Annotated in this window: 97 protein-coding genes, 4 tRNA genes and 2 pseudogenes; 52 read left to right on the top strand and 51 right to left on the bottom strand. The window is 35.8% G+C overall.

Translation table 11 applies throughout. The features are described from left to right. Positions 1–449, bottom strand: a 449-nt coding sequence (locus A9G08_RS11760; protein ID WP_218058418.1) for a hypothetical protein, incomplete at its 3' end; no start/stop codon positions are given. A 176-nt stretch (positions 450–625) separates the two neighbouring features. Further along, positions 626–1,318, bottom strand: coding sequence for a hypothetical protein (locus A9G08_RS05735; RefSeq protein WP_065562770.1), 693 nt, complete (start codon positions 1,316–1,318; stop codon positions 626–628). 152 nt (positions 1,319–1,470) lie between these two features. On the opposite strand from A9G08_RS05735, the gene A9G08_RS05730 reads away from it, so the two are divergent. Both A9G08_RS05730 and A9G08_RS05725 read left to right on the top strand, forming a co-directional pair. After that, complete coding sequence (locus A9G08_RS05730) at positions 1,471–2,175, top strand: JAB domain-containing protein (protein WP_081299505.1); 705 nt, start codon at positions 1,471–1,473, stop codon at positions 2,173–2,175. 1 nt (position 2,176) lies between these two features. Further along, positions 2,177–2,929 carry a hypothetical protein gene (locus tag A9G08_RS05725; RefSeq protein WP_065562769.1) on the top strand — a complete coding sequence of 251 codons (753 nt, stop codon included), beginning with the start codon at positions 2,177–2,179 and terminating at the stop codon, positions 2,927–2,929. 108 nt (positions 2,930–3,037) lie between these two features. Here the strand turns inward: A9G08_RS05725 and A9G08_RS05720 are convergent, their stop codons facing one another. Beyond that, a complete protein-coding gene (locus tag A9G08_RS05720; RefSeq protein ID WP_065562768.1) occupies positions 3,038–4,861 on the bottom strand; it encodes an ATP-binding protein in 1,824 nt (607 codons plus the stop codon). A 9-nt stretch (positions 4,862–4,870) separates the two neighbouring features. Further along, positions 4,871–5,911 carry an SIR2 family protein gene (locus A9G08_RS05715; RefSeq protein WP_065562767.1) on the bottom strand — a complete coding sequence of 347 codons (1,041 nt, stop codon included), beginning with the start codon at positions 5,909–5,911 and terminating at the stop codon, positions 4,871–4,873. 336 nt (positions 5,912–6,247) lie between these two features. Between A9G08_RS05715 and A9G08_RS05710 the strand changes: the two genes are divergently transcribed. Beyond that, positions 6,248–7,645: an RtcB family protein gene (locus A9G08_RS05710; RefSeq protein ID WP_065562766.1), complete on the top strand. Its 1,398-nt coding sequence runs from the start codon at positions 6,248–6,250 to the stop codon at positions 7,643–7,645. A 305-nt stretch (positions 7,646–7,950) separates the two neighbouring features. Here the strand turns inward: A9G08_RS05710 and A9G08_RS05705 are convergent. Further along, positions 7,951–8,436: pseudogene (locus A9G08_RS05705) on the bottom strand (gamma-glutamyltransferase); the annotation flags it as partial. Between A9G08_RS05705 and A9G08_RS11850 the strand changes: the two are divergent. Continuing rightward, positions 8,409–8,597 carry a JAB domain-containing protein gene (locus A9G08_RS11850; protein WP_081299508.1) on the top strand — a complete coding sequence of 63 codons (189 nt, stop codon included), beginning with the start codon at positions 8,409–8,411 and terminating at the stop codon, positions 8,595–8,597. The pseudogene A9G08_RS05705 and the gene A9G08_RS11850 sit on opposite strands and share 28 nt — an antisense overlap. Positions 8,598–8,771: 174 nt before the next feature. Here A9G08_RS11850 and A9G08_RS05700 read toward each other — a convergent pair whose 3' ends face one another. The 5 genes from A9G08_RS05700 to A9G08_RS05680 all read right to left on the bottom strand — a co-directional run bounded on the left by A9G08_RS05700 (position 8,772) and on the right by A9G08_RS05680 (position 15,046). Next, complete coding sequence (locus A9G08_RS05700) at positions 8,772–9,767, bottom strand: DNA cytosine methyltransferase (protein ID WP_065562764.1); 996 nt, start codon at positions 9,765–9,767, stop codon at positions 8,772–8,774. Between the two features lie 17 nt (positions 9,768–9,784). Then, positions 9,785–10,642, bottom strand: coding sequence for an NgoPII family restriction endonuclease (locus A9G08_RS05695; protein ID WP_065562763.1), 858 nt, complete (start codon positions 10,640–10,642; stop codon positions 9,785–9,787). 380 nt (positions 10,643–11,022) lie between these two features. Next, positions 11,023–12,762 (bottom strand): gamma-glutamyltransferase, encoded by a 1,740-nt coding sequence (gene ggt, locus A9G08_RS05690; protein WP_065562762.1) that lies wholly within the window; start codon positions 12,760–12,762, stop codon positions 11,023–11,025. Positions 12,763–12,889: 127 nt separating this feature from the next. Beyond that, complete coding sequence (gene pdxY, locus A9G08_RS05685; RefSeq protein WP_065562761.1) at positions 12,890–13,756, bottom strand: pyridoxal kinase PdxY; 867 nt, start codon at positions 13,754–13,756, stop codon at positions 12,890–12,892. 12 nt (positions 13,757–13,768) lie between these two features. Next, positions 13,769–15,046, bottom strand: coding sequence for an MFS transporter (locus A9G08_RS05680; protein WP_065562760.1), 1,278 nt, complete (start codon positions 15,044–15,046; stop codon positions 13,769–13,771). A 340-nt stretch (positions 15,047–15,386) separates the two neighbouring features. Between A9G08_RS05680 and sat the strand changes: the two genes are divergently transcribed. The 5 genes from sat to A9G08_RS05655 all read left to right on the top strand — a co-directional run bounded on the left by sat (position 15,387) and on the right by A9G08_RS05655 (position 22,269). Next, on the top strand, positions 15,387–16,547 hold the full coding sequence (sat, locus tag A9G08_RS05675) for a sulfate adenylyltransferase (RefSeq protein ID WP_065562759.1): 1,161 nt from the start codon (positions 15,387–15,389) through the stop codon (positions 16,545–16,547). A 45-nt stretch (positions 16,548–16,592) separates the two neighbouring features. After that, entirely contained in the window at positions 16,593–17,228 is a 636-nt protein-coding gene (locus A9G08_RS05670; protein ID WP_065562758.1) for a phosphoadenosine phosphosulfate reductase domain-containing protein, read from the top strand. A gap of 139 nt (positions 17,229–17,367) precedes the next feature. Continuing rightward, positions 17,368–19,155, top strand: a complete 1,788-nt coding sequence (locus A9G08_RS05665) for an assimilatory sulfite reductase (NADPH) flavoprotein subunit (RefSeq protein ID WP_065562757.1) — start codon at positions 17,368–17,370, stop codon at positions 19,153–19,155. A gap of 47 nt (positions 19,156–19,202) precedes the next feature. After that, entirely contained in the window at positions 19,203–20,963 is a 1,761-nt protein-coding gene (gene cysI, locus A9G08_RS05660; RefSeq protein WP_081299503.1) for an assimilatory sulfite reductase (NADPH) hemoprotein subunit, read from the top strand. Positions 20,964–21,315: 352 nt separating this feature from the next. After that, positions 21,316–22,269, top strand: a complete 954-nt coding sequence (locus A9G08_RS05655) for a LysR substrate-binding domain-containing protein (RefSeq protein WP_065562756.1) — start codon at positions 21,316–21,318, stop codon at positions 22,267–22,269. A 19-nt stretch (positions 22,270–22,288) separates the two neighbouring features. On the opposite strand, the gene A9G08_RS05650 is transcribed toward A9G08_RS05655, so the two are convergent. The 5 genes from A9G08_RS05650 to A9G08_RS05630 form a co-directional block, all read right to left on the bottom strand. Next, a complete protein-coding gene (locus A9G08_RS05650; RefSeq protein ID WP_065562755.1) occupies positions 22,289–23,368 on the bottom strand; it encodes a sulfate/molybdate ABC transporter ATP-binding protein in 1,080 nt (359 codons plus the stop codon). Between the two features lie 9 nt (positions 23,369–23,377). Continuing rightward, on the bottom strand, positions 23,378–24,226 hold the full coding sequence (gene cysW, locus A9G08_RS05645; protein WP_065562754.1) for a sulfate ABC transporter permease subunit CysW: 849 nt from the start codon (positions 24,224–24,226) through the stop codon (positions 23,378–23,380). A 9-nt stretch (positions 24,227–24,235) separates the two neighbouring features. Further along, positions 24,236–25,054, bottom strand: coding sequence for a sulfate ABC transporter permease subunit CysT (cysT, locus tag A9G08_RS05640; RefSeq protein WP_176701523.1), 819 nt, complete (start codon positions 25,052–25,054; stop codon positions 24,236–24,238). Positions 25,055–25,134: 80 nt separating this feature from the next. Further along, complete coding sequence (locus tag A9G08_RS05635; RefSeq protein ID WP_255305727.1) at positions 25,135–26,118, bottom strand: sulfate ABC transporter substrate-binding protein; 984 nt, start codon at positions 26,116–26,118, stop codon at positions 25,135–25,137. A gap of 516 nt (positions 26,119–26,634) precedes the next feature. Further along, a tRNA-Phe gene (locus A9G08_RS05630) sits at positions 26,635–26,710 on the bottom strand. A gap of 159 nt (positions 26,711–26,869) precedes the next feature. On the opposite strand from A9G08_RS05630, the gene A9G08_RS05625 reads away from it, so the two are divergent. The 3 genes from A9G08_RS05625 (at position 26,870) to groL (ending at position 29,439) form a co-directional block, all read left to right on the top strand. Then, positions 26,870–27,304: an FxsA family protein gene (locus tag A9G08_RS05625; RefSeq protein ID WP_065562752.1), complete on the top strand. Its 435-nt coding sequence runs from the start codon at positions 26,870–26,872 to the stop codon at positions 27,302–27,304. A gap of 148 nt (positions 27,305–27,452) precedes the next feature. Next, entirely contained in the window at positions 27,453–27,746 is a 294-nt protein-coding gene (locus A9G08_RS05620) for a co-chaperone GroES (RefSeq protein ID WP_034915350.1), read from the top strand. A gap of 46 nt (positions 27,747–27,792) precedes the next feature. Continuing rightward, positions 27,793–29,439, top strand: a complete 1,647-nt coding sequence (gene groL, locus A9G08_RS05615) for a chaperonin GroEL (protein WP_065562751.1) — start codon at positions 27,793–27,795, stop codon at positions 29,437–29,439. Between the two features lie 85 nt (positions 29,440–29,524). On the opposite strand, the gene A9G08_RS05610 is transcribed toward groL, so the two are convergent. The 3 genes from A9G08_RS05610 to A9G08_RS05600 are packed head-to-tail and all read right to left on the bottom strand — an operon-like array spanning position 29,525 to position 31,944. Further along, the gene (locus A9G08_RS05610) at positions 29,525–30,097 is read right to left on the bottom strand and encodes a manganese efflux pump MntP (RefSeq protein ID WP_065562750.1); all 573 of its coding nucleotides are present in this window, start codon (positions 30,095–30,097) and stop codon (positions 29,525–29,527) included. 46 nt (positions 30,098–30,143) lie between these two features. Continuing rightward, the gene (locus tag A9G08_RS05605) at positions 30,144–30,752 is read right to left on the bottom strand and encodes a hypothetical protein (RefSeq protein ID WP_065562749.1); all 609 of its coding nucleotides are present in this window, start codon (positions 30,750–30,752) and stop codon (positions 30,144–30,146) included. A 13-nt stretch (positions 30,753–30,765) separates the two neighbouring features. After that, positions 30,766–31,944 carry a bifunctional tRNA (adenosine(37)-C2)-methyltransferase TrmG/ribosomal RNA large subunit methyltransferase RlmN gene (locus A9G08_RS05600; protein WP_081299502.1) on the bottom strand — a complete coding sequence of 393 codons (1,179 nt, stop codon included), beginning with the start codon at positions 31,942–31,944 and terminating at the stop codon, positions 30,766–30,768. A gap of 100 nt (positions 31,945–32,044) precedes the next feature. Here A9G08_RS05600 and A9G08_RS05595 point away from each other — a divergent pair, with 100 nt between their 5' ends. Further along, on the top strand, positions 32,045–32,791 hold the full coding sequence (locus A9G08_RS05595) for a M15 family metallopeptidase (protein WP_081299501.1): 747 nt from the start codon (positions 32,045–32,047) through the stop codon (positions 32,789–32,791). Here A9G08_RS05595 and A9G08_RS05590 read toward each other — a convergent pair. Together A9G08_RS05590 and A9G08_RS05585 are read right to left on the bottom strand one after the other, a co-directional pair. Beyond that, the gene (locus A9G08_RS05590; RefSeq protein WP_065562747.1) at positions 32,788–34,089 is read right to left on the bottom strand and encodes an ATP-binding protein; all 1,302 of its coding nucleotides are present in this window, start codon (positions 34,087–34,089) and stop codon (positions 32,788–32,790) included. The genes A9G08_RS05595 and A9G08_RS05590 overlap by 4 nt on opposite strands. 12 nt (positions 34,090–34,101) lie before the next feature. Further along, positions 34,102–34,782 carry a response regulator transcription factor gene (locus tag A9G08_RS05585; protein ID WP_065562775.1) on the bottom strand — a complete coding sequence of 227 codons (681 nt, stop codon included), beginning with the start codon at positions 34,780–34,782 and terminating at the stop codon, positions 34,102–34,104. A gap of 375 nt (positions 34,783–35,157) precedes the next feature. On the opposite strand from A9G08_RS05585, the gene A9G08_RS05580 reads away from it, so the two are divergent. The 13 genes from A9G08_RS05580 (at position 35,158) to asd (ending at position 46,742) form a co-directional block, all read left to right on the top strand. Then, a complete protein-coding gene (locus A9G08_RS05580) occupies positions 35,158–36,447 on the top strand; it encodes an L-cysteine desulfidase family protein (RefSeq protein WP_065562746.1) in 1,290 nt (429 codons plus the stop codon). A gap of 124 nt (positions 36,448–36,571) precedes the next feature. Beyond that, positions 36,572–36,647: transfer RNA gene (locus tag A9G08_RS05575), tRNA-His, on the top strand. Positions 36,648–36,672: 25 nt separating this feature from the next. After that, positions 36,673–36,749: transfer RNA gene (locus tag A9G08_RS05570), tRNA-Pro, on the top strand. A 318-nt stretch (positions 36,750–37,067) separates the two neighbouring features. After that, positions 37,068–37,790 (top strand): GntR family transcriptional regulator, encoded by a 723-nt coding sequence (locus tag A9G08_RS11500; protein ID WP_081299500.1) that lies wholly within the window; start codon positions 37,068–37,070, stop codon positions 37,788–37,790. Next, positions 37,787–38,470, top strand: a complete 684-nt coding sequence (locus tag A9G08_RS05560) for a GntR family transcriptional regulator (protein ID WP_065562745.1) — start codon at positions 37,787–37,789, stop codon at positions 38,468–38,470. Before A9G08_RS11500 ends, A9G08_RS05560 begins: the two co-directional genes overlap by 4 nt. An 11-nt stretch (positions 38,471–38,481) precedes the next feature. Continuing rightward, on the top strand, positions 38,482–38,949 hold the full coding sequence (locus tag A9G08_RS05555; protein WP_065562744.1) for a PTS sugar transporter subunit IIB: 468 nt from the start codon (positions 38,482–38,484) through the stop codon (positions 38,947–38,949). Between the two features lie 14 nt (positions 38,950–38,963). Then, positions 38,964–39,794 carry a PTS mannose/fructose/sorbose/N-acetylgalactosamine transporter subunit IIC gene (locus A9G08_RS05550; protein ID WP_065562743.1) on the top strand — a complete coding sequence of 277 codons (831 nt, stop codon included), beginning with the start codon at positions 38,964–38,966 and terminating at the stop codon, positions 39,792–39,794. Next, complete coding sequence (locus A9G08_RS05545) at positions 39,775–40,599, top strand: PTS system mannose/fructose/sorbose family transporter subunit IID (protein ID WP_065562742.1); 825 nt, start codon at positions 39,775–39,777, stop codon at positions 40,597–40,599. Before A9G08_RS05550 ends, A9G08_RS05545 begins: the two co-directional genes overlap by 20 nt. Positions 40,600–40,609: 10 nt before the next feature. Further along, complete coding sequence (locus A9G08_RS05540) at positions 40,610–41,695, top strand: SIS domain-containing protein (protein WP_065562741.1); 1,086 nt, start codon at positions 40,610–40,612, stop codon at positions 41,693–41,695. Next, the gene (locus A9G08_RS05535; RefSeq protein ID WP_065562740.1) at positions 41,692–42,690 is read left to right on the top strand and encodes an SIS domain-containing protein; all 999 of its coding nucleotides are present in this window, start codon (positions 41,692–41,694) and stop codon (positions 42,688–42,690) included. Before A9G08_RS05540 ends, A9G08_RS05535 begins: the two co-directional genes overlap by 4 nt. Positions 42,691–42,701: 11 nt before the next feature. Then, the gene (locus A9G08_RS05530; RefSeq protein ID WP_065562739.1) at positions 42,702–43,133 is read left to right on the top strand and encodes a PTS sugar transporter subunit IIA; all 432 of its coding nucleotides are present in this window, start codon (positions 42,702–42,704) and stop codon (positions 43,131–43,133) included. Between the two features lie 148 nt (positions 43,134–43,281). After that, positions 43,282–45,363, top strand: a complete 2,082-nt coding sequence (locus tag A9G08_RS05525; RefSeq protein ID WP_141673934.1) for a prolyl oligopeptidase family serine peptidase — start codon at positions 43,282–43,284, stop codon at positions 45,361–45,363. Between the two features lie 275 nt (positions 45,364–45,638). Continuing rightward, on the top strand, positions 45,639–46,742 hold the full coding sequence (gene asd, locus A9G08_RS05520) for an aspartate-semialdehyde dehydrogenase (RefSeq protein ID WP_065562737.1): 1,104 nt from the start codon (positions 45,639–45,641) through the stop codon (positions 46,740–46,742). Positions 46,743–46,787: 45 nt separating this feature from the next. On the opposite strand, the gene A9G08_RS05515 is transcribed toward asd, so the two are convergent. From A9G08_RS05515 to nagB, 3 genes are read right to left on the bottom strand one after another with little or no spacing between them, the layout of a single operon-like run. Next, positions 46,788–48,020: an ROK family protein gene (locus tag A9G08_RS05515; RefSeq protein ID WP_065562736.1), complete on the bottom strand. Its 1,233-nt coding sequence runs from the start codon at positions 48,018–48,020 to the stop codon at positions 46,788–46,790. A gap of 36 nt (positions 48,021–48,056) precedes the next feature. Then, positions 48,057–49,199 carry an N-acetylglucosamine-6-phosphate deacetylase gene (gene nagA / locus A9G08_RS05510; RefSeq protein WP_065562735.1) on the bottom strand — a complete coding sequence of 381 codons (1,143 nt, stop codon included), beginning with the start codon at positions 49,197–49,199 and terminating at the stop codon, positions 48,057–48,059. A gap of 11 nt (positions 49,200–49,210) precedes the next feature. Further along, positions 49,211–50,017, bottom strand: a complete 807-nt coding sequence (nagB, locus tag A9G08_RS05505; RefSeq protein ID WP_065562734.1) for a glucosamine-6-phosphate deaminase — start codon at positions 50,015–50,017, stop codon at positions 49,211–49,213. A gap of 249 nt (positions 50,018–50,266) precedes the next feature. On the opposite strand from nagB, the gene nagE reads away from it, so the two are divergent. Beyond that, positions 50,267–51,751, top strand: coding sequence for an N-acetylglucosamine-specific PTS transporter subunit IIBC (gene nagE / locus A9G08_RS05500; protein ID WP_065562733.1), 1,485 nt, complete (start codon positions 50,267–50,269; stop codon positions 51,749–51,751). Between the two features lie 145 nt (positions 51,752–51,896). Here nagE and tusC read toward each other — a convergent pair whose 3' ends face one another. From tusC to fkpA, 3 genes are read right to left on the bottom strand one after another with little or no spacing between them, the layout of a single operon-like run. Continuing rightward, complete coding sequence (tusC, locus tag A9G08_RS05495) at positions 51,897–52,250, bottom strand: sulfurtransferase complex subunit TusC (protein WP_065562732.1); 354 nt, start codon at positions 52,248–52,250, stop codon at positions 51,897–51,899. A gap of 13 nt (positions 52,251–52,263) precedes the next feature. Continuing rightward, positions 52,264–52,629: a sulfurtransferase complex subunit TusD gene (gene tusD, locus A9G08_RS05490; RefSeq protein WP_065562731.1), complete on the bottom strand. Its 366-nt coding sequence runs from the start codon at positions 52,627–52,629 to the stop codon at positions 52,264–52,266. Between the two features lie 4 nt (positions 52,630–52,633). Further along, positions 52,634–53,533, bottom strand: coding sequence for an FKBP-type peptidyl-prolyl cis-trans isomerase (fkpA, locus tag A9G08_RS05485; RefSeq protein ID WP_065562730.1), 900 nt, complete (start codon positions 53,531–53,533; stop codon positions 52,634–52,636). Positions 53,534–54,199: 666 nt separating this feature from the next. Here fkpA and fabZ point away from each other — a divergent pair. Genes fabZ through rnhB form a run of 4 tightly spaced genes read left to right on the top strand, consistent with a single transcriptional unit; the run spans position 54,200 to position 57,204 of the window. Further along, complete coding sequence (gene fabZ, locus A9G08_RS05480) at positions 54,200–54,646, top strand: 3-hydroxyacyl-ACP dehydratase FabZ (RefSeq protein ID WP_034882348.1); 447 nt, start codon at positions 54,200–54,202, stop codon at positions 54,644–54,646. 40 nt (positions 54,647–54,686) lie between these two features. Beyond that, the gene (gene lpxA / locus A9G08_RS05475; protein WP_065562729.1) at positions 54,687–55,466 is read left to right on the top strand and encodes an acyl-ACP--UDP-N-acetylglucosamine O-acyltransferase; all 780 of its coding nucleotides are present in this window, start codon (positions 54,687–54,689) and stop codon (positions 55,464–55,466) included. After that, positions 55,466–56,620, top strand: a complete 1,155-nt coding sequence (lpxB, locus tag A9G08_RS05470; protein WP_065562728.1) for a lipid-A-disaccharide synthase — start codon at positions 55,466–55,468, stop codon at positions 56,618–56,620. Before lpxA ends, lpxB begins: the two co-directional genes overlap by 1 nt. Further along, complete coding sequence (gene rnhB, locus A9G08_RS05465) at positions 56,611–57,204, top strand: ribonuclease HII (RefSeq protein ID WP_176701522.1); 594 nt, start codon at positions 56,611–56,613, stop codon at positions 57,202–57,204. The genes lpxB and rnhB overlap by 10 nt, the downstream gene beginning before the upstream one ends. Here rnhB and A9G08_RS05460 read toward each other — a convergent pair. Further along, entirely contained in the window at positions 57,201–57,803 is a 603-nt protein-coding gene (locus A9G08_RS05460) for a YiiX family permuted papain-like enzyme (protein ID WP_065562726.1), read from the bottom strand. The genes rnhB and A9G08_RS05460 overlap by 4 nt on opposite strands. A gap of 101 nt (positions 57,804–57,904) precedes the next feature. Next, entirely contained in the window at positions 57,905–59,194 is a 1,290-nt protein-coding gene (locus A9G08_RS05455) for an NAD(P)/FAD-dependent oxidoreductase (protein ID WP_065562725.1), read from the bottom strand. Positions 59,195–59,530: 336 nt separating this feature from the next. On the opposite strand from A9G08_RS05455, the gene A9G08_RS05450 reads away from it, so the two are divergent. The 5 genes from A9G08_RS05450 (at position 59,531) to rraA (ending at position 64,377) form a co-directional block, all read left to right on the top strand. Next, positions 59,531–60,502: an HlyD family secretion protein gene (locus A9G08_RS05450; RefSeq protein ID WP_065562724.1), complete on the top strand. Its 972-nt coding sequence runs from the start codon at positions 59,531–59,533 to the stop codon at positions 60,500–60,502. Continuing rightward, positions 60,484–61,623 (top strand): ABC transporter permease, encoded by a 1,140-nt coding sequence (locus A9G08_RS05445; protein WP_065562723.1) that lies wholly within the window; start codon positions 60,484–60,486, stop codon positions 61,621–61,623. Before A9G08_RS05450 ends, A9G08_RS05445 begins: the two co-directional genes overlap by 19 nt. 14 nt (positions 61,624–61,637) lie before the next feature. Beyond that, the gene (locus A9G08_RS05440; RefSeq protein ID WP_065562722.1) at positions 61,638–62,825 is read left to right on the top strand and encodes an ABC transporter permease; all 1,188 of its coding nucleotides are present in this window, start codon (positions 61,638–61,640) and stop codon (positions 62,823–62,825) included. Between the two features lie 68 nt (positions 62,826–62,893). Then, positions 62,894–63,796, top strand: a complete 903-nt coding sequence (locus tag A9G08_RS05435; RefSeq protein ID WP_065562721.1) for a 1,4-dihydroxy-2-naphthoate polyprenyltransferase — start codon at positions 62,894–62,896, stop codon at positions 63,794–63,796. A gap of 89 nt (positions 63,797–63,885) precedes the next feature. Continuing rightward, the gene (rraA, locus tag A9G08_RS05430; RefSeq protein WP_065562720.1) at positions 63,886–64,377 is read left to right on the top strand and encodes a ribonuclease E activity regulator RraA; all 492 of its coding nucleotides are present in this window, start codon (positions 63,886–63,888) and stop codon (positions 64,375–64,377) included. A 92-nt stretch (positions 64,378–64,469) separates the two neighbouring features. Here the strand turns inward: rraA and dprA are convergent, their stop codons facing one another. After that, positions 64,470–65,570, bottom strand: a complete 1,101-nt coding sequence (gene dprA, locus A9G08_RS05425) for a DNA-processing protein DprA (protein WP_081299498.1) — start codon at positions 65,568–65,570, stop codon at positions 64,470–64,472. A 163-nt stretch (positions 65,571–65,733) separates the two neighbouring features. Between dprA and def the strand changes: the two genes are divergently transcribed. Then, positions 65,734–66,246: a peptide deformylase gene (gene def / locus A9G08_RS05420; protein WP_065562719.1), complete on the top strand. Its 513-nt coding sequence runs from the start codon at positions 65,734–65,736 to the stop codon at positions 66,244–66,246. Positions 66,247–66,289: 43 nt separating this feature from the next. Here def and grpE read toward each other — a convergent pair whose 3' ends face one another. Next, on the bottom strand, positions 66,290–66,874 hold the full coding sequence (gene grpE / locus A9G08_RS05415; protein WP_065562718.1) for a nucleotide exchange factor GrpE: 585 nt from the start codon (positions 66,872–66,874) through the stop codon (positions 66,290–66,292). 152 nt (positions 66,875–67,026) lie between these two features. Between grpE and nadK the strand changes: the two genes are divergently transcribed. Continuing rightward, positions 67,027–67,905, top strand: coding sequence for an NAD(+) kinase (nadK, locus tag A9G08_RS05410; protein WP_065562717.1), 879 nt, complete (start codon positions 67,027–67,029; stop codon positions 67,903–67,905). Between the two features lie 47 nt (positions 67,906–67,952). Here nadK and A9G08_RS05405 read toward each other — a convergent pair whose 3' ends face one another. Both A9G08_RS05405 and argF read right to left on the bottom strand, forming a co-directional pair. Further along, a complete protein-coding gene (locus A9G08_RS05405) occupies positions 67,953–68,450 on the bottom strand; it encodes a phosphatidylglycerophosphatase A family protein (protein ID WP_065562716.1) in 498 nt (165 codons plus the stop codon). Between the two features lie 98 nt (positions 68,451–68,548). Beyond that, on the bottom strand, positions 68,549–69,556 hold the full coding sequence (gene argF / locus A9G08_RS05400) for an ornithine carbamoyltransferase (protein WP_065562715.1): 1,008 nt from the start codon (positions 69,554–69,556) through the stop codon (positions 68,549–68,551). Between the two features lie 268 nt (positions 69,557–69,824). Here argF and carA point away from each other — a divergent pair, with 268 nt between their 5' ends. Both carA and carB read left to right on the top strand, forming a co-directional pair. After that, a complete protein-coding gene (gene carA, locus A9G08_RS05395) occupies positions 69,825–70,979 on the top strand; it encodes a glutamine-hydrolyzing carbamoyl-phosphate synthase small subunit (protein ID WP_065562714.1) in 1,155 nt (384 codons plus the stop codon). A 1-nt stretch (position 70,980) separates the two neighbouring features. After that, a complete protein-coding gene (carB, locus tag A9G08_RS05390) occupies positions 70,981–74,196 on the top strand; it encodes a carbamoyl-phosphate synthase large subunit (protein WP_065562713.1) in 3,216 nt (1,071 codons plus the stop codon). 261 nt (positions 74,197–74,457) lie between these two features. Here the strand turns inward: carB and A9G08_RS05385 are convergent, their stop codons facing one another. Further along, positions 74,458–74,880 carry a GFA family protein gene (locus tag A9G08_RS05385; protein WP_065562712.1) on the bottom strand — a complete coding sequence of 141 codons (423 nt, stop codon included), beginning with the start codon at positions 74,878–74,880 and terminating at the stop codon, positions 74,458–74,460. 213 nt (positions 74,881–75,093) lie between these two features. Between A9G08_RS05385 and A9G08_RS05380 the strand changes: the two genes are divergently transcribed. Next, positions 75,094–75,170, top strand: a tRNA-Met gene (locus A9G08_RS05380). A 40-nt stretch (positions 75,171–75,210) separates the two neighbouring features. On the opposite strand, the gene metF is transcribed toward A9G08_RS05380, so the two are convergent. From metF to A9G08_RS05365, 3 genes are all read right to left on the bottom strand, one after another. Beyond that, a complete protein-coding gene (metF, locus tag A9G08_RS05375; protein WP_065562711.1) occupies positions 75,211–76,086 on the bottom strand; it encodes a methylenetetrahydrofolate reductase [NAD(P)H] in 876 nt (291 codons plus the stop codon). Between the two features lie 98 nt (positions 76,087–76,184). Beyond that, on the bottom strand, positions 76,185–78,458 hold the full coding sequence (gene metE / locus A9G08_RS05370) for a 5-methyltetrahydropteroyltriglutamate--homocysteine S-methyltransferase (protein WP_065562710.1): 2,274 nt from the start codon (positions 78,456–78,458) through the stop codon (positions 76,185–76,187). 184 nt (positions 78,459–78,642) lie between these two features. Continuing rightward, positions 78,643–79,194 carry a YagU family protein gene (locus A9G08_RS05365; protein ID WP_065562709.1) on the bottom strand — a complete coding sequence of 184 codons (552 nt, stop codon included), beginning with the start codon at positions 79,192–79,194 and terminating at the stop codon, positions 78,643–78,645. A 308-nt stretch (positions 79,195–79,502) separates the two neighbouring features. On the opposite strand from A9G08_RS05365, the pseudogene A9G08_RS11845 reads away from it, so the two are divergent. From A9G08_RS11845 to A9G08_RS05340, 6 genes and pseudogenes are all read left to right on the top strand, one after another. After that, positions 79,503–79,835: pseudogene (locus tag A9G08_RS11845) on the top strand (AraC family transcriptional regulator); the annotation flags it as partial. A gap of 116 nt (positions 79,836–79,951) precedes the next feature. After that, entirely contained in the window at positions 79,952–81,613 is a 1,662-nt protein-coding gene (recN, locus tag A9G08_RS05360) for a DNA repair protein RecN (RefSeq protein WP_065562708.1), read from the top strand. A gap of 52 nt (positions 81,614–81,665) precedes the next feature. Then, positions 81,666–82,892 (top strand): bifunctional phosphopantothenoylcysteine decarboxylase/phosphopantothenate--cysteine ligase CoaBC, encoded by a 1,227-nt coding sequence (coaBC, locus tag A9G08_RS05355; RefSeq protein ID WP_081299497.1) that lies wholly within the window; start codon positions 81,666–81,668, stop codon positions 82,890–82,892. Continuing rightward, entirely contained in the window at positions 82,876–83,334 is a 459-nt protein-coding gene (gene dut / locus A9G08_RS05350) for a dUTP diphosphatase (protein WP_065562707.1), read from the top strand. Before coaBC ends, dut begins: the two co-directional genes overlap by 17 nt. A 2-nt stretch (positions 83,335–83,336) precedes the next feature. Next, positions 83,337–83,924 (top strand): nucleoid occlusion factor SlmA, encoded by a 588-nt coding sequence (gene slmA / locus A9G08_RS05345; protein WP_255305725.1) that lies wholly within the window; start codon positions 83,337–83,339, stop codon positions 83,922–83,924. 60 nt (positions 83,925–83,984) lie between these two features. Further along, complete coding sequence (locus A9G08_RS05340) at positions 83,985–84,821, top strand: mechanosensitive ion channel domain-containing protein (protein ID WP_065562705.1); 837 nt, start codon at positions 83,985–83,987, stop codon at positions 84,819–84,821. Between the two features lie 57 nt (positions 84,822–84,878). Here the strand turns inward: A9G08_RS05340 and cysE are convergent, their stop codons facing one another. Further along, entirely contained in the window at positions 84,879–85,640 is a 762-nt protein-coding gene (gene cysE, locus A9G08_RS05335; RefSeq protein WP_065562771.1) for a serine O-acetyltransferase, read from the bottom strand. A gap of 174 nt (positions 85,641–85,814) precedes the next feature. Beyond that, the gene (locus A9G08_RS05330; RefSeq protein WP_218058414.1) at positions 85,815–87,056 is read right to left on the bottom strand and encodes an oligosaccharide MFS transporter; all 1,242 of its coding nucleotides are present in this window, start codon (positions 87,054–87,056) and stop codon (positions 85,815–85,817) included. Positions 87,057–87,251: 195 nt separating this feature from the next. Between A9G08_RS05330 and A9G08_RS05325 the strand changes: the two genes are divergently transcribed. Beyond that, entirely contained in the window at positions 87,252–88,256 is a 1,005-nt protein-coding gene (locus tag A9G08_RS05325) for a LacI family DNA-binding transcriptional regulator (protein WP_065562703.1), read from the top strand. Between the two features lie 36 nt (positions 88,257–88,292). Here the strand turns inward: A9G08_RS05325 and A9G08_RS05320 are convergent, their stop codons facing one another. Continuing rightward, positions 88,293–89,762, bottom strand: a complete 1,470-nt coding sequence (locus A9G08_RS05320) for a glycoside hydrolase family 32 protein (protein WP_065562702.1) — start codon at positions 89,760–89,762, stop codon at positions 88,293–88,295. Between the two features lie 273 nt (positions 89,763–90,035). Here A9G08_RS05320 and A9G08_RS05315 point away from each other — a divergent pair, with 273 nt between their 5' ends. Both A9G08_RS05315 and A9G08_RS05310 read left to right on the top strand, forming a co-directional pair. Continuing rightward, positions 90,036–90,995, top strand: coding sequence for an aminoimidazole riboside kinase (locus A9G08_RS05315; RefSeq protein WP_065562701.1), 960 nt, complete (start codon positions 90,036–90,038; stop codon positions 90,993–90,995). A gap of 4 nt (positions 90,996–90,999) precedes the next feature. After that, positions 91,000–91,551 (top strand): sugar O-acetyltransferase, encoded by a 552-nt coding sequence (locus A9G08_RS05310; RefSeq protein ID WP_065562700.1) that lies wholly within the window; start codon positions 91,000–91,002, stop codon positions 91,549–91,551. Positions 91,552–91,557: 6 nt separating this feature from the next. On the opposite strand, the gene ispC is transcribed toward A9G08_RS05310, so the two are convergent. The 10 genes from ispC to A9G08_RS05260 all read right to left on the bottom strand — a co-directional run bounded on the left by ispC (position 91,558) and on the right by A9G08_RS05260 (position 100,436). After that, complete coding sequence (ispC, locus tag A9G08_RS05305; RefSeq protein WP_065562699.1) at positions 91,558–92,742, bottom strand: 1-deoxy-D-xylulose-5-phosphate reductoisomerase; 1,185 nt, start codon at positions 92,740–92,742, stop codon at positions 91,558–91,560. 2 nt (positions 92,743–92,744) lie between these two features. After that, positions 92,745–93,506 (bottom strand): DNA-binding transcriptional repressor DeoR, encoded by a 762-nt coding sequence (deoR, locus tag A9G08_RS05300; protein ID WP_065562698.1) that lies wholly within the window; start codon positions 93,504–93,506, stop codon positions 92,745–92,747. Positions 93,507–93,560: 54 nt separating this feature from the next. Then, positions 93,561–94,226: a deoxyribose-phosphate aldolase gene (deoC, locus tag A9G08_RS05295; RefSeq protein ID WP_065562697.1), complete on the bottom strand. Its 666-nt coding sequence runs from the start codon at positions 94,224–94,226 to the stop codon at positions 93,561–93,563. A 572-nt stretch (positions 94,227–94,798) separates the two neighbouring features. After that, positions 94,799–95,356 carry a ribosome recycling factor gene (frr, locus tag A9G08_RS05290; protein WP_065562696.1) on the bottom strand — a complete coding sequence of 186 codons (558 nt, stop codon included), beginning with the start codon at positions 95,354–95,356 and terminating at the stop codon, positions 94,799–94,801. A 27-nt stretch (positions 95,357–95,383) separates the two neighbouring features. Beyond that, positions 95,384–96,118: a UMP kinase gene (gene pyrH, locus A9G08_RS05285; RefSeq protein WP_065562695.1), complete on the bottom strand. Its 735-nt coding sequence runs from the start codon at positions 96,116–96,118 to the stop codon at positions 95,384–95,386. 114 nt (positions 96,119–96,232) lie between these two features. Beyond that, on the bottom strand, positions 96,233–97,093 hold the full coding sequence (gene tsf, locus A9G08_RS05280; protein WP_065562694.1) for a translation elongation factor Ts: 861 nt from the start codon (positions 97,091–97,093) through the stop codon (positions 96,233–96,235). Positions 97,094–97,177: 84 nt separating this feature from the next. Then, the gene (rpsB, locus tag A9G08_RS05275) at positions 97,178–97,915 is read right to left on the bottom strand and encodes a 30S ribosomal protein S2 (RefSeq protein ID WP_034882419.1); all 738 of its coding nucleotides are present in this window, start codon (positions 97,913–97,915) and stop codon (positions 97,178–97,180) included. A gap of 836 nt (positions 97,916–98,751) precedes the next feature. Beyond that, the gene (locus A9G08_RS05270) at positions 98,752–99,087 is read right to left on the bottom strand and encodes a zinc ribbon domain-containing protein YjdM (protein WP_065562693.1); all 336 of its coding nucleotides are present in this window, start codon (positions 99,085–99,087) and stop codon (positions 98,752–98,754) included. 227 nt (positions 99,088–99,314) lie between these two features. After that, complete coding sequence (locus tag A9G08_RS05265) at positions 99,315–100,079, bottom strand: class I SAM-dependent methyltransferase (RefSeq protein ID WP_065562692.1); 765 nt, start codon at positions 100,077–100,079, stop codon at positions 99,315–99,317. Between the two features lie 9 nt (positions 100,080–100,088). Then, the gene (locus tag A9G08_RS05260; protein ID WP_065562691.1) at positions 100,089–100,436 is read right to left on the bottom strand and encodes a cupin domain-containing protein; all 348 of its coding nucleotides are present in this window, start codon (positions 100,434–100,436) and stop codon (positions 100,089–100,091) included. 160 nt (positions 100,437–100,596) lie between these two features. On the opposite strand from A9G08_RS05260, the gene A9G08_RS05255 reads away from it, so the two are divergent. Further along, positions 100,597–101,316 carry a Crp/Fnr family transcriptional regulator gene (locus tag A9G08_RS05255; RefSeq protein ID WP_065562690.1) on the top strand — a complete coding sequence of 240 codons (720 nt, stop codon included), beginning with the start codon at positions 100,597–100,599 and terminating at the stop codon, positions 101,314–101,316. Between the two features lie 53 nt (positions 101,317–101,369). Here the strand turns inward: A9G08_RS05255 and A9G08_RS05250 are convergent, their stop codons facing one another. Beyond that, positions 101,370–103,439 carry a TonB-dependent receptor domain-containing protein gene (locus tag A9G08_RS05250; protein WP_065562689.1) on the bottom strand — a complete coding sequence of 690 codons (2,070 nt, stop codon included), beginning with the start codon at positions 103,437–103,439 and terminating at the stop codon, positions 101,370–101,372. A 212-nt stretch (positions 103,440–103,651) separates the two neighbouring features. Here A9G08_RS05250 and A9G08_RS11660 point away from each other — a divergent pair, with 212 nt between their 5' ends. Beyond that, positions 103,652–103,825: a hypothetical protein gene (locus A9G08_RS11660; protein ID WP_176701521.1), complete on the top strand. Its 174-nt coding sequence runs from the start codon at positions 103,652–103,654 to the stop codon at positions 103,823–103,825. A 128-nt stretch (positions 103,826–103,953) separates the two neighbouring features. Here A9G08_RS11660 and A9G08_RS05245 read toward each other — a convergent pair. Then, positions 103,954–104,775 (bottom strand): elongation factor Tu (locus tag A9G08_RS05245; protein ID WP_065562688.1); only part of this gene is annotated, 822 nt, incomplete at its 5' end.

Below are 104,775 nucleotides of genomic sequence, written 5' to 3'. Positions count from 1 at the left end.
AATATAAAAATAAATACAGCACCAATTAAATTGATAAATGAATAAAACAATATTGGTAAAGTAACAACCAAGCAAAATAAGAAATCAGTATCTCCTGTACAAAAAATACAAAGGTACAAAAGAAATAAATGACCTAGTGCATATAAAAATAAACTAAAAAAAGTTATCGAAGTATGATCATTTTGATTCATATCACTTTGGGGAATAAATATTTGCACAATAACACGAAAAAAAACGTATAACGATATAACTATGCAAACAATATTTAGAACTAAAATCAGTAAGGTACCACAAAATAACAATACTCCTTTATTAAATACTAGCAAAGCATATGGGGCTTCTAATAATATTCGAATAGCGTGCATTACTGTAAAAAAAATTAGTGATAACTTCAGTAAATCATTTGAATTGAAGATTAAATAATTTTGTCTATCCCTTTCCATTTCCATTATTCCTTAATTTTATGAAGTACTTTATGCATATTACTCATTATCATTGATAATGTGTTACTTAAGTATGATTATTTACATTAAAGTAGCATACACATCTCAATAATTTTAACATTAGAATCATTGATGCCAATGTTAAAATTTAATTCACTAATCTGTAAAAAAATCACATCAGTTTATATGCCTAACCAAATTTGCCGATAACGTTGGCGTCGCTTTACTCGGCAATAATTCGCCAATATGGAAAACCCTTGCTTTTCCATTATCCACAGAAAACAGGACTTCCATTTAGCGGCGGTATTGGAGTTAATCCCTAATTGCTGATTAGCGGTTTTAAGGGTTTCACCTTGTAGCAATAAGTCAACAAAAGGCAACCACAGTTCGCAATGAGATAAATGATTTAATTGATATTTTTTGAGCGGATTAAACGTACGTCGACAGCTTCGGCAACGAAAATTAAGGCGGTGACCAATACGAACCGTCAGAGGTGATTCGCAATAATCGCAAGGCATGACGGTTGTACTGAGCAAATCTTTAAGCCATGATTTAAATGCTTGCGCTTGCTGACTGACCTGGTCAGGGGTGGTTTGCTCAAGGTCTAATACCGCTTGATAAAGGTCAGGCTCATGCTGTTCCAGCAATTGTCGAATAACATTATCCCGCCTACGAGCTGCTCGTGGTGACAGGTTGAATTGAGCAGCAATAAAACTGTGGGGCTGAGCCGTTAAGGTATACGCAGCAATATCAATCAGCAATGATGTAGGTTTAAGGCGCTGGCATAAAGGACTTGCTGCAACTAACTTCGGCAACTGTTGCAAAAATCGCTCTGCAGCAGGCTGTTGCTTACTCGGTAAAATTGCATGATACATTATTACGCTCCTTATAACGGTATAGACTCCTCAATAATTTTCACAAACACTATAACCTAAAAAGTAAACAGTTGGAATTGTTTAATTAACGACTGCCCAGCCTAAACAGAATATGCTATATTATTTTTTAACTGATTTTACAAGGTGATACGATGGATATTAAACTGACTAAGCATGACAAACGCTATATTGAAGGCACAGATGATGTGTACAGCATTATGCAACGTGTGTTATTGCGTGATAACCAAATCGACCAAGAAAAAGAACATCTTTGGATGATTGGGATGAATCAAGCTGGTTATATCCTGTATATCGAACTGATTGCACTTGGCAGTTATAAATCGGTCGATGTTGAACCGATGAATGTATTTCGTGTTGCGGTAATGAAAAACGCCTCACGCGTGATATTAGTTCATAATCACCCGTCAGGATCGCTGACACCGTCCGAAGCAGATAAAGATATCACTGATCGCCTAATTCAAGTCGGCCGTATTTTGAATATCGACCTAATCGACCACCTAATTATCACCCCAAAAACCTATATCAGCTTCCGAAGTACTAAACTTATGGACGAGTTAGAGCAAAGCCTAAAATACGTCCCAACTTATCAAGTGGTTGAACGCATCCGTAAGGAAGAAAAGTTGATTGCTAAAGAGAAGTTGGCGATTGAAAAGGATAAGACAAAAACAGCTCAACAGAAAGCGAAAGCGGAAAAGGAACAAAAAGAAGCAGCGCTTGCACAAGCCAAGGCATTAGCAAATGCGTTATTTAATAAAGGTGTTGATATTGAAACTATTGCTAAAATAATGGAAATCACACCGAAGAAAGTTGAAAGGATTATCAGAAAAGGAGAATAAGGTGATATCTTCAATTCAAGACATTGAACATGCAATGAATAGTTATGGTTTTTTGGGGATTCTTTTGGTTATATTATCAGTATTTAACTGGTTCTTTAAAAACCTATTCCCTTATCTTTTTCGAAAATCAAAACTTGAAAAACTAGATGAATATAAAGATAAATTTAAAGAATTAGATGGTTATAGCGAAAAAACACATGTTATCAATAAAATAATGGAACAAGAATATGGTCGTATTTTTTTGAATGAGAGAGATATATCTAAACAGAAAATCATGATTTTTTTGTTAAAATACAATCTTTGTCGGACAATTAAAGAGGCTAAAAAATTTGCTACCTATTCAGTATTCAGAGAATCTAAAAAAGCTCTAATATTTGATAAATCTGGTTCTTTAAAAAAAATTTTTGGTGTACTTGTAGCTTTCATTTTTTTCTTAGGTTTATGTATATATTGTAAATTACAGGCAATAGAAAAGTCAGTCTTAGCACAAAATAATACTAATTTTGAAGTAATTGTCTGGACTATCTTTTGTTTAATGTTTTATTTAGCAAGTTTAATATGCGTGTTAATTTTTTTTCAAAAAATAGGAGATTCAATTTCTACCTATAAATTGATTAAAAAAAACTCAAGAGCTATTCAAAAAATTAGTTCTCGATTATCCGAATTAAACACCCAGAAATGCTTAAAAAAAGAAGAGAAAAATTCCAAGGAAAAATCAGCAATTGAAACAATTAAAAAAGCACATCGAAAATAATTTAAACATGCTAGTTCAAAAAGGTATTAACTGGATTATAGAGTTGGTTGTTAAACGGGTAAAGAAGATCATGAACAACTCAAATATAACGTTCTTAAATGTTATTATTTAATCTATAAAATCATTAAAAGATAACGTATTACTTTTAGGTTTATGTTTATTATCTAATTCAGTCACTCTCAATTTAAGTGGCATCTGACTTAACACACCACTAAATATACATGTACCTCTTGGCAATGTCGGTATTGATTCTTCACTAACTTTATCAATATACGAAACTGCTTTTTGAATGGCATATAAATCATTTTGATTAATTAATCGATGGATGAAATAGTTATGAGCTTGTGAAATAATTGTTGGCGATATGTCATTTGGTCTTTGACTGGAAATAGTAACAAATACACCAAATTTTCGACCTTCTTTGATAATTTCTTCAAATGTTTCTAGGCGATAATCTTTCCAATTTTCTGACTCTCTATTTGATGTATTGGAAAGAATGTTATGAGCCTCATCAATTATAAATGAAAGTGAGGATTTTTTATCTTCCTGTTTTTTATTTTCATAAGCCCATTTTGATATTAATAATGGAAGTGTTTTTTTCATTGTGAGATTAACCATATTTAGATTAATAACAATAAAATTACTTTCTTTCCAAAATTCCTCTTTTCCCGAAGTATCAAAAATTTTTTTGATATCATTTTTATTACTAACAAGTCTATTAATTACAGGGGAAACATGAGAGTGTTCGGATTGATTTGATAATATTTCTTTTATTAATTGCAAATAGCTAAATTTTAGGAAAATACCTAATAAATCCGATGGAAAAGTAAACGATTCTGCACATGAATAAATATACATTTTCGGAATGGAAGATTCTTCTTCAATAAAACCATTTTTATTTACGAACACCCATTTTTTTTGATTAATATTAGCATTAAATTTAATATCACTCACAATTTCATCGTTATCAAATAACTGGCGATAAAGATCGATAATAGTATCTGCTTTTAATTTATCACTACTTAAAAAAGTATTTTTTATACTTTTCTTAAGTATACTTCGAAAATAACATAATGGATTATCCGCTTTGTAAACAGCGTTATAAAGGCTTAATACTCTTTTTAAAAAAGGTTTTTGTGTTTTATCTCTAGCATCGGATAAAATAGAAAGCATTTCATGTTCAAGTAACATTTCTTTAGGAATTGGTATTTTATCGCCATTATTTGTCTGAGTAGAGAGATTATAAACCTTTTTGTCGGGAGTAATACAATCATTAGAAGTATATTCACCATTAAAATCAAATAACAAAAATCGGCATTTATTCTGAAAATCATTTATGATCTTGGCTTTCAATTTTTCATAACCATTTTTGTACAAAGCAGCTAAAGTATTTGATTTGCCACTACCTGTATTACCAAAAATAGCTATATGTGAATTTAATAACCCGTCAACAGGAATTGAAATATCTATATTTTCTAGGTCTGTTTTAGCAAAATTTATACTGAAATCATTTTTAGTTGTTATAGCATGAATGCTTTGAATAATATTTTCAGTGACGATAAAAGCTTCGTTACCAATCAGAGGAAATTCCCTTGTTCCGCCTGCAAATTTTCCTTGATTATCAATGTATCCAAGTAATGATGTAGTTAAAAAACGAAGGTAATGATTTGCACTGGAACCACCGGTATTATTTAAATCATTTTTTTTATCTTCTATAATTTTTTCTGATTCAATTTTTACAATTAAACTAAGAAACCCCTTTTTTATTTCAATAAAACTGTTTACAGAAACATTTTTTAAAACTTTTCCTTTAAAAAAGAGATCACTAAGATTTTTATTTTTATCAACCAGAATAGTAATATATCTTCCTGATACTTCAACAACTTCACCAATTCTGAGTACTGCTTCATCTTCAATGAAAAATTCATTCATAGTTATAACCTAAATAATTTCTAATATTGAGCAAAACTTTTCTAAATCCATATCCTCGTCTTTTAAATAAACAATTTCTACATTGGCAAAATCTTTAAATTTATCATTATAAGATTCAGTACTGCTCTCGTTATAGGCAAATATCATTAATTTGAGTGTCGTATTTCGTAAAGCTTTTTTAGTTAATAATTCGATATGCTCATCAGCAAAAGAAAATCCAAAAACAATTAATAATGTTCCTTCTTTATCCAATTCGTTAGAATAGGTTCTTAACAAATCATAATAAATATTTTCTAAGACAGTTTCTTTAAATTTCTCTTTACGAGGAAGAACTAATGCATGTTGATTAACCCAATCTTTTTGGTTTTGGCTATCTTCAAATCGAATTGGTTTTATTGGAGGAATTTTATAATAGACATCATCACCCTCTTTTTTCCATGAAAGAGAACCATGTAATTTAATTAAGTTTATCGTTGGTAATTCAATGCTATAGTTATAAAAGTTTCCAGTGTTATAAATCGATCGATAAAAACTTTTAGAGTCATAAATATACTCATTATAAATATTTTTTCTATGGGTAAAACCATCATTTAAAATTAAATTATGTCTATATGTTGCTGCATCTTCTATAAATAAATCATAATTAGTCGTAAAAATATTTGCTCTTCTTGGAAGTAAACCAGTTCGCCTTTTAATTAAGATATTTTCTAGAATAGATATAAATTTTATATAATTTCTCTGTGTAGTTTTTACATTATTAACAAATTCTTTTAGAAAACAGTAAATAGAACTTTCATAAGTTCTATCTAACAAAATATCAGTAGCATCCCATACACCACGCAAAAAACTTTCTGAAAGATTATAATAACTAACTTCGTCTCGATTTATTATATGTTGTTGTAAGTCGAATTCAATGGTCCCTAATATATTTATGGCTGGTTTAGATGCCCCCGAACCAATCAAAAAATTAATATTGGCAGATTGAAATATGCGTTGAAAATATTCAATTTCATTTTTGTCATTTTTATTATATGTTTTTACTAATGCCACAAATATTTATCCTCTCCTAAATATCGGTTTAGTATAACATACCAAATTTATACTAAATAAGTATCTATAATTGCATATAAATTATAATTAACCATTTTTTAATTACGTTAAATATGGAAATGCAATTTCAAAGATAAAATTTAAAAATATAACTTATTTTTTTAAATTTCCGAAAATTCTCCTTTTCTGCTTTAAAAATTATACCGAGTTACTTTACAACCCCCATAAACTTGGTATAAAATTCACCCGCTTTCCTGAATAGTGCTGCTGCAGGAAAACAGTAATTATCTTCTCAATTTGAGGAGACGCTTTTTTATTGTTTTCTAGGTGGCTATTATGTCTACATTTTCCCGTTTACAAAAACGTTTGTCCCGTCTTGGGATTGAAAGTCATTTTAATAATGATATTTATACTTTAAATAAAGAAAATACTTCTGCTCAGATTTTGTTACCGAGTCCATTGCCATTAGAGCAAAAAGCGGTAGAACAGCTACTGAACTTTGCATCTGTGAGCGTTCCTAATAGTGTAGGGAAAGTTTGCATGGCTCGTGCTACACCTGATTTTCATCCGGGTGCGGTTGCGCCTGTTGGTAGTATTGTTGCAACTACACAGGATTTAGTTATTCCGGCAGCAATTGGTACCGATATTAATTGCGGTATGCGGCTTTTTACCACGGGTTTAAGCTTTGATCAGGTGTGTGAACAAAAATCGACAATTATTGCACAGTTAAAACGTGTGTTATTGCAAGATGAACGCGATGTACCTGTTACTCCACACTCTTTTCAAGCATTATTCGATCAAGGCCTTGCAGCATGGTTATCGGCGTTACCGCAGCAAGGTTTGTGGAATTCAGTTAATTATGAACGATTACACGCAGAGCTTAATAAAATATCGGGTAATCACTTAATTAAGGCAGATAGTCAGTATGCGCCTGAAGCCTTTTTTGAAAAGCGCGATATTATTCGCCCTGCGAGTTTAGGTACAGTCGGATCTGGCAACCATTTTGTCGAGTTACAAATTGTTGATGATATTATCGATCGACATTTAGCTTATCAATTAGGTCTTGAAAAAAATAGTGTTGTCGTCATGATTCACACTGGATCGCGTGATGTCGGTTTTTACATTGGTCAGCGTTGGCAAGATAGAGCAAAAGCTTTATGGCCGAATAATGAAAAGCAACCAAAATCAGGATTGTTTGGTTTAACAGATAGTCACGCACAAGCCTATTTACAAGCTATGGGGGTTGCTGCGCGTTATGCTTGGATTAATCGAATTGTGATTACCGAATTGATACGTAAATCACTTGCAACTATTTTTCATCAAGATAATAGTCAACTTGTGGTCGACATTTCGCACAATATCATTTTGCCTGAACAAGAGATGAATATTCATCGTAAAGGAGCGACGCCGGCTTATGCTGGTCAGATAGCTTTAATCCCAGGTTCGATGGGTGATCACTCTTATGTGGCAGTAGGTAAAGGTAATGCAGATTGGTTATGGTCTTGCTCACACGGTGCAGGTCGAGCAGAAAGACGACAAGCTATGCGTAGCAAAAAAGTCGAATATGATAAGGTTAATTTGCCATGGCAATGTATTACCTTAAAAGAAGAACGGCTACGTGAAGAGGCGCCCACAGCCTACAAACCGATCACACCAGTGATTGAAGCACAACAAAACGCCGGTTTGATTCAAACAGTGGTTAAACTTAAACCGTGGATTACGTTTAAGGTGTAATTTTTATACAACAACCGCATTGATTTGGCTTGATGCGGTTTTAAAAAATACTTTGTTTGCACAAGCGTCGGCTAAATCAGCAAAAATACTCACAACAACTTGTTTATAGCAAATAATATCAAGCTAATAGTTGTTGCTTATTAAAATTAAATTCTGTAAAAATTATTGAGGAGTCTATACCGTTATCTAGTTTAAGGCTTCCAACATTCAACGGTGGAAACCTTACCAAAATTAGATAATGTTATAGTTTAAAAGGGATTTTTCTGTGTTGAGCAACTTTATTTAATAGCTATACCCAAATAGTATCAATACCCAGCCGCTAAACCATCTCCTCTCGGGTCGGTTGCGCCCATTAGTAGATGATGATTGGTATCGATAAGAATGGCACCAGCATGACCCATGGTATCGGTGTAATCATCAACAATTTGCACATCATGCCCACGTAATTTGAGGGAATGAATTACATCGTTAGGTATGCGCCCTTCCACTTTAAGATTATTGGAAGATGCACCCCATGTGCGGCCATGTAACCACCTTGGTGCATTAATGGCATCTTGAGGTGTCATATCAAAATCAACAATTCGTGTCACAATTGCCGCTTGCGTTTGTGGTTGTCCTTCTCCGCCCATGGTGCCATAAACCAGATAAGGTTTATTATCTTTTAAAAGCATGGCTGGATTTAACGTATGAAAGGTGCGTTTATTTGGCTCTAAACGATTAATATGGTTAGGATCTAACGAGAAAAAACTACCACGATTTTGCAATAAAATCCCAGTATCATCCTCCACTATCCGAAGCGGATAAAGATATTACTGATCGCCTAATTCCAGTCGGTCGTATTTTAAACATCGACCTAATCGACCACCTAATCATCACTCCTAAACCCTATATTAGCTTTCGCAGTACTAATCTTATGGGCAAGTTAGAGCAAAGTCTGAAAAGAAAATATTGATTAATGCATTGTTGGAAAAGGAGTTTCGGTTGATGAATTTGCTAAGATTTGGGGATAACGGTGAAGGCAGTGGAGAGGATTACATAAATAAATTAATTTTTGATAAAGATTCTTATTTTCTGTGTTATTTCGAATTGTTACTAAAAGAACACAGAATTTAAGAAAAATTTTTATTTACCGTAAAAATACTTTAATTTGATTAGCTACAGCTTCTGCTAACTTTACTGGTACAGCATTTCCAATCATTTTATACGCATCGGCAAGTGAGTTATAATAAAATTTAAAATCATCAGGAAAAGTTTGAATTCTTGCACACTCCCTAACTGACAATCGTCGATATAATTTTTCCTTACCTTCAACAAATTGAAATTTATCTTTACCGACATTAATCATAATCGGGGCTTGAGGATGGATAGGCGCATGCCGAGCTCCAGCTTGAATAGTAAAACTCTGCTGATCCCATGTCCTTACTCTGTTACGAGACATAAAGATTGTTGAAAAATCACCCGTAAAATATTCATGATTTAGTATAGATAATTTATCCCCATGAGATTTATTTTTTTCTAATGCGGGAACAGCAGAATTTTGTAAATCAAAAATAGAATCTTTCAATGATACTTTTGTTTTTAAAGGTGTTGGAAATTCAAATTTAACTTCAAGATCTTTCCTAAAACCAACATAAAATACACGTTTTCGGTCTTGTGGAACACCGTAATCACTGGCATTTAATGTTTGAATAGAAACATCATAACCTAATCCTGCTTGATCAAATAAATAAATTATATTTTGAACGGCTTCTAAATGTCTTTTTGACATCATCCCAGAAACATTTTCAGCAACAAAAAATTTAGGTTGTAAATCCTCTAAAAGTCGAATAAATTCAAAAAATAATTTTCCTCTTTCGTCTCTAATTCCCCTTAGTGCACCAGCTTCAGACCAACTTTGACATGGTGGACCGCCAATGATTCCATCAATTTTATTTGTATTTTTTAAAAAAATATCTGAGTTTATATTTCGAATGTCACCTTTAATTAATGGTGTAGAGTGATTTTTTTCATAAGTTTCCCAAATAGATTTATCATATTCGTTAGCAACAACTATTTGAAAACCTGCATTTTTGAAACCTAAATCAAGTCCGCCGGCTCCCGAAAATAAAGAAATAATATTCATATATACGACTCTTTTGGCTATAAGAAAAAGGTGATTAGTTTAGCATCTTTAAGTTTTGCTGGATTATCTGGACATTTAATCTTTACGTCTTTTATCACTAGATTTTCTAATTCTTTTTCATTTTTTTCTAATTCATTGCGATCTTCATCACTAAATGTTAAATATTTTTCAATATTAATTAGTGCCATCATGTTGAAAGAAGCACTTTTTTGAGATTCATAAATATAATTAAATACCTTAATAGGGTTATCAATATGCCACATACCACGAATTCTTAAATTTGTAATTCCTAAAGGGTCGACTTTATTTACTCTACCTAATTCTTTTGTTTCAGAAAATTCAACGCCCTCTATGGTTAGAATTCCTTGTTTAATTTTTAATTTAATTCTTTCGTAAATATCTAAACTGGCCGCATAATCTACGCCATAAACAAAGCATAAGGAATGAAGTAAATTCTGATTATTTATCTGACCTATTGCATAAATCATATCTTTTTCAATCCAATCCTCACAAGAAACACAAGATTTGACAAGCATTGGACTATTTGAAAATAATTTCGCTTTTGGATAAGACGAATTCAAAGCAATAGCAGCATTTGTAGTTTCAATTTTTTTAATTTCGATCGCATCACCAGCATATATCATGGCGTCAGGCGGATTATTTTGATTCCCTAGATAACTAAACAATTCATTTCGCCTTCTAATACGTAGTTGTTCATCTATTTCACCAACAGTTCCACAAAAGAGATCAATAATAAATTCTTCAAGTCCTTTACCTTGATTATTTATTCTATTTCTTCCACTATTCATTTGCAGTATTTGAGATACTGGCGATTTTACTAAGTATAAAATAGCTTTTATTAAATTGGTTTCCATTCAAAAACTCTCATATTAAATGATAATATTGTACTAGAATCATGCTCGACAATTAATAATAAAACTTCTTATTACAGATTCCTAATATTTGTAAGATTAATTTATTAGCATTATAAAACTGATTAAGTATAAATCAGACAAAGAGATTAATAAATAAAGCAAAAAACTCACAACAACTTGTTTATAGCAAACAATACCAAGCCAATAGTTATTGTTTATTAAAATTTGTAAAAAATATTGAGGAGTCTATACCGTTATCCGGTTTAAGGTTTCCAACATTTAACGGTGGAAACCTTAACAAGATTATATATAGTTCAAAAGGGATTTTTCTGCATTGAGCAACTTTATTTAACCGCTATCAATTCATTACCCAAATAGTATCAATACCCAGCCGCTAAACCATCTCCTCTCGGGTCGGTTGCGCCCATTAGTAGATGATGATTTGCATCGACAAGAATGGCACCGGCATGTCCCATGGTATCGGTGTAATCATCAATAACTTGCACATCATGCCCACGTAATTTGAGGGAATGAATTACATCGTTAGGTATGCGCCCTTCAACTTTAAGATTATTGGAAGATGCACCCCATGTGCGGCCATATAACCATCTTGGTGCATTAATGGCATCTTGTGGTCTCATATCAAAATCAACAATTCGTGTCACAATTGCCGCTTGCGTTTGTGGTTGTCCTTCTCCGCCCATGGTGCCATAAACCAGATAAGGTTTATTATCTTTTAAAAGCATGGCTGGATTTAACGTATGAAAGGTGCGTTTATTTGGCTCTAAACGATTAATATGGTTAGGATCTAATGAGAAAAAACTACCACGATTTTGCAATAAAATTCCTGTATCTTTAGCAACAATGCCGGAACCAAAATCATGGTAAATACTTTGAATAATAGATACCGCATTTCCTTCTGCATCAACAACACCAAACCAAACGGTATCGCCTTTAGGATCTAATGGCTTTGTTTCTACACAGCCCTTTTGCATATCAATCTGTTTTGCTTGTTGTTGACCATGTTGGGTAGATAATAAGAGATTAAGCGGGATCTGATTAAAATCGGGATCAGTAAGGTATTTATCTCGATCAGCAAATGCTTGTTTTGTTGCTTCAATTATTAAATGGTAATAATCCGCACTGCCTTCACCCAAGGATTTTATATCAAAATTATTGAGTATATTTAGAATCTCTAACGATGCCATACCTTGTGTATTGGGGGGTAAATTATAGGCGGTATATTGTCGATAATTAACATGGATCGGGGCTACCCATGTAGCACGGTGCTTAGCAAAATCGTCTAAAGTTAACACGCCACCATGGCTTTGCAGATCGTTGACAATATTTTTAGCAATATCACCCTGATAAAATTCATTAGCGCCTTTATTCGCAATGGTTTTTAATGTGTTAGCTAAATCGGGTTGTTTAAGGATTTCGCCGATTTGGTAAGCTTGCCCATCGTTTTTTAAGAATACTTTTTTAAATTCCGAAAAACGCTGTAACTCCCGAAACTCTTTGTCTTTTGGATCAATATTAACCGTAGACCAATAATTTAGGCTAGGTGAAACCGAAAATCCATGTTCGGCATAATCAATTGCTGATGCAAATAGCGTGTGCCATGGTAGTGCATTATTCATATTTTTAGAGGCATATTGGTACGCTTCATCCCAACCGGAAACCACCCCTGGAACGGTATTGGCTGCCAGATAACCTCGCGACGGAATTTTATGGAAACCTTGATTTTTATAATAGTCTATCGTGGCCAAACTACCAGAACGACCGCTGGCATTTAGCCCTTTTAGTTCTTTGGTTTTAGCGTTGTAAATTAACCAAAAGTTATCGCCACCAATGGTATTCATTTGAGGATAAACAACAGCAAGCGTTGAGGCTACGGCAATCGCTGCATCAACCGCATTGCCTCCTTTGTGTAATACATCAATTCCAGCTTGAGTCGCTAAATAATTGGGGGACGTTACCATAACATTGGTCGTTATCGGGTTAAGACAACGGGAAGGGGTATCACAGTACTTTCCTGTCTCTGATAGCGGTATATCAGCAGCACCAGATAAAGGATTAATAAGCAATAAACTTAATAATATTGGGTATCTTTTCCTCATTTTAGAAGTTCCTCAATTGTTAACTGTAACATTTTGAGGAATGCATTTTCTATGCCAATAATAAACTAATTAAATTTTGCAGCAAAAATGATTATGACCAATGATGATAATACCAATCTGAATTGCCTTATAATGCAAGCGGTGTTCCGCGATACTTCAAATCCGGCTGTTTAATCCACTGCTGAGCATCAATAATCGCCAGCTCTCGGGCATTTTGTTGTTTGGTGATATCGAGCACGTGATTGGCGGCATTGGCGGCCAGTTCAAAGGCGGTTAATTGGGATTGTCCATTGACTAAATGGGCAGTAAACAGACTACAAATTAAATCGCCCACGCCCAATGGACGGTGTGGAAAATCATATAATGGTCGAGTCAGATGATAGCTTTGCGATGGTGTGGCTAAAATCATTTCAAATAATTCAGTCGTTTTACCGGCATGCAGCAGATTTTTAACCAATATGGCTTGAATCGGCTTATTTTGCAGTGTTTTTATCGCGTTAAGCACATCGTTAAAGGTTTTGATTTCCAGATTCGATAATATCTGTAACTCCAATAAATTTGGCGTGATATAGTCAGCGTATTTGATTGCTTGCTTAGTGAAGAAATCAATAATATTTTGTGGCAAGGAACTGCCTTTATTGATGTCGCCCCCCATCACCGGATCGCAAACATAAATCGCATTAGGATTATAAAATTTTATCTTTTTTACGGCCTCAAGGATCTCTTCACCTTGTTCGGCAAGTCCAATATAGCCCGAAATAATGGCGTCAATAGATGACAATACGCCAATTTTTTCCAAACTATTGACGATTCGAGTGATTTGCTGAGCGCCCAGCACAATGCCGTCATAATGTGGATAAACCGTATTACTCGATAACTGAACGGTGTGTATTGGCATCACTTCGACACCTTGCAATTGCATCGCTAGCGTCGCCACTTTATTACCGGCATAACCATAAACAACATTGGACTGAATTGATAAAACGGTTTTCATATATTGACCTTATTATTCATCATAATAACGATATTTGCTTAACAAGTAGATGCAGATAATGGATATCAGTGCTAAACCGCAATAAAACAAGGCTAATGGTAACCAAAAACTTTTGAAGGTATAAATAACATAACCACCTATCATCGGAATTAAGCTACCAAAAATAGCCGCACACCCTTGATAACTCATTGATAACCCAGTATAGCGCATTCTGGCAGGGAAAATGCGACTCAAATACCCAGCTATTACACCATAAAAGCCGCTGTAACAAATCACATTTAACGAAATCCCAATAATAAAACTGGCTTTTGTGCCTGTATTTATAATCGGGAATAACAAGAATACCGATGCCATTGCCAACATTGCTGTACAAATCAAAAAGCGTGTTGCCGAGAATTTTTCTGACCAATAAGAGATAAACGGTTGAGCAACAAAATGGACAATAGCGATCCAAAACAGTGCATCAACTATTACTGATTTTTCGACACCAAGTACCAAAGTAGTATAACCAATCATTAAGGTATTGGAAAAGATACCGCTAAATGACAGCACATTAGCACCAATCGCTAATATTAATAATGGCAATGCTTTTTTAAATACTTCGATAATCGGTGCTGACTCTTGCTTTAAGTCTGCTTGTTTTTTAGATGCTTCAACAAAAACCGGCGATTCGGTTAACGTCACTCTAGCAATAATGCCAATAATTAACAAAATAGCACTGGCTAAAAAAGGAATACGCCAATAACCACTATCAATCAGTTCATTAACAGGTAAACGAATAATATAAGAAAAAACCAGTAATGCTAAAATATTGCCTGCTGGGCTTCCCCACTGAGCAAAGGATGAAAAGAAGTTTTTCAACCCTTTCGGCGCATGTTCATTCGTCATCAACACGGCACCACCCCACTCACCACCAACGGCAACACCTTGTAAAATTCGCAATGCAACCAATAACGTTGGTGCCAAAATACCTGCTTGTTGATAAGACGGTAATAACCCAACAAAAGTGGTCGTCGTCCCCATTAAAAGCAAAGTGATAATAAGTGATTTTTTACGCCCTAAACGGTCACCAATATGCCCAAATAACATCGCACCTAAAGGACGGGATAAAAAACCTACTGCAAAGGTAGCAAATGCCCCTAAAATTTGTACAAACTCGTTATCAGACGGAAAAAATAGCTGACCAAAAATCAATACCGATGCTAACGCATAGATATAAAAATCATACCATTCAATAGTAGTACCAATAAAAGCAGCAAACGCCACTTTTTTTGCAGATGAATTTGACATAAGTAAACCTTGGGTAGAGGAATGTATGACCAATAATGAATAATAAAACTAGCACAAAGCTATCAACATCACAATTCGTTATCTGAAAAGAGATTAAAAATTATATATAGAAATTTAATAATATTTCTATTTTATTAAATACGTTCAACTTGATGTATGCGAATTAATTATAACACTTTAGCTTTGGGCTTCCGATAACTTTTATCTTATTGTAGTGATAACATCTTCCATCAACTTTGAATATGCACAAATCGCATAATGGTATATAAAATTGATATTTCCTTATTTATCGATAATCGCTTTTAATTAGATTTAATAAAAATATCGGTAAGGAATCATTATGGGATTGATCGCGCCTCATGCTAGTGACAGTTTACAACCTTTACAGGTTAATGACGATGAACGGCTAGCCCTGCAACAATATGCAAAAAATTTACCAGCAATTACCTTATCCAGTCGTGAAACTGGAGATTTAGTCATGTTAGGCATCGGGGGTTTTACACCTCTGTATGGCTTTATGCGAGAAGAGGACTGGCGTAGCGTTTGCGATAATATGCATTTAGCGAACGGGGTTTTTTGGCCAATTCCCATAACCGTATCGGTGACCGATGCTCAAGCTGAAACCCTAAAATTAGGTGATGAAATCGCTTTAAAAACATCAGATGGGCAGATAATCGGTATTTTGAATGTGGATAGTATTTATCGCCCAGATAAACAATATGAAGCTAATCAGGTGTTTACAACGACAGATCCAAGTCATCCTGGTGTTGCAATGCTGATGGCTCAACCACCGGTTAATTTAGGTGGTAAAGTCCGAGTTTTGCACGATAATGGCTTTAAAGCACAGTTTGGTCAATATGCTTTAACGCCACAACAGACACGGGAACGCTTTAATCAATTAGGTTGGAAAAAAATAGCGGCCTTTCAAACTCGTAATCCAATGCATCGTTCACACGAATATTTAGTTAAAACCGTGTTAGAACTTTTTGATGGTGTGCTTATCCATTCATTATTTGGTAACTTAAAACCCGGCGATGTACCGGCCAACATTCGTCTTAAAGCAATTAATAGTTTAATTCACAATTACTTTGTGCCAGATTCCGTTATTCATTCCGGTTACCCTTTAGATATGCGCTATGCTGGGCCGAAAGAGGCGTTACTACATGCTCTTTTTAGACAAAATTATGGTTGTAGTCATCTTATCGTCGGCCGCGATCATGCTGGGGTTGGGGATTTTTACTCACCGTTTGCTGCGCAAGAGATCTTTAGCCATTTGCAAGACAACGATTTACTCATTAAGCCAATTAAGATTGACTGGACATTTTATTGCCACAAATGTGACGGTATGGCATCAACGAAAACCTGTCCACACGATAGTGCTGATCGCGTTCTTATTTCTGGCACGGAGGTCAGACGGCGTTTACAAGCCAAAGAGCCGATACCAGAAACATTTAGTCGGCCAGAAGTCGTTGCTGAGTTATATCAATGGGTAAATCAGTAATCAGCTAAATAGTTAATCATCCATAAATCAATAAAGGGAAAAGCCATGCTAGATTTAACTAAAGTTAACCAAAAATTGCAAAATCAGTCACCGTTAACCATTATTGAATGGGCACTGAAAAAACAACAAGATATTCCCGTTAAAAGTATTATCAGTACCCATTTTGGCCCTTATGAGGCAGTACTTTTGCACCTTGTTACCCAAATCGATCCGAATATTAAGGTTGTTTGGGTCGATAACGGTTATGCAACCAATGCAACCTATCGTGTAGCCAATGAAATTACTAAGCAACTTAATCTTAATTTACATATTTTTGTTCCACAAAGGACGACCGCTTATTTAAATGTGCGATATGGTGGGCTACCTGAACTTGATACTCCGGAACACACCGAGTTTACACAAATTGTTAAAATTGAACCGTTTAACCGTGCTTTGTCCACGCTTAAACCCACATTGTGGTTTACTGCACTACGCCGTGAACAATCTGCGCTAAGGCAAGAACTCAATATTGTAACAAAAGCAGGGGACAATTTATTTAAGATCGCCCCAATACTCGATTGGACGAGTCAAGATATGCAGAATTATATCGAAAAACATAATTTACCTAACGAAATGGACTACGTCGATCCAACTAAAGGACCACAAGGTAGAGAGTGCGGTCTACATAAAATAACTTTTTGATTTTTTATAAATAAACAACATTAGACTTTACTGGCAAAAGGTAAGTGAATCTAAGTTGGTTGGATTTACCATAGCACGTTAAGGTTACGAGCCAATAGCAATTTAACGATAGCTAAACGCTATCAGATAAGGTCATCGTATGAGTACACAACAATTTCCTTTTAATTGTGATGAATTAAAAAAAATTATTGAAAATTACAACGATAAGCAGCTAGCTTGGTTATCGGGTTATTTATGGGGACGGGCGGAAAAAAGTTCCGTCGAACAAGTTTTACCGAGTACCACTCCCCCCTCCAATATGACTCAAGCGGAGCAAAAAGTCACAATCATATCGGCATCACAAACCGGTAATGCCCGCCGAGTAGCTAACGAGTTAAGTCAGGATATTGAACGTTTGGGTATTGCGGTGACTCATCTGCCGGCAGGAGAATATAAAGCTAAAAAACTCAGTCAGGAAGAGATTTTAATATTGGTGACCTCAACCCAAGGTGAGGGAGAGCCACCGGAAGAGGCGTTGTCACTCTATAAATATCTGTTTGCAGCTAAAGCGCCTAAATTAACTCATTTACAGTTTGCGGTTTTTGGCTTAGGTGACGCTTCTTATCCAAAATTTTGTCAAGCCGCTAAAGACTTTGATCAACGATTCGCTGAATTAGAGGCTCAGCGCCTGCTAGTACGCGTAGATGCTGATACAGATTTTCAAACCGTAAGTACCTCTTGGCGACAGGCAGTGATTGATAAACTTAGTCAATTACAACTATCAAACACACAATCGCCAACAGAAAATTCAACCAGTATAGCCGTTAACAGTAGCCTTTATCACCGCGATAATCCATTTATTGCAACCGTTAACGTTAATCAAAAAATCACCTCACGCGATTCAGATCGTGATATTCGTCATATTGAGCTTGACCTGTCTGATTCGGATCTTCATTATCAGCCTGGTGATGCGGTAGGTGTTTGGTATCAAAATAGCAATGAACTTGTGGAGGAGATACTAAGTATCACCCAACTTGCAGGTGAGACGCCAGTTGAACATCATGGACAACAGATCGCTTTAAAAACAGTTCTGACTGAATATGTTGAATTGACTCAAAATACGCCGATCATTATTGAAAAATACGCTCAAGCCGTTCAACATCCCGAACTTCTTACCTTAATTGGCGATCGAGAAGCCTTATTGGAAATGAGTCAAACATTACCACTGGTTGATATGCTTAACCGCTATCGCGGCAAGATAGCGGCACAGGTCTTCGTTGGATTGCTTCGGCCTCTTACTCCGCGTTTCTATTCCATTGCTTCTGCGCAAGATGAAGTTGGCTCAGAAGTTCATCTTACCGTAAATGTAGTACGTTATCAGGTCGACGATAAGATCCGTATGGGCGGCGCATCTGGATTCTTAGCAAATCAAATTGCTGATCAAGATCAAGTCAAAATTTTTATTGAGCATAATGATAATTTTCGATTACCTGATGATACTCATGCACCAATCATTATGATTGCTGCCGGTACGGGCATTGCCCCCTTTAGGGCGTTCTTACAACAGCGTGCGAGTCAAGGTGCTACCGGTAAGAATTGGTTATTCTTTGGCAATCCACATTTTATATCCGATTTTCTCTATCAAGTGGAATGGCAGAGCTATGTTAAAGAAGGTCTGTTAACTCGCATCGATCTTGCTTGGTCACGAGATCAAGCTGAGAAAATCTATGTACAAGATAAATTAATTGCTCAAGCCAGTGATATTTGGCAATGGCTACAAGAAGGTGCCTTTATCTATGTTTGTGGAGATGCTAAACGTATGGCAAAAGCGGTTGATTTAGCGCTTCAACAAATTTTGATGACTCAAGCACAATATAGTCAAGAACAAGCTATAAGTTATTTGGATGAATTAAGAAGTCAAAAGCGCTATCAACGAGATGTTTACTAATGATAAACAGATACAACAACTAATATTAATTTATCGAGTGATGTAATATGAGCAAATCTAAAACAGTTACCCTGACTCAAACAGTCAATTTAACACCGCCACAAAATGATGTCTCTGATCTGCCTTTATCGGATTCTGAACGATTTAAGCGAGAAAGTAATTATTTGCGAGGCACTATCGTTGATGATCTTGATAACGGTTTAACGGGTGGCTTTAACAGCGATAATTCTCAGCTAATTCGCTTACATGGTATGTATCAGCAAGATGATCGCGATATTCGTAAAGAACGCACAGAACAAAAACTCGAGCCACTGATCTCCATGATGTTACGTTGCCGCCTGCCTGGTGGTATCATCACCCCAAAACAGTGGCTGACTATCGATAAATTTGCTACTGAAGCAACAAAATATGGCAGTATTCGACTCACGACTCGACAAACTTTCCAATTTCACGGACTGTTTAAACGCAGCCTTAAGTCTGCTCATCAGCTGTTGCATAAGATAGGGCTAGATTCGATCGCCACTGCCGGTGATGTGAATCGTAACGTTTTATGTACTTCAAATCCTGTGGAATCAAAAGTTCATCAACAAGCTTATCATTGGGCAAGCAAAATCTCAGAACATCTTTTACCGAAAACCCGTGCTTACGTTGAAATATGGCTGGATGGTGAAAAGCTTTCTACACCCGATAGTGAGCCAATTTTAAGTTCGACTTATTTACCGCGTAAATTTAAAACTGCCGTTGTCATCCCCCCGATTAATGATGTGGATGTTCATGCTAATGATCTTAGCTTTGTGGCAATAGCAGAAAAAGGCGAACTAATTGGTTTTAATGTATTAGTTGGTGGTGGTTTGGCAATGACGCATGGTGATAAAACAACTTACCCACGCAAAGCCGATGATTTTGGTTTTATTCCTGTCGAAAAAGTACTGACTTTTGCTGAGGCCGTTGTGACCACTCAACGTGATTGGGGTAACCGCAATAATCGAAAAAATGCCAAAACTAAATATACGCTTGAACGTGTTGGCGTGGAAAACTTCAAAAAAGAGGTTGAACTACGTGCCGGAAGTAAATTTCTAAGTAGTAAACCTTATAACTTTAGTCGACGAGGTGATCAATTTGGTTGGTATAAAGGTATTGATGATAACTGGCATTTAACGCTATTTATTGAAAATGGTCGGTTACTTGATTATCCCAATAAACCATTAAAAACCGGCGTTGCAGAAATTGCCAAAATTCATCAAGGTGATCTGCGTATAACCGCCAATCAAAACTTAATTATAGCTAACGTGCCAGAGGAACAAAAAGCAGCCATTGAACAAATTGCACGTCAATATGGTTTGCTTGACGATACTGTCACATTACAACGTAAATATTCCATGGCCTGTGTGTCTTTCCCAACTTGCCCACTAGCTATGGCTGAAGCAGAACGGTTTTTACCGACGTTTGTAACTAAAATAGAACAGATGTTAACTCAGCATCACTTATCCGATGATTATATTATTTTGCGTGTAACCGGTTGCCCTAACGGTTGCGCCAGAGCCATGTTGGCGGAAGTGGGAATGGTGGGTAAAGCACCTGGTCGCTACAATTTATATCTCGGCGGTAATCGAGAAGGCACACGAATTCCTCGCTTATATAAAGAAAACGTGAATGTAGAGGAGATTTTATTAGCACTCGAACCACTTATTGCCGCATGGTCCATTCATCGCAATAAAGAAGAAGGATTTGGTGATTTTGTTATTCGTCATGAGATTGTGAAACCGGTACTCAATTCAGCGATCGATTTTTATCAAGAGGCGAATTGAGATAAGTATAAAAGTTGTTGATTGATAATTTTAAACTATTTTTATTGACTGTAGGCATATATAGCCATAATTCATATGGTTATTACTTTATCATATTTGTCTTTTTTATACGTTCTTTTATACTGAAATTACTTATCAAAGTACATAATTTTACTAATAAAATTACGAATAAGCATAATTTATAAATTAGACAAAATGCTTATAACCAGTTTCATCATATTGCTTATGCTTGCTGGCGGTCTGAAATTTTTTAAATAATTCACTTTTTAGTTATTAATTATATACAGCAACTTACACATAAATAATACAACTATATAACGGGAATAAAGTAATTTTTACTAGGAAGATCGTCATGAATATACAACAATTAAGGATTATTCACGAAGCTGCGCGTTGTAATTATAATTTAACCGAAGTCGCAAATTCTTTATACACATCTCAGTCTGGTGTAAGCCGACATATCAAAGAGCTAGAAGAAGAGCTGAATATTGATCTTTTTATTCGTCAAGGTAAGCGCTTGATTAACATGACTGAACCCGGTTTAGAATTGGTGGTTATTGCCGAGCGAATTTTAAATGAAATTAATAATATTAAGCGATTATCAACCATTTTTTCTAATACTGATGAAGGTTCATTAGTGATAGCGACCACCCACTCTCAGGCCCGTTATATTCTCCCAAATATTATAAAATCTTTTAGAATGCTTTTTCCTAAAGTTCATATCATTATCAATCAGGGATCATCTAGTGAAATTATCTCTCAGCTTCTTTCTGGCGAAGCAGATATTGGTATTGATAATGAAAGAGTGGATAACAGTTCACTTGCTATTTACCCTTTTTATCGTTGGCATTACTCTATAGTTACTCCTAAAGATCATCCTTTGACTAAAGTCGATAAAGTGACGTTAGATATGTTACAAACATTACCAATCATTACTTATCGTCAAGGAATATTTCCTCGTAAAAGTATTGATAAAGCCTTTTCAGCTATCGGATTGACACCCAATATCTCGCTCAATGTTCAGGAGCCTGATGTTATTAAAACCTATGTTGAGTTAGGTTTAGGGATTGGTATTTTAGGTAATAAAATGTACAACCCTGATCATGATATCAATTTAGTTGAATTGGATGCGAAACATCTGTTTGAGTCACATGTTACATGGCTAGGATTAAAACGACATAAATTACAACGTAATTATATTTGGCGCTTTATTCAATTATGCAATCAAGAGTTGTCACTGGAAGATATCAAAAGTCATGCATTAATTGAGCAAACTCATTCCAAAATACTTGATTATCAGATTTAATTTATAGGAATCATTCTCCTTAAATCATAAACTCTAATAGTTCATCTTGCATAAAAATATTAACGAGTGCAGGTTGCCAGTAGACAGTATCACCAATTTCAACTTGCTGTTGTTCATATTGTCGATAGCTAATAGATACATCAATATGCTTTGGTTGTCCGGCTACAGCAATTTCCAGAAAGACGGTTGGACCAGCAGTATGTATACGTACAACTTCTCCTTGGATATCATTTTTTCGGGCAATTTTAGCAATACTGATTTCGTGAGGTCGAACATAAGCGATAGTAGACTGATCAGGCCAGGTACCTTGTTCCCTCATATCTTTGTGAAAATCACCAATGATTAATGTATTATTTTCAATATAACCATATAAAAGGTTAACATCCCCTAGAAAATGCGCAACAAAGGCGGTTTTTGGTTGCTTATAGACTTCGGCAGGGGTACCTATTTGCTCTATGTGACCTTGATTCATTAAAATTATTCTATCAGCAACTTCCAGTGCTTCTTCTTGATCATGGGTAACAAAGATGCTGGTAACATTAAGTTCATGATGAAAATCACGTAACCAACGTCTTAAATCTTTACGGACTTTAGCATCTAAAGCACTAAATGGTTCATCAAGCAACAACACATTAGGTTTCGAAGCCAACGCACGCGCTAACGCAACTCGCTGACGCTGACCACCTGACAGTTGGTCTGGATAACGTTTGGCAAAATGGTCAAGTTGCACTAATTCGAGTAATTGATTAACGCGTTCATCAATTGCTGTTTTATTTAATCGTACAGATCTTGGTTTCATTTTTAGTCCAAATGCCACATTTTCAGCTACATTCATATGCCGAAATAACGCATAATTTTGAAAGACAAAACCAATATCTCGTTGCTTGGCGCTCAGCTTAGTTACTTCCCTATCAGCAAAATAGATTTGCCCTGAACTGGCAGTTTCTAAACCGGCTATAATGCGCAGTAAAGTTGTTTTTCCACAACCAGATGGGCCTAATAGTGCAACTAATTCACCTTGTTTTATGCTGAAATTGATATTTTCTAAGACATTAACGTGTTCAAAACTTTTATTGATATTGTGTAGTGTAATACTCATATCTACCTCTTAGTTCCCGTAATGACATTCATTGGCTAAGCGCCTTTCAATCCATTGACGAATCAAGAGTAACGCAAGCGACATCATTAATAGCAAAATAGCGACACTAAATGCGGCAACAATATTGTATTCATTGTATAAAATCTCAACATGAAGCGGTAATGTATTGGTGTAACCACGAATATGCCCAGAAACAACCGATACCGCGCCAAATTCACCGAGTGAGCGAGCGGTGCAAAGAACAACACCATGCATTAAGGCCCATTTAATATTGGGTAAAGTAATGTGGAAAAAAATTTGCCAGCCATTTGCACCAAGGACGCTGGCGGCCTCTTCTTCATGAGTACCTTGTAGCGCCATTATCGGAATGAGTTCTCTTGCCACAAAAGGAACGGATACAAAAATCGTTGCTAAGATAATTCCTGGAATCGCATAGACAATTTGAATATTCCACGCCTGCAAAAACGGATACAACGCACTTTGTGCGCCAAATAGCAATACATAGATTAAACCTGCAACAATGGGGGAAATCGAGAGCGGTAAATCAATTAATGTGACTAATATTTGTTTGCCTTTGAACTGATATTTAGTTATGACCCATGCTGCACATACACCAAATATCACATTTAATGGCACTGCCACACCAACGGCAATCAGTGTTAATTTAAAAGCGGATAAGGTATCTGGCTCAACAATCACTTGCCAAAATGCATTTACACCATTAGCTAGCCCTTGCGCAAGCACCACAACTAGCGGCAACAACAAAAGTCCGAAAAACAGTATTACCGCCAATAAGATTAGCAATAGCTGTAAACGGGTTACTCTCTTTTTTTCTGTTATTGATTGTAATATCTGCATAATCTTATATTAATGGTTTTTATTAATCTTACGGTTAAGTTTTCGCTGTAAACTGTTCATAATTAATAACAATACAAAAGCAATCAGTAACATCGTTACGCCAATCGCGGCAGCGGCATCATAAGCATATTGGTCAAGTTTTGAGACAATTAATAACGGTAATATTTCGGTCTTAAATGGAATATTACCGGCAATAAAGACCACTGAACCATATTCGCCAATAGCACGAGCAAAAGCGAGGGTAAACCCCGTTAGCCAAGCAGGTAAAATGGCCGGTAAAATAATATGCATAAAAATTTGCCTAGGCGATGCACCAAGCAAACTCGCCGCTTCTTCTTGTTCACGTGGTAAATCAGCCATCACCGGTTGCAAAGTACGCACAACAAACGGCAATGCAACAAATAACAGCGCTAAGGTAATGCCAATGGGGGTATAAGCAATTTTAAAACTGAACCATTGCCCAATTGGCCCATTTTTGGCATAAATTGCGGTTAACGCAATGCCAGCAACGGCTGTTGGTAAAGCAAACGGGATATCAATACAGATATCCATTATCTTACGTCCTGGAAATCGATAACGCACCAGTACCCAAGCCAATAATAAACCAATAAAGCTGTTTAAACCTGCGCTGATAAATGCGGTACTTAATGAAAGCGTTAATGCCAATAAAAACTGTTTGCTGACTAATAACCGATGCCACTCCTCAAAAGACAGCTTTGTTGAATAAAGAAACAAACCTAATAACGGAATAAGCACAATCAAACTAAGAAAGGTTAAAGTATAACCTAACGTTAAGTTAAAACCTGGGATGATCCGTTGTTGTTTAATGCTTGCAACTTTCATGACATTCACCTTTATACCGCAAAGCTAAGTGAGCACACACTTAACATCGCCAGAATAAGCAGTAATTAGTTTATCTCAGCATAAATTGCATCAAAGATGGCCCCATCACTAAAAAAGGTTTTTTGCACTGTTTGCCACCCACCAAAATCGTTATCAACCGTAACTAACTTAATAGTAGGAAACTGATCAGCATATTGTTTAAGGACATCAGGATTAACAGGACGATAAAAATGCTTGGCAATAATATGTTGTGCCGGCTCGCTATATAAGTATTCCAAATAAGCTTGCGCTTGCTTACGTGTACCTTTGCTATCAACAACTTTATCGACTAAAGCCACAGTCGGCTCAGCTAAAATGGATAATGAGGGTATAATAATTTCTAATTGATCGCCACCTTGCTCTCTTAACGCCAAATAAGCCTCATTTTCCCAAGAAATTAAAACATCACCTAAGCCTCGCTGTACAAAGCTAATGGTTGCGCCTCTGGCACCAGTGTCTAAAACCGGAACATGTTGATATAATTTGGTGACAAAGTCTTGAGCTTGTTCATCGTTACCATAGGTACTTTTAGCATAAGCCCAAGCCGCCAAAAAATTCCAACGAGCCCCACCCGAGGTTTTGGGATTGGGTGTTATTACTTCAACATCATCTTTAATGAGATCACCCCAATCATAAATCTGTTTTGGATTACCTTTATGCACTAAAAAAACAATAGTTGAATGGTAAGGCGCACTATTATTTGGCAACCTAGCTTGCCAATCAGGTGATATGTTAGTTTGATAACGATTTAACGCATCAATATCACTCGCTAAAGCAAGCGTAACCACATCGGCCTGCAAACCATCAATGACCGAACGCGCCTGTTTACCAGACCCACCATGCGAATTATTTATCGTCAACCGTTCACCGGTTTGCTGCTGCCAATACTCGATAGAAGCCTGATTATATGCTTTATAAAGTTCTCGCGTGGGATCATAAGAGACATTGAGTAATTCAATTGCTTGCGCTTGATGCATAAAAGTGCAAATTGCCAATAATATTAAGCTTATCCCATGCCTATATAACTTTTGAAAAATAGGTAAATCTTTCACTCGACACCTCACGCTACGCTACTAATGTATTGGATTAGTAATGATAAAAATATGAAATAATTAGACCAAATTATGGTGAGATGCGAAAACGATTATTTTGCATTTAGTTATAACAAAAATAGATATATAGGAGTGAAGAGAGATGAGAGTGGCGAGATTTTGGGTATAAAAAATAATTCAAGCAGATATTCTTTGTGTGCTATTGTATTACGATACAACGATTGTAAATCGTCGTTACACAATCTTTCAAACTATCATATTACAAACAAAATCTATTATTTGGAGTTTATAATCAGCTCAAGACAGTTCTTAATTCATATACTTTTTTAATTGATTTATAAAAGCAAGCTATCTAGCATCATAACTATCACTGGTAATACAACGGAAATGCTTAAAAAAGATAGAGAATATATTTATTTAGCGGAATTTCAGACACAAAAAAACCAGCTTTCGCTGGTGTTCCTTTTTCGTAATTGGTGCCCGGACGCGGAATCGAACCACGGACACGGGGATTTTCAATCCCCTGCTCTACCGACTGAGCTATCCGGGCAACAATGGAGGTGTATTAAACACGATTCCCGATTATCAGTCAATCCCTTTTGTAAGATATTTTGAAAAATATATGTCGTTTGGTTGAAATTTAACTAGTTATTACTATATTAGTAACTTATTATGACATAATATCACTCTATACTTAGAGGAATTTTATATGCGAGTCTTTGGATTTATTGTTTTTTTTATTTATGCTTATTTGGAACTTAGCTTCTTTATAAAAGTTGCTGATTCAATAGGTGTTTTTCTTGCTTTAATTGGCATTATTGCCACTTCGATTATTGGGTTTTCTTTAATTAAAAAGCAGGGTTTAAATAACCTAAGTATTATGCAACAAAAAATCGCTAATAATCAAAGCCCTAAAGATGAAATTATTAAGAGTGTGTCCTTGCTCTTTGCGGGTTTTTTATTGCTAATTCCTGGTTTTTTAACCGATATGCTTGGCGGGATTTTGTTAATTCCACGCGTTCAAGATTATATTGTTCGCTTTATTGTTAAAAAATTTCCTTTCAAAGTTCGATCATTTTCTTCTAGCAACAATGCGCAACTTAATGATGTAATTGAGGGTGAATTTGAGCGTAAAGATGACTAATAATTAATCAATTAAAAAATTTTTTAATGTTATTCTCTTGAAGAATTTAAAACAACCCCCATTTAATGTTCACTATATTATATAGATCATAATTTTATGATTTATTGTTAATAATTATTTAATTTATATTAGTGCTAGGAGATAACTAATGAAAATTCGTCCATTGCATGATCGTGTGATCATTAAACGCAAAGAAGTAGAGTCAAAATCAGCTGGCGGTATTGTTTTAACAGGCTCAGCTGCGGGTAAATCAACACGTGGTGAAGTTTTAGCTGTTGGTAATGGTCGCATTTTAGAAAATGGTCAAGTTCAACCACTAGATGTAAAAGTTGGTGATATCGTTATTTTCAATGAAGGATATGGCGTTAAAACAGAAAAAATTGATAACGAAGAAGTGCTTATCTTATCTGAAAGCGATATTTTAGCCATAGTTCAAGCGTAATTGGCAAATAATTTAATTTATAGACAGAATTTAGGAGAAATACAAAATGGCAGCTAAAGATGTAAAATTTGGTAATGACGCTCGCGTTAAAATGCTTAAAGGCGTCAATGTATTAGCTGATGCAGTTAAAGTAACTTTAGGTCCAAAAGGACGTAACGTAGTATTAGATAAATCATTCGGTGCACCAACTATTACTAAAGATGGTGTGTCAGTTGCTCGTGAAATCGAATTAGAAGATAAATTCGAAAACATGGGTGCACAAATGGTTAAAGAAGTGGCTTCAAAAGCAAACGATGCCGCTGGTGACGGTACAACTACCGCAACAGTACTTGCTCAAGCTATTGTTAATGAAGGTTTAAAAGCGGTTGCTGCGGGTATGAATCCAATGGATTTAAAACGTGGTATCGATAAAGCAGTTGTTGCAGCAGTTGAAGAGCTTAAAAAATTATCTTCACCATGTGCTGATTCTAAAGCGATTGCTCAAGTAGGTACAATCTCTGCTAACTCAGATGAAACTGTTGGTACTTTAATTGCTCAAGCAATGGAAAAAGTGGGTAAAGAAGGTGTTATCACTGTTGAAGATGGTACTGGTTTACAAGACGAGCTTGATGTTGTTGAAGGTATGCAATTTGATCGTGGTTATTTATCACCATATTTCATCAATAAACCAGAAACAGCTACTGTTGAATTAGATAGCCCATATATTTTATTAGCTGATAAAAAAATCTCTAACATCCGTGAATTATTACCAGTATTAGAAGCAGTTGCTAAAGCAGGTAAATCACTACTAATCATTGCTGAAGATGTTGAAGGCGAAGCATTAGCAACTTTAGTTGTGAATACTATGCGTGGTATTGTTAAAGTTGCCGCAGTTAAAGCACCTGGCTTTGGTGATCGTCGTAAAGCTATGTTACAAGACATCGCTATTTTAACAGCCGGTACTGTAATTTCAGAAGAAATCGGTTTAGAGCTTGAAAAAGCTACTTTAGAAGATCTAGGTCAAGCTAAACGTGTTGTTATCAATAAAGACAATACCACTATCATTGATGGTGTTGGTGAAGAGTCTTTAATCAGTGCACGTGTTGAACAAATTCGTAAACAAATCGAAGAATCAACTTCTGATTACGATAAAGAAAAACTTCAAGAACGTGTAGCTAAATTAGCTGGTGGTGTTGCAGTAATTAAAGTTGGTGCAGCAACTGAAGTTGAAATGAAAGAGAAAAAAGCACGTGTTGAAGATGCATTACATGCAACTCGTGCAGCAGTTGAAGAAGGTGTGGTTGCCGGTGGTGGTGTTGCGTTAGTTCGTGCTGCATCTGCAATTTTAGACCTTAAAGGTGCAAACGAAGATCAAAACGTTGGTATTAAAGTTGCCCTTCGTGCAATGGAAGCGCCATTACGTCAAATCGTGACTAACTGTGGTGAAGAAGCATCTGTTGTTGTTAACGCAGTTAAAGGTGGTAAAGGTAACTATGGTTACAATGCTTCAACTGAAGAGTACGGCGATATGATCGCAATGGGTATCTTAGATCCAACTAAAGTAACTCGTAGCGCATTACAATATGCTGCATCTGTTGCTGGTCTTATGATCACAACTGAATGTATGGTTACTGATCTACCTAAAGATGATAAAGCTGATTTAGGTGCTGCTGCAGGTATGGGCGGCATGGGTGGAATGGGCGGAATGATGTAATTCTGCTGTTTCTCCTAATAAAAACCACTCCGTTATGTGAGTGGTTTTTTTATACCTAGCGATTGATTATATAAAATATTCAAAATTAACTTGTTAAGTGCTGGTAAAGTGTTATTGAACCAATGATGATAAGCACTATACCGCCAATAAATGATGCTTTTTTCCCAATTAAACAACCAATTTTTTTACCTAGCAATAACCCAAGGGTAACCATAATACAAGTCGCTAAACCGATCATTGTTGATGCGAAGTAGATATTGACACTAGCAAGGGCTAATCCAACACCAATTGCAAAAGCATCAATACTAGTTGAAATAGCCGTAAGGACTAATATTAGAAATGATTTTGAGGAGAGGGGTTTTTGGTCGTCATTTTCATCGTTTTCTTCTTTAAAACTATGATAAATCATATTAAGACCTAACAAAAGCATGACGGCAAAAATGATCCAATGATCCCAGTTTTCAATATATTGAAGTGCAATATAGCCAATAAACCAGCCTAGTATAGGGGTAATAGCTTCGATAAAGCCAAATAAAACGCCTACTTTTAATGCACCGAAAAAGGGTGTTGATTTAAGCGAAACGCCACGACAAACCGCTACCGCAAATGCATCAGTCGACATGGCTAATGCTAATAATAAAATAGCCCAAAAACTCATGATATTTACTCTTGCTTCTAATGATTTTTATTTTAATTTTTATAATTTATTTTTTTGATATTAAAAATAGATAGTTAGCTATCTTTTTATCGCCTTTATTTTTATAAAATTCTGCTGTTTTTATTACATTATTTCGGCGGTTTGAATCATATTCAAAAAGTTGTTTGAACATAAGATCTGCCGTTTTTGTATCTCCATTTTGAATCGCACAATAACCATATTGCTCGTAGGTATCGGCTTTCCAGCGGTGTCGATCAAATTCTAGGCTTTTGCTAAATTGTTCTTTGGCTTCTTGATAACGATTCCTGCCACATAAAAAGGAGCCATAATGGACATGAAATAAGCCATTACCAGGTTGCATTAATGTAATACGTTTGTAGATCATTTCTGCTTCATTATATTCACCAACATGCTGATCAAACATTGCCATTGCTAGCATCACTTGTGGATTATTGGGTGAATACTCAGCGGCTAATTTTAGATTATAATGTGCAGCTTTAACATTATCCTCGGATTCATTGGCTTTAGCTAAGTAGCCTAACCCCAATCGCATTCTAGCGAGTGCCGCTGCTTCAGGATCAAATTCTTCACGAGCATTTGTTTGACAGCCAGCTAGTATTAACATACTAATTAATGCAATTAATACGCTTTTCATCCACAACTCCTTTTTATTGTTGAATAAGGTTTTGTTTCTTATATAGTGTGCGTTTAGTACGATCAACCACTTCTCCAGCAAGTTGCCCGCAAGCCGCATCAATATCATCACCGCGTGTTTTACGAACAATAACCGTAAATCCATAACCCATTAATGTTTTCATAAAGCGATCAATTCGGGTATTTGAACAACGAGAATAAGGTGCTCCAGGGAATGGATTCCATGGAATTAAATTGATCTTACTAGGCACATTTTTTAAGAATTTTGCCAGTTCATGCGCATGTTCAACACTATCATTGATTTGATTGAGTAAAACATATTCAATTGTCACCTTACCGTGATTAGCATTTGATGTTGATAGATAACGTAAAATTGAATCACGTAGCATTGCCATATTATATTTTTGGTTGATTGGCATAATTTCACTTCGGATTTCATCATTTGGTGCATGGAGTGAAATAGCTAAAGCAACATCAATCATTCCTGCCAATTTATCTAATGCTGGTACTACGCCAGAGGTTGAAAGTGTGACACGTCTTTTTGATAAACCATAACCAAAATCATCTAACATGATTTCCATTGCTGGTGCAACGTTAGATAAATTAAGTAAAGGTTCACCCATACCCATCATAACAACATTCGTGATAGGCCGATCGGCTAATTTACCTGTAACACCAATCGCATTTGATGCTCGCCAAACCTGGCCAATAATTTCAGAAACGGTTAAATTGCGATTAAAACCTTGCTGAGCAGTTGAACAGAATTTACATTCAAGCGCACAGCCCACTTGTGATGATACGCACAGAGTTGCTCGATCACGTTCAGGGATATAAACCGATTCAATCATCTGATTATTACCCACATCTAACGCCCATTTAATGGTACCATCCGATGATCGCTGTTCAAGAGCAATTTTAGGTGCTTTAATTTCAGCTAATCTTTTTAGTTGTTCACGGAGCTTTTTGTTGATGTCGGTCATCAGATCAAAATCATCTATCCCAAAATGATAGATCCATTTCATCACTTGATCAGCTCTAAATGGTTTTTCCCCTAAGGAAATAAAAAACTCTCTTAACTGTTGTCTAGTGAAGTTAAGCAAGTTAATTTTTTCGTTGGTTGGATTTGTGGTGTTTTGATTGGTTGTCACATCTGAACAATCGCCAGACGATTTTTGTGTAGCTGGTGTTAACATATTGCCTCGTTTTTACACATTATGGCTATTTCAATTTTTAGGGAAAAGATTATACTGTTTTTCACCTTGTCTGGCTAATATAATATTAATTACAATTTGAATGATGAAAAAAATAATAAAAACAATTGCCAATTTTACTCAAACTTTAACTCTACTTTTATGTTCAACATTTGCTATGGCACAATCAATTCCATTAAATAAACTTACTGGCCAATTTGATGAGAAAAAAGACAGCGATTTTATTGCTCTGGATTCAACAATATTACCAGTAAATAAAAAAGGCATGTATCTTCAAAAAGAGCCCACTCAGCAGCTAATTAAAGCTTATAACGATTTTAAAAAATCTTATCCAGATATTCCGTTTATAGTTGTGAGTGCAACACGTAATTACACGTATCAAAATGGCATTTGGCAACGTAAATGGGACGCCTTATTGCCTAAGTTAAAAGTGCCACAAAAAATTGCCGAAGAAATTTTAAAATTATCTTCAATGCCTGGCACATCAAGACATCATTGGGGAACAGATATTGATATTACCAGCGTGTCATCTGAATATTTTAAAAATGATAAAAAGGGTATTATTTTGTATCAATGGCTTCGTGAAAACTTACCAAAATATGGTTTTTGCCAGCCATTTAATGAAGGAAGAAAGGGTGGATATTTACCAGAAGAGTGGCACTGGTCTTATAAACCAATTGCAAAGCAATATATAGCTGAATATAAGGCGATACTTGAAACTAATCCACAAACAATTATGAAAAATTTGAATTTTACTGGTTATGATAAAATTACACTTGAAAGTCTTGTGAAAGAGTATGTTTTAACTGTTAATTCAGAATGTTATTAATGCTTTCGCCAATAAGGTAGTTTTATTGTTACCACTAAACCACCGCCATCTCGATTATTAGCTTGAATAGTACCGTTATGCATAATAACGGTCTTTCTTGCAATCGCCAAGCCTAGCCCATAGCCTTTACCTAATTGTGCTGATTGTATACGGACAAAAGGTTCAAAAATGCTTGATAATTTACTTGAATCTACACCAGGACCGCGATCTTTAACCTCTATTTGTAAATATTTTCCTGCTTCTTTTAACGATACTTCAACAGTCTGACCGGCTTTAGAGAAGCGGATAGCATTACGAATAATATTTTCAATTGCTCGTCGTATTTGTTCTGAATTACCTTTAACAATAGAATGTGAAATCGATGATATGCTAAATACTACTTCAATAGATTGATGATTTGCTTCATAGTTAGCATCATTAACAACAACACCAATTAACTCTTTTAAGTCAAAATATTCATCGGTTCGATTATTCATTTCTGCGCGTGAATAATTCAAAATTTCACCTATTAATTGATCTAGGCGTTCCGACTCTAACTCAATCCTAGCTAATGAAGTATCTATGTTTTGTTTATTTTGCTGTGCAAGGCCGATGGCAAGCTGCAAACGGGCCAGTGGCGTTCTAAGTTCGTGTGAAACATCATGGAGTAGTGCTTGGCGATCAGAAATTAAGATATTGAGCTGTTCAACCATCATGTCAAAATCTTTACCTAATTCGCTAAGCTCATCACGACGAGGTTTTAATTTTTTGAATAGGCGGACAGAAAGATCGCCTTGAGAAACTCTAAAAAACCCTTGCCTTAATAACTTCATTGGTCTGGTTAAGTTCCATGCTAAAAAAAGGCTGAATACTAACCCAACACATATCCCCATTAGTACAATGGGAGTTGGCATATTGAATAAAGTTTTCCTATTATTGCTATGATCTGTTTTATCGTCTTTAAATGATACCGAGTAAAGTGTTCCGTCTGGTGCAACCGCCATCCTTTGATATAAATAACTGGTTGATTCTAATTCATCTGTGATGATATTGACTTGATCATTTTGAGGAGAGACCAATTTTATCGACAGTAAAACTCGCTCACGTTCGGGGAGATGTGCGATAAAATTGAGAGTCTCATCTTCACCAGCAACATGTAGTAATTGTGCAATCATATCCACTTTAGTTGGCATATGATTTAAGAATCGTTGATTTTTATTCTCTATATAATAAGAGAAAGCAATCCAAGTTAATTGGAAAGTAAGATAAAAGATTATCCAAAAGATAATCAGAATTTTCCAAAATAATCGACGATTCATGTCAAACCTACATTAACGAATACGGTAACCAACGGCTCTTATCGTTTCAATGGTTACATCATTTTGTGCGACTTGATGTAATTTTTGGCGAATATTACTGATATGGACATCTACACTACGGTCATAAAGCTCTCGTGCACGACCAAGCCCAATTTCAGATAATTCTTCTTTAGTTACCACTCGCTCACTATGTTTCACAAGTAAAACTAATAAGTTAAATTCGGTAGACGTTAAATCAATAGGTTGACCATTCCAAGTGCATAATCGCTGAGGAATATCTAAGGTTAAACCATTAAAGTGATATTTTTTATCATCGACTAATTCAACCGAACGTTCATCAAAACGACGTAAAACCGCTCGTAATCTAGCTAATAATTCACGTGGATAACATGGTTTTGGAATGTAATCATCAGCACCTAATTCTAACCCTAACACGCGATCAATATTATCACCTTTAGCCGTTAGCATAATTACTGGCATATTACATTGTTGACGAATGCTTTTAAGGACATCAATTCCATTAATATCAGGTAACATTACATCTAAAATTGCTACACGGTATTTACCTGAAAGCGCTTCATCAATACCATCTTTACCCAAATAAACACTTTTAATATTAAAACCTTCATTGGTTAAATATTCGCTAAGCATTTGTGATAATTCTACATCATCATCAATTAATAAAATATTTATCATACGTCGCCATTATTATTTAATTTTAGATAGTTACATTATTGCAATAATAAAAAAAAAGTCAGGTGGATTTACTAAAATATTACATATTTTGAACTATTCCTGATTAATTTATTTACTATGCAACTAAGTATAGAAATTTAGATTTACTCTATTTTCATAGTATATATTTCAATCAAAAAACGATTGAATAAGGAACTGTTAGTAGTGATGTAATTTATTAATAAAAGCTATGTTTCATTAATATTTTTTAACTAACTTGTTATGTAATATGTGAGCAGTACATTCAGTTTTCAAGTTAAATATAATAAAATAGTCGCATTATTTATAAATTGAACGTTTCACTATTTATTGTTAGCTATATGGAGATAATAAATGAAACTAACTTGGCAACAATTAATTAAATTGGTGAAACACGAAGTTTTACCGGCTCTTGGTTGTACAGAGCCTATCTCGCTTGCTTTGGCTGCTGCAGTTGCAGCTAAATATATTGATAAAAATAATATTAATCGTATTGAGGCTTTTGTTTCGCCAAATTTAATGAAAAACGGCATGGGTGTTACTGTTCCAGGTACCGGTATGGTTGGATTACCTATTGCCGCAGCAATTGGGGCAATAGGTGGCGATGCTCAAGCTGGCCTTGAAGTATTAAAAAATATTAAACCAAAACAAATTAATCAGGCTAAAACGTTAATTAGTGAACATAAAGTTAATGTACAAATTGCTGATAATAATACTGCTATTTATTCTGAAGCCAATATTTATACGAATACCGATCATGTTAGGGTATGCATCGAAAACTCACATACTAACGTAATTTTGATCGAAAAAAATGGTGAAACTATTTTCAAAGCAGATAAAAGAACACAAGGTGAATCTAAACAAGAGTCGATCATAAACCATATGTCAGTCAAACAGATATATGAGTTTGCAACGCAAGCTAATTTTGATGATATCGAATTTATTTTACATTCGGCAGAATTAAACAATGCTTTATCACAAGAAGGATTAAGGCGAGAATATGGTTTAAGTATTGCTGCAACATTGTATGAACAAACAAAAACAGGATTGTTAGCAGATGACTTGCTGTCCAAAGTGATGATTCGCACCGCAGCAGCATCTGATGCACGAATGGGTGGTGCGACTTTACCTGCAATGAGTAACTCCGGATCGGGTAATCAGGGGATAACAGCAACTATGCCGGTAGTTGTTGTCGCCGATTATTTAAATGCGACGCCAGAGCAATTAGCTAGAGCATTAATTTTATCTCATACTATTGCGATCTATATACATAGCAAATTCCCACCTTTATCAGCACTTTGCGCTGCATCCACGGCTGCAATGGGCGCTGCTGCTGGTATGGCATGGTTGCTTGGAAAAGAGCAATATGAGCCAGTAGATATGGCAATATGCAATATGGTTGGTGATTTGTCTGGAATAATATGTGATGGTGCATCAAATAGTTGTGCAATGAAAGTGTCAACATCGGTTTCATCTGGATTTAAAGCTGTATTGATGGCTTTAAATCGGATTCGAGTAACCGGTAATGAAGGCATTGTTTGTGATAGTGTTGAAACGACCATTAATAATCTAGGGGCGATTGCAAGTAATAGTATGAAAGCATTGGATACTCAGATAATTGATATTATGTCGTATAAAGTCTAATGTTATCCCTGATGGTAAAAGAATAGACTTTAAGCGCTTTTAATATAACCAATTAGCATTATTTTTAAAAAATATACTGGACAATATTATTTTTTATGCGTAATATTTCGTCCTACTTCATATGGTGGCTATAGCTCAGTTGGTAGAGCCCTGGATTGTGATTCCAGTTGTCGTGGGTTCGAATCCCATTAGCCACCCCATTTATGCAAAGTATGAAACATCTAACGGCGAGTAGCGCAGCTTGGTAGCGCAACTGGTTTGGGACCAGTGGGTCGGAGGTTCGAATCCTCTCTCGCCGACCAATTTATATAAAAAAGCCTGCTCATTGAGTAGGCTTTTTTATTATCCGCTTTATCGCTTGTATTCTCAGCAATAGCATATAAACAGTTGCTTTATAGTGTTTATTTAACACATTATCTGCTGCTATTTTACCCCACTGCCAACCCTAATTAATATTCATTTAATTGATTTTATTGTATTTCTCATAAAATTTGTGATCGCCCTTACACTTTTGGTACTTAAAATTGACAACATGTATTTTTTTATCTATTTTTTGAACTATATTATGTGATTTAAGATATATCTGTGAATTAAAAAAGCCCAGTAATGGAGAGTGATCTTTGGAATACCGAGATATTGCGTCTAAAACCGATGTAGAAGAACAAATAAGAGCAAATCCTAAAATTATTACGGAAAAATCGACTGAGCGAGGACTTGCCGAATTTTTTAAGGTAAGCCGAACAACCGTCAGGAAAGCCTTGCATGATTTAGCTATGGAAAGTTATATGTTTCAAGCAGATAACTATAGCCCGGAACACAATGTTTTTGAAATCAATATGCTAAAAATGTCTTCGTTTAGTGAAGAGATCCAAAAAGAAGAAAATGTTCAAATTGAAATAAAAGTATTGTCCAATCAAATTATAAAGATGCCTGCACAATTGCGTACCTTTTTCGGATCTAACCAGCAACTAATTAGAATTATCAGACAACGTCTCTTGGGGAAAATACCGCTTTCTTATGAAATCAATTATCTCCCTTCAGAAAAATTTACCGATTTAGAAAAACAGGACTTAAATAACATTTCGCTCTATGAATACCTTAAAGAGCATTATCATTTTACACCAAGCCATGGACGGGAAGAGATCACCTACGAAGCGGCGACCGAAGATAAAGCAGAGTATTTAGCTATTGCCGAAGGAACACCTATCTATAAAGTATCAAGTTATAGTTACGATAATAATTTTCAACCATTTGAATATACTGAACAGTATTTGATTGGTAACCGATTTCGGTATCACTTATCGGCCAAAAATATCTTCAATTATGAGGAAAAACATAAATGAAGCTATTTGAAAAAATTGCCGCTCAATTACTCGAGCAGATAAATACCGGACGATATGGCGTTGGTGCTGAGTTACCACCCGAAGGGCAATTGCAAAAAGATTATAATGTAAGTCGAACAACTGTCCGTAAAGCAATAGATCGATTAGTTGATCAAAATATGGTGGTTAGGAAAAAAGGAGTTGGTCTGTTTGTTGCGCCAACGCTCTCGACCCAAAATATTTTAGAGATGACAGGTATCATAAAACCATACATCTACCCCAATCACAAAAAAGTAATCAAAGAAGCTTACTTAAGACAAGCAGGTGCATATTACAGTCAATTACTAAAAATAAAACCGGCTGAACTGATCTATTACATTAGCTTCCTTGAAGTGGCAAAAAACAGTATTACGAAAGAGATTTTTGTCCTGCCATTAAATAACTTTCCCGATTTTCAAATTTCAATTATCAAAGTGTTATCTGCGCTCGAAATCATCAATTCAGGCAAGAAAAAAGTCGATAAATTAGAACAAGATTTGCAACTGATTGTGGCCAACTCCGAGCTCGCTAAACAACTTCGAATCCAGATTAACGACCCATTATTTAAAATTTCTAATCACTATTTTGATACTAATAGCGAACCGATTGCTCTCGAGTATAAGTTTGCTAGTAATACCAAATATGTGGTCGATTTCACTTAGGAGGTACACCAATGATTAAATTGTTACGCGTTGATCATCGCTTATTGCATGGTCAAGTTGTTGTTTCATGGTTCGAAAGTATGGATGCAAACACGATTTTAGTTGCTAATGATGTTGTAGCCAACGACGAACTACGTAAATCTGCGATTCGTTTGGCTAAGCCAGAGCATGCAAAATTAGTGATGAAATCAATTGATGACAGTATTGAGGCGATAAACTCAGGCGCAACTGATAAATATCAAATGCTGATAGTCGTTGAATCAGTAGCAGATGCTGAAAAATTAATCCGTGGCACGCAAGGCAAAATAACCAGCCTTAATTTAGGTGGTACTAAACCACGTGAAGGCACAAAAAACTACTCTAAAACCATCAATTTAACCGATCTTGAAGCAGATTTACTGACCAAATTGCAACAAGACGGTATTGATATCTACATTCAGCAAATTCCAAGTGAATCAAAGCAGAAATTTGAGAAATAGTTGAGAGGTACAAAATGAGTATCGAATTAACCGCATTACTGTTAGCTTTGATTGCGATGTTAGCAAATGGTGAATACTTTTTAGGTTCATCAATGTTATCCAGACCGTTAGTGACTTGTACCTTAGCAGGTTTAGTCATGGGTGATATCACACAAGGCATTATAATTGGGGCAACGTTAGAATTAGCGTTTGTCGGATCGTTTTCAATCGGTGCATCCATTCCACCGGAAATAATTTCCGGCAGTGTTTTAGGTACCGCTTTTGCCATTGGCGCAGGGAAAAGTACCGAAATCGCCTTAGCACTGGGCATTCCAATTGCATCACTGGTTTTATTAGTCAAAAATTTATGTTTTCTTTTTATTCTTCCTTACTTTGTTCACAAAGCCGATAAATACGCCAGCGAAGGCAACGGCAAAGGTATGGATCGAATGAACATACTCGGTGGTTTCTTTTCAATCAATCTGCCAATTGGTTTAGTGGTTGGATTCTCCTACTTATTCGGTAGTTCAGCGGTCAATGACTTATTAGAAATGATTCCTCGCTTTATTATCGATGGTTTAGGTATTGCAACCGGCTTATTACCGGCGTTTGGTTTTGCCATGTTAATGAAAATTATGATTAAAAAAACCAATGTCACCTTTTTTGTTCTTGGCTTTGCTTTAGCCGTTTATATGAAAGTGCCTGTTACTGGCGTGGCCATTTTTGGTGCCTGCCTAGCACTTATTTTGACCGGTTACTCCTCATTTAATGGGAAAAAAGGCGTAACAGAACAAGACAGTCAGAAGCTAACAACTGGCAACGTTTTAGGTGCACAGGAGATCGATTATGAAAACGAAGAATTCTAAATTAATAACCAATAAAGAATTAACCCGAACTTTTTGGCGCTCTTTCACCGCTGAATGGTCATGGAATTATGAACGGCAAATGAACTTAGGCTATGCCTATGCCATGCGTCCGGCTTTAGATAAAATTTATAGTGATAATCAAGTTGACCTTACCGATGCTTATCAACGCCACTTAGAATTTTATAATGTTACCCCTTGGCTAATTACCTTCCCTCTAGGCATCTGTATTGCCATGGAAGAACAAAATGCCACCGATAGTGAGTTTGATAAAAGTTCGATTAATGATGTCAAAATTGCGTTAATGGGACCGTTAAGTGGTTTAGGTGACTCTTTCTTCTGGGGGACATTGCGTGTTATTGCTACCGGCATTGGCACCTCTTTAGCGCTGGAAGGTAATATTTTAGGTCCATTGTTATTCCTGCTTATCTTTAATGTGCCGGCGATTTTAGCACGATATTTTGGCTTATTAATTGGCTATAACATTGGTGCTTCCTTTATTGAAAAAGTGCAAAAAACCGGCTTAATGGATAAATTGTCCTATGGCGCTTCAGTACTCGGGCTCTGTGTGGTCGGGGCAATGGTTGCCACCATGGTGACACTCAATATGCCATTGAAAATAGGTACCGGTGATGATTCGGCATCCTTACAAGATATTTTTGACGGCATTGTGCCACAGATCCTACCGTTACTCTTTACGCTATTTATGTTTGTATTGGTGAGAAAAGGCGTTAAAGCACATTGGATTCTTCTACTCATTGCCGCCATTGGTATTTTCGGTGCCTGGACTGGGTTATTAGGAAGTTGAGGAATTAACAATGAAAAGTATTGCTGATTATGTCGCATTAGAGCCGAAATATTATCAAGCTGTTTTAGATAATTATCAGACGTTATTTGCCGATCATATCGATTTAAGTCAAATAAAACAGCTTAATGCCATTGTCATTTTTGCCACTGGCTCCAGTGCTAATGCTGCTTATGGTGCAAGACCAATAATGAGCGAACTGTTGAAGATTCCTGTCTATATTGAAGATCCTTCAATGGCGGCCAATTACCTGCACTATAACGATCCAAATACACTCTATTTTGCCATTTCACAAGGTGGAGAGAGTTATTCAACCATTCATTTAGTTGAGGAATTTATTCACCATAACAAGACGATATATAGCCTGACCAGCAATCCACAAAGTCCTTTGTATCAAGTTAGCAATCACGTTTTATCTATGGGGATGCCGATTGAAGAAATGCCTTATGTCAGTGCCGGTTATAGTATCACTATTTTAGATTTGATCTTAATTAGCCTCATTATTGGGCAAAAAACCGAAACCATTAATCAAGCCAAATTTGATGACTATATGAATCGGATTAAAACGATTACCCAATTATTACCACAAGTTATTGAGCGTTCACAAGCTTGGGTTAATCGCCTTGAAGATCAATATACTCTAGCTCAACGGGTAATATTGATTGGTTACGGTGCTACCTACGGGGTTGCAAGGGAAGGAGAAACTAAATTTACCGAAACCGTACGCAACACTGCGTTGGGTAAAGAACTCGAAGAGTATATGCATGGCCCTTATCTGGGTTTGCATAGCGATGATCAAATCATTTTTATTGAACCGCAAGGAAGACTGGCGCAAAGAGCCGATTCCTTAAAACAATTCTTAAATCAGTATGTGAAAAATGTTGTAACAATTTATGCACATCAACAAGGCAACCGAACAGAAAATGACTTATGTCTAGGTATCAGTTGTGATGAGCGATTAACTTCGCTGTTTATGACAATTCCTATTCACTTACTTAGCTATCAAGTATCACAGTTAAAAGGTCACAATCTGGAAAAATCAACATATCCGGAATTTGATGAAATTACTAAATCTAAAATTAAGAGGATTAGAGCATGAGAAAATACGATGAAAAAAAAGAACTCGACAGCATGAATGGCGCATTAGCACTTCGTCCACAAATCAATGAATTTATCGATAAAATTCACTCCCGTGGTTACAGTAATGTGTGCTGGTTAGGTATTGGCGGAACTTACGCTTCATCGATGCAAGCAGTTGTCCATATGAAAGAAAAATCAGCCATTGAAACCTTTATTCAACATGCAGCGGAATATCTGGTTACCGGCAATAAGCGTATAACCAAAGACACCTTAATTATCATCTCATCTGTTACAGGCTCAACCCAAGAGGTCGTTGAGGCTATTAATAAAATTCAACAAGATGTGGGTGCAACAGTTTTAGCCTTTTTAGATAAAGCCGATTCACCATTAGGTAAAATGGCGCACCATGTGATTTCTTACCCAATGAATGAGCAATTAAAATTCTTTATGGCTGCTGATCGCTTAATGTATTTAGCAGGCGAATATCCTGACTATGATGAATTTTATCAACAAATGGATCAACATTTTGCTAAAAACATCGTCGAAGTGGCGAAAAAAGCTGATGCATTCGGGCAAGAAGTCGCATTGAAACATCATAACGATGCTATGCACTATTTTGTCGGTGCTGGCAACCAATGGGGTGCAACTTATTCTCATGCGATGTGCTACTGGGAAGAGCAACACTGGCTACGTTCAAAATCGATCGAGTCTGCTGAATTTTTCCATGGCACATTAGAAGTGATCGACCGTGATACAGCTGTAACTGTTTATGTTGGTGAAGATAGTCAACGTCCATTAAGTGAAAGAGTGGCAAAATTCTTACCGCAAATTTGTGGTAACTACACCATTATTGATACCAAAGATTATCCATTACCGGGTATATCAGAAAAATATCGTGGTCATTTATCACCGTTTGTGTTTAGAACGATAAATAACCGAATTGATGCTTACGTTGAACACTTAAATCGGCACCCAATGACTATTCGCCGCTACTATCGTTGCTTGGATTATTAAGGAGAGCAACAATGGTTGCGGTATTAATCAGTACTCATGGACCTACTGCTCAAAGTCTTATCGTAAGTGCCGAGATGATTTGTGGTAAACAAACCTTATGTGAGGCCGTGCCCTTTTTAATGGGGCAATCGTTAGATGAGTTTCAACAGCAGATTGAAAATCATTTAGCAAGCTTTGCTCAACAAGGTGAGACAATATTGTGTTTGGTGGATTTAAAAGGCGGAACGCCTTTTAACACACTAACCAGATTAATGGCCAATTATCCAAATCTAGAAATTGTTACTGGGGTGAATATACCCATGTTATTGGCAACATTTATGCTAAGAACACAAATGGCGCTAGATGATTTACTATCAGAACTAATGCAAACAGCTCAACAAAGTATTGAGCACTATAATATGGTGTCAATGACGTCATCAATAATAGAAGATGAAGAGTTTTAAGCTGGTCAGATAAATAATCAATTAATTTAACTTTAATAAGGCAAATATATTTTTAACTCAAATAAAATTATATTTGCTTTTATTCATTACTAGTTATACCTTTTTATCTAATCCTTGAATTATATATAGAATTAATAGGTAGGTAAATTTGACTATATTTAAAGAGAAAATATTTATCATAATATTGATTCTCTTGTTAAGTAGTATTTGTTGCTGTTGTACAACTAATAATGAATTAACGTTAAAAAAAATCGAAGCGAACGATAAATACCGTTGGATGGAAAATCAGCCACAGTTAATCAGTAATTGGTTATTATCTGAGTCTGAACGTACCGTCAACATACTAGATGCATTACCATGGTCAAAAACTGTCAGTAAACGATTTAATCAATTAACCGATTTTGGTTCTGAACCTATAATTTCTGATATTCAATATGTAGGCGATAATTGTTTTTATTTCAAACAAACAGCAGATTATCCGTATAATCGCCTTTTTGTTAGAGATCGCTACAATAATGAAAAATTGTTGATAGATCCTCCTATTGGTTATGGTATATATGATTTTTATCCGTCACGTGATGGGCAATATATTGCTTATAGCATTTATGAAAATGGTGCTGAGATATCATCAATAAAAATTATCAATGTAAAAACTAAATCACATCTTAATGATCATATAACTGGCATATCGGATCCAAGCATTATTTGGTCAAATGATAATTTATCTTTTTTTTATAAAAGAAATGATAAATATCAACAAAATAGCCCAAAATCGGGCACAGAAGAGTTATATTTGCACCATCTAAATACTAAGACAAAAGATGATGTCTTAATCTTTAGTAAAAATCAAATAACTGGTTATGACCCCGTTACCGATCAAAATATAGCCTTATCTTTTTCTAGTAATTGGGCTATTGCGTCTATCTCATCTTCTATATCTGGTTATAGTATCGATTTATACCTTACACATTATGAAAATCTTAATAATACTAAAGTCCACTGGCAAAAAATCATCGATAGAAAACAAAAGGTTACCAATTTTATTCTAAAAGGTGATTGGTTATATTTAGCTAAATACAATGCGTTGTCTGGTTATACTATTTCGCGCGTGAATTTGAATAAAAATAGCCAATTAGAAGAAAAAATTATGGAATGGCAAAATGGAGATTTGCTCCAATTTGCAGCAAGCAAAGATGCTATTTACTTAGCTTATCATGAGTCAGAAACACCCAAGTTTGTTGCTATTCCTTTTACTGACCCTCATCATGTTAAATTGATTTCACTTACAAATAGTGAAGAAATAACAGCCATTTTTAGTGATACTGATCGCAAAGAAATATTATTTACTGCTCAAAATTGGACTGTTCCCCCGAAAATATTTACCTATAACCCCGATAATGGATCAATTCAAGATTCAAAAATGATTAATCCCAGTGCTTTTTCGTTTGCAAACTATGAGGCTGAACAACAATGGGTAAAATCAAACGATGGAACACTTGTTCCTATGACGATTATTCATCCTAAAGGGATCAAATATGATGGTACTGCTCCTACATGGTTAACTACCTATGGTGCATATGGTGTAAGTCAGCGCGCTTTTTTTGATGCTACACGTTTAATTTGGCTTGAAAGAGGTGGAATAATTGCAATTGCTCACGTTCGAGGAGGTGGAGAATTAGGCGAAGATTGGCATATTGGCGGTAGCTTAGCTAATAAACAAAACTCAGTTGATGACTTTATAACATGCGCACAATATTTAATTAATCATAATATTACTCAACCATCTAAGCTAGTTATCAGCGGTGAGAGTGCTGGTGGTATTATAATTGGAATGGCATTAGCTAAACATCCTGAACTTTTTGCTGCGGCATCTATTAATGTGGGTATGTTAAATATGAGTCGATTAGATAAAATCGCTATTGGTAAAGCAAACTTTGCTGAGTTTGGCTCGCCATTAAACTCAAAACAGTTAAAGGATTTATCTAAAATAGATGCTTATTTAAATTTAAAAGATTATGTTACGTATCCACCGGTTATGATTTCGGTAGGTTTGAAAGATGAACGTGTAGCACCATGGCAAAGTGCTAAATTTATCGCTCGTCTTAATGAGATAAACCATACCCAAAAACAGCAGGTATTAGTTGTAGCAGATCAATATGAAGGGCATTTTTTTGATAATTTTCTAAATACAGTCGAGTTTTTTATTTGGAAAACCACGCCAACACCATAATTAAAAAATAGTTAATATTAGAGTTAATATTATTTATGACAATCCTCATCATCAAATAAGTCATTTGGGTGTACTTATCATCGTGAAAAATTATCTGGAAAAGGAATATCAATAAAAACTAGCCAGCAATTTAAATAACGATAGTTTTATATAATTCGCTATTATCTTTTAATACTCTTAAAAAATAATTCTTATCTCACTTGTTTTATGATGATATTTTGTTTTAATAGTCAATAAAGATTTCTTTATATAACATCTACCGTTGGAAATAAAATATGAAAAATGTTGGTTTTGTTGGTTGGCGTGGAATGGTTGGTTCCGTCCTTATGCAACGTATGGTTGAAGAGCATGATTTTGATTATATCAATCCTGTTTTCTTTTCTACTTCTCAAGCTGGTCAAGCTGCCCCTACCTTTGGTGGTAAAACAGGAACATTACAAAGTGCCGATAATATTGATGCTTTGAAAGCATTAGATATTATAGTGACTTGCCAAGGTGGTGATTATACTTCTGAAATTTATAAAAAATTGCGTGCGACTGGCTGGCAAGGTTACTGGATTGATGCGGCATCAACATTGAGAATGGAAGATGAGGCAATCATTGTTCTTGATCCAGTCAATAAAGCTAATATTCATGCAGCTTTAGATAGAGGTATCAAAACCTTTGTTGGTGGTAACTGTACCGTAAGTTTAATGTTAATGTCGCTTGGTGGATTGTTTGCTGAAAACTTAGTTGATTGGGTATCGGTATCAACTTATCAAGCTGCTTCAGGTGGCGGTGCGCGTCATATGCGTGAATTGCTTACCCAAATGGGTATGTTAAACGCCGAAGTAGCTAAAGAGCTACAAGACCCTAATTCTTCGATCTTAGATATTGAACGGAAAGTGACGCAAAAAATGCGTGATGGTAGTTTACCAACAGATAATTTTGGTGTGCCATTAGCGGGTAGTTTAATCCCTTGGATTGATAAAGCTCTTGATAATGGTCAAAGTAAAGAAGAATGGAAAGGCCAGGCTGAAACGAATAAGATTTTAGGTACTAGCCAAATTATTCCTGTTGATGGACTTTGTGTGCGTATTGGAGCATTACGTTGCCATAGTCAATCATTTACCATCAAACTCAAAAAAGACATCAGTGTGCCAGAAGTTGAAAAATTACTTGCTGCGCATAACGATTGGGTAAAAGTTATCCCTAATGATCGTGATTTATCAATGCGTGAGCTAACTCCAGCAGCTGTTACTGGTACATTAACTACGCCAGTTGGACGTTTACGTAAACTTAATATGGGTAAAGACTATTTATCAGCCTTTACTGTTGGCGACCAGTTATTATGGGGAGCTGCCGAACCATTAAGAAGAATGCTTCGCATCTTAGCTTAATCAAAAAAAGCCCGGTTACCGGGCTTTTTTGGTGATATATGCACATTATAATGTAATGTTGTTTTCTAACAATGTCATTAATAATGAACCATTAAATAACGCTTGTTGTATCAATGCAAATGCACCAATTGCTGAACGGTCATTAAGCGATGAACAATTGATAGTAAGATTTTTTCTCAACTCTTCTAAACTTTGTGCGTTTAACGCGCTGTTTACCGCATTTAACAACACTTCTGATGATTTAGTTAATTCACCCGCTAACACAATTCGTTGTGGATTAAAAATATTCACCATCATAGCAACAGCACGACCAAGATTTTCACCTGCATCTTTGACTAACTTAATTGCCAGCTCATCGCCTTGATTCGCATATTTACAAATAGTGGAAATATTACAGTTATCTAAACTTAATTTAGTTGGATAACCTTGCTCAATCATCTGTTTAGCTCGAAACTCGATTGCTTTATTAACTACACGATTTTCCAAACAGCCAAAATTTCCACAATGGCAACGCTCTCCTAACGCATCGATTTGGATGTGTCCAACTTCACAAGCACTTTGATTATGGTTTGTTAATAGTTGCTGATTAACAATTACACCGGACCCCACACCGCGATGTACACGAATCAAAATTGAGTCATCAACATCTTGAGTTGAGCCAAAATAACTTTCGGCTAGAGCTAAACTTTGAATATCATTGCCAATAAAAATCGAAATGTTAAATTTATTACGAAGAACGTCAGCTAGAGGCCAAGCTTTAACTTGAATATGAGGTGTATAACGAATAATCCCACGAACAGAGTCAATCAAACCTGGTAATACCACTGATATAGCAACAAGATGTTTTATTTTTTTGCTATTTTGCTCTATGAACTGTTCAATTAATGCAATTAAATATTCTTCAGCTGATTCTTGGGTAAACGAGGTTAATGGATAAACTTCAGATACTAAACAGTTAGCACCAAGATCATATAGCTCAATGGTAACATGGGAACGACTTAATTGAATGGCAATAGTCTGATAGTAACCAAATTTTGCTTGTATTGACACAGCCGGACGCCCACCAGTTGATTGCTGTGCATCAACTTCTTTGATTAAATTTTTTTTAATAAGTTGGCGAGTAATTTTGGTTATACTGGCTGGCGCTAATTGACTAATTTCGGCGAGTTGTATCCGTGAAACTGGGGCTTGCTGAACAATCAAACGGTAAATCATAGCGTAATTTAATTGTTTGATTAGCTCAGCATTGCCAACTAGGTGTAGATAATTAAAGGTCATATTTTATCTCAATATTTTCATTAACTATCTAACATTCTAGCGGGTCATTATTCCATTAACAACCGTTTTCACGTTTGAAAAATCACGATTAAAAATAACTAAGTTCGCAATTTTACTTTCACTAATTGTACCAAGTTGTTTATCAACACCAATTGCTTTTGCAGGATAAAGCGTTGCCATCCTTAGAGCTTCATCTAAAGCAATACCAACATATTCAACTGCATTTTTAACTGCTTCAATCATAGTTAATGCTGAACCACCTAAAGTGCCATTTTCATCAACACAACGGCCATCTTTATAATAGATAGTTTTATCAGCAAATACGCCAGAGGTTAAATTAGACCCTGCTAATAACATAGCATCGGTAATCAAAATTAAATGATCTTGTTTAATTTTATGACTATTACGAATATTAGCCCAACTTACGTGTTGACCATCAGCAATAATACCGACATAAACTTCGGGTTCATCATAAATTGCGCCAACAACACCAGGCTCTCGTCCAGTGATATAAGGCATTGCATTAAATAAATGCGTTCCTAAACGGATACCAGCATTAAAACCACGACGACAATCTTCATAATGACCGTTAGAATGACCGACAGAAACATGAATACCAGCATCAGCTAATTGCTTAATATAGTGAGATTCAACTTTTTCTGGGGCTAACGTAATGATTTTTATGACATCAGCATTTTCACAAAGGAAGTCGATCATTTTTTGTGAAGGTTGGCGGATGTAATTTACATTATGAATACCCTTCTTTTCTGGGTTAATGTAAGGGCCTTCAAGATGCAAACCTAATGCCTGATTTGGATGTTTAGCCAAATACTCACGCATAACGTTTACTGCTTTAATCATAAATTCATCAGTTGATGTGATTAAAGTTGGTAAATAGCTTGTACAACCATAAACTAGGTTAGTTTTTTGCATTTTTTCTAATGTCTCGACACTTAACGCATCGAGGGTCTCATTAAATTGTACACCACCACAACCATTGACTTGAATATCAATAAGACCCGGTGCAACAATGGCACTTTGTAAATCTTCAGTAGTGATATTAGCTGGTAGTTCTTCTTGTTTACAAACTTTGGCAATCTTATCGCCGTCAATAATAACGGCGTGATTTTCAAGAATTTCATAACCAGTATAAATACGACAATTTGTTAATGCGTACATTGAGTTATCCTTTATAAAACGGTCACTTTAAGGTTATCAGCTTCCATTTGTTTAAAATATTTTAGTGTTTTCACTTTAAGATCATCAGTACTTGGCTCATCACAAACAATAATTGATGCTGGATGCATTTGTAATGCGGTAACTGTCCATAAATGATTAACGCATCCTTCAACACCGGCTTGTAAAGCTAAACTTTTGTTGTGTCCACAAACTAATAAGATCACTTCCTGTGCATCCATTAATGTTGCAACACCGATCGTTAACGCATGTTTTGGAACTTGTTTGATATCATTATCAAAGAAGCGTGAGTTAGCGATAATTGTGTCTTCAGTCAAAGTTTTAATTCGAGTTCTTGAACAAAGTGAAGAACCTGGTTCGTTAAATGCAATATGTCCATCCTGACCAACACCACCAACGAAAATATTGATTTTACCGTAAGATTTAATCTTTTCTTCATATTCGCGGCATTCTTGATCGATATCTGGTGCATTACCATTTAATATATGGATGTTGTTTTTATCAATATCAATATGGTTGAAGAAATTTTCATACATAAAAGTGTGATAACTTTGAGGGTGATCTTCTGGAAGACCGACATACTCATCCATATTAAAGGTAACAACGTGTTTAAAACTGACTTTACCTGCTTGATATTGTTTGATGAGTTGTTGATACATAACTAGCGGAGAACTACCTGTAGGTAAACCTAATAAAAACGGACGTTCCGCTGTCGGTTTAAATTGATTAATTTTGTTAACAATGCGCTGTGCTACCCAAGCGCCGACTTCTTGCGCATTTACTAAAGGAATAAGTCTCATAAGATACAGCCTCTTCTGATATAATTAAATAAAATCTTTTTTTTTAACGTAAAATATGTTGAGCATATTCTACTATATTAAACTAATTAATCAAAAATAAATCGTGATATAAATCACAAAAAGCAAACATTTAATTTGCGAAGTAAAATAATATAATGTGAAATATAGTTGACTTACTTACATTTACTTAAAGATGTGAAATTTCATTATTTTTTAAGTAACCCAAAATAATAATATGAGGTAAAACTTATGGGAATTTTAGCTTATTTACAACGCATTGGGCGTTCATTAATGGTGCCGGTGGCAGTATTACCTGCAGCGGCAATATTGCTTGGTATAGGTTACTGGATTGATCCAAATGGCTGGGGACAAAATAGTATTATTGCTGCCTTTTTAATAAAATCTGGTGGTGCAATTATTGAAAACATGCCAATCCTATTTGCTATAGGTGTTGCTTATGGTATGTCTAAAGATAAAGATGGTGCAGCTGCATTATCTGGATTAGTCGGTTTTTTAGTTGTCACAACATTACTTTCACCAAGTTCTATTGCATTATTTAATGGTATTGATACTAGTGTTGATGGTTGGCAATCACAAATTTCCCCTGCATTTAAAAAAATTAATAATCAGTTTGTTGGTATTTTAGTTGGTATTATTGCAGCTGAATTATATAACCGATTCAGTTCTGTTGAATTACATAAAGCGTTAGCTTTTTTTAGTGGTAAACGGTTAGTTCCCATTATTGTTTCTATCGTTATGCTATTAGTTTCTGCTGTTTTATATTTTATATGGCCATCTATTTATGATGCATTAGTTGCTTTTGGTAAATACATTAAAGATTTAGGCTCTATTGGGGCGGGTATTTATGGCTTCTTTAACCGTTTGTTAATTCCGGTCGGCTTACACCACGCACTTAACTCGGTATTTTGGTTTGATGTGGCTGGCATCAATGATATACCAACTTTCCTTGGAGGACAAAAATCTATTGATGATGGATTAGCAACCATTGGTATTACCGGTCGCTATCAAGCAGGATTTTTCCCAATTATGATGTTTGGTTTACCGGGTGCAGCATTAGCCATGTATCATACAGCTAAAAAAGGCAATAAAGATAAAACCGCATCGATCATGTTAGCCGCTTCATTTGCAGCATTTTTCACTGGGGTTACTGAACCTTTAGAATTTGCTTTTATGTTTGTAGCACCTGTACTTTATGTGATCCATGCTATTTTAACTGGAATTTCACTATTTATCGCTGCAACCATGCAATGGATAGCTGGCTTTGGCTTTAGTGCAGGTTTAATCGATATGCTGTTATCCAGCCGCAATCCTTTGGCTGTACATTGGTATATGCTTATTCTTCAAGGTGTCGTATTTTTCTTTGTATATTATATTGTGTTCCGTTTTGTTATTGTTAAATTCAATCTTAAGACGCCGGGACGTGAAGACGATGTGACCGATACTTCAGCTGAAGAGAATGTACCAACTGTAGGTGATACTTCTAAGCTTGCTGAACAATATTTAGTTATCGTTGGTGGTAAAGAAAATCTAACTAATATTGATGCTTGTATCACACGTTTACGTTTGAATGTTCATGATTCAGATTTGGTTGATGAACAAGCAGCTAAAGCACTTGGTGCAATGGCAGTGATAAAACTAGGTAAAACTGGCGTTCAAATTGTTGTTGGTCAACAAGCTGAGAAGATTGCCGATAAAATGAAAAAATTAGTTTAATATCAATTTTATTAAATAAGTTTTATCAATATTCTCCTCGTGGTAGTAATGATAAAAGCCACGAGGATTTTTATTATCTTTGGCAAGCATAGATTTTGTTTATAGAATTATAAAAAAAGTTGAGGAGCGGGGTTTTTGAAGCTAATTAAAAGCGTAAAATAGTGTCTTGATCCGCAAGTAACTGATGAAACTGGGTAATTTCAATTTGTTGGTTAGGAATGTTGAGGGCAATCTGGCTTAAATTCCGCTCATCTAAAGCTGTTTTACAAACATAAACATCTTCAATGTCATAAAGTTCTAACATATTAAAGGTTGCTATGTAATCTCGCATTAAAATCTCTTCTGGATGTTGATTAGGTAACAGATGAAAAACACCATCGCCCATAAAAAAGACAGAAATATGATTGAATGTTGATAAGGCTAAAGCGGTATCCAATGCTTCTCGGCCTTTTGCATTGCCGTGTGGTGGAGTACTAATAATAATTGCTACGTTTTTCATCTAATCTACCTTTTTAAAATTGTAGGATTCGATCAGAACTTGCTACTGCCTCACTCAATTCACCAAGACCAGTTAGTTCAAAATGTTCAGCAAGGTTTTCTATACTAATTCCCCTTCTTTGTGCTGCTGCCACGCAAATCTTCAGCTTTAAAGCGTTTTGTTTTGCTAAGTTTTGCCATGCTTTGACGAGATCAAATTCATCATTAGCCGGATCAGTAAAATGATTAGCGTTATAGACACCGTCAGCATAAAAAAAGATGCTATTGATTGAGTGATTTGTATTTGAAGATAATGTTTGAGCAAATTGATAAGCACAATAAGCAGATTGGGTCCCATAAGCGGGACCCATAATAACCAGCGTATAACTTAATGGTTTCATCAAATTAGTTTGGTGCTTGTACTGGCTGAGCAGTTGGAATAGCTTCTTCGTTGTTATCTTTATCAATACCAAGCAATTCAACTTCAAAAACTAAAGTTGACGCAGGGGTAATATTGGCGTTGTTACCTTGGCTTGGCAAGCTTTTATCTTCATAAGCTAATTCTGGTGGAACAACTAATTTAATTTTACCGCCAACACCAATGAGTTGAATTCCTTCAGTCCAACCTTTGATTACACCGTTAAGTGGGAAGGTTGCTGGCTCATTTCGGTCATAAGAACTATCGAATTTACGACCATCAGTTAATGTACCAACATAGTGAACGATAACAGTATCATTGGCAGTTGGGTGAGCTCCAGTACCTTCTTGAATAACTTTATATAATAAACCTGATTTAGTTTTTATTACTCCAGGTTCTTTTGCAAATGCTTCACGGAATTTTTCACCAGCCGCGGTATTTTCAGTTTTTTGCTTTTCAAAACGCGCTTGGCTTTCTTCTTGGATACGTTTACCGAAAGCTTCTAGAATTGTGTTCACTTCTTCTTGATTAAGTTGTGAATTACCTTTCATGGTTTCATTAAATCCGCTGATTAGATATTCTTGGTCTGCTTTTACTTCATTTTGTTCTAAGTTTGATTTTAGGTAGTTAGCAAATGAAGAACCTAATGCATAAGACTCTTTTTGGGCTTCAGTGGTAATTTTTATTTTATTGTTTAGAGAATCAGCTTTATCATCGGTTTTAGCTGGTTCTGCTTTATTTTCTGCTGGCGCAGGTGCTGTTTCGGTAGCATTTGTCGTTGTAGTAGCAGGTGTTTTGTTTTCTTCGGTAGTTTTTTTATCATCACAACCTGCAAGTGCTAATACGATAGCACTACTTATCAATGTCATTTTAATAAATGATTTCATTTCACTCTCCAAGTTAAAAGATCTTTTAGCTAAATATTCACGGTATTATATATGATCTATTATAGGACAATATAGCTTTTACGTATCTTTTATCTAATTAATTTATATAGAATTAGGCTTATTTGTTATTAAAAACCGTAAAAACACTTCAGAAAATCACTACAGCCTGTAAGTGTTAATATGATAATACTGCTTATTAATGTCAATTTAATAAATGATTTCATTTCACTCTCCAAGTTAAAAGATCTTTTAGCTAAATATTCACGGTATTATATATGATCTATTATAGGATAATATAACTTTTACGTATCTTTTATCTAATTAATTTATATAAAATTAGGCTTATTTGTTATTAAAAACCGTAAAAACACTTCAGAAAATCACTACAGCCTGTAAGTGTTAATATGATAATACTGCTTATTAATGTCAATTTAATAAATGATTTCATTTCACTCTCCAAGTTAAAAGATCATTTAGTTAAATACCAATCGTATTATATGATCTACTATAATACAAAATATTTTTTAAGCATCTTTTATATAAAATTAGGTTTATTTGTTATTGAAAACTGTAAAAATACACTGAAAAATCACTCCTTGAGTGAAAGTGGTATCCTCAGTTATAATAGATCCAATTTATAGTAAATATTGTATAAGGATAGCTATTTTGACTACCGAACTTAATACCCTTGATATTGAAGAAATCATAAGTTTACTGCCTCATCGTTACCCATTTTTAATGGTTGATCGCGTACTTAGTTATGAAAAAGGCAAAACATTAAAAGCCATTAAAAATGTTACTTTTAATGAACCATTCTTCCAAGGTCACTTTCCAAATAAACCGATTTTCCCTGGTGTACTAATTTTAGAAGCGATGGCGCAAGCGACTGGAATTTTAGCTTTTAAAAGTATTGAAGAGTTATCGCCAGGACAGCTTTATTATTTTGCTTCAATCGATAAAGCGCGTTTTAAACGCCCTGTCGTGCCAGGTGATCAAATCGTACTTGATGTTGAATATATTAAAGAGCGTCGTGGTATTGCATTGTTCCATGGTGTTGCAACAGTTGATGGTAAACTGGTTTGTGAAGCCGAAATGATGTGTGCTCGTAAGTAATATTGATTTTGAAATATCCCAAATGTATTAAGGAATTGCTATGGCAACGGAAATACACCCAAGTTCAGTAATAGAAAAGGGGGCAAAGATTGGTGATAACGTCAAAATCGGGCCTTTTTGTTATATTGGTGAACATGTTGAAATTGGTGATGGCACTTTTTTAAAATCACATGTTGTCGTTAATGGCCACACCAAAATTGGTCAAAATAATCAAATCTATCAATTTGCTTCAATCGGTGAAGTTAACCAAGATCTAAAATATCGAGGAGAACCAACTCGTACTGAAATTGGTGATCGTAATATGATTCGTGAAAGTGTGACGATTCATCGCGGCACTGTTCAAGGGGGGGAGTTAACGCGTATTGGTAGTGATAATTTATTCATGATTAATGCACACGTTGCTCATGATTGTATTATTGGTAATAATTGTATTTTAGCGAATAATGCAACGCTTGGCGGTCATGTGCAGTTAGACAATCATGTTATTATTGGTGGTATGACAGCTGTACATCAATTTTGTGTTATCGGATCTCACGTAATGGTTGGTGGTTGTTCTGGTGTTGCCCAAGATGTTCCTCCTTATGTTATTGCACAAGGCAATCATGCAACACCACATGGCGTTAACTATGAAGGATTGAAACGTAGAGGTTTTAGTAAAGAAGCACTACAAGCCATTCGTAATACTTACAAAATTCTTTATCGAAATGGGTTAACCCTTGACGATGCCAAAGTTGAAATTGAATCGTTAGCTAAACAGTACCCTGAAGTTCAACTGTTTACTGACTTTTTTGCTCGTTCGACTCGTGGCATTATTCGTTAATGACTGATAAAGCTTTAACTGTAGCACTTGTCGCTGGTGAAACATCTGGTGACATTTTAGGTGCAGGTTTAATTCGTTCTCTCAAAAAACACCATCCAAATATTCAATTTGTTGGAATTGCTGGACCACAAATGCAAGCTGAAGGCTGTAAAGCTTGGTATGAAATGGAAGAGCTGTCTGTGATGGGCATTGTCGAGGTATTAGGTCGATTACGTCGTATTTTAGCTATTCGTCGAGATATCACTAAACGTCTTATTGAACTAAAACCTGATATATTTATTGGTATTGATGCGCCTGATTTTAATCTATCATTAGAAGGTAAACTCAAACAAGCTGGTATTAAAACTATTCATTATGTGAGCCCATCAGTCTGGGCTTGGAAACAAAAGCGCGTGTTTAAGATTAAACGAAATACTAATCTTATCTTAGCTTTTCTTCCTTTTGAAAAAGCCTTTTACGATAAATTTGATGTTCCTTGTCGTTTTATTGGTCATAAAATGGCTGATGACATTCCTTTAGAACCAGATCAAACCGCAATGCGTCAACAATTAGGTATCCCGCTTGATTGCCAATGCTTAGCACTTTTACCTGGCAGCCGTCATGCTGAAGTGACGTTATTATCTGAGCCTTTTTTAAAGGCGGCTCAATTGCTACGTGACAAATTTCCTGATTTACATATTGTGGTTCCTTTAGCAAATGAGAAAAGGAGACAAGAGTTTGAGCGAATTAAAACTGAAATCGCACCACAACTTAATGTGCAGTTATTAGATGGTCATGCTCGTGAAGCAATGATTGCCAGTAATGCGGCAATTTTAGCGTCTGGAACGGTTGCTCTTGAATGTATGTTAGCTAAATGCCCAATGGTTGTCGGTTACAAAATGAAAGCTTTTACGTTTTGGTTGGCTAAAAAGTTAATCAAAACGCCTTATGTGTCGTTACCAAATATCTTAGCAGGTAAAGAAATAGTGCCTGAGTTGCTACAACATGATTGTACACCAGAAAATATCGCTAATCATGTTTTTCCTTTTTTAGAAAGTGATAATACCGAATTAAAAGCGACATTTTTAGCTTTGCATAAACAAATTCGTTGTAATGCAGATGAACAAGCAGCACAAGCTGTACTTGATGTATTAGAGGATTCACATTGTTGTTAGAATTTACCTACCCTGATGCCACATTAATTGCCGGAGTTGACGAAGTTGGACGAGGTCCTCTGTGTGGTGATGTTGTTACTGCTGCTGTGATTTTAGATCCAAATAAACCGATAGAGGGATTAACCGATTCTAAAAAGCTGACAGAAAAAAAACGTGAAGCTTTATTTGATATTATCAAGCAAAATGCATTAGCGTGGAGTGTTGCTAGAGCATCAGTCGATGAGATTGATAAGCTTAATATTCTTCATGCCACTATGCTGGCTATGCAACGGGCGGTGTCTGGTTTAAAAATCAAACCCAATTATGTTTTAGTGGATGGCAATCGTTGCCCTGAATTTGGTATTCAAACACAAGCTGTCGTTAAAGGCGATTTACTTGTTGCTGAAATTAGTGCTGCGTCGATTCTTGCGAAAGTGACTCGTGATCGTGAAATGGTTGAATTAGATAAATTGTATCCGCACTATGGATTGGCAAAGCATAAAGGATATCCCACCAAAGATCACCTAATGGCTATAGAATCACACGGTATCAACCATTTGTATCGTAAGAGTTTTGCTCCAATTAAGAGATTGTTACTTATCTAATTCGACCAATGTTGATCTACTGTTATTAATAATGGTGAATTGAATATAGCGACTGGTGAAATAACGGTTTCTTGATAAGGGATCTTATCTCCATAGCGTTCAGTTAGTTTTTGTTTAACTGCTGGTGCTGACAGATTAAAATCTTTAATCCTTTGTAATTGTCCAATTTTTAAGTTAAGTGCTTTATTATAAATTTTCCAAACTAGTTCTGAGCAATAAATATACTTATCATCCCAGCCAAACCAAATATCGTAAGGCTTATTTTCAAATGAATGAGCAACTCGTTTTAAATTAGCAATTTCTTTTTGTGATAAAGTGTGATCTTTTAGGCGTTTAATTATATATTTTCTATTTTTTCCTCGAGTTACCCATTTATCAAACGGTGTATAGACCACTTTAGATGCTGCTTCAAAGACATAAGGTTTTCCATTTTTAATAAAAATTATTCCCATGTGACTATAAGGTGACTTGGTTGCTAGCTCAATCGCCTTGCTTTGGTTTGATTGAGAAGATTGGAAAATAATATCGCCATCTAGGTAATCTGCTGTGGCCGTCGTGTAGGTAGTGAAAAGTAATATAATAATCAAAATAGAACGCATGATTTTCTACTTAAAAAATAAATCAAGGTAATATTATAAAATTATTAGCTAAAATAGCTACTTAAATAAATTTTAAGTAGCTTTTAGTCGTGTTTTAGTCATTAATCCCGATTACTGAAAATAGATGTCGATTTTGTTTTGTACATAACTTTACTGGCACGAGCAAAACGAATCGTTTTGAAAATACCTAACAAGCTAGCTTGATGCATTCGATACAACAATCGATGAATAATTAGCGCAAACCATCCCTTTACACCCATTTCACTTTTTCCTGCTATTTTAACCACACCTTGCGCGGTATCATGTAAAGAAATGATTGTGCCATTATCGGTATACTTAAACGATTTTAATGGCTTATTATCTAATATGTTGATAATGTTTTCGTAACAAATTTTTGCCATTTGATGTGCAGCTTGAGCAGTAGGTGGTGAGGCATGGCCATTGTCTTGCATTGCGTAAGCGCAATCGCCGATAACAAAAATATTGTCATCACGAGAAGTTTGCAATGTTGGTTTTACCACCAATTGATTTGAACGACTTGACTCTAATCCAGCAATTTCCTTTAAATAATCAGGAGCTTTAACACCCGCAGTCCAGATCATAATGTCGGCTTTAATAGTATCGCCTTCTTTTGGATAAAATCCATCGCTTTCAGCCTTAGTAATCATGGTCTTGGTTAATACATGGATACCTTGTTTTTCAAGTGTTTTAGTAATACTTGCCGCAGTCTTTTCTGGTAGGGCTGGTAAAATACGATCTGTTGCTTCAATAACCGACACATCTAAAAGATCGGAACACATCTTATTACGACCACAGGCACCAAATGCTTCCACCATGTGTGGTAGTTCAGAAGCTAACTCAACGCCAGTTGCACCACCGCCTACGATAGCAATTCGAATTTTATCTTCGTCGGTGCTTTGATCATTATCGATAATTGAACAGAAACTGGTGAATTTATTTATTAAGGTTTCTCGCAAGCGAATCGCTGCATTTTGATCGTCTAAAAAGATACAATGTTCTTTAACACCAGGTGTACCAAAATCGTTAGAAGTACTACCAATGGCAATAACTAAAATGTCGTAATCAATAGCGACTGATTCATCTTGATGATTGATAATAGTGATTTGTTTTTGGTCCCGATTAAGGTCAGTAAAGGTACCCTGGGTAAATTCGAAATTATGTTGTTGTCCTTGAGATGCATAATAAATATTATCAACTTGCTCATCAAGTACACCCGTTGCTACTTCATGTAATAATGGTTTCCATAAATGATAACTGTTTTTATCAATTAGGGTAATTTGAGCTTTGTCCGTTTTGCCTAACTTATCACCTAGGTCAGTAGCGAGCTCTAAACCGCCGGCACCACCACCAATAATAATTATTTTTTGCATATTTCAAGCCTTATTATTTTAATTGTAAAATATCATACTAAATAAGTAGGTTTTTATCTATTTCTTTTGACTGATAACATTTATAAATGAAATCTATTAAAATGGAGGTTTACAATTATTGAAATTTATTTAAGGGTGAAATAGAATATCATTCAATATAGTTGTAAATAATCCCGTTTAGCCTTATTTGGGCATAGAAATATAGCTTAGATTGTTTAAATAAAGCGTTATATCGTATGATATAGTAATCATTTTTGAAGTATGTTAATTCTTGATTGCATACAATTATCCTAGTTCTTTAGGCCTTATCTTACAATTGTCACTCAAAACAAATTTATGAATAAAAAAATTTTTATTGTTATTGCATTGATTGTTATTTTAATTTCAATGACGATCTTAATACGTGCTCATAGCAGCCAGCTTATTTTGCAAGGCGAAGTTGATGCACCTAATGTCAGCATATCCTCTAAAGCCAAGGGGCGAGTGCAAGTAATTCATGTCAATCGTGGCGATGATGTTAAACAAAATGATGTCTTAATTACGCTTGACAGTCCTGAGCTTTTAGCTCAAGTTAAAGCTGCCGAAGCTGGGCGAGATCAAGCAAAAGCGCAAGTTGAACTTTCTCAAAACGGTACTCGTGAAGAAAGTATTCGCTATTATGAAGCGTTATTGGAACAAGCAAAAGTTTCTTATGATAATGCTTCGAAAGAGTACAATCGTAATAAAGCCATTTCGGCAAAAGGTTTTGTTTCTCAATCAATATTAGATAATGCCCTTAAAACGCGTGATGCAGCTCATCAGCAGGTTTTGTCAGCCCAAGCCAACTTAGATCAAGCGAAAAACGGTGATCGTATTGAACAGCGTGAGATCTATAATGCTAAATTGCAAGAGGCTGAAGAGCAACTTAAACAATTACAGATTCAATATGATGATCTGCAAGTCAAGGCGCCTGTAGATGGTGAGGTTGGTTCAATTCCTGCCGAAGTAGGCGAGCTGTTTAATGCAAATAGCCCACTATTAACAGTTATTCGATTACCACAAGCTTATTTTGTGTTTAATATTCGTGAGAATATTATGCCTAATATTCACAAGGGTGACCATGTTAAGTTGGAAGTACCAGCCCTTGGTAATAAAGAAGTTGAAGCGGAAGTTCGTTTTATTTCACCAATGGGCGATTATGCAACTAAACGTGCTACTCGAGCAACGGGTGATTTCGATTTGAAAACCTTTGAAATTAGACTTTATCCAACTAAACCTGTTGAAGGCTTACGCGCAGGTATGAGTACATTATGGAAAATAGACAACTAATTTCAGATTTCTGGCATCGCTTTAAAGAAGCATTTAATGATGAAATTCCAGTTATATTTAAGCGTTTTACTTTCCATTGGTTAATGTGGATTTTACCGCTGATTATTTTTGTGATCATCAGCAGTATATTTTATCGAGGTGTATTATTTGATCTTCCAGTAGGTTATGTTGATCAAGATAAAAGTACCTTATCTCGTGAAATTATTCGGGATCTTAACGCTGGCGCGCACGCAAATCTAATTAATTATGATAATCAGTTAAAAATGGCTGAACGTGATTTAGAAAAAGCTAAAATTTACGCCATTCTCTATATACCGCCTAATTTTGAAGCCGATGTGTTAGCTGGTCGTCAACCAACGCCGATGCTTTATTATAATGCTTTATATTATAGTGCTGGCTTATACTCTATTATGGACTATTCCGGCCTAATTGCTTCATTAAATACACAATATCGGACGACCATGGCAACCAGTATAGGTTTGCCCGTACCTAAGCTTTCTCAAGTTAATTTCAATTATGATGGGTTATTTAATGCTAGTGGTAACTCAATGTACTTCCAGCAATTTTCCGCGGTAGTTCATTTGTTACAATTATTTGTAGTGACCACAACAATTCATATTTTATCGCGATTACCTAAACGGACTCGGCCTAATTATCCATTTGTATTAGGTAAACTAGCTCCTTATACCATCTGGTATACCATGTTATTGATGTTTGAAATAGCTATGCTGGTTTTATTTTCTGATGCGCGCGTATCTGGTTCGCCATTTGCTATGATGCTGGTGGTATTCTTTTATGTTATTGCTGCGCAAAGTATTGGTATTTTGCTTTATACATTTACTAAAACAGTATTAGATGCATATACCTATATTGGGGTATTGGTGGGGCTTGCATTGACCTATTCAGGAGTAGTGGTGCCTGAATTGTCGATGCCTTGGATAGCAAGATTTATTTCGTCACTTGAGCCTTTAACCTATGCACTGAATAAATTATTCGATCTCTTTTTACGACATTCCAGTTATCTATCTGTATTAAAAACATGTGGGATTTTAATGATCTATCCAATAATTATTACAGTGTTAGTTAGAAAACGTTTAGTCAAACGTTTACATTCACAGTAAGAGGCAATATTTGGATGCTTAAGCTATTTTTATCTTCAGCTATAAAAATGTTTTTTTATATGCTAATGCGGCCAATGTGGTTATTGCTATTAGTTTCTGTTTCATTAATGAGCTTAGTTTATATTAATGGCACCATCACCAATTTGCCGGTTGCAATTGTTGATCAGGATCATAGCGCTACAAGTCGAAGTTTGATTCGATCTTTAAATACCAGTTCTAAAATCGATGTGCTTACTTATGAAAATTCATTAGAAGCTTATGATGATATTAACAGTCGTAAATTATTTGCGGTATTTACCATCCCAAGAAATTTCGAAAAACGTCTTTTAAACGGTGAAGAGGTGACAATTCCTGCTTATGGTGATGCTTCTAGCCGTCTAGCTAATGGTCTAATACAAGTTGATATTAGAGGAATATATCAACAAATATTAACCGAATATAATACGCGGGTAATGCGCAATGCTGGTTTTTCTGATCCGCAGATTAATATCATCTTATCGCCAATAAAAGGGCAAACGATGCCGCTTTATAATGCCGGGATTAGTTTTGCGGCGATAACTTTTCCTGGATTACTCGTTATGTTGTTGCAACACTCCTTTTTGATTGCCTCAACGCGTACCAATATCACCTTGCACTCCTTGCCCCAAGGTAAACCACCAAAGATTGTTATATTCGGAAGTTTATGCGGTCTTATACCAATATGGCTCTTTTTGTCTTTAGTCCTCTTTGGATTATGGCCTTGGGTTCTTGGCTATAGGCAATTAGCAAGCATACCCGAAATTATTATTATGACATTTCCGCTATTATTAGCGGTGTTGGGGTTGAGTAAATTACTCACTGAATGTTTACATCGAACCGAGATGATTTACCTAACCTTAGCCTTTTTGACTACCCCCGTATTTTACCTATCCGGTACTATATGGCCTCTTGATGCTATGCCGTTATGGGTACAAACGGTATCGCGAATGTTACCATCTACATGGGCAACAAATATGATTGCTGGTGTAAATCAGATGGGGTTAGGTTTGTCAGATAATGTATTTAATATATTTATGATTCTATTTCTCGGAGTCATATATGGTTCGCTAGGCTTTTTTATTGCAGCACTACGCGAAGGAAAAATGAGAAGATATTTCAAAAAAATAAAAAAATTTGTGCGTTCAAATACTAAAAAAGTTAATAATAAACCTTCAATTAGTTAATGCTAAAACGTGAATATACAATCAATAGCTGTTATGATGAATGCTTAAATTTTTCAAATAAATAACGTATGTCCAATAAATATTATCCATGGATTATTAGTTTACGCCCTAAAACGTTAGTATTATCGCTTTCGGCTATTTTGATGGGAAATTCGCTAGCATATTGGCAACGGTCTTTTGACCCATTGATTATGCTACTATCAATCATTACCGCATCGTTATTACAAATTTTATCCAATTTGGCTAATGATTACGGTGATGCAATTAAAGGCAGTGACCAACAAAATTTAACAGGGCATAAACGGGGATTACAATTAGGTTTAATCACGCTTAATCAACTAAAAATAGCGCTTTGGATTACCGTTTTATTATGTATTACTTCAGGGCTTGCATTACTTATTTTAGCCTGCAACAACTATCGACAACTTCTGATTTTTGTCTTGTTAGGATTATGCTCAATCATTGCAGCAATTACCTATACGATGGGGAAAAAACCTTATGGTTATATTGGATTAGGTGATTTCTCTGTCCTTATCTTTTTTGGGCTGGTTGGGGTAATTGGCAGTGATTACTTACAGACTAAAGTGTTATCGACACGACTCATCTTACCTGCAATTGCTAGTGGATTATTAGCGGTTGCAGTACTTAATATTAATAATCTACGCGATTATGAAAGCGATAAACAACATCATAAACGAACATTGATTGTGCTAATTGGTAAAACTTACGGTTGCTGTTATCACTTACTTTTATTAATTATATCATTGTGTCTATTTAGTTTATTTGCTTACAAAAATCTACATACTTTTTGGAGTGGACTATTTTTATTAACATTGCCACTATATATAAAACATATCAGTGCGGTATTTAAATTTAAGACGGTTAATGACGCTGCACCGTTACTAATACAAATGGTCAAACTTGCTTTATTAACTAATTTACTTTATTGTTTGGGTATTATTTTGAGCTAGCTCACGTTTATTCTAAATTTATATCGTTTTACTTAATGTTAGCGTTATACTAGAATCGAATGAATATTACAGTTAAAGGAGACTCTACCATGGAGTTTGAAACATCAATTCTTTGTGATTACTACCCAGAAGATGTTAATGTCGTAGAACCGATATTTAGTAATTTTGGTGGTGTAGCTTCGTTTTCAGGCCTGGTCGTCACAGTGAAATGTTTTGAGGATAACGGTATATTGTACGAAGTATTACAATCCAATGGGGCAGGTAAAGTATTGGTTATTGATGGTGGTGGCTCTGTGCGCCGAGCATTGATAGATGCGGAATTAATCGATATTGCACTGCAAAACCAATGGGAAGGTATCATCGTTTATGGTGCTGTGCGCCAAGTTGATTATATTGCTGATGCTGAAATTGGTGTTCAAGCACTCGCAGCAATTCCTGTTGGCTCAGATGATCAAGGCGTTGGTGAAATTGATATTCGTGTTAATTTTGGTGGTGTGACTTTCTTCTCTGGTGACTTTATTTATGCTGATAATACCGGCATTATCTTATCTGAAATCGCTCTTGAAGTAGACGATAAATAAATCACTTATTATTTTCATAAACCGCTGTGGTTTTACAGCGGTTTTTTATGCTCAAAAACCCCGCTCCTCAACTTTTTTTGCGATACAATTTTCTATTTTGTTCGATTACGAATATAACCACCAGTAACGGTGATAATTAATCCTGCTATCTCCATATCTAATAATTTAATAGTGAGTTCAGGAATGGGTAAATTAACCAGGGCTGCAATTGTATCAACTGGAATTGGGTGATGACGAATAACGGCAAAAATTTCAGGATATAAAACAGTATTACTCTCTTTATTCTCAACACTATTTTGTCTATTTATTGTTGATAAAAAGCCACTATAGTGTTCTAAAATATCAGTTGGGTGAGTGACTAGATAAGCCCCTTGCTTGATTAAATAATGGGTTCCATGACTATTTTGATTATCGATATCACCCGGTAATGCAAATACATCGCGATTTTGTTCAAGCGCATAACGAGCAGTGATTAGTGATCCACTTTTTTCAGATGCTTCAACCACAAAGGTTCCTAAACTTAATCCACTAATAATACGATTGCGACGTGGAAAGTATTCGGATCTTGCTTTTTCAAATGGATAAAATTCTGAAATGATGGCGCCATTTTGTGCCAAAATATCATTTGCCAATCGTAGGTTTGAGCGTGGTGAGATTTGAGCTAATCCACTACCTAAAACAGCTATAGTATTTCCTGATACCTCAAGAGCCCCTCTATGGCAAATAGCGTCTAAACCCAATGCTAATCCGCTAGTGACTGTTAAACCATTAATTGCTAATTCGCCAGCGAAATATCTTCCCCATTGTGCACCATATTCACTAAATTCACGGCTACCAACCATGGCAATTTGTGGTGAATGTAATAATTGCCTATTACCCATAACAAATAACAATAATGGTGGTGAACTAATTTGCTTAAGTAACATTGGATAATCGGAATCACAATAAGCGATCAAATGTTTGGTTGGGTAAGGTGTTGCCAACCAATCGAGTATTGGCTCAAAATGAAGATAAGATGTTTCAAAAAAACGATCTTGAAGAGTTTTGGATAAACCTATTTTTTCCAATAATAGCGATACATCTCTTATTTTATTAGGTAGACCAGCACTAAAATAGTGAGCAATTTGCTCGAAATATCCCTTTCTTTTCTGACCAAGCATTGAAATTCGTAACAAAAACTCATATTTACTCATTACAGTCCTTTTTCCTCTACATTGTTGCTTTGTGCCATATCTAGAAGGATTGATTAGATATATTCTAGTAATAGTCAACTAAATCTATTCATAGGCATAATAAATGTTTACAATGTAGGCGAATTTGAAAAAATACAAAATTGAGGAGTAGATCGAAGAATTTATGGCTATTTTACCGGTATTACGTTTCCCAGACGAACGACTTCGCAAAATTGCAAAGCCTGTCTCTAATTTTACACCAGAGCTACAAAACATTATCGATAACATGACTGAAACCATGTATGCCGAAAATGGTATTGGACTTGCAGCTACACAAGTAGATGTACATGAGCAGATTATTGTGATTGATGTGTCGGAAGATAGAAGCCAACTTTATGTGATTATCAATCCTGAGGTGATAAGCCAAGAAGGTGAAACTGGCATTGAAGAGGGATGTTTGTCGATACCTGACTGCCGTGGATTTGTTCCAAGATCAGAAAAAATCAAAATCAAGGCATTAGATCGTAATGGTAAACCTTATGAAATTGATGCTGATGAACTATTGGCAATTTGTATCCAGCATGAAATGGATCACTTAAAAGGTAAACTCTTTGTCGATTATCTCTCGCCATTAAAGCGTCAACGTATTGAGCAAAAGATGAAAAAGCTAGCTCGTGAAGAGCAAAAGAATCGATAAATTAAACCGCCATTAATTTGGCGGTTTTTTATTTAAGCTTTCATTATTTAGCTACAATCACCATAGCAGGTCGGATAAGTCGACCATTGAGTGTATAGCCTTTTTGGATAGTATTGACGATCTGTCCTGATTGATGTTCTGGTGATTCAACCATACTAATCGCTTGATGTAGATCTGGGTTTAATTGTGAATCAGCCGTATTTATCACTTCAATACCAAATTTTTTGACCGTATCTAAAAACGATTTTAATGTTAACTCTAATCCTTCTACAGTTGCTTTGTGTTCTGGATTATTTTTATCTGTAGATTCTAATGCGCGTTCAAGATTATCAATTACAGGTAAAAGCTCATTTGAGAATTTCTCAAGAGCATATTTACGTGCTTTGTCCACATCTTGTTCAACACGTTTGCGCACGTTATCAATTTCAGCTCGAGCACGTATCATTGCTTCACTTTCATTTTTTTTAGCAATTTCTAATGCTTGTTCAAGTTCAGCAATACGTGTATCTTTGGCTTTTAACTGCTCTTCAACACTTGGTTGAGATGGCGTTTGTTCTTCAGTAGTTTGCTCAGCTGGGACTTCAATGTTTGTTTCATTTTCTGACATATTATTCTCTTGTTCAGTCATACGGTACTCCAAATTTAGTCGAAAACTTAATGAATAACAGTTATTATGGGGGCAATTTTTATTATTACAAGTTTAACGATAAGATGATATCGTGTTTTTTAATCGGTAACTAAAAAATCTTTATATTTAAGTTAAAAAAACAAGGATATTTTATGGGTATACCATTTAAATGTGTTGGTTTGGTTGGGATTCCACGTAAATTAGAGGCGATTGAAACTCATCAGGTTCTATATGACTGGCTAATTAACTTAGGTATTCAAGTTTTAGTTGAAGATCGGTTAGCGCAGTATATAAAATTTCCTAGTAGTGTATACGCAACTTTAGATACGATTGGTGAGCAAGCCGACTTAGCCATTGTTGTCGGTGGTGATGGTAATATGCTACGTTCGGCACGTCAATTGTCGCACTATAAAATTAAAGTGATTGGAGTAAATCGAGGTAATTTAGGCTTTTTAACCGATATTTCCCATGATCATGTTATTGAGCAATTAACTCCTGTTATCAAAGGGGACTACGATGATGATCCTCGGTTTTTATTGGAAGTGTCTATCTACAGTGATGGTCGGTTAATTAATTCTGGTTTTGCTGTAAATGAAATTGTAGTTACACCTAATACTGTTGCACATATGATTGATTATGATGTGTATATCAATGAGCGCAATGCATTTTCACAACGAGCTGATGGTTTAATTATTGCAACGCCCACAGGATCAACTGCTTACTCGTTATCAGCTGGTGGGCCAATCCTTGCGCCTCATTTAGATGCGTTAATTATCACACCAATGTTTCCACACTCTTTAGCGGTCAGACCATTAGTAATTAAGAGTGATAATCCTATCCATCTTAAATTTCCAACAACAGCTTTGGATCTTAATGTTGCTTGCGATAGCCAAATTATCTTGCCTGTTAAACCAACACAAGAGGTAATTATTCGTCGCTCAGATTATGAATTTAATTTAATTCATTCTAAGGATTATGATTATTTTAATAATCTTTCAAGCAAACTAGGTTGGTCACAAAAGATGTTTTGAATTTAATCATTATGTTAAGAAAATTATCATTTAAAGGGAAACTATCTTTAAATGATAAATGTTAATACATAAACAGATAAAGAAGAGAATATGGCGGCGATAACATCGTCGACCATAATACCAAAACCGCCCGGCACACGCTTATCAAACCAACGAATAGGCCAAGGTTTGGCCATATCAAACAATCTAAATGCGACAAAAGCAATCGTCACCCATAGTATTGAAAATTGAGGAATGAAATACAGCGTTATCCACATACCGACAAATTCATCCCAAACAATATGACCCGAATCATGAGTATGGGTATCATCCGACGTTTTTTGGCAAATATAACAACCAAACACAAACGTCACTAAAATAAAAAACCAATATAAAGTAGGTTGTAAACCCAAAAATAAAAGCCACAGTGGTATCGCCATTAATGATCCCATAGTACCTGGCATAATGGGTGATAGCCCACTACCCAATCCGACCGCTAAAAAATGAATTGGATTAGTGAGTTTTAGGTATTTTTTAAAATCTTTATTGCGTGCTTGTTTCGTCATTCTGATGATAATCGGTTGATAAAATTATGCCGACTTGAGGTCGGCAAAAAATTTGCTTAGCTAACTTTAGCCAGCACTAATAATATTTAGCTATATTATTAGTCTTTAGCTAAGGTTGCAACCATTACTGCTTTGATCGTGTGCAGGCGATTTTCGGCTTCATCAAAAACGATGCTATGTTTAGATTCAAAGACTTCATTTGTCACTTCTAAACCATCTTTCAAACCATACTGGGCAGCCATTTGTTGACCTACTGTGGTATTCATATCATGGAAAGCTGGTAAGCAATGCATAAATTTAACATTTGGATTCTCGGTTAATTTGACTACATTTTGATTGACTTGGTATGGGGTTAATAATTTCACTCGCTCATCCCACACTTCTTTCGGTTCGCCCATGGAAACCCATACATCGGTATAAAGAAAATCAACACCTTTCACACCTTCAGCGACATCTTCAGTTAAAACGATTTTAGCGCCTGTTGTTTTAGCTATCTCTTGGCACTTTTGGACAAGCTCTGATTCAGGTTGGCACGCTTTAGGCGCCACTAGTCGGATCTCCATACCCATTAAGGCAGCGCCTTCCATTAATGAATTGCCCATGTTATTACGAGCATCGCCTAAATAAGCGAATTTAACGCTATTAAGTGGGCGCTCACCGATATGTTCTTTCATGGTCATAAAATCTGCTAAAATTTGCGTTGGATGCGCTTCAGTCGTTAAACCATTCCAAACCGGCACACCGGCATATTTTGCCAAAGTTTCAACAATATCTTGCCCATAACCTCGATACTCAATACCGTCATACATGCGTCCGAGCACTCGAGCTGTATCAGCAATCGACTCTTTATGCCCAATTTGGCTACCACTTGGCCCTAGATAGGTGACTTGAGCGCCTTGATCATATGCACCGACTTCAAAAGCACAACGAGTACGGGTTGAATCTTTTTCAAAAATTAAGGCAATATTTTTGCCAACCAAATGTTGTTTTTCGTTACCTTGTTTTTTTGCTTTTTTTAATTCAATAGCAAGTTGAATCAGCTGGTTAATTTCTGTTGGGGTAAAGTCGAGTAAACGTAAAAAATGACGTTGATAAAAACCGTACATATCAAGCTCCTAATAGCGGTAAGTATTGTTACGATTCTATTTGAATAATTATGCAATTTCAAGTTAAACGTTTTAAATTTATAAAATGTCCTTTTTAGTTATTGAATTGTCTAAAAAATTAGATTTTATTATTTAATTATTTTTTATAATAACGCTTTTTTTGTTTAAAAAATTGTAATAAAATGACCAATTAATGAGTTACTGAAAAAGCATTTATGTGAATTATTATTCATAAATAGTGTTTATTTAATCAAAGGGTCTCTTAGCCATGCAAACTTATGCCCTCCTTATATTACAAGACGGTTCACAATTTATCGGTAAATCAATCGGTGCTGATGGAGAAACTGTTGGTGAGGTTGTTTTTAATACCTCAATGACTGGTTATCAAGAAATACTCACCGACCCTTCATATTGCGAGCAATTAGTCACGTTAACTTACCCCCATATAGGTAATGTCGGCACTAACAATGCCGATGCTGAATCTAATCAAGTTTATGCAAAAGGGCTGATTATTCGTGATTTACCACTATTAGCCAGCAATTATCGCAATGAGCTCGATCTTTCGAGTTATTTAAAACAGCATAATGTTATTGCCATTGCCGATATCGATACTCGCCGTTTAACTCGAATCTTGCGTGAAAAAGGGGCTCAGCATGGTGTGATTATCACGGCAAACGATAGAGAAACTTTACTTGAAAAAGCTGATACCGCTAAACAAATGGCGATCGATTTTAAAGGATTATCCGGACTGGATTTAGCCCAAAAAGTCACCTGTACAAAAAGCTATTTGTGGACACAAGGTGTATGGACAAGAGAGCAAGAACACCTAGTAGCAAAAAACGCCTTGCCTTATCATGTTGTGGCTTATGATTTTGGCGTAAAACGTAATATCTTACGGATGTTAGTTGAACGGGGTTGTAAATTGACCATTGTTCCGGGCAAAACCTCTGCGCAGGAGGTATTAGCATTAAATCCTGACGGTATATTCCTATCAAATGGTCCAGGTGATCCGGCACCTTGTACTTATGCCATTGATGCCATTAAACAGTTTTTAGCTACTGACATACCGATATTTGGTATCTGTTTAGGGCATCAACTGTTAGCGTTGGCTTGTGGTGCAAAAACCATAAAAATGAAATTTGGGCATCATGGTGGTAATCATCCGGTTAAGGATCTTGAAAATAATCGAGTCATGATTACCGCCCAAAATCATGGTTTTGCCGTTGATGAAATGAGTTTACCGACTCACTTACGTGTGACGCATAAATCACTGTTCGACGGCTCACTACAAGGTATTCATCATAACCATAAACCCGCTTTTAGCTTTCAAGGTCATCCCGAAGCGAGTCCCGGGCCTCACGATGCCGCCCCACTATTTGATCACTTTATCGAATTAATTAAAATTTATAAGCAGGAGCAATAACATGCCTAAGCGAACAGATATTAATAGCATTCTCATTATTGGCGCTGGCCCAATTGTTATTGGTCAAGCTTGTGAATTTGATTATTCCGGCGCTCAAGCTTGTAAGGCTCTGCGTGAAGAAGGTTATCGGGTTATTTTAGTCAATTCTAACCCTGCAACCATTATGACCGATCCGGAAATGGCGGATGCAACCTATATTGAGCCGATTGATTGGACAACGGTGAGTAAAATTATTGAACAAGAAAGACCTGATGCCATTTTGCCCACCATGGGCGGACAAACAGCGCTCAATTGTGCGTTAGAACTGGATAGAAGAGGCATTTTGAAACAATTTAATGTCGAGATGATCGGCGCCACCGCTGATGCAATTGATAAAGCTGAAGATCGCAAACGTTTTGATCAAGCCATGAAAAAAATTGGTCTTGATACTGCCCGTTCCGGCATTGCTCACTCATTAAAAGAGGCTTATGCCGTACTTGAACAAGTTGGCTTTCCTTGCATTATCCGCCCTTCTTTTACTATGGGAGGAACCGGTGGCGGGATTGCTTATAACACTCAAGAATTTGATGAAATTTGTACCCGAGGACTTGATCTGTCGCCCACCAATGAACTCCTCATTGATGAGTCATTAATTGGTTGGAAAGAGTACGAAATGGAGGTGGTACGAGATAAAAATGATAACTGCATCATCGTCTGTTCGATTGAAAATGTTGACCCTATGGGCATTCATACCGGGGATTCCATTACCGTAGCCCCAGCTCAAACATTAACGGATAAAGAGTATCAAATCATGCGTAACGCATCGATAGCGGTACTTCGTGAAATTGGCGTTGAAACAGGTGGTTCGAATGTACAATTTTCGGTTGATCCTAAAACCGGACGCTTAATTGTGATTGAAATGAATCCAAGGGTATCACGCTCATCAGCATTAGCATCTAAAGCAACCGGTTTTCCAATCGCCAAAATTGCGGCCAAACTTGCGGTTGGCTATACCCTTGATGAGCTATCTAATGATATTACCGGAGGTAAAACGCCAGCGTCATTTGAGCCTTCGATCGACTATGTGGTGACAAAAATACCCCGCTTTAATTTCGAAAAGTTTGCCGGGTGTAATGATCGTCTAACAACCCAAATGAAATCAGTGGGTGAAGTGATGGCTATTGGGCGGACTTTTCAAGAATCATTACAAAAAGCGCTACGAGGGCTTGAAGTCGGTGCCTGTGGTTTTGATCCGAAAATTGACAATTATGATGATGAAAAAAATCTCAGCAAAATACGTTATGAACTGCAAGAAGCGGGCGCTGAACGAATTTGGTATATTGCTGACGCTTTTCGAGCCGGCTTTAGTTTAGATGAAATTTTCACATTAACGAATATCGATCGCTGGTTTTTAGTGCAAATTGAAGAACTTATCAGTCTTGAAAACCAACTAAAATCGCAATCATTAGCTAGCCTTAATTCAGAATCATTATGGCAACTTAAGCGTAAAGGTTTTTCAGATTTACGTATTGCTAAACTGTTGAATGTTGAAGAACAAGACGTTCGTGATCGACGAAACCAATACGATATTCATCCTGTATATAAACGAGTTGATACCTGCGCAGCAGAGTTCTCGACCGATACAGCTTATCTTTACTCAACCTATGAACAAGAGTGCGAAGCTAAACCACAATTCATTCACCCGAAGATTATGATATTAGGTGGTGGACCGAATCGGATTGGGCAAGGTATTGAGTTTGATTACTGTTGTGTACATGCAGCGCTGGCGCTCCGTGAAGATTGTTATGAAACAATTATGGTTAACTGTAATCCGGAAACGGTATCTACCGATTATGATACCTCAGATCGACTCTACTTTGAGCCAGTCACACTGGAAGATGTGCTTGAAATTGCTCACGTCGAAAAACCAAATGGCGTAATCGTACAATACGGCGGGCAAACACCATTAAAATTAGCCAGAGCACTTGAAGTCGCTGGGCTACCGATTATTGGTACTTCGCCAGATGCGATAGATCAAGCTGAAGATCGCAAACGTTTTCAGTCGATTGTCGATAAGTTAAAGTTAAAACAGCCAGTTAATGCAACGGTTACCGATATTGAAGATGCGGTGATTAAAGCCGAACAAATTGGCTATCCATTAGTGGTCAGACCGTCTTATGTGCTTGGTGGTCGAGCAATGGAAATTGTGTATAACGAGCAAGATTTAAGACGTTATTTTAAAACCGCAGTCAGTGAATCGAATAATGCTCCAGTACTACTTGATCACTTTTTAGATGATGCTATTGAAGTTGATATTGATGTCATTGCCGACGGCGAGCAAATCGTAATTGGCGGCATTATGGAGCATATTGAACAAGCGGGTATTCACTCGGGTGATTCTGCTTGTTCATTACCAACGTATACTTTAAGCCCAGAAATTTTAGATCAACTGCGCAAGCAAGCTAAACAATTAGCGTTAGAACTTAATGTAAAAGGTCTTATGAATGGACAATTTGCCGTCAAAGATAACCAAATTTATTTGATTGAAATCAACCCTCGAGCCGCTCGCACCGTACCATTTGTGTCGAAAGCTACCGGTTTGCCATTAGCGAAAATCGCTGCACGAGTTATGACAGGGCAATCACTGGCTAAACAAAATATCACCAAAGAAGTCATACCGCCTTATTACTCAGTGAAAGAGGTGGTATTACCGTTTAATAAATTTAGTGGCGTTGACCCAATTTTGGGGCCTGAAATGCGTTCAACCGGTGAAGTAATGGGAATTGGTAAAACCTTTGCCGAAGCCTTTGCCAAAGCACAACTTGGTAGCTTATCAAATATGAAAAAATCGGGAAAAGCTTTGCTATCTGTTCGTGATCAAGACAAAACTCGCTTGTTAGCGATCGCTAAACGATTAATTGCGCATGGCTTTAGTATTGATGCTACTTTTGGCACCGCTAAGGCATTACAACAAGCAGGCATACCCTGCCAAATCGTCAAAAAAGAGAACGAAGGACGCCCCAATATTCATGACCATATTAAAAATGGCGAATATAGCTATATTCTCAATACCACATCTGGACGGCCTGCTATTGAGGCATCGAAAATCCTACGCCGTAGTGCTATTCAATATAAAGTTCATTACGATACCACGATGAATGCGGCTTATGCCACAACTGCAGCATTAGACTGCGATCCAGCACAATATGTTGTTTCATTGCAAACACTTTATGCATAAATATTGGCTAAAAAGTAAGCCTGTAAAATACATAGCGGCTGACAGATTTGCGCAAAACAAGAACCTTAGTACGATATAAAATATAGTACTAAGGTTGATTTAAAAATTGTGATAATTTGCAGGCTTTTTGCACTTGTATTAACTTTACGCTAAATAAACCTTAATCACTTGCCATTGACTAATGTTGCATCTTATTTATTTGCTATATCCAAATTATAAGTAAATTTTTATTTAAATTGTCGACGATTTAATTAATTGTATTTATTTAGAATTTTGATTAACTATAGCTAAAATATCGGCCTCTGTCAGTTTCTGCGTCGGATTAGCAAAAGCGTAACAAGTTGGTTTTTTGTCAATAAAGACCTCTGATGTAAAATTCAAATTCTTAATATCATTAAAAACCCAGGCAGCAAGATAATAATTTTGTGTGCCGGTTAAATGATAATAAAGGTGAGATCCGCACTGCTGACAAAATGCTCTTTCAGCCCATTGTGATGAAGGATAATGACGTATATTGTCTTGACCTTCTACGGTAAGCTCTCCGTTATACATTAATGACATAAAAGGTCCGGCACTCCACTTCCGACAGGTTTCACAGTGACAGGCACTTAAATGTAAGTTTTTGAAAGGGACAACCAACTTAACTTTGCCACATAAACATGTCCCATGATACTCAGTTGACATAAATACTCCTTTTTGATTGAAATGAATAATTTTTACTCAAACCTAAATCATTATAACTAAAAAACAAGCAAATCTTGTCAAGAAGTTTCAGAAACACCCTACGTTTTAGTAAAAAAACCGTATTTATTTGTTTAAAAATGTTTAAAATTAGCTCGATTAAGCAAAAAGGTATTGCTTTATTATTTTATTACTATAATATAGCCACCTCTTTGACGCGGGGTGGAGCAGCTTGGTAGCTCGTCGGGCTCATAACCCGAAGGTCGTTGGTTCAAATCCAGCCCCCGCAACCAATTCCTCAAAAATCTATTCTAAATTATTCTTAATAATAAACTATTCTGATTTCGGTACAGCCAGTAGCGTTGATACAGCTTCACTAATTCTTCTAGCAATATAGCTATTATTCATGGTGTACAAATGGATACCGTCAACATTTTGTGAAACTAAATCAACAATCTGATCGATAGCATAAGCAATACCGGCGTCACGGAACGCATCAGGGTGATGCTCGTATTTCTCCATCATCTGTTTGAATTTCTTCGGTAGATTTACGCCACACATCGATACCATACGTTCAATTTGGTTTTTGTTCGTTACCGGCATAATCCCTGCTTCAATTGGTACATTAATTCCCATATCACGGGCTTTGTCTAAGAAAGTATAAAAATAGTCATTATCAAAAAATAGCTGTGATATGAGTTGATCTGTTCCTGCACTCACCTTTTCTTTTAAATGTATTAAATCTTGTTTTAGCGTTGATGCTTCAAGATGTCCTTCAGGATAACAGGCCCCAATCACATTAAAATCACCATTTTCTTTAATAAATGAAACCAGCTCGCTGGCATAGCGAAAATCATCTTTAGGTGTAACTGTTGGGCTAATATCCCCTCGCAAAGCAAGCACATTATCGATACCGGCACATTTAAGATCATGAAGAATTTTTTGCATTTCTGCTTTATCGAAATTAATTCCTGGCAAATGAGCAACACTTTCAATGCCATAAGTATGTTTGACAGCGTGGGCGATATCAATTGTCGTTTGACCATTCAAACTACCACCTGCGCCATAAGTAACACTGATAAAATCAGGTTTGAAGTAACCAAGTTCACGCAATGTGCTATAGATTGTCTCTAAAGGTGACGTTTTTTTAGGGGGAAAAACTTCAAAAGAGAACACGGTTTTTTTATTAAAGAGTAAATTTGTTTTCATCTGTATCATCCATTGGTGTGATTACTATTATCCTTACTGACATTTCCGCCGCCAAAATCGGCGGCGGAAATTAAGGTAAAGCAAATTAATTAACGCTGTTAATTAAGTGTTTTTCGAACTTCTAATGTTGCTTGAACTAAATGTTCTAAACTTGCAACAACTTCTTTCTCACCACGAGTTTTTAAACCACAATCCGGATTAATCCAAAGTTTTTGCTTGTCAATTTTTGCCAGTAACTTCTCAATTGTTGCTTTGATTTCAGCAACCGGTGGTACACGTGGTGAATGGATATCATAAACACCCGGTCCAACTTCAGTTTTAAAATTATTGGCTTTAAGCACATCAATCAATTGTAGATTAGAACGTGATGCTTCAAATGAAATCACATCAGCATCCATAGCATCGATATCTTTGATAATGTCAGCAAATTCGCTATAACACATATGTGTATGAATTTGTGTATCAGCTTGTACTTTGCTGTGCACTAATCTAAATGCCGGAATAGCCCAATCCAGATATTCACTATTCCAATCAGCTTTACGTAATGGTAATTTCTCTTTTAACGCCGCTTCATCAATTTGGATGACTTTAATGCCGGCTGCTTCGAGATCTAACACCTCATCACTGATAGCTAAACCAATTTGGAATACTGACTCTTTTTGTGAAATATCTTCACGAGGGAACGACCAGTTAAGGATCGTCACTGGGCCAGTTAACATGCCTTTAACGGGTTTGTCAGTTAGGCTTTGTGCATATTGTGAATATTCAACGGTAATTGGTTTAGAGCGTGAAATATCACCCCATACAATTGGTGGCTTAACACAACGAGTACCATATGATTGCACCCATGCTTTTTCAGTAAAGACAAAACCATTTAAGCTTTCACCAAAATACTCAACCATGTCATTACGTTCAAATTCGCCGTGAACTAACACATCAATACCAATCTGTTCTTGAAGCTTGATGCATTCTGCAATTTTTTGTTTGTTAAACTCGGTATATTCATTTAAACAAATTTCACCTTTCTTGAATTTTGCACGGTTTAAACGTACATCAGGTGTTTGCGGAAATGAACCAATCGTTGTTGTAGGTAATAATGGCAAATTAAAGGCTTTTTTCTGTGCTGCTTCACGTACTGAAAATTCCGGTAGACGAGTAAAATCAGACGCTTTTAAAGCCGAAACTTTTTGACGTACCGCTTGATTTGCTCCTTCACGCTCACGCGTAAATAGGGTTTGATTTGCTTTGTAAGCCGGACTATTTTCAAAATTCGAGTCTTTGACTAATTCACCAAGTTCAGCTAACTCTTGTAGTTTTTCTTGAGCAAAAGCAAAATAAGCTCGTTGTTGAATCGTTAATTTGGTTTCGTTTTGTAATGTATAAGGTACATGCAGTAACGAACACGAAGTATTAATCACAATGTTTGCCGCTTTTTGCTTAATTTTTGCGACTAATTCCAATGTTTTTTTATAATTATTTTTCCAAATATTTTTACCATTTACCACACCAGCAAATAACACTTTATCAGACGGGAAACCATGACTTTCAAGTAATGCTAAGGATTGTTTACCTTCAACAAAATCAAGTCCGATACCGTCAAATGGTAACGCCACTAATTGTTGGTAACAATCACGCACATCGCCAAAGTAAGTTTGTAAAACCACTTTGGTTGTACCTTTAACGGATAAAATTGACTGATAAAGCTCATTGAATAAAGCGATATCTTCATGAGTTAAATCAGTCACTAAAATTGGCTCATCAATTTGTATCCACTGCGCACCAAGTGCAGTATATTTCTGAATAATTTCTTGATAGGCTCTAATAATATCGGCCTTAAAATCAACTAGCTGTTTATTACCTAAATACTGTGCTAATTTGAAAAAGGTTAATGCGCCAATCACAACCGGTTTGGTTTGAATACCTAATGCTTTGGCTTCTTGATATTCGTCAAAAGGTTTGGTACTGGCTAGTTTTATTTGTAGTGAATCTTCAATTTCTGGCACTAAGTAGTGGTAATTAGTGTTAAACCATTTTTTCATTGCCAGCGCTCGCACATCACCTTTTTCACCTTGATAACCACGCGCCATGGCAAAATAACGATCGAGTTCAGGTAAGCCTAAATCTTGATAACGTTTCGGGATAACATTCAGTAAACAGGCCGTATCTAATACTGCATCATAAAATGAAAAGTCATTAGATGAGATTAAAGCAATTTTATGTGATGCTTGTTGTTGTAGATGTTCAGCACGTAGGGCTTTTGCTTCATTTAATAATTCAGCTTGGGTTTTGTTACCTTTAAAATAAGCTTCGGTTGCAAATTTAAGCTCACGAAGTTTACCAACACGAGGATATCCAATAACTGCAGTATTCATTTTCTTTTCCTTATTTAGCATTTAGCACTTTTCTTTAGTGGTTAAAAAGATAGCAAAAAAAAATGTTATTGAATAATTCTAGTTTTTTATCAAAAGATATAGTTTTTAACTATATCAAAAGGTATAAAAAAATCCCTCTGTTTTTCAACAGAAGGATTGAAACAGATGAAAATTAATAAACTAACTACTGGCGCCATTCGCCACGGATTGGTCTTGAAAAATGAGCAAGCACAGCGATCATACAGATTTCGATTGATACGCCCCAATAGATATGCCCTAAAATTTCACTCCAAAGTTCATAACCATTTAGGTTCCATAACCAACCAACGGTGCCTTGCGGATCATAAGCGGGATGACGAAAACCTAATAGCGGAATTAAAAAACCGTGCATCATAACGGTAATGATAATGCCATAAAATGCACCATACCATAATCGAATATTATTCCAAAAGTAGGCAATAAATACATAAACGAAGGCAAAGGCAAAACTAAATAACCAGTGATAAAGTGTTACTGCGCCCGAAACGATTGCCGTTTGGTAAACATAATCAAGTGAATGAGAATTAATGCCTAACCAACCAAGCCATGCATCAATGTGTGCCGCAGGTGGTGAAATTTCCCCAGGAACACGAGGAGGCATATTAACTTCAGAACCCCATTTAACCAGTGCGCTAATGAATCCACCAATCAGAGTAGTCCAAACAATAATTTGACGATTTATTTTATTTCCAAACATTTAAAAATACCTTTATAGTTTAAAAGTTTGTAAATTATATCCGTAAGAAATTTTAGAATAAAGAACAATAAGCCGAATTAATCGAGTACAAAAGTTATTGTTATAATTGGTAAAAATTATTTATTAAGTGCCTTTTTTTAGCATAGCTTAAAAGTGCGAATAAGTTTTCCATGGATTTAGGTTATGAATGTAGAAATTGTACAATCTCCTGCATTAGCCGTCATTGAACATTATTATTCCCCTTTATTAGAGAATAACACTCTAAAAAATTTATTAAATAGCGACAAGAAAACAATTTTTTAGATAGTCAAAAGTATCAAAGTTATGGTATTCATTATACCAATCCCAACACGACGCCTCTCAGTGGGCATCATGTCGATTTTGCAATATCGATAAATTGCACAATTCCCTCAAATGATTACGGAATCATCAATAAAAAAATACCACAACTTCGTTGTGCCAAGGCAAGGGATATTGGCTCTAGAGAAAATAATCAAGCCATTATTTACTTACTTGAAACATGGCTTCCACAAAGTTGCGAGCGGATAGAGAACTTTCCTCCAATTTTCCATTATGTAAATGTCGGTTTAAACATTCAACCACAAGAGATGATCACTGATGTTTATTTGCCATTAGCGTAAATTAATTATTATCTTTTTAAAAATTAATGCTTATAAAAATAATTAACTGTATTTATTTACAGTGTTTTTGCTGTTATACTGCCAATATGGTAACCAACCTTATGTATTAATTTATTATGATAACGCAATTGACTATTAATAATTTTGCTATCGTCGATCAGTTGTTAGTTGATTTTACAACAGGGATGACCGCAATTACGGGTGAAACAGGCGCAGGTAAATCGATTGCGATCGATGCATTAGGGCTTTGTTTAGGAAATCGTTCTGATGCTTCAGCTATTCGTAATGGGGCTGATCGGGTTGATATTTCAGCCAGTTTTGTTCTTGATGATACTCCAGCAGCATACTCCTGGTTAACCGAAAATCAACTTGATGAAGGTAATGAATGTATTTTAAGAAGAGTTATCAATCAAGATGGGCGTTCGAAAGCATTTATTAATGGGCGTGCTGTTCCTATCTCACAATTAAAAGATTTAGGACAAATGTTAATACAAATTCATGGCCAACATGAACATCAGCGTTTATTACGAAGTGATTATCAACAAATTTTACTTAATCATTATATGAATGAGCCGACACTATTGTCGAATATGCAACAAGCTTATAAACAATGGAAATCTGCAAGCCAAGCTTATCAACAATATCTTTCTTCCAAACAAGAGCGTGATGCTCATGTTCAGTTATTACAATATCAATTAAAAGAGTTAAATGAATTTTCACCAATTGAAGGTGAATATCAACAAATCGATGAAGAATATAAAAAATTATCCAATAGCGAACAGCTAATTAATCTTAGCCAACAATCTATCATGCTATTAGATGAAGCAGATGAATATAATGTCAGCAACATGCTTAATAGTGTTAAACAAAGTATTCATGAGTTGGTCGCATTAGATCCTTCACTGAATGATGTTTTAGCTATGTTAGAAGATGCCGCTATTCAAATTAAAGAAGCTAGCTATGAATTACGCCATTATAGTGAGAGCTTAGAGCTCGATCCTGCAAGAGTGATGCAACTTGAACAACGCTTGTCTAAACAAATTGCTTTAGCGCGAAAACATCATGTTTCTCCTGAAGCATTACCTGAGTTACATCAAAATTTACTTAATGAATTTAAGCAGATTAATCAACAAGATGAACAAGGTGAACAGTTAAAAGAAGAGATCAAAAAGTATCAACAAATTGCGATAGAACTGGCTGCAAAATTGCATCAAAAACGATTAACAGTGAGTAAAACGTTGGCTAAAAAAGTAATGGCTATTATGCACGATTTATCTATGCCAAACGGTCAATTCAGTATAGATGTTATATTTGATGAAAATCGATTAAGTGAAGATGGCGCAGACCAAGTTTCTTTTTTAGTGAGTACTAATGCTGGGCAAGTGGTGCAGCCATTAGCCAAAGTTGCATCTGGTGGTGAATTGTCTCGTATCGCACTAGCCATACAGGTTTTGACTGCGCAAAAAATGGATACCCCAGCGTTGATTTTTGATGAAATTGATGTCGGTATTAGTGGACCAACAGCAGCTAAGGTTGGGCAACTGTTAAGGCAACTTGGTGAGTCAACACAAGTCATTACGGTAACGCATTTACCACAGGTAGCAGGTCAAGCTAATCAGCACTATTTTGTCAGTAAGCAAACGAATGGTAAACAAACATCGACAGATATGCAAAGATTAGATGAAAATGGACGTTTAAATGAACTAGCTCGGTTGTTAGGTGGGGATAAAATTACAGATGCAACGCTTGCCAATGCGAAAGAGTTACTTATTATCTAATTTAATTATGGTAATATATCGCCTTTAATTGGGATCGGAGAATAACGAGATCATGAGTCTATCTGGTAAACATATTTTATTAGGGATAACTGGTGGCATTGCTGCTTACAAATGCCCTGATCTTGTCCGCCATCTAAAAAAAGCAGGTGCGCAGGTACATGTGGTATTAACTGAGTCAGCGAACCATTTTGTCACGCCAATGACATTGCAAGCATTGTCTGGTAATACGGTATCAAGTGATTTATTTGACCCTTCTGCTGAACTATCGATGAGTCATATTGAATTAGCTAAATGGGCTGATTTGGTATTAATCGCTCCCGCTACGGCGAATATCATTGCGAAAATGGCAAATGGTATTGCTGATGATCTTTTATCAACAGTGTGTCTTGCAACACCAGCTAAAATTGCCCTAGCGCCAGCTATGAACCAACAGATGTATAAAGCTGCTGCAACTCAACAGAACTTAGCGACATTAGCTTCGCGAAATACCTTAATTTGGGGGCCTGATGATGGTTTTCAAGCTTGTGGTGATTTTGGTCCAGGGCGAATGATTGAACCTGCAACTATTGTTAAGCATGTTGAGAAGTATTTTTCAGCAACGTCAACACTTGCTGGAACCGAGATTACCATTACTGCAGGCCCAACCATTGAAGAGCTTGATCCGGTACGCTATATCAGTAATTACAGTTCAGGTAAAATGGGTTATGCTATTGCTCAGGCAGCGGCTGAAATTGGAGCAACAGTAAACTTAATCAGTGGTCCAGTTAATTTAGCAACACCAAATAATGTGAATCGCATTAATGTAAAAAGTGCTAATGAGATGTATGATGTGGCATTAAAGTTTGCTAAAAAATCATCAATTTTTATTTCTTGTGCGGCTGTTGCTGATTATAGAGCTGAAACTATTGCCACGAAAAAAATTAAAAAAACCGATGATAGTAATGAACTTGTTATTAAATTAGTTAAAAATCCTGATATTGTTGCCAACATTGCTTCATTAAAGAAAGGACGTCCGTTTGTTGTAGGCTTTGCCGCTGAAACCAATAACATAAAGGCTTATGCCCTTAAAAAATTAACCACTAAGAACTTAGATTTGATTTGTGCTAATGATGTGTCTGACAAGAAAATAGGCTTTAATTCTGATCAAAACGCATTAACCCTTTATTGGCAAAATGGTGAACAAACGTTACCATTAAGCAATAAGCAAGAATTAGCAAAAGAATTACTTCAAGCAGTTATAACACGATATAAAGCGAGTCATGATGAAAAGAAAAATTGATATAAAAGTATTAGATAAACGTTTAGGTAACGAGTTTCCACTGCCAACTTACGCAACTGAAGGTTCCGCAGGTATTGATTTAAGAGCAATGTTTGATAAAACAACCGAAATCAAAGCAGGCGAAACAATCTTAACCCCAACCGGATTATCAATGCATATTGCTGACACTAGTTTAGCTGCATTAGTATTACCTCGTTCAGGCCTTGGTTCAAAAAATGGTATTGTCCTTGGTAATTTAGTCGGTTTAATTGATTCCGATTATCAAGGACAGTTGTTTGTTCCCCTTTGGAACCGAAGTCAAAACCCATTTGTTATTGAGCCAGGTGATCGTATTGCTCAATTAATTATTGTGCCAGTCGTGCAAGCAGAATTTAATATTGTTGATGATTTTATCGAATCAGCGCGTGGCGAAGGTGGATTTGGGCATTCAGGTAAGAAATAATCGTGAGTAGCAAAAATAAAAATCGTAAAGAAGATATACTTCAAGCATTAGCAACAATGCTTGAATCCAATGAGGGAACACAACGAATAACTACTGCTAAATTAGCTGCAACTGTTGGTGTTTCTGAAGCGGCATTGTATAGGCATTTTCCAAGTAAAACTAAAATGTTTGAAAGTTTGATCGTTTATATTGAAGACATTTTGCTTTCTCGCATCAATGTGATTTTGCAAGATGAACCAAAAACATTTACGCGGCTTCAACTTATTTTGGCTTTAATCCTTGGTTTTTCTGAAAAGAATCCTGGGTTGACTCGGATTATGACTGGCCATGCGTTAATGTTTGAGCAAGACCAATTGCAAGAACGAATCAGTCAATTATTTGAACGTATCGAAACGCAGATAAAGCAAGTTATACGAGAAAGAAAAATCCGTGAAGGTGTGGCCTTTACCACTGATGAACGTATTTTATCTAGTCAGTTACTTGCTTTTTGCGAAGGAATGATGGCTCGTTATTCCCGTTCTGGTTTTAAATATCTACCAACAACAAACTTTGAAACCCGTTGGGCTTTATTAGCAAAACAGTTAGTTTAAACCAATTTAATCGCAATTATTCAATTAACTATTTCTGTTATTTTTACAGAGGATAATTTCATGAGTTTTGAAAATATAGTAAACCAGATTTGGTTGTTTATTGAGAAATATGATGGCGTAGTAATCAGTTATATTGCTCATTTTTGTTTTGCCATTCTTATTTTTTTAATTGGTCGAACAATTGCTAAATTTGTTGCTCGTCAATTAAGAAGAATTTTAACTAATCGCCATGTCGATCCGACTGTAGTTAAATTTGTTAGTTCTTTATCTTATTATGCCATTATTGTTATGACGCTAGTTGCCGTGTTAGGTCAACTTGGTGTGCAAACCGCATCAATTGTTGCGGTAATTGGTGCCGCCGGCTTAGCCGTAGGTTTAGCTCTGCAAGGTTCGTTGTCTAATTTTGCAGCTGGTGTCATTTTAATTATCTTTCGCCCATTTAGAGTTGGTGAAACAGTCATTATTAATAATCAGCAAGGTGTTATTGATTCGATTCAAATTTTTTCAACAACTATTGTCACGCCAACGAATGAAATGGTCGTCATTCCAAATGGACAAGTGGTTAGTGCAAATATTATTAACTATACTCGTTTGCCAGAAAGACGTTTAGATATAGTTGTTAATGTGGGATATGATTCTGATATTCAGAAAGTTTATAAAGTATTAAGAGAAGCTGTAAATAAAACTGATAATATTTTAACGAGTAAAGAACCGATTATACGTTTGGATTTGCTGGATGCTTCATCCATGAATTTTAATGTTTTAGTCTGGACGTTAAATGCTAATTATGGACCAGTAAAAGCTGTATTACTTGAGAATATTAAAAATGGGCTAACTGAAAATGGCATTAATATTCCTTACCCAACTATGGATGTAAATCTTAGTTCTCCGTCGTAATTTTCAACTACATTATGTATTCCGTTGTCATTGAACAACGGAATCATTTTTCAAAAATTAGATATCTTGATCCATGTTTAAAGCTGGTTTATCACAATCAGGACAACCAACAATTTTAGCAGGAACACCAGCTACTGTTGTATGTTCAGGAACAGGCTCTAAAACGACTGAACCAGCTCCAATTTTTGCTCCTTTACCTATTTCTATATTTCCTAAAATCGTTGAGTGCGCACCAATCATTACTCCTTCACGAATTTTAGGATGACGATCGCCATTTTCTTTTCCGGTTCCACCTAATGTCACTGATTGTAAAATAGAAACATCATTTTCAATAACTACGGTTTCACCAATGACTATCCCTGTTGCATGGTCAAACATAACACCACAGCCAATTTTAGCTGCTGGATGGATATCAACGCCAAATACAATAGCAATTTGACTCTGTAAAAAAGTTGCTAGTGATTTACGGTTTTGTTTCCAAAGCCAGTGTGCAATTCGATAAGCTTGTAGTGAAAGAAAACCTTTATAATAAAGTAGCGGTGTGGAATAGTAATTGGTTGCTGGATCTCGAATGTAAACAGCAAGTATATCGGTAATCGCGGCATTGATTATGTTGTTATCTGCTTGATAAGCTTGTCTAGCAATTTCTCGAATCTCAATTGCCGGTACAACTTGGGTTGCAAGCTTGTTAGCTAAAATATAACTTAATGCACTACCTAAATTTTCATGATTAAGTAAAGTTGCATGGAAATAGCTTGCTAACATTGGCTCACTTTCAACGAGCTTTGATGCTTCTTCTCGGATTGTCTGCCATAACATGTCCGGTTTAACCACTTTTTTGCTTGTATTCACACCAAGTACCTATATAGATTTAAACGTCAGTCTCAACAATTTATATTGTTTCGCAAACTAAGAATAGAAGCAAGCTTTCTCTATAGATATTATAAAATGGGAACAAATTGTTCCCATTTTTATAACATTTAAGAATGATGGTTATTTTTCTGTTTTTTGTTTATTGTCACTTAAAGTAAATGTTGCAATAAATAAAATGACAAATACTATTGCTGCTAGTACATAGAAAGTAGTTGAATATCCTGTTTTATCAAATAACTTACCTACAATCCATGACAATACAATAACACCTACATTTGATGAGATGTTAAATCCAACTAAGTATAGTGTGGATGATAGTCTCGCATCAAAGTTGGCTACAGCGTATTTAAATACGGCTAGAATAAATAGTGGTGTTTCAATTGCGTGGAAAAGTTTAACTAATGAAATTAGATAAACATTATCTAACGTTGCAGATAATGAGATTCGGCATACCATTACCAACGCTGCTGCTAGTAAAGCTTTTTTTGCACCAATTTTATTAATAAAATAGGGTACTAAAATCATACAAGCTGCTTCTAAAAAAACTTGGAAAGAATTTAAATATCCATAAACTTGATAGCCACTTTCTGGTTTATCAAAAAAGCTGGTATAGAAATTTGGGAATAGTTGCTGATCATATATGGTATAAAAGCTATTAGTACCGATTATAAAAAAGACAAATAACCAAAACTTTTTCATACCAAATAGTGAAAAAATTTCACTCATGGTAGGGATAGATGGTTTTTCCATGACGGCTTGTGTTTTACCGTTTGCCAAAGACTCTTGTTTAGGTTTGAAAACTAAATTGATGGTGAAATAGATAGCTGCAACGCCAGATGCCATCCAGAAGTTAATGTGAGGGTTAATGCCAAATAAAATACCAGCAACAAAAGTTGCAGCAGCATAACCAAATGATCCCCAGAATCTTGCTGGGCCAAATTCAAAACCAAATAGACGACTAATTCGCTCGATAAAAGAGTCAATCAAAGCACATCCAGAAATAAAACCAGCACTTAAGACTGGGGCACCAATACAGACACCCAAAATAAAATCATTTCGAAGTAAAGGCTCATAGATATAAATTAAAAACGGGCCAATAAGTAACATGATAATACTTTGGAAGGTAATTACCGCTTTACCTATCTGCAATTTATCTTGGATAATGCCATAAAAAATCATAAAAAACATGGCTGCAGCAGAGTTAGCAGAATAAACAACCCCTAATTGTTCACCAGATAAACCAATTTGGCTTTTGAGCCAAATGGCATAAAAAGACCACCAAAGTGACCATGCTGCATAAAAGGTAACAAGATAGCCTGACGAGAACCAATAATTTCTATTTTGTATTATATCTATATTCATTTTCATTCTCTTTTTATGTTGAAGTTTAACGTTAACATGTTAATGTTAACATTATTGTCATAATTGGAATAAAATAGAAACAACCAATTATCATAAATGTTACTTTCCTCACACTTTTTATCATTTTTATTTGTGGTATCATCATACAAAGCTAAAATTTATTATTATTTTTAATGTGAGCAAAAGGATTCAACTATGGCTTCACTCAAGGATGTTGCTAGATTGGCATCAGTTTCATTGATGACGGTTTCTCGAGCAATCAATAATCCTGACAAACTCAATAAAGAAACATATAAAAAAGTGAAGAAAGCTATTGAGGAGCTTAATTATGTGCCGGATTTATCTGCACGAAAGATTCGAGGAGATAATTCTGGCCCTTATGCTATTGGTGTGCTGGCATTAGAAACGGCGACAACGCCATTCTCAGTTGAATTACTTCAAGCAATAGAAAAAACAGCTCAACAACATGGTTGGAATACGTTTATTGTTAATTTATTTGATGATAAAGATGCTGATCATGCGATTAATACTCTTTTATCTTATCGACCTAATGGTATTATTTATACAACAATGGGGTTAAGAAAAGTTCAACTGCCAGATAAATTGCTTGGTAAAAATGTGGTATTAGCAAACTGCATTAGTGATTCTGAGCTGCTTGCTTGTTACATCCCTGATGATTATTCTGGTCAATATCAAGCGATGCAGAATGTAATAAATAAGGGATATAAAAAACCATTATGTATCTATTTATCAGAAAATACTTTAGCGGGTAAAATTAGGCGTAAAGCTGCTGAGCAAGCATGGTTAGATGCTGGCAACGATTTAAACGATATCAAGAGTTATCATACTTTAATGTCACCTGCAAACCTTTCCCTAGAATATATGATGACGATAGAAATTTTGGCAAAACATTGTGTTAAAAAACCAGATTTTGATGTATTAATTTGTGGTAACGATAGAATTGCTTTTGTTGCTTATCAATTTTTACTTGGTAAAGGATTTCATATTCCCAACGATGTTGCGGTTCTTGGTTATGACAATATGGTTGGTACTGGTGAACTTTTTTATCCTTCACTGACTACTGTACAATTACCACATTATGAAATAGGTCAAAAAGCAGCTCTGCATATAATCAATAGTGAAAGTAAAAAAACTATCACTCACATACCATCACCATATTTAGAACGAGAATCTTTATAACAAAAAAACCACCTTAGTTGGTGGTTTTTTTATAAATTATTCATAAATTGATTTTAATTGCCAGCTATCTAATTTGGTAATTTTTGCTTGTCCATTTTCGGCAAATAAGTTAATTAACCTTTTTGCTGGTAATTTAGGATAAATACGGCTTGAGAGGCTATATAAATCTTTATTTATGAAAACTTCGACTGATGATGCATCAACAAAAATATGTAATGTTAGTTTTTTGGTTTTTGGTAATGGCACACTTCGATAACCTTTTAAGTCAATTCCAGAAAGACTTCGGTCTAGAATGATGCGGTTAGCTTGCCGATCAATGTACAATAAGGTTGCTTGCTTACCATCTGGTGTCGCAGCAAGTTGTAATCCAAAACGTTCAGCATTACTATTGACTAAATCAATTTCAACATTAATTTCACAACTAATTGATTCAATTTTGGTATTTTTTAATTCACTATTTAATTCAATATTAGTTAATGATTGTGGTTTTTCGCGAAGTGCCACAAGTTCTTTAATTGGTCGATTACGAACTCTATTTTGTCGATCTAGGATTAATTCGCGTGGTAAAGTAAATGCTCCCATCCATTTATCATGTTTACTTGGCATTTTTGATTCCCACATATCCATCCAACCAAACATAATACGACGACCATCTGCTGCGAGGAATGATTGTGGCGCATAAAAATCGTGACCAAAGTCCATCTCTTGGAATGATTTGATTATTGAAAATGGCTTACCTGGCTGCCAATCTCCAACGATATAGCCAGATTGGAATCGATTTCGATATTGATAACCTTTTGCTTGCATACCTTGTGGTGAGAACATTAATATCCATTTATCTCCTAATGGGAAAAAGTCTGGACATTCAAGCATATAAACATTCGGATCGATATCACTGATAAGAACTTGTTCAAACTTCCAATCTTTTAAATCAGTTGAACGATAAAGTAACACTTGACCAACATCATTGGTTTCTCGCTGACCAACTACCATCCACCATTTACCATTTTGTTTAAACACTTTAGGATCACGAAAATGCATAATCCCTTCTTTTGGTGTAAGTACAGTTCCATGTTTTTTAAAATTAATACCATCTTTACTTGTGGCAAGACATTGAGTTTCTCGGATATGTTCATCATTACCTTGACCATTTAACCATATATGGCCTGTGTAAATTAAGCTCAATTCGCCATTATTATCTACAGCTGAACCTGAAAAACACCCACTCTTGTCATAATCATGATCTGGCGCAATTGCAATTGGTAATCTTCGCCATGTAATAAGATCATCACTTACTGCATGTCCCCAGTGCATTGGTCCCCAATTCTCATTATAAGGATGGTGTTGATAGAAAGCATGATATTGTCCTTTATAATAGACTAAGCCATTTGGATCATTCATCCAACCAGCTTGAGGTGATAAATGGAAATGAGGATAATATTGCTTATTCATTTCTTTTTCTAATTTTTTTATAGCTTGGTTAGCTTTATCAATTGCATTTTTCATAACATTCCCTTCTTTTATCATGAGTTAGGTTAATACGATTACATACTACATTAATTTTTTTGTTAACGTTAACTTATAGTGAAATAAACGTTAAAATATGTGATGATAGTCACATATTTTTAACGTTAACAATGATTTTTTTTATAAATGATTTAGTTTATAGTTAATATTGATTATCAACACATCAGCTAATCAATGCTTAATGAATTAATTTGAGTATGCTGAGATAGTAATGACACAAAAATTTAACCTATTAATAATATGAGTGACAAAATGAATAATACAAAAGTATGGTCTCTTGGTGATGCTGTTATTGATTTATTACCATTTGGTGAAATGAACTACCGAGCCTGTGCTGGAGGTGCTCCTGCAAATGTAGCTATTGGTATTGCTAAGTTAGGACTGCCCTCTGGTTTTATTGGTAGAGTTGGTAATGATCCATTTGGTCACTTCATGGAAAAGACTTTTTGTGAGCATCATGTTGATTGCCAAAGTCTTGAAAAGGATGAGGAGCATAGAACAAGCACCGTTGTTGTTGATTTAGGTGAAAATGGTGAACGAAGTTTTACCTTTCTTGTTTCACCTTCGGCAGATCAATTTTTATCTGAACAAGCACTTCCTGATTTTAATCGAGATATTCTTCATTTTTGTTCTCTAGCATTAGTTGGAACAACTTGTCGACAAACGCTCAAACAAGCTATTGAGAAACTTAGTGATAAAAATGGTTTAATTAGTTTTGATATCAATTTACGTGAACAAATGTGGCAAGATAAAAATGAAATGCGCACAATTATCACTCAATTCTGTCATGATGCTGACATTCTTAAACTGTCTGATGAAGAGTTGTTTTGGTTAACAGAGAGCCAAGATTGGCATGTAGCACTCGATAAATTGCAACAACATTATAATGCACCACTTAAATTAGTCACCAAAGGTAAAGATGGTAGTATTGTGTTGTGGCAAGGCAAAACTTTTACTTTTGACTCGTTCCATGTCAATAGTATTGATACAACCGGAGCTGGAGACGCATTTGTTGCAGGATTACTTAGTAGTATTGCTTCATCAGGAATGCCGGAAGATAAATTAATGTTAGAAAGCATGATGACCATTGCTAGTGCATGTGGAGCGTTAGCTACCACCAAAAAAGGTGCATTAACAGCATTACCAGACAGTAGCTTTTTACAATCATTTATTAGTGATAATCCTGCGTTAATAGCAAAACAGATGGGATAGTAAAATGACTGAAAAGGAGAAAATGTTAACAGGTTTACTTTATAATCCTTGTATTAATGAGCTTGAAAAAGAGCGAATTTATGCACAAGATCTCTGCTTTCAGTTAAACCAACTATCACCTTCAGCAGTGGATAAACGGCAACAACTTTTTAGAAAGCTATTAGGTAAAACACCGAAGCAATTTACAATTATGCCCGGTTTTCAATGTGATTATGGCTACAATATTGAAATTGGAGAGAATTTTTTTGCTAATTTTAACTGCATCATGCTTGATGCGGCCAAAATTACATTCGGAGATAATGTCCTTGTCGCACCCAATTGCGGTTTTTATACCTCAGGTCACCCACTTGATAGCCAAATACGCAACAGTGGGCTTGAGTTTGCCAAACCGATTACGATCGGTAATAACGTTTGGATTGGTGGTAACGTAATTGTACTACCCAATGTGACTATCGGCGATAATACGGTTATTGCAGCAGGCAGTATTGTAGATCGAGATATCCCTTCAAATGTCGTTGCCATGGGTACACCATGCCGAGTGTATAAAACACTTTAATGCCATTTAAACTATCTGTTTGCTGCATTGTGCTCTAGCCCATGCATCAATAGTGAACACATCATCAATAGTGGCAGGTTCCGGAAAATTAAGTTGATCTAACGTGGTTGCAACTTGTTTGGCAATATCCATAAAACCAATTTTTTGCTGTAAAAATGCTTCAACTGCCACTTCGTTGGCAGCGTTAAGCGCTGTTGTTGCCGCTTGCCCTTCACCACAAGCTTCAATGGCTAATTTTAAGCATGGATAGCGAATAAAATCGGGTTGATTGAAGGTTAATGATGAGATTTGAGTAAAATCTAAAGCAGGTACACCGGATGAAATACGTAATGGATAAGACATTGAATAAGCAATTGGCGTACACATATCTGGCACGCCTAATTCTGCAATAATACTGCCATCTAGATAACGAACCATCGAGTGAATAATCGATTGAGGATGTACAATAATCTCCATTTGCTCAGAACTAGCATTAAACAACCAACGAGCTTCAATATATTCCAAGCCTTTATTCATCATCGTTGCCGAATCAACAGAAATCTTTTTACCCATTGACCAGTTAGGATGTAAAGTCGCTTGCGCAGGCGTGACTGAAGTTAATTGATTTAACGGTATCTCCCGAAAAGGCCCGCCAGATCCGGTTAACACAATTTTGGCGATACCATGATCAGTCAGATTAGCAAATCCAAGATCATGTTGCACTGCGGTAGGTAAACTTTGAAAGATCGCATTATGTTCACTATCGACCGGCAGTAGCTCGGCGCCATATTGTTTCACCGCTTGCATAAATAAATTCCCACAAGTGACTAATGACTCTTTATTAGCTAGTAAAATGCGTTTACCTTTTTTAATTGCAGCAAGAGTCGGCCTTAATCCCGCAGCACCAACAATTGCAGCCATAACTTGGTTAACTTCGGGAAGCTGTGCTAAATCACACATAGCTTGCTCACCACTCAGTACTTCTATATTCAATTTTAGGTTAGCTAAATTTGCTTTAAGCTGCTGCGCTGCTTGTTTGCTCGCCATAGCAACATAGTTTGGTTTAAACTCCTGACACTGCTCTGTCATTTTTGCAACATTAGTGCCACCTACTAGCACATAAGCTTTGTATAAAGTTAGATTTTGCCGAATGACGGCTAATGTGCTACAGCCGATTGATCCTGTTGAACCTAAAATTGCGATATTTTTCATAATTAATAAATTAAACCAATGTTATTTTCTTCAAAGTAAGCGACGTAGTCTAAATCCGGCGCTCTATCGGTCATCACCAAATTAAACTGATCAAGGTTACAAATAAAAGCCGGTTTAACTTGATTAAACTTAGTATGATCGGCAATTAAAATATTTTGATTAGATTTTTTCATCGCCTGATGCTTCATATTCAGTTCATCAAAATGGTAACAAGTTGCACCTTGAGTGAGATCAATACCTGCTGCCGAAATAAAAGCTTTATTTGGACAGATAAAATCGAGCGGATTATGGGAACTAATGCCGGTAAAAATTGCATTATTAAGCTGATACTGCCCACCGCATAAAATGATTTTACATTTTGGTTTGTTTTGTAACGCTAGAAAGGCATTGAGTGAATAGCAGATTGCAGTAAAGGCAATATCATCACTAATTTCATCAATGATAAATTGCATGGTTGTACCGCAATCAAAAAAAATAGTATCGTTCTCGTCAACAAATTGGCTAACTAGTTTGCCAATATAACGCTTTTCATCTACATGTTTATCTTTTTGATCTGAAACAAAATATTGCGATATGGTATGGCGTGCTTGGTTAACAATATAACCGCCTAAAACAGCTAAACATGATGATTGATTGCTAAGATCTCGACGAATTGTCATTTCAGAAACAGCAAGCATTTGCGCTGCTTGCTTTAAATGAATTTTATCGGTAGTTTTTAATTGCTCAATAAGTGCATTAACTCTTTTTTGCGGTTGCGTTTCCATTGCCATTCCATAAATAGCAATAAGCTACTATACAGTAGCTTATAAAAGGATGAATTAATAGCCGCTAGATGATGCTTTATCGCCTGATACAATTGCAATACCAGCACTAGCGCCTAACCGTGTTGCACCAGCTTGAACCATTTTTTCAGCAGTTTGACGATCTCTAATGCCACCTGATGCTTTAACACCCATTTTATCACCGACTGTTTCGCGCATCAATTTAACATCTTCAACTGTTGCCCCTGATAAGCTAAAACCAGTTGAAGTTTTAACAAAAGCAACGCCAATTTCTTTACAAATTGTACAAACTGTAACGATTTCTTCTTTAGTTAATAAGCAAGTTTCTAAAATAACTTTTAACGGCACTGAACCACAAGCATTAAATACTGCTTGAATATCTTCTTTAACCGCCGTTAAATCATTGCTTTTTAGCCAGCCGACATTGATAACCATATCGATCTCTTCTGCACCAGCTTTGACTGCCATTTCAGTCTCAAATGCTTTAGCAGAAGTCAGCATAGCACCTAAAGGAAAGCCAACGACTGAACAAACCTTTACATCGCTACCTTTAAGCAAGCTAGCGACTAAAGGCACATAGCCTGAATTAACACATACAGAATAGAAATGATACTGCTTTGCTTCTTCACAAAGTTTACGTATTTGATCTTCTGTGGCATTCATCGCCAGTAAAGTATGATCAATATACTTTGCATAATCCATAATGATGTCCTTTAATTTTTGTTAGTAATGTCTAGTAAATAATAGTCTTTAGTAAATGATGTTAGAAAAATAACATATATAGCCCTATAATGTTATTTCCATAACATTATATACTTAAATTTTGATAATTAAAAACTAAACTATTTACTAAACTTAGACAATTGAATCAAATTGAAGTGATTCGTATGAAAAAGTTAAGCAATGCACAATTTAACATTACCGATTAATTGAAGATATGATGCGTGATTCACTAAATCAGATTGGAAACCATGATTTGACAAACTTGATTATTTTTAGTGGCAAATAATGGGCTAATACAAACAGAATGTTTACCCTTTAATTGTGCACAAGCGCATTATTTGTATTGAGCAATTTTAGATAAACTCAGTTAGACGTTATATCGCTTTAATAGAAGGGTAACTGTTTATTGAGTGATTTTTTATTTTTGATCTATACACTAATCAATACAACGGATAAAACGAATATTTTGTATTTTTTAGCGGTAATGCAATGATTGATAGGTAAAAAATCAAAAAACCTAGTTTTATCAACTAGGCTTTTTAAGCAAGAGATTAAAATTCCATCAACTCTTTTTCTTTATCTGCAAGAACTGCATCTAATTTTTTGATAGCTGCATCTGTTGCTTTTTGAATTAAATCTTGTGATTTACGTTCATCATCTTCTGAGATTTCTTTATCTTTTAACAAAGCTTTAATTTGATCGTTAGCATCACGACGAATATTACGAATTGACACACGACCTTGTTCTGCTTCATTACGGACTATTTTAGTTAAATCACGACGACGTTCTTCAGTTAACGGTGGCAGAGGTACTCGAATAACTGTCCCTGCTGAAGCAGGATTAAGTCCTAAATCAGAGGTTAAAACCGCCTTTTCAATCATTGGTGTTAATGATTTATCAAATACTGTAATAGCTAGAGTTCTTGCATCTTCAGCGACAACGTTAGCTAGCTGACGTAGTGGTGTAGGACTACCGTAGTATTCAACCATAATACCGTCTAATAAGCTTGGTGAAGCACGTCCAGTTCTGACTTTAGAAATATGATTTTGAAACGCTTCAATACTTTTTTCCATGCGCGTTTGCGCTTCTTTTTGAATCTCATTTAGCATAATAAAAACCTTTTTAAATAATTAAGACTAACAGCTCACTGTAGTCTGATTATTGATTAATGTTCCCTCTTGCTCGCCTAAAATGACACGACGTAATGCACCAGGTTTATTCATATTAAAAACACAAATTGGTAGATTATGATCTCGTGCTAATGTAAATGCGGCTAAATCCATGACTTTTAATTCATCGTCCAACACTTTCTCATAGTTAAGTGTTTTATATAGTGTAGCATTGGGATTTTTTACTGGATCGGCAGAATAAACACCATCAACTTTGGTTGCTTTTAAAACGACATCTGCTTCAATTTCAATACCACGTAAACAAGCCGCAGAGTCAGTTGTGAAAAATGGGTTGCCTGTTCCTGCAGAAAGAATAACGACTTTGCCATGTTTAAGCAAGCTAATTGCTTCAGTCCAGCGATAATCGTCGCAAACTCCGTTTAATGGGATTGCCGACATCAAACGTGCATTAACTTCAATTCGGTGCAAAGCATCACGCATGGCAAGGCCATTCATAACTGTTGCTAGCATCCCCATATGGTCACCAACAACACGGTTCATACCCGCTTTAGCAAGTCCTGCACCACGAAATAGGTTACCACCTCCGATAACAACAGCAACCTGAACTTCCATGTCGATAAGTTCTTTAATTTCTTGTGCCATACGATCAAGAACGGTTGGATCAATACCAAAACCTTCATCACCTTGTAATGCTTCACCACTGAGTTTAAGAAGGATACGTTTATAGAAAGGGGTTACCATATGAAATCTCACTATATTTTATTACTTAAAAATCTAGAATAACTAGCTGGCAATCATTTTAAAATATTTTGCAGATAAACAAAACCGCCATTACGGCGGTTTCGATAAAAACAATTAAGATTGTTTTGATATCGCAGCAACCTCGGCTGCAAAGTCAACTTCGACTTTTTCGATACCTTCACCCACTTCGAAGCGGATAAATGTTGCAATTGTTGCTTTTTTCTCAGCAAGTAAATCACCAACTGTTTTACTTGGATCCATTACAAATGGTTGACCAGTAAGTGATACTTCACCAGTGAATTTACGCATACGGCCTTCAACCATTTTTTCTGCGATTTCACGAGGTTTACCTGATTGCATTGCAATATCGATTTGAATATTACGTTCATGTTCAACCACATCAGCAGGTACATCACTTGGGTCAACATATTCTGGTTTGCTTGCAGCGATGTGCATTGCAATATGTTTCACTAATTCTTCATCACAGCCACTGTTTGCTGCAACTAATACACCGATACGTGCACCATGTTGGTAACTACCAACAACATCACCAGTGATCTCTTGAACACGACGAATACCGATATTTTCACCAATTTTAGCAACTAAAGCGGTACGCTCTTCTTCAAATTTTGCTTGTAAAGCAGCAAGATCAGTAATGTGATCATTTAATGCCGCAGTTGCTACTTTTTCACTAAATGCGATAAAACCTGCATCTTTAGCAACAAAGTCAGTTTCACAGTTGATTTCTAGAATAACACCTGATTTTTTATCAGAAGAGATTTTAGAAATAATCACACCTTCAGCTGCAACACGACCAGCTTTTTTAGCTGCTTTTGCTTGACCTGATTTACGCATGTTATCGATAGCAAGATCGATATCACCATTTGCTTCAACTAATGCTTTCTTACATTCCATCATACCTGCGCCAGTTCTTTCACGCAGTTCTTTTACCATAGAAGCGGTAACTTCAGCCATTTTTAAATCCTCTATTTAACCATTTTGATGATTTTCATTAGAATGGGTCGATGATATTATCGACCCTGAAAATATTTGAGTTTATTACTCTGCTGCTGGAGCTTCTTCAACAAAGCTTTCTTCAGATACTGGAGATTGATTTTGTTCACGACCAGAACGAACTGCTTCAGCAACCGCATTTGCATATAATTGAATTGCACGGATCGCATCATCATTACCAGGAACGATGTAATCAATACCATCGGGATCTGAATTAGTATCAACAACAGCAATGACTGGAATACCTAAATTGTTAGCTTCTTTGATTGCGATATGTTCATGGTCTGCACCAATTACAAAAATCACATCGGGTAAGCCACCCATATTTTTAATTCCACCCAAGCTATTTTCTAATTTAGCCATTTCACGAGCACGCATAAGCGCTTCTTTTTTGGTTAATTTATCAAATGTACCATCATTAGCTTGTGTTTCTAAATCTTTAAGACGTTTGATTGATTGACGTACTGTTTTCCAGTTAGTCAACATACCACCTAACCAGCGGTGATTAACGTAGTATTGTCCACAGCTTTCAGCTGCTTGTTTAATTGCTTCACTTGCAGCACGTTTTGTGCCAACAAATAAAATTTTACCTTTACGCGCAGCAATCTTGTTTAATTCAGCTAATGCTTCATTGAACATAGGTACTGTTTTTTCAAGATTGATGATGTGTACTTTGTTGCGTGCACCAAAAATAAATGGTTTCATTTTTGGGTTCCAATAACGAGTTTGGTGTCCAAAGTGTACACCTGCTTGTAACATATCGCGCATTGATACTGTAGTCATGATTTCCTCATTTTGACGTTGGGGTTATGCCTCCACATATCCGCTTTATCCGACCTTAATACACAAAGTAAAAGGCACCCCGGAAAAGAGTAATGATATGTGTGTGTTATAACGTTAATTAAGTTTTAAAATTTGTGCTTTATTTCACAAATATTTTTGAAAAATGAATGTGAAAAGTAGCGCGCGTTTTATACCATATTTTAGTGAGATTTGCTAGTTTTTTCTTATAGAAAAAGAATAATGTAGATTTTTGAGAAAAAAATCATGCTAGTGCAGAATAAAAGATTCATAAAATCGATAACCGTGCTGAGAGGTTTTAAAGATTATCAATAAGGCATTTGTTGTTCTTATTGATGAATTAGATATATCGTTAGCACCTGTAGAGGAAATAATAAATAAACTTCAAAAAAATGATTTATCACCTAATATAAAATATGTATCAAGTATGGACGATTCAAATGTTGCTGCGCAGAATTTTAATGCTTTACATGTGGTAAATTTTTATACAGTTTCCCTTCGTAAAGCTTTTCTATTCCCCAATATGATTGAAAAATTTTAATCATCTATTTCGTTAAAAGCTATAAGTAATAAATAAGCTATAATTGTCTATCAAGATAAAACAAGCATTGTTGAGTAAATTATATATAAGGGATTTTGTCTATTAAAGGATACTCGAAAAGTATTAGACGAACGTGGATTTTTTATTTTTGTGTGAGTTGATTTATATGGTAAAACCATTAAATAATTTTTTGTTATTAAATGGTTTTAACAAAGGTTTAACTAAAGATATTTTTTCATTAATCTATATAAAATAAGTTAAATATTGGTTAATGCAATTACGCTTTTTTAACAAAACAAGCTTTCAGCATTACTTTCATTCCATCAACCTTACAATCAATTTCGTGATCGCCGTCTACAAGACGAATGCCTTTAGCTTTGGCACCTTTTTTAAGTACAGTGGATGAACCTTTTAATTTAAGATCCTTAATTAAAATAATATCATCACCGTCAGCAAGTAAATTACCATTACTGTCTTTTACTTGTCGTTCGTCTTCTGATGAGGCTGTTTGATTCGGATCCCACTCATGAGCACACTCAGGGCAAACGTAAAAGGTGCCATCGTGATAGGTGTGTTCAGATTGGCAAACTGGGCAATTAGGAATAGTTTCCATGGGTTATGATTAATCCTAGTTAAATAAAATGGTGTTCACTATAGCAAAAAAATGCTATGAAGTCATGATATTCCCAGTCAACTTGCTTGCCTATTGCTGAGTAATTAGGGATTTTATCGTTTTAGGTTTTGGCAGATAAAAAAATAGGGTTATGGCATTAACCATAACACCTAAAATTTTAAAGGACTATTGTTGGAAATAAACATGTATTTCAATTAACTTGTTGATTAAGCTTTAGTGCTACAAACTGCAATATAATTAAGTTGGTCATGATGATGTTTAAACGTTTTAAACATTTTCAAAAATTGTGCGCGATTTTGTTTGCGCAAGGCGTTGCGAATGATTTTTAGTGTGCCAAACAGACCTTCGTCGTATAACATCCCTGTTGGCGACATCAATGTCATTGCATTATGCTCGGATTTAATATCAACAAATCCGGCATCGTTAAATAATTGATACCATGATTCAATGCTGGTTGGTTGAGCATTAACATTGATTGCATGACGAATATGCTTGATAATTTGCTCAGACTGTTTTGGGTTAACTAGCATAATATCATGGGTAAGTAATTTCCCACCTGGCTTTAATACACGATAATACTCTTTTAATAGATGATTTTTGGCTTTATCGGCATACATGGTAAGCATCGCCTCATTAATCACTATATCAAAGCTGTTATCCGCAAACGGCAGTTTTGATGCATCAGCTTGCTGGATGTGGATTAAGTGGTCTAATTTGTTTTTTCTAATATTTTCCTCTGCTTTTGCTAAAGCCAACTTATCCATATCAATGCCAGTAATATTGCAGCCAAAACGCTTAGCAATCTCCATAGAGGTTGTGCCCATATTGCAAGCAATCTCAAGTACCTGCATTTGTGGCGTAAAGAGTGCTTGCTTAAATAACCACTCGGTGGCTTTTTTACCTCCCGGGCGTAATCGGGTTTTCCCTAATTTAGCAAGGAATTTATGCCCGGCTTCTTTATTGCTGTTCATATTTGTTCCTTAATTGTGGTTTAAAGTTATTTCTCTTAGCATGACTAATAACATTTTAGCCGCTTGTGGCGCTTCAACAGCATGAGGAATATTGGCTGGCATTCTGACAATAGTGCCAGGTTTTGCTGTAACGGGTTGTCCATCAATCGTTAATGTCAATTCGCCTTCGATCACCATAACAATTGCGTCAAAAGGAGCGCTATGCTCAGATAAGCCTTGTCCTTTATCGAAAGCAAATAACGTTAAATTACCGCCTGTTGTTTTAGCTAAAACACGGCTTGCGATGCCTTGTTCAGTTGGGGTAATTAATGAACTCAGTTCAAGTGCTTGAGCGGGGGTAATCGTGTTGTTTGACATTGTATACTCCTATCGAAAGTCGAACCTTGTACTATAAATTTAGGTAATTTTTTAAATAAACCATTATATTTCAGGTGGTTATTAAAAAAGTTAAGTATTGAAATAAGAATTATTATCAACTATATTAAATTTATTTTAAAAGTATCATTAGGTAAAACCTATGACATTTGTCAAAAATAGACCCACCGAACAACAAATTTTTGATTGGTTAAGCCAAGTTAAATTATTTAATGGATTAACCCAAGACGCTTTGTTGCCAATCATTGAAACTGCACAGTATATGGAACTCGATATCGGTGATATGTTTGGGCATGAAGGAATGCCTTTATCGGGATGTGCGCTGATGATTAGGGGGCAGGTTGAAGTATATCGAAATACTTATCTCGGTGAGGAAAAAGTTTTTGGTATATTCTCAAGTTACCAATTAGTCGCCATTGCCGCAATTTTTATGCCACATAACCGTTTTCCAATGACGATTCGAGCTAAAACAGACTGTTCTTTACTCTTGATTGAAAAGAGCAGTTTACTCAAAGTTTGTCATAATCACCCAATTATTATGCAGCGCTTATTGGTTAATTTTAGTGCTAAATTATATGAACAGATTAATAATATTGATTGGTTAACTTCAAGCTCAGCAGAGCAAAGATTAGCGGCTTATTTTTTATCGTTATGTACTAACCAAACCAATACCTATCAATTTATATTACCAATATCACGCAGCCAGTTGGCTACTAAGTTAGGTATGCGTTATGAGACATTAAGCCGTCTTATCTCTAGTTGGCGAAAAGATCAGGTCATCAAAGTTGAGAATCACTCTATTAAAGTATTAAAGCCAGCCTATTTGAAGGGGTTAACGCTACCTTCCGAGCGTTCATTTTAATTGTTTTCTCATCTGACAACCTAGTTTTGCTGTCAGATGATAATATGTAGCGATTAAAAGTGATAAACAATCCCACCATTAAGATTAAAGCCCATTGCACTAAATAACGTCATGTCATTTTTTGATGCGACTACGTGATTAGCAACTGATGCACTTGCATAACGTTTGTTGGTTAGATTATCGGCAATTATGTAACCTGACCAGCCTTTAGGGTTTTGATAATTTATCTTAAATCCAAAAACAGCATATTGATCACGGTACTGAATATGCATATTGTTAGCGTGATCAACTGGCGTGTTAGTCGGTGACCAGTGTAAATTAGGGCCAAACGTCCAGTTATCTATTTTATAGAGTAACTGTGCATTGATAATATTTCTTGGAATGCCTGCAATATAGTGATGATTATATTGCCCGCCCTGAAAACGAAAATCGCTATAAGTCCAAGATAAACGATATTCGATATCCCCCCTGTTTAAGACGGAAGGTAACAAGCCTTTTATACCCGCTTCAATGCCTTGATGACGGGTTTTACTGCTATAATTGGATATGCCTACGGTATTGCCAATGGCATCATAAGTAGAAATATATTCATCTTTAATAATGCTACGATATAAAGCTACATCCCAATTTAGATTCTCAATAATTTTACCGCTGCCACCAATTTCAGCAGTGATACCTTTTTGGCGATCGAGCTTATTTAGCTGTGCTTTTCTTCCATTGCTGGTAATAATTTCACGAAATGATGCCGGCTCATTACTGTTACTTAAATTGCCATAGAAGCGGTTATCACTTGTCAGCGTCCAAATTAGCCCAATTTTGGGTGACCAAAATGTCCATGACTGATTGAGCTTATTATTACTATGGCGAGTATCGACATTCCGTTTGGCGTGCGTGACTTTGGTATCTAGGTTCAACTGCCAAGCGTCATTAATATTCCAAGAAGTGCCGATTGCACCATTGATGTTTTCTGCAACGGCTGTATAGTTACCAAGCAGACGTTTAAACATTGGTGTATTACGTCGATTCATCAATAATTTGCGAACCAAATTGGTTTTATCCCAAGCAAGGGCACTATGAAATGTAAGGTCGTTAAATTTGGATTGATAAGCCACTTCAGTACCGGTAGTGCGACTATTACTTAATGTATAATCGGTGGGTGTAATAAAATTATCATGAGTTCGCTGGTGCCAGACACCGAGTTCGACAGATTGATCACCAAAAGTCCAATTAGTCCGATTAGCTATACGGGCTTGTTCTGTATGGCGATGCGGGTCGGTGAGTGTGATAATGTGTTCAATTGCCCTAGGGGCGTGTTTTGATTTACTTTGCGAAAATGGCCCGGGAATATCAAAGCGTACATCTGTCCAGCTTAGCCATGTGCGGTTTTCAACATTATCGGAAGTAAAGCCAAAATTCGCTCGAGCAGTTTTACGCTGTGAGGTTGAATGATGACGGTAACCGTCGAAATGGTCATAAGATAAACTCAATCGCCCGTCAATACCATATGACTCGCTACTATTGCCTATAGCAATTTGAGTGGCTTGTCGACCAAATGCTCCATATTCATAGCGAGCAGTACCATTATCGTCCTTTCCTGTGAACGAGATAAAATTCAGCTCTCCTCCTAAACTATTACTTTGTGGATGACTATTGTTGGCACCACGATATACAGAAATCAATCGGGTATCTCGCATATCGAGCGTACTGATATGGAAATCGCCGTCAGCATCATTAATAGGCAAACCGTCTTGCAATAGTAAAACACCCCGTGAAAGAGGCGTACTTTGAACGCCAGAACCGCGAATATTCAATCGTGGTTGATCTATCCCACCAAAAAAGTTCTGAATAATGATACCGGGTTGATAATCCAATGCATCTTGTAGTGTCGATAGCCTGTTTTCTTGATCGGGAACAACAAGATTCGTTGCGCTAGCAGTTTGATTTAATTTGGTCTGTTCCTGCTGGTAACTGGGTGACAAAGCACTATGTTTAGATAATTCATTATTTGGCGTGACTAATATCACATCAGGCCTATTTTCTGCCAATGAGTAATGATTCAATACCACGGTTGAACAAAGTGAAGTCAGTATTGTTTGTTGAGCGATTTTCTTGAACTTACGCATAATATCTTCTTTCCCTAAAATAAATGATAATGATTATTATTTGCGAAATAATGATATTATCCTATGACATTTATCAAAATCGGGTAAAAAGAGAGTTAATTTAAAATTCTATTATTGCCAACCTTAATAATTAACTGAAAGAAAAACAAATAACGCTTTGATGCTGTTTAGCAAAGGAATGATGAGCTTTTTATTTTTATAAATTTAACTCAATGACTGACTATATCAATTGTGATGAATATTTTTTGTTTAACTGTGGCATAAAGCTAGCAATTGCTGATTTTTGGGATGTAAAAGTATTGGCAGCGGCCAGTGGAGAAGCTGAGATTGCATTTTGCAATGGTGTTACTTTGAATTTGGCAAATGATAGCCATTCACCTAATTAAAAAGGTTTTAATTTAAATTACATGTTAAACAGCTGTATTAACGATATAGAAAATAAAAAAGACGCAAATATATGCGCCTTTTTTGCTGAAATAAAGAGCATTAAGATGCTCTTTATAGTTAGCTATAATTATTTGATAACTTTAGCAACAACACCAGCACCAACAGTACGACCACCTTCACGGATAGCAAAACGTAAGCCGTCTGCCATTGCGATTGGGTGAATTAATGATACTGTCATTTTGATGTTATCACCTGGCATTACCATTTCTACGCCTTCTGGTAATTCAATAGTACCAGTTACGTCAGTTGTACGGAAGTAGAACTGTGGACGGTAGCCTTTGAAGAATGGAGTATGACGACCACCTTCATCTTTGCTTAGGATATATACTTCTGATTCAAAATCTGTATGTGGTGTGATTGAACCTGGTTTTGCTAATACTTGACCACGTTCGATTTCTTCACGTTTTGTACCACGTAGTAATACACCTACGTTCTCACCAGCACGACCTTCGTCTAGTAATTTACGGAACATTTCAACGCCAGTACAAGTTGTTTTTGTTGTTGGTTTGATACCAACGATTTCAACTTCTTCACCAACTTTGATTACACCACGTTCTACACGACCTGTTACCACTGTACCACGTCCTGAAATTGAGAACACGTCTTCAATTGGAAGTAGGAATGGTTTATCGATATCACGCTCTGGTTCCGGAATGTAGCTGTCTAAAGCTTCAGCTAATTCAACAATTTTTTCTTCCCATGCTGCATCGCCTTCTAACGCTTTTAACGCTGAACCACGAATTACTGGAGTGTCATCACCTGGGAAATCGTATTGAGATAGAAGTTCACGTACTTCCATTTCAACTAATTCTAATAATTCTTCATCATCAACCATATCGCATTTATTTAAGAATACGATGATGTAAGGAACACCTACTTGACGACCTAA

Source organism: Gilliamella sp. wkB195 (genome assembly GCF_001690445.1).
GTDB classification, from domain to species: domain Bacteria; phylum Pseudomonadota; class Gammaproteobacteria; order Enterobacterales; family Orbaceae; genus Gilliamella; species Gilliamella apicola_E.
This window is presented reverse-complemented; position numbering and strand designations above follow the sequence as displayed.

Coding starts and splice junctions, on each gene's coding strand:
- A9G08_RS05735 (WP_065562770.1), bottom strand. CDS start 1,318: ATGTATCATGCAATTTTACCGAGTAAGCAACAGCCTGCTGCAGAGCGA.
- A9G08_RS05730 (WP_081299505.1), top strand. CDS start 1,471: ATGGATATTAAACTGACTAAGCATGACAAACGCTATATTGAAGGCACA.
- A9G08_RS05720 (WP_065562768.1), bottom strand. CDS start 4,861: ATGAATGAATTTTTCATTGAAGATGAAGCAGTACTCAGAATTGGTGAA.
- A9G08_RS05710 (WP_065562766.1), top strand. CDS start 6,248: ATGTCTACATTTTCCCGTTTACAAAAACGTTTGTCCCGTCTTGGGATT.
- A9G08_RS05700 (WP_065562764.1), bottom strand. CDS start 9,767: ATGAATATTATTTCTTTATTTTCGGGAGCCGGCGGACTTGATTTAGGT.
- A9G08_RS05695 (WP_065562763.1), bottom strand. CDS start 10,642: ATGGAAACCAATTTAATAAAAGCTATTTTATACTTAGTAAAATCGCCA.
- ggt (WP_065562762.1), bottom strand. CDS start 12,762: ATGAGGAAAAGATACCCAATATTATTAAGTTTATTGCTTATTAATCCT.
- pdxY (WP_065562761.1), bottom strand. CDS start 13,756: ATGAAAACCGTTTTATCAATTCAGTCCAATGTTGTTTATGGTTATGCC.
- A9G08_RS05680 (WP_065562760.1), bottom strand. CDS start 15,046: ATGTCAAATTCATCTGCAAAAAAAGTGGCGTTTGCTGCTTTTATTGGT.
- sat (WP_065562759.1), top strand. CDS start 15,387: ATGGGATTGATCGCGCCTCATGCTAGTGACAGTTTACAACCTTTACAG.
- A9G08_RS05670 (WP_065562758.1), top strand. CDS start 16,593: ATGCTAGATTTAACTAAAGTTAACCAAAAATTGCAAAATCAGTCACCG.
- A9G08_RS05665 (WP_065562757.1), top strand. CDS start 17,368: ATGAGTACACAACAATTTCCTTTTAATTGTGATGAATTAAAAAAAATT.
- cysI (WP_081299503.1), top strand. CDS start 19,203: ATGAGCAAATCTAAAACAGTTACCCTGACTCAAACAGTCAATTTAACA.
- A9G08_RS05655 (WP_065562756.1), top strand. CDS start 21,316: ATGAATATACAACAATTAAGGATTATTCACGAAGCTGCGCGTTGTAAT.
- A9G08_RS05650 (WP_065562755.1), bottom strand. CDS start 23,368: ATGAGTATTACACTACACAATATCAATAAAAGTTTTGAACACGTTAAT.
- cysW (WP_065562754.1), bottom strand. CDS start 24,226: ATGCAGATATTACAATCAATAACAGAAAAAAAGAGAGTAACCCGTTTA.
- A9G08_RS05625 (WP_065562752.1), top strand. CDS start 26,870: ATGCGAGTCTTTGGATTTATTGTTTTTTTTATTTATGCTTATTTGGAA.
- A9G08_RS05620 (WP_034915350.1), top strand. CDS start 27,453: ATGAAAATTCGTCCATTGCATGATCGTGTGATCATTAAACGCAAAGAA.
- groL (WP_065562751.1), top strand. CDS start 27,793: ATGGCAGCTAAAGATGTAAAATTTGGTAATGACGCTCGCGTTAAAATG.
- A9G08_RS05610 (WP_065562750.1), bottom strand. CDS start 30,097: ATGAGTTTTTGGGCTATTTTATTATTAGCATTAGCCATGTCGACTGAT.
- A9G08_RS05605 (WP_065562749.1), bottom strand. CDS start 30,752: ATGAAAAGCGTATTAATTGCATTAATTAGTATGTTAATACTAGCTGGC.
- A9G08_RS05600 (WP_081299502.1), bottom strand. CDS start 31,944: ATGTTAACACCAGCTACACAAAAATCGTCTGGCGATTGTTCAGATGTG.
- A9G08_RS05595 (WP_081299501.1), top strand. CDS start 32,045: ATGATGAAAAAAATAATAAAAACAATTGCCAATTTTACTCAAACTTTA.
- A9G08_RS05590 (WP_065562747.1), bottom strand. CDS start 34,089: ATGAATCGTCGATTATTTTGGAAAATTCTGATTATCTTTTGGATAATC.
- A9G08_RS05580 (WP_065562746.1), top strand. CDS start 35,158: ATGAAACTAACTTGGCAACAATTAATTAAATTGGTGAAACACGAAGTT.
- A9G08_RS05560 (WP_065562745.1), top strand. CDS start 37,787: ATGAAGCTATTTGAAAAAATTGCCGCTCAATTACTCGAGCAGATAAAT.
- A9G08_RS05555 (WP_065562744.1), top strand. CDS start 38,482: ATGATTAAATTGTTACGCGTTGATCATCGCTTATTGCATGGTCAAGTT.
- A9G08_RS05550 (WP_065562743.1), top strand. CDS start 38,964: ATGAGTATCGAATTAACCGCATTACTGTTAGCTTTGATTGCGATGTTA.
- A9G08_RS05545 (WP_065562742.1), top strand. CDS start 39,775: ATGAAAACGAAGAATTCTAAATTAATAACCAATAAAGAATTAACCCGA.
- A9G08_RS05540 (WP_065562741.1), top strand. CDS start 40,610: ATGAAAAGTATTGCTGATTATGTCGCATTAGAGCCGAAATATTATCAA.
- A9G08_RS05535 (WP_065562740.1), top strand. CDS start 41,692: ATGAGAAAATACGATGAAAAAAAAGAACTCGACAGCATGAATGGCGCA.
- A9G08_RS05530 (WP_065562739.1), top strand. CDS start 42,702: ATGGTTGCGGTATTAATCAGTACTCATGGACCTACTGCTCAAAGTCTT.
- asd (WP_065562737.1), top strand. CDS start 45,639: ATGAAAAATGTTGGTTTTGTTGGTTGGCGTGGAATGGTTGGTTCCGTC.
- A9G08_RS05515 (WP_065562736.1), bottom strand. CDS start 48,020: ATGACCTTTAATTATCTACACCTAGTTGGCAATGCTGAGCTAATCAAA.
- nagA (WP_065562735.1), bottom strand. CDS start 49,199: ATGTACGCATTAACAAATTGTCGTATTTATACTGGTTATGAAATTCTT.
- nagB (WP_065562734.1), bottom strand. CDS start 50,017: ATGAGACTTATTCCTTTAGTAAATGCGCAAGAAGTCGGCGCTTGGGTA.
- nagE (WP_065562733.1), top strand. CDS start 50,267: ATGGGAATTTTAGCTTATTTACAACGCATTGGGCGTTCATTAATGGTG.
- tusC (WP_065562732.1), bottom strand. CDS start 52,250: ATGAAAAACGTAGCAATTATTATTAGTACTCCACCACACGGCAATGCA.
- tusD (WP_065562731.1), bottom strand. CDS start 52,629: ATGAAACCATTAAGTTATACGCTGGTTATTATGGGTCCCGCTTATGGG.
- fkpA (WP_065562730.1), bottom strand. CDS start 53,533: ATGAAATCATTTATTAAAATGACATTGATAAGTAGTGCTATCGTATTA.
- lpxA (WP_065562729.1), top strand. CDS start 54,687: ATGGCAACGGAAATACACCCAAGTTCAGTAATAGAAAAGGGGGCAAAG.
- lpxB (WP_065562728.1), top strand. CDS start 55,466: ATGACTGATAAAGCTTTAACTGTAGCACTTGTCGCTGGTGAAACATCT.
- A9G08_RS05460 (WP_065562726.1), bottom strand. CDS start 57,803: ATGCGTTCTATTTTGATTATTATATTACTTTTCACTACCTACACGACG.
- A9G08_RS05455 (WP_065562725.1), bottom strand. CDS start 59,194: ATGCAAAAAATAATTATTATTGGTGGTGGTGCCGGCGGTTTAGAGCTC.
- A9G08_RS05450 (WP_065562724.1), top strand. CDS start 59,531: ATGAATAAAAAAATTTTTATTGTTATTGCATTGATTGTTATTTTAATT.
- A9G08_RS05445 (WP_065562723.1), top strand. CDS start 60,484: ATGGAAAATAGACAACTAATTTCAGATTTCTGGCATCGCTTTAAAGAA.
- A9G08_RS05440 (WP_065562722.1), top strand. CDS start 61,638: ATGCTTAAGCTATTTTTATCTTCAGCTATAAAAATGTTTTTTTATATG.
- A9G08_RS05435 (WP_065562721.1), top strand. CDS start 62,894: ATGTCCAATAAATATTATCCATGGATTATTAGTTTACGCCCTAAAACG.
- rraA (WP_065562720.1), top strand. CDS start 63,886: ATGGAGTTTGAAACATCAATTCTTTGTGATTACTACCCAGAAGATGTT.
- dprA (WP_081299498.1), bottom strand. CDS start 65,570: ATGAGTAAATATGAGTTTTTGTTACGAATTTCAATGCTTGGTCAGAAA.
- def (WP_065562719.1), top strand. CDS start 65,734: ATGGCTATTTTACCGGTATTACGTTTCCCAGACGAACGACTTCGCAAA.
- grpE (WP_065562718.1), bottom strand. CDS start 66,874: ATGACTGAACAAGAGAATAATATGTCAGAAAATGAAACAAACATTGAA.
- nadK (WP_065562717.1), top strand. CDS start 67,027: ATGGGTATACCATTTAAATGTGTTGGTTTGGTTGGGATTCCACGTAAA.
- A9G08_RS05405 (WP_065562716.1), bottom strand. CDS start 68,450: ATGACGAAACAAGCACGCAATAAAGATTTTAAAAAATACCTAAAACTC.
- argF (WP_065562715.1), bottom strand. CDS start 69,556: ATGTACGGTTTTTATCAACGTCATTTTTTACGTTTACTCGACTTTACC.
- carA (WP_065562714.1), top strand. CDS start 69,825: ATGCAAACTTATGCCCTCCTTATATTACAAGACGGTTCACAATTTATC.
- carB (WP_065562713.1), top strand. CDS start 70,981: ATGCCTAAGCGAACAGATATTAATAGCATTCTCATTATTGGCGCTGGC.
- A9G08_RS05385 (WP_065562712.1), bottom strand. CDS start 74,880: ATGTCAACTGAGTATCATGGGACATGTTTATGTGGCAAAGTTAAGTTG.
- metF (WP_065562711.1), bottom strand. CDS start 76,086: ATGAAAACAAATTTACTCTTTAATAAAAAAACCGTGTTCTCTTTTGAA.
- metE (WP_065562710.1), bottom strand. CDS start 78,458: ATGAATACTGCAGTTATTGGATATCCTCGTGTTGGTAAACTTCGTGAG.
- A9G08_RS05365 (WP_065562709.1), bottom strand. CDS start 79,194: ATGTTTGGAAATAAAATAAATCGTCAAATTATTGTTTGGACTACTCTG.
- recN (WP_065562708.1), top strand. CDS start 79,952: ATGATAACGCAATTGACTATTAATAATTTTGCTATCGTCGATCAGTTG.
- coaBC (WP_081299497.1), top strand. CDS start 81,666: ATGAGTCTATCTGGTAAACATATTTTATTAGGGATAACTGGTGGCATT.
- dut (WP_065562707.1), top strand. CDS start 82,876: ATGAAAAGAAAAATTGATATAAAAGTATTAGATAAACGTTTAGGTAAC.
- A9G08_RS05340 (WP_065562705.1), top strand. CDS start 83,985: ATGAGTTTTGAAAATATAGTAAACCAGATTTGGTTGTTTATTGAGAAA.
- cysE (WP_065562771.1), bottom strand. CDS start 85,640: ATGTTATGGCAGACAATCCGAGAAGAAGCATCAAAGCTCGTTGAAAGT.
- A9G08_RS05330 (WP_218058414.1), bottom strand. CDS start 87,056: ATGAATATAGATATAATACAAAATAGAAATTATTGGTTCTCGTCAGGC.
- A9G08_RS05325 (WP_065562703.1), top strand. CDS start 87,252: ATGGCTTCACTCAAGGATGTTGCTAGATTGGCATCAGTTTCATTGATG.
- A9G08_RS05320 (WP_065562702.1), bottom strand. CDS start 89,762: ATGAAAAATGCAATTGATAAAGCTAACCAAGCTATAAAAAAATTAGAA.
- A9G08_RS05315 (WP_065562701.1), top strand. CDS start 90,036: ATGAATAATACAAAAGTATGGTCTCTTGGTGATGCTGTTATTGATTTA.
- A9G08_RS05310 (WP_065562700.1), top strand. CDS start 91,000: ATGACTGAAAAGGAGAAAATGTTAACAGGTTTACTTTATAATCCTTGT.
- ispC (WP_065562699.1), bottom strand. CDS start 92,742: ATGAAAAATATCGCAATTTTAGGTTCAACAGGATCAATCGGCTGTAGC.
- deoR (WP_065562698.1), bottom strand. CDS start 93,506: ATGGAAACGCAACCGCAAAAAAGAGTTAATGCACTTATTGAGCAATTA.
- deoC (WP_065562697.1), bottom strand. CDS start 94,226: ATGGATTATGCAAAGTATATTGATCATACTTTACTGGCGATGAATGCC.
- frr (WP_065562696.1), bottom strand. CDS start 95,356: ATGCTAAATGAGATTCAAAAAGAAGCGCAAACGCGCATGGAAAAAAGT.
- pyrH (WP_065562695.1), bottom strand. CDS start 96,118: ATGGTAACCCCTTTCTATAAACGTATCCTTCTTAAACTCAGTGGTGAA.
- tsf (WP_065562694.1), bottom strand. CDS start 97,093: ATGGCTGAAGTTACCGCTTCTATGGTAAAAGAACTGCGTGAAAGAACT.
- rpsB (WP_034882419.1), bottom strand. CDS start 97,915: ATGACTACAGTATCAATGCGCGATATGTTACAAGCAGGTGTACACTTT.
- A9G08_RS05270 (WP_065562693.1), bottom strand. CDS start 99,087: ATGGAAACTATTCCTAATTGCCCAGTTTGCCAATCTGAACACACCTAT.
- A9G08_RS05265 (WP_065562692.1), bottom strand. CDS start 100,079: ATGAACAGCAATAAAGAAGCCGGGCATAAATTCCTTGCTAAATTAGGG.
- A9G08_RS05260 (WP_065562691.1), bottom strand. CDS start 100,436: ATGTCAAACAACACGATTACCCCCGCTCAAGCACTTGAACTGAGTTCA.
- A9G08_RS05255 (WP_065562690.1), top strand. CDS start 100,597: ATGACATTTGTCAAAAATAGACCCACCGAACAACAAATTTTTGATTGG.
- A9G08_RS05250 (WP_065562689.1), bottom strand. CDS start 103,439: ATGCGTAAGTTCAAGAAAATCGCTCAACAAACAATACTGACTTCACTT.
- A9G08_RS11660 (WP_176701521.1), top strand. CDS start 103,652: ATGACTGACTATATCAATTGTGATGAATATTTTTTGTTTAACTGTGGC.